Origin of the sequence: Bdellovibrio bacteriovorus, from assembly GCF_041888015.1 — a bacterium.
GTDB lineage: Bacteria > Bdellovibrionota > Bdellovibrionia > Bdellovibrionales > Bdellovibrionaceae > Bdellovibrio.
The window spans coordinates 3,662,809-3,770,681 of sequence record NZ_CP168968.1; the positions used below are offsets into that span (position 1 = coordinate 3,662,809).

106 protein-coding genes and 1 pseudogene (1 of these 107 running past the window's edge) are annotated in these 107,873 nt (G+C 48.2%); 46 read left to right on the forward strand and 61 right to left on the reverse strand.

Going from position 1 to position 107,873, the window contains the following annotated elements; genetic code table 11:
* The 5 genes in view from ACES2G_RS17485 to ACES2G_RS17505 are tightly spaced (at most 27 nt apart) and all read right to left on the reverse strand, a layout consistent with a single transcriptional unit that may run on beyond the window.
* Positions 1-273 carry the start of a cystathionine gamma-synthase gene (locus ACES2G_RS17485; protein WP_347355835.1) on the reverse strand. Its footprint begins 891 nt before the window's first position, so only the first 273 of its 1,164 coding nucleotides appear in the window; its start codon is at positions 271-273; its stop codon lies off the left edge, out of view.
* A 17-nt stretch (positions 274-290) separates the two neighbouring features.
* Positions 291-1,337, reverse strand: coding sequence for a cysteine synthase family protein (locus tag ACES2G_RS17490; protein WP_347355834.1), 1,047 nt, complete (start codon positions 1,335-1,337; stop codon positions 291-293).
* Positions 1,338-1,342: 5 nt separating this feature from the next.
* The gene (locus ACES2G_RS17495) at positions 1,343-1,552 is read right to left on the reverse strand and encodes a hypothetical protein (protein WP_262555249.1); all 210 of its coding nucleotides are present in this window, start codon (positions 1,550-1,552) and stop codon (positions 1,343-1,345) included.
* 27 nt (positions 1,553-1,579) lie between these two features.
* Complete coding sequence (locus ACES2G_RS17500) at positions 1,580-2,017, reverse strand: hypothetical protein (RefSeq protein WP_347355832.1); 438 nt, start codon at positions 2,015-2,017, stop codon at positions 1,580-1,582.
* On the reverse strand, positions 2,005-2,745 hold the full coding sequence (locus ACES2G_RS17505) for a hypothetical protein (protein WP_347355830.1): 741 nt from the start codon (positions 2,743-2,745) through the stop codon (positions 2,005-2,007). Before ACES2G_RS17505 ends, ACES2G_RS17500 begins: the two co-directional genes overlap by 13 nt.
* Before the next feature lie 147 nt (positions 2,746-2,892).
* On the opposite strand from ACES2G_RS17505, the gene ACES2G_RS17510 reads away from it, so the two are divergent.
* Positions 2,893-3,027, forward strand: a complete 135-nt coding sequence (locus ACES2G_RS17510) for a hypothetical protein (protein ID WP_374000881.1) — start codon at positions 2,893-2,895, stop codon at positions 3,025-3,027.
* A 372-nt stretch (positions 3,028-3,399) separates the two neighbouring features.
* Here ACES2G_RS17510 and ACES2G_RS17515 read toward each other — a convergent pair whose 3' ends face one another.
* From ACES2G_RS17515 to ACES2G_RS17535, 5 genes are read right to left on the reverse strand one after another with little or no spacing between them, the layout of a single operon-like run.
* Positions 3,400-4,050, reverse strand: coding sequence for a hypothetical protein (locus tag ACES2G_RS17515; RefSeq protein WP_374000882.1), 651 nt, complete (start codon positions 4,048-4,050; stop codon positions 3,400-3,402).
* Positions 4,051-4,075: 25 nt separating this feature from the next.
* Positions 4,076-4,852, reverse strand: coding sequence for an MlaD family protein (locus tag ACES2G_RS17520; protein WP_347355825.1), 777 nt, complete (start codon positions 4,850-4,852; stop codon positions 4,076-4,078).
* A gap of 8 nt (positions 4,853-4,860) precedes the next feature.
* Positions 4,861-5,580 (reverse strand): ABC transporter permease, encoded by a 720-nt coding sequence (locus tag ACES2G_RS17525; protein ID WP_347355824.1) that lies wholly within the window; start codon positions 5,578-5,580, stop codon positions 4,861-4,863.
* Positions 5,577-6,356 carry an ABC transporter permease gene (locus tag ACES2G_RS17530; protein ID WP_347355822.1) on the reverse strand — a complete coding sequence of 260 codons (780 nt, stop codon included), beginning with the start codon at positions 6,354-6,356 and terminating at the stop codon, positions 5,577-5,579. Before ACES2G_RS17530 ends, ACES2G_RS17525 begins: the two co-directional genes overlap by 4 nt.
* The gene (locus ACES2G_RS17535; RefSeq protein WP_374000883.1) at positions 6,353-7,063 is read right to left on the reverse strand and encodes an ABC transporter ATP-binding protein; all 711 of its coding nucleotides are present in this window, start codon (positions 7,061-7,063) and stop codon (positions 6,353-6,355) included. Before ACES2G_RS17535 ends, ACES2G_RS17530 begins: the two co-directional genes overlap by 4 nt.
* A 199-nt stretch (positions 7,064-7,262) precedes the next feature.
* Between ACES2G_RS17535 and ACES2G_RS17540 the strand changes: the two genes are divergently transcribed.
* Together ACES2G_RS17540 and ACES2G_RS17545 are read left to right on the forward strand one after the other, a co-directional pair.
* Positions 7,263-8,594, forward strand: a complete 1,332-nt coding sequence (locus ACES2G_RS17540) for a hypothetical protein (RefSeq protein WP_374000884.1) — start codon at positions 7,263-7,265, stop codon at positions 8,592-8,594.
* Complete coding sequence (locus ACES2G_RS17545; RefSeq protein ID WP_374000886.1) at positions 8,594-8,845, forward strand: hypothetical protein; 252 nt, start codon at positions 8,594-8,596, stop codon at positions 8,843-8,845. The genes ACES2G_RS17540 and ACES2G_RS17545 overlap by 1 nt, the downstream gene beginning before the upstream one ends.
* On the opposite strand, the gene ACES2G_RS17550 is transcribed toward ACES2G_RS17545, so the two are convergent.
* Complete coding sequence (locus ACES2G_RS17550; protein WP_374000887.1) at positions 8,846-9,601, reverse strand: ABC transporter ATP-binding protein; 756 nt, start codon at positions 9,599-9,601, stop codon at positions 8,846-8,848.
* 206 nt (positions 9,602-9,807) lie between these two features.
* Here ACES2G_RS17550 and mdh point away from each other — a divergent pair, with 206 nt between their 5' ends.
* The 8 genes from mdh (at position 9,808) to ACES2G_RS17590 (ending at position 20,000) form a co-directional block, all read left to right on the forward strand.
* Entirely contained in the window at positions 9,808-10,752 is a 945-nt protein-coding gene (gene mdh, locus ACES2G_RS17555; RefSeq protein WP_374000889.1) for a malate dehydrogenase, read from the forward strand.
* Between the two features lie 13 nt (positions 10,753-10,765).
* A complete protein-coding gene (gene sucC, locus ACES2G_RS17560) occupies positions 10,766-11,929 on the forward strand; it encodes an ADP-forming succinate--CoA ligase subunit beta (RefSeq protein ID WP_374000890.1) in 1,164 nt (387 codons plus the stop codon).
* Positions 11,930-11,934: 5 nt separating this feature from the next.
* On the forward strand, positions 11,935-12,807 hold the full coding sequence (gene sucD / locus ACES2G_RS17565; protein ID WP_374000891.1) for a succinate--CoA ligase subunit alpha: 873 nt from the start codon (positions 11,935-11,937) through the stop codon (positions 12,805-12,807).
* A gap of 216 nt (positions 12,808-13,023) precedes the next feature.
* Entirely contained in the window at positions 13,024-14,619 is a 1,596-nt protein-coding gene (locus tag ACES2G_RS17570) for a beta-sandwich domain-containing protein (protein ID WP_374000892.1), read from the forward strand.
* Between the two features lie 101 nt (positions 14,620-14,720).
* Positions 14,721-16,394, forward strand: coding sequence for a hypothetical protein (locus tag ACES2G_RS17575; RefSeq protein WP_374000894.1), 1,674 nt, complete (start codon positions 14,721-14,723; stop codon positions 16,392-16,394).
* Positions 16,395-16,572: 178 nt separating this feature from the next.
* On the forward strand, positions 16,573-16,911 hold the full coding sequence (locus tag ACES2G_RS17580; protein ID WP_262555234.1) for a DUF2388 domain-containing protein: 339 nt from the start codon (positions 16,573-16,575) through the stop codon (positions 16,909-16,911).
* A gap of 253 nt (positions 16,912-17,164) precedes the next feature.
* A complete protein-coding gene (locus ACES2G_RS17585; protein WP_374000895.1) occupies positions 17,165-19,099 on the forward strand; it encodes a DUF4105 domain-containing protein in 1,935 nt (644 codons plus the stop codon).
* An 88-nt stretch (positions 19,100-19,187) separates the two neighbouring features.
* Positions 19,188-20,000 carry a hypothetical protein gene (locus tag ACES2G_RS17590; RefSeq protein WP_374000896.1) on the forward strand — a complete coding sequence of 271 codons (813 nt, stop codon included), beginning with the start codon at positions 19,188-19,190 and terminating at the stop codon, positions 19,998-20,000.
* Here the strand turns inward: ACES2G_RS17590 and ACES2G_RS17595 are convergent.
* On the reverse strand, positions 19,997-20,752 hold the full coding sequence (locus ACES2G_RS17595) for a hypothetical protein (protein WP_347355806.1): 756 nt from the start codon (positions 20,750-20,752) through the stop codon (positions 19,997-19,999). The two genes, ACES2G_RS17590 and ACES2G_RS17595, sit on opposite strands and share 4 nt — an antisense overlap.
* Before the next feature lie 121 nt (positions 20,753-20,873).
* Between ACES2G_RS17595 and ACES2G_RS17600 the strand changes: the two genes are divergently transcribed.
* Genes ACES2G_RS17600 through ACES2G_RS17630 form a run of 7 tightly spaced genes read left to right on the forward strand, consistent with a single transcriptional unit; the run spans position 20,874 to position 27,218 of the window.
* Positions 20,874-21,176: a hypothetical protein gene (locus tag ACES2G_RS17600; protein ID WP_347355804.1), complete on the forward strand. Its 303-nt coding sequence runs from the start codon at positions 20,874-20,876 to the stop codon at positions 21,174-21,176.
* A 14-nt stretch (positions 21,177-21,190) separates the two neighbouring features.
* Positions 21,191-21,616: a nucleoside-diphosphate kinase gene (gene ndk / locus ACES2G_RS17605; protein WP_374000897.1), complete on the forward strand. Its 426-nt coding sequence runs from the start codon at positions 21,191-21,193 to the stop codon at positions 21,614-21,616.
* A 38-nt stretch (positions 21,617-21,654) separates the two neighbouring features.
* Positions 21,655-22,836, forward strand: a complete 1,182-nt coding sequence (locus ACES2G_RS17610) for a class I SAM-dependent RNA methyltransferase (protein WP_374000898.1) — start codon at positions 21,655-21,657, stop codon at positions 22,834-22,836.
* Between the two features lie 23 nt (positions 22,837-22,859).
* Positions 22,860-23,615 carry a tetratricopeptide repeat protein gene (locus ACES2G_RS17615; protein ID WP_347355798.1) on the forward strand — a complete coding sequence of 252 codons (756 nt, stop codon included), beginning with the start codon at positions 22,860-22,862 and terminating at the stop codon, positions 23,613-23,615.
* On the forward strand, positions 23,615-24,694 hold the full coding sequence (locus ACES2G_RS17620) for a helix-turn-helix domain-containing protein (RefSeq protein WP_347355796.1): 1,080 nt from the start codon (positions 23,615-23,617) through the stop codon (positions 24,692-24,694). The genes ACES2G_RS17615 and ACES2G_RS17620 overlap by 1 nt, the downstream gene beginning before the upstream one ends.
* Positions 24,695-24,696: 2 nt before the next feature.
* Positions 24,697-26,013: a glycosyltransferase family 39 protein gene (locus ACES2G_RS17625; protein ID WP_347355795.1), complete on the forward strand. Its 1,317-nt coding sequence runs from the start codon at positions 24,697-24,699 to the stop codon at positions 26,011-26,013.
* Positions 26,010-27,218 carry a hypothetical protein gene (locus ACES2G_RS17630; protein ID WP_347355793.1) on the forward strand — a complete coding sequence of 403 codons (1,209 nt, stop codon included), beginning with the start codon at positions 26,010-26,012 and terminating at the stop codon, positions 27,216-27,218. Before ACES2G_RS17625 ends, ACES2G_RS17630 begins: the two co-directional genes overlap by 4 nt.
* Here the strand turns inward: ACES2G_RS17630 and ACES2G_RS17635 are convergent.
* The gene (locus tag ACES2G_RS17635) at positions 27,215-27,469 is read right to left on the reverse strand and encodes a 2Fe-2S iron-sulfur cluster-binding protein (protein ID WP_347355791.1); all 255 of its coding nucleotides are present in this window, start codon (positions 27,467-27,469) and stop codon (positions 27,215-27,217) included. The genes ACES2G_RS17630 and ACES2G_RS17635 overlap by 4 nt on opposite strands.
* 126 nt (positions 27,470-27,595) lie before the next feature.
* On the opposite strand from ACES2G_RS17635, the gene ACES2G_RS17640 reads away from it, so the two are divergent.
* Positions 27,596-28,213 (forward strand): exonuclease domain-containing protein, encoded by a 618-nt coding sequence (locus tag ACES2G_RS17640; protein ID WP_347355789.1) that lies wholly within the window; start codon positions 27,596-27,598, stop codon positions 28,211-28,213.
* Positions 28,214-28,243: 30 nt separating this feature from the next.
* On the opposite strand, the gene ACES2G_RS17645 is transcribed toward ACES2G_RS17640, so the two are convergent.
* The 3 genes from ACES2G_RS17645 to ACES2G_RS17655 form a co-directional block, all read right to left on the reverse strand.
* Positions 28,244-29,866, reverse strand: coding sequence for an NAD+ synthase (locus ACES2G_RS17645; protein ID WP_347355788.1), 1,623 nt, complete (start codon positions 29,864-29,866; stop codon positions 28,244-28,246).
* On the reverse strand, positions 29,863-30,216 hold the full coding sequence (locus tag ACES2G_RS17650) for a DUF2203 domain-containing protein (protein ID WP_347355971.1): 354 nt from the start codon (positions 30,214-30,216) through the stop codon (positions 29,863-29,865). The genes ACES2G_RS17645 and ACES2G_RS17650 overlap by 4 nt, the downstream gene beginning before the upstream one ends.
* Before the next feature lie 131 nt (positions 30,217-30,347).
* Positions 30,348-31,166 carry a hypothetical protein gene (locus tag ACES2G_RS17655; RefSeq protein WP_374000899.1) on the reverse strand — a complete coding sequence of 273 codons (819 nt, stop codon included), beginning with the start codon at positions 31,164-31,166 and terminating at the stop codon, positions 30,348-30,350.
* Positions 31,167-31,317: 151 nt separating this feature from the next.
* Here ACES2G_RS17655 and ACES2G_RS17660 point away from each other — a divergent pair, with 151 nt between their 5' ends.
* A complete protein-coding gene (locus ACES2G_RS17660; RefSeq protein WP_374000900.1) occupies positions 31,318-32,568 on the forward strand; it encodes a tetratricopeptide repeat protein in 1,251 nt (416 codons plus the stop codon).
* On the opposite strand, the gene rimO is transcribed toward ACES2G_RS17660, so the two are convergent.
* On the reverse strand, positions 32,565-33,938 hold the full coding sequence (gene rimO / locus ACES2G_RS17665) for a 30S ribosomal protein S12 methylthiotransferase RimO (RefSeq protein WP_347355782.1): 1,374 nt from the start codon (positions 33,936-33,938) through the stop codon (positions 32,565-32,567). The two genes, ACES2G_RS17660 and rimO, sit on opposite strands and share 4 nt — an antisense overlap.
* Entirely contained in the window at positions 33,935-34,588 is a 654-nt protein-coding gene (locus tag ACES2G_RS17670) for an outer membrane lipoprotein carrier protein LolA (RefSeq protein WP_347355780.1), read from the reverse strand. Before ACES2G_RS17670 ends, rimO begins: the two co-directional genes overlap by 4 nt.
* 741 nt (positions 34,589-35,329) lie before the next feature.
* On the opposite strand from ACES2G_RS17670, the gene ACES2G_RS17675 reads away from it, so the two are divergent.
* Positions 35,330-36,106: a protein-glutamine glutaminase family protein gene (locus ACES2G_RS17675; protein ID WP_347355778.1), complete on the forward strand. Its 777-nt coding sequence runs from the start codon at positions 35,330-35,332 to the stop codon at positions 36,104-36,106.
* A 3-nt stretch (positions 36,107-36,109) separates the two neighbouring features.
* Here ACES2G_RS17675 and ACES2G_RS17680 read toward each other — a convergent pair whose 3' ends face one another.
* The 7 genes from ACES2G_RS17680 to ACES2G_RS17710 form a co-directional block, all read right to left on the reverse strand.
* Entirely contained in the window at positions 36,110-36,580 is a 471-nt protein-coding gene (locus ACES2G_RS17680) for a 23S rRNA (pseudouridine(1915)-N(3))-methyltransferase RlmH (RefSeq protein WP_347355776.1), read from the reverse strand.
* 2 nt (positions 36,581-36,582) lie between these two features.
* Entirely contained in the window at positions 36,583-37,611 is a 1,029-nt protein-coding gene (gene nadD, locus ACES2G_RS17685) for a nicotinate (nicotinamide) nucleotide adenylyltransferase (RefSeq protein ID WP_347355775.1), read from the reverse strand.
* Positions 37,611-38,648 (reverse strand): GTPase ObgE, encoded by a 1,038-nt coding sequence (obgE, locus tag ACES2G_RS17690; protein ID WP_347355773.1) that lies wholly within the window; start codon positions 38,646-38,648, stop codon positions 37,611-37,613. The genes nadD and obgE overlap by 1 nt, the downstream gene beginning before the upstream one ends.
* An 88-nt stretch (positions 38,649-38,736) precedes the next feature.
* Positions 38,737-38,997, reverse strand: coding sequence for a 50S ribosomal protein L27 (gene rpmA, locus ACES2G_RS17695; protein ID WP_284607521.1), 261 nt, complete (start codon positions 38,995-38,997; stop codon positions 38,737-38,739).
* A 29-nt stretch (positions 38,998-39,026) separates the two neighbouring features.
* Entirely contained in the window at positions 39,027-39,590 is a 564-nt protein-coding gene (rplU, locus tag ACES2G_RS17700) for a 50S ribosomal protein L21 (protein ID WP_374000901.1), read from the reverse strand.
* 207 nt (positions 39,591-39,797) lie between these two features.
* Positions 39,798-41,405, reverse strand: a complete 1,608-nt coding sequence (locus tag ACES2G_RS17705; RefSeq protein ID WP_374000902.1) for a hypothetical protein — start codon at positions 41,403-41,405, stop codon at positions 39,798-39,800.
* Positions 41,406-41,460: 55 nt separating this feature from the next.
* Complete coding sequence (locus ACES2G_RS17710) at positions 41,461-42,978, reverse strand: Rne/Rng family ribonuclease (protein ID WP_347355768.1); 1,518 nt, start codon at positions 42,976-42,978, stop codon at positions 41,461-41,463.
* Positions 42,979-43,115: 137 nt separating this feature from the next.
* On the opposite strand from ACES2G_RS17710, the gene ACES2G_RS17715 reads away from it, so the two are divergent.
* Positions 43,116-44,216: a type IV pilus twitching motility protein PilT gene (locus tag ACES2G_RS17715; RefSeq protein ID WP_347355766.1), complete on the forward strand. Its 1,101-nt coding sequence runs from the start codon at positions 43,116-43,118 to the stop codon at positions 44,214-44,216.
* Between the two features lie 5 nt (positions 44,217-44,221).
* On the opposite strand, the gene ACES2G_RS17720 is transcribed toward ACES2G_RS17715, so the two are convergent.
* Positions 44,222-44,596 (reverse strand): hypothetical protein, encoded by a 375-nt coding sequence (locus tag ACES2G_RS17720; RefSeq protein WP_347355764.1) that lies wholly within the window; start codon positions 44,594-44,596, stop codon positions 44,222-44,224.
* A 59-nt stretch (positions 44,597-44,655) separates the two neighbouring features.
* Between ACES2G_RS17720 and deoC the strand changes: the two genes are divergently transcribed.
* From deoC to ACES2G_RS17760, 8 genes are all read left to right on the forward strand, one after another.
* A complete protein-coding gene (gene deoC, locus ACES2G_RS17725) occupies positions 44,656-45,318 on the forward strand; it encodes a deoxyribose-phosphate aldolase (RefSeq protein ID WP_374000904.1) in 663 nt (220 codons plus the stop codon).
* A complete protein-coding gene (locus ACES2G_RS17730) occupies positions 45,318-45,923 on the forward strand; it encodes a thymidine phosphorylase (RefSeq protein ID WP_374000905.1) in 606 nt (201 codons plus the stop codon). Before deoC ends, ACES2G_RS17730 begins: the two co-directional genes overlap by 1 nt.
* On the forward strand, positions 45,887-46,636 hold the full coding sequence (locus tag ACES2G_RS17735; RefSeq protein ID WP_374000906.1) for a hypothetical protein: 750 nt from the start codon (positions 45,887-45,889) through the stop codon (positions 46,634-46,636). The genes ACES2G_RS17730 and ACES2G_RS17735 overlap by 37 nt, the downstream gene beginning before the upstream one ends.
* A gap of 56 nt (positions 46,637-46,692) precedes the next feature.
* The gene (locus ACES2G_RS17740; RefSeq protein WP_374001916.1) at positions 46,693-47,481 is read left to right on the forward strand and encodes a purine-nucleoside phosphorylase; all 789 of its coding nucleotides are present in this window, start codon (positions 46,693-46,695) and stop codon (positions 47,479-47,481) included.
* A 144-nt stretch (positions 47,482-47,625) separates the two neighbouring features.
* A complete protein-coding gene (locus ACES2G_RS17745) occupies positions 47,626-48,855 on the forward strand; it encodes a S8 family peptidase (RefSeq protein WP_374000907.1) in 1,230 nt (409 codons plus the stop codon).
* 138 nt (positions 48,856-48,993) lie between these two features.
* The gene (locus tag ACES2G_RS17750; RefSeq protein ID WP_374000908.1) at positions 48,994-50,562 is read left to right on the forward strand and encodes an acyl-CoA carboxylase subunit beta; all 1,569 of its coding nucleotides are present in this window, start codon (positions 48,994-48,996) and stop codon (positions 50,560-50,562) included.
* 19 nt (positions 50,563-50,581) lie between these two features.
* Positions 50,582-52,084: an acetyl-CoA carboxylase biotin carboxylase subunit gene (accC, locus tag ACES2G_RS17755; protein WP_374000909.1), complete on the forward strand. Its 1,503-nt coding sequence runs from the start codon at positions 50,582-50,584 to the stop codon at positions 52,082-52,084.
* A 2-nt stretch (positions 52,085-52,086) separates the two neighbouring features.
* Positions 52,087-52,614 (forward strand): acetyl-CoA carboxylase biotin carboxyl carrier protein subunit, encoded by a 528-nt coding sequence (locus ACES2G_RS17760; protein ID WP_374000910.1) that lies wholly within the window; start codon positions 52,087-52,089, stop codon positions 52,612-52,614.
* A 76-nt stretch (positions 52,615-52,690) separates the two neighbouring features.
* Here ACES2G_RS17760 and ACES2G_RS17765 read toward each other — a convergent pair whose 3' ends face one another.
* The 4 genes from ACES2G_RS17765 to ACES2G_RS17780 form a co-directional block, all read right to left on the reverse strand.
* Positions 52,691-53,686: a hypothetical protein gene (locus ACES2G_RS17765; protein WP_374000911.1), complete on the reverse strand. Its 996-nt coding sequence runs from the start codon at positions 53,684-53,686 to the stop codon at positions 52,691-52,693.
* A 111-nt stretch (positions 53,687-53,797) separates the two neighbouring features.
* Positions 53,798-54,559, reverse strand: a complete 762-nt coding sequence (tatC, locus tag ACES2G_RS17770) for a twin-arginine translocase subunit TatC (RefSeq protein ID WP_347355746.1) — start codon at positions 54,557-54,559, stop codon at positions 53,798-53,800.
* A complete protein-coding gene (locus ACES2G_RS17775; RefSeq protein ID WP_347355743.1) occupies positions 54,556-54,873 on the reverse strand; it encodes a twin-arginine translocase TatA/TatE family subunit in 318 nt (105 codons plus the stop codon). Before ACES2G_RS17775 ends, tatC begins: the two co-directional genes overlap by 4 nt.
* A 33-nt stretch (positions 54,874-54,906) precedes the next feature.
* Complete coding sequence (locus ACES2G_RS17780; RefSeq protein ID WP_347355741.1) at positions 54,907-55,515, reverse strand: hypothetical protein; 609 nt, start codon at positions 55,513-55,515, stop codon at positions 54,907-54,909.
* A 139-nt stretch (positions 55,516-55,654) separates the two neighbouring features.
* On the opposite strand from ACES2G_RS17780, the gene ACES2G_RS17785 reads away from it, so the two are divergent.
* Positions 55,655-56,632: a hypothetical protein gene (locus ACES2G_RS17785; protein WP_374000912.1), complete on the forward strand. Its 978-nt coding sequence runs from the start codon at positions 55,655-55,657 to the stop codon at positions 56,630-56,632.
* Positions 56,633-56,638: 6 nt separating this feature from the next.
* On the opposite strand, the gene ACES2G_RS17790 is transcribed toward ACES2G_RS17785, so the two are convergent.
* On the reverse strand, positions 56,639-59,140 hold the full coding sequence (locus ACES2G_RS17790; RefSeq protein WP_374000913.1) for a M16 family metallopeptidase: 2,502 nt from the start codon (positions 59,138-59,140) through the stop codon (positions 56,639-56,641).
* Between the two features lie 122 nt (positions 59,141-59,262).
* Between ACES2G_RS17790 and hemW the strand changes: the two genes are divergently transcribed.
* The 10 genes from hemW to ACES2G_RS17840 all read left to right on the forward strand — a co-directional run bounded on the left by hemW (position 59,263) and on the right by ACES2G_RS17840 (position 71,502).
* Entirely contained in the window at positions 59,263-60,435 is a 1,173-nt protein-coding gene (hemW, locus tag ACES2G_RS17795; protein ID WP_347355735.1) for a radical SAM family heme chaperone HemW, read from the forward strand.
* A gap of 84 nt (positions 60,436-60,519) precedes the next feature.
* A complete protein-coding gene (gene grpE, locus ACES2G_RS17800; protein ID WP_347355733.1) occupies positions 60,520-61,038 on the forward strand; it encodes a nucleotide exchange factor GrpE in 519 nt (172 codons plus the stop codon).
* An 11-nt stretch (positions 61,039-61,049) separates the two neighbouring features.
* On the forward strand, positions 61,050-62,039 hold the full coding sequence (locus tag ACES2G_RS17805; protein WP_374000915.1) for a DnaJ C-terminal domain-containing protein: 990 nt from the start codon (positions 61,050-61,052) through the stop codon (positions 62,037-62,039).
* The gene (locus tag ACES2G_RS17810) at positions 62,036-63,703 is read left to right on the forward strand and encodes an ABC transporter substrate-binding protein (protein WP_374000916.1); all 1,668 of its coding nucleotides are present in this window, start codon (positions 62,036-62,038) and stop codon (positions 63,701-63,703) included. The genes ACES2G_RS17805 and ACES2G_RS17810 overlap by 4 nt, the downstream gene beginning before the upstream one ends.
* Positions 63,704-63,810: 107 nt before the next feature.
* Positions 63,811-64,182 carry a TraR/DksA C4-type zinc finger protein gene (locus tag ACES2G_RS17815; RefSeq protein WP_347355727.1) on the forward strand — a complete coding sequence of 124 codons (372 nt, stop codon included), beginning with the start codon at positions 63,811-63,813 and terminating at the stop codon, positions 64,180-64,182.
* Between the two features lie 91 nt (positions 64,183-64,273).
* Positions 64,274-64,654 (forward strand): TraR/DksA family transcriptional regulator, encoded by a 381-nt coding sequence (locus ACES2G_RS17820; protein ID WP_374000917.1) that lies wholly within the window; start codon positions 64,274-64,276, stop codon positions 64,652-64,654.
* A 151-nt stretch (positions 64,655-64,805) separates the two neighbouring features.
* Positions 64,806-67,220, forward strand: coding sequence for an endopeptidase La (gene lon / locus ACES2G_RS17825; RefSeq protein ID WP_374000918.1), 2,415 nt, complete (start codon positions 64,806-64,808; stop codon positions 67,218-67,220).
* A gap of 170 nt (positions 67,221-67,390) precedes the next feature.
* Complete coding sequence (locus ACES2G_RS17830; RefSeq protein WP_374000920.1) at positions 67,391-69,925, forward strand: hypothetical protein; 2,535 nt, start codon at positions 67,391-67,393, stop codon at positions 69,923-69,925.
* Positions 69,926-70,426, forward strand: a complete 501-nt coding sequence (locus ACES2G_RS17835) for a prepilin-type N-terminal cleavage/methylation domain-containing protein (protein WP_347355721.1) — start codon at positions 69,926-69,928, stop codon at positions 70,424-70,426. It abuts the gene before it with no gap.
* Positions 70,423-71,502 carry a type II secretion system protein J gene (locus ACES2G_RS17840; protein WP_374000921.1) on the forward strand — a complete coding sequence of 360 codons (1,080 nt, stop codon included), beginning with the start codon at positions 70,423-70,425 and terminating at the stop codon, positions 71,500-71,502. The genes ACES2G_RS17835 and ACES2G_RS17840 overlap by 4 nt, the downstream gene beginning before the upstream one ends.
* 47 nt (positions 71,503-71,549) lie before the next feature.
* Here ACES2G_RS17840 and ACES2G_RS17845 read toward each other — a convergent pair whose 3' ends face one another.
* Positions 71,550-72,035: a hypothetical protein gene (locus ACES2G_RS17845; RefSeq protein WP_347355717.1), complete on the reverse strand. Its 486-nt coding sequence runs from the start codon at positions 72,033-72,035 to the stop codon at positions 71,550-71,552.
* A gap of 291 nt (positions 72,036-72,326) precedes the next feature.
* Here ACES2G_RS17845 and ACES2G_RS17850 point away from each other — a divergent pair, with 291 nt between their 5' ends.
* Positions 72,327-73,529, forward strand: coding sequence for a patatin-like phospholipase family protein (locus tag ACES2G_RS17850; RefSeq protein ID WP_347355715.1), 1,203 nt, complete (start codon positions 72,327-72,329; stop codon positions 73,527-73,529).
* Here the strand turns inward: ACES2G_RS17850 and ACES2G_RS17855 are convergent, their stop codons facing one another.
* The 10 genes from ACES2G_RS17855 to ACES2G_RS17900 all read right to left on the reverse strand — a co-directional run bounded on the left by ACES2G_RS17855 (position 73,530) and on the right by ACES2G_RS17900 (position 84,690).
* A complete protein-coding gene (locus ACES2G_RS17855; protein ID WP_374000923.1) occupies positions 73,530-75,470 on the reverse strand; it encodes a transglutaminaseTgpA domain-containing protein in 1,941 nt (646 codons plus the stop codon).
* Positions 75,467-76,411 (reverse strand): DUF58 domain-containing protein, encoded by a 945-nt coding sequence (locus ACES2G_RS17860; protein ID WP_374000924.1) that lies wholly within the window; start codon positions 76,409-76,411, stop codon positions 75,467-75,469. Before ACES2G_RS17860 ends, ACES2G_RS17855 begins: the two co-directional genes overlap by 4 nt.
* Positions 76,347-77,261 (reverse strand): AAA family ATPase, encoded by a 915-nt coding sequence (locus tag ACES2G_RS17865; protein WP_374000925.1) that lies wholly within the window; start codon positions 77,259-77,261, stop codon positions 76,347-76,349. The genes ACES2G_RS17860 and ACES2G_RS17865 overlap by 65 nt, the downstream gene beginning before the upstream one ends.
* A gap of 77 nt (positions 77,262-77,338) precedes the next feature.
* On the reverse strand, positions 77,339-78,799 hold the full coding sequence (locus ACES2G_RS17870) for an NADH-quinone oxidoreductase subunit N (protein WP_347355708.1): 1,461 nt from the start codon (positions 78,797-78,799) through the stop codon (positions 77,339-77,341).
* A complete protein-coding gene (locus ACES2G_RS17875) occupies positions 78,799-80,352 on the reverse strand; it encodes a NuoM family protein (protein WP_374000926.1) in 1,554 nt (517 codons plus the stop codon). Before ACES2G_RS17875 ends, ACES2G_RS17870 begins: the two co-directional genes overlap by 1 nt.
* 3 nt (positions 80,353-80,355) lie before the next feature.
* A complete protein-coding gene (gene nuoL, locus ACES2G_RS17880) occupies positions 80,356-82,269 on the reverse strand; it encodes an NADH-quinone oxidoreductase subunit L (RefSeq protein WP_374001917.1) in 1,914 nt (637 codons plus the stop codon).
* Between the two features lie 29 nt (positions 82,270-82,298).
* On the reverse strand, positions 82,299-82,622 hold the full coding sequence (gene nuoK / locus ACES2G_RS17885; RefSeq protein WP_347355704.1) for an NADH-quinone oxidoreductase subunit NuoK: 324 nt from the start codon (positions 82,620-82,622) through the stop codon (positions 82,299-82,301).
* Positions 82,612-83,148: an NADH-quinone oxidoreductase subunit J gene (locus ACES2G_RS17890; RefSeq protein WP_347355702.1), complete on the reverse strand. Its 537-nt coding sequence runs from the start codon at positions 83,146-83,148 to the stop codon at positions 82,612-82,614. Before ACES2G_RS17890 ends, nuoK begins: the two co-directional genes overlap by 11 nt.
* Positions 83,149-83,157: 9 nt before the next feature.
* Positions 83,158-84,309 (reverse strand): NADH-quinone oxidoreductase subunit H, encoded by a 1,152-nt coding sequence (locus ACES2G_RS17895; RefSeq protein WP_374000927.1) that lies wholly within the window; start codon positions 84,307-84,309, stop codon positions 83,158-83,160.
* Positions 84,310-84,318: 9 nt separating this feature from the next.
* Entirely contained in the window at positions 84,319-84,690 is a 372-nt protein-coding gene (locus ACES2G_RS17900) for an NADH-quinone oxidoreductase subunit A (protein WP_262555174.1), read from the reverse strand.
* 120 nt (positions 84,691-84,810) lie between these two features.
* On the opposite strand from ACES2G_RS17900, the gene mfd reads away from it, so the two are divergent.
* The gene (gene mfd, locus ACES2G_RS17905; protein WP_374000928.1) at positions 84,811-88,332 is read left to right on the forward strand and encodes a transcription-repair coupling factor; all 3,522 of its coding nucleotides are present in this window, start codon (positions 84,811-84,813) and stop codon (positions 88,330-88,332) included.
* 64 nt (positions 88,333-88,396) lie between these two features.
* Entirely contained in the window at positions 88,397-89,644 is a 1,248-nt protein-coding gene (locus ACES2G_RS17910; RefSeq protein WP_374000929.1) for an RCC1 domain-containing protein, read from the forward strand.
* On the opposite strand, the gene ACES2G_RS17915 is transcribed toward ACES2G_RS17910, so the two are convergent.
* Complete coding sequence (locus ACES2G_RS17915) at positions 89,645-90,397, reverse strand: hypothetical protein (RefSeq protein ID WP_347355695.1); 753 nt, start codon at positions 90,395-90,397, stop codon at positions 89,645-89,647.
* Positions 90,398-90,484: 87 nt separating this feature from the next.
* Here ACES2G_RS17915 and ACES2G_RS17920 point away from each other — a divergent pair, with 87 nt between their 5' ends.
* Positions 90,485-92,113 carry a glycoside hydrolase family 3 protein gene (locus ACES2G_RS17920; protein ID WP_374000930.1) on the forward strand — a complete coding sequence of 543 codons (1,629 nt, stop codon included), beginning with the start codon at positions 90,485-90,487 and terminating at the stop codon, positions 92,111-92,113.
* Positions 92,114-92,173: 60 nt separating this feature from the next.
* Here the strand turns inward: ACES2G_RS17920 and atpC are convergent, their stop codons facing one another.
* The 10 genes and pseudogenes from atpC to ACES2G_RS17970 form a co-directional block, all read right to left on the reverse strand.
* On the reverse strand, positions 92,174-92,590 hold the full coding sequence (atpC, locus tag ACES2G_RS17925) for an ATP synthase F1 subunit epsilon (RefSeq protein ID WP_347355691.1): 417 nt from the start codon (positions 92,588-92,590) through the stop codon (positions 92,174-92,176).
* Positions 92,591-92,616: 26 nt separating this feature from the next.
* Positions 92,617-94,023 (reverse strand): F0F1 ATP synthase subunit beta, encoded by a 1,407-nt coding sequence (atpD, locus tag ACES2G_RS17930; protein WP_374000931.1) that lies wholly within the window; start codon positions 94,021-94,023, stop codon positions 92,617-92,619.
* An 11-nt stretch (positions 94,024-94,034) separates the two neighbouring features.
* Positions 94,035-94,850, reverse strand: coding sequence for an ATP synthase F1 subunit gamma (atpG, locus tag ACES2G_RS17935; RefSeq protein ID WP_374000932.1), 816 nt, complete (start codon positions 94,848-94,850; stop codon positions 94,035-94,037).
* An 80-nt stretch (positions 94,851-94,930) separates the two neighbouring features.
* Positions 94,931-96,452: pseudogene (atpA, locus tag ACES2G_RS17940) on the reverse strand (F0F1 ATP synthase subunit alpha).
* Between the two features lie 2 nt (positions 96,453-96,454).
* Positions 96,455-97,003: an ATP synthase F1 subunit delta gene (gene atpH, locus ACES2G_RS17945; protein ID WP_374000933.1), complete on the reverse strand. Its 549-nt coding sequence runs from the start codon at positions 97,001-97,003 to the stop codon at positions 96,455-96,457.
* Positions 97,004-97,007: 4 nt separating this feature from the next.
* The gene (locus ACES2G_RS17950; protein WP_347355683.1) at positions 97,008-97,556 is read right to left on the reverse strand and encodes an ATP synthase F0 subunit B; all 549 of its coding nucleotides are present in this window, start codon (positions 97,554-97,556) and stop codon (positions 97,008-97,010) included.
* Between the two features lie 12 nt (positions 97,557-97,568).
* On the reverse strand, positions 97,569-98,003 hold the full coding sequence (locus ACES2G_RS17955) for a hypothetical protein (protein WP_374000934.1): 435 nt from the start codon (positions 98,001-98,003) through the stop codon (positions 97,569-97,571).
* Positions 98,004-98,097: 94 nt separating this feature from the next.
* Positions 98,098-98,463 (reverse strand): polymer-forming cytoskeletal protein, encoded by a 366-nt coding sequence (locus tag ACES2G_RS17960; RefSeq protein ID WP_262555149.1) that lies wholly within the window; start codon positions 98,461-98,463, stop codon positions 98,098-98,100.
* Entirely contained in the window at positions 98,454-99,473 is a 1,020-nt protein-coding gene (locus tag ACES2G_RS17965; protein WP_374000935.1) for a ParB/RepB/Spo0J family partition protein, read from the reverse strand. Before ACES2G_RS17965 ends, ACES2G_RS17960 begins: the two co-directional genes overlap by 10 nt.
* 14 nt (positions 99,474-99,487) lie before the next feature.
* Positions 99,488-100,300, reverse strand: coding sequence for a ParA family protein (locus ACES2G_RS17970; protein WP_374000936.1), 813 nt, complete (start codon positions 100,298-100,300; stop codon positions 99,488-99,490).
* A gap of 126 nt (positions 100,301-100,426) precedes the next feature.
* On the opposite strand from ACES2G_RS17970, the gene ACES2G_RS17975 reads away from it, so the two are divergent.
* Positions 100,427-100,918, forward strand: a complete 492-nt coding sequence (locus ACES2G_RS17975; RefSeq protein WP_347355676.1) for a hypothetical protein — start codon at positions 100,427-100,429, stop codon at positions 100,916-100,918.
* Positions 100,919-100,938: 20 nt separating this feature from the next.
* Here the strand turns inward: ACES2G_RS17975 and rsmG are convergent, their stop codons facing one another.
* From rsmG to rpmH, 8 genes are read right to left on the reverse strand one after another with little or no spacing between them, the layout of a single operon-like run.
* Entirely contained in the window at positions 100,939-101,604 is a 666-nt protein-coding gene (rsmG, locus tag ACES2G_RS17980) for a 16S rRNA (guanine(527)-N(7))-methyltransferase RsmG (RefSeq protein ID WP_347355674.1), read from the reverse strand.
* Entirely contained in the window at positions 101,555-103,483 is a 1,929-nt protein-coding gene (mnmG, locus tag ACES2G_RS17985; RefSeq protein ID WP_374000937.1) for a tRNA uridine-5-carboxymethylaminomethyl(34) synthesis enzyme MnmG, read from the reverse strand. The genes rsmG and mnmG overlap by 50 nt, the downstream gene beginning before the upstream one ends.
* Positions 103,484-103,485: 2 nt before the next feature.
* A complete protein-coding gene (mnmE, locus tag ACES2G_RS17990) occupies positions 103,486-104,916 on the reverse strand; it encodes a tRNA uridine-5-carboxymethylaminomethyl(34) synthesis GTPase MnmE (RefSeq protein WP_347355670.1) in 1,431 nt (476 codons plus the stop codon).
* Between the two features lie 18 nt (positions 104,917-104,934).
* Positions 104,935-105,489, reverse strand: coding sequence for a protein jag (locus tag ACES2G_RS17995; protein ID WP_374000938.1), 555 nt, complete (start codon positions 105,487-105,489; stop codon positions 104,935-104,937).
* 47 nt (positions 105,490-105,536) lie between these two features.
* On the reverse strand, positions 105,537-107,192 hold the full coding sequence (gene yidC / locus ACES2G_RS18000) for a membrane protein insertase YidC (protein ID WP_374000939.1): 1,656 nt from the start codon (positions 107,190-107,192) through the stop codon (positions 105,537-105,539).
* Positions 107,137-107,460: a membrane protein insertion efficiency factor YidD gene (gene yidD, locus ACES2G_RS18005; RefSeq protein WP_374000940.1), complete on the reverse strand. Its 324-nt coding sequence runs from the start codon at positions 107,458-107,460 to the stop codon at positions 107,137-107,139. The genes yidC and yidD overlap by 56 nt, the downstream gene beginning before the upstream one ends.
* The gene (rnpA, locus tag ACES2G_RS18010) at positions 107,375-107,734 is read right to left on the reverse strand and encodes a ribonuclease P protein component (RefSeq protein ID WP_374000941.1); all 360 of its coding nucleotides are present in this window, start codon (positions 107,732-107,734) and stop codon (positions 107,375-107,377) included. Before rnpA ends, yidD begins: the two co-directional genes overlap by 86 nt.
* On the reverse strand, positions 107,724-107,873 hold the full coding sequence (gene rpmH / locus ACES2G_RS18015) for a 50S ribosomal protein L34 (RefSeq protein WP_011166211.1): 150 nt from the start codon (positions 107,871-107,873) through the stop codon (positions 107,724-107,726). The genes rnpA and rpmH overlap by 11 nt, the downstream gene beginning before the upstream one ends.

A 107,873-nucleotide genomic window follows, 5' to 3' on the forward strand; every position in this document is an offset into this window, starting at 1 on the left:
AAGGTGCAAAACAGTTGTCGTTGCCGCGCAACCAGAAGAAAACGCAAAACCATGTTTGCCGCCTTCAAGACTTGCCATACAGCTTTCATAAGCATGACGAGTTGGATTGTGCGTGCGGGAATATTCCCAGCCCTTGTGAACACCCGGAGATTCTTGTACGTAAGTCGAGGTCAAATAAACCGGCGTCATAATGGCGCCAGTTGAAGGATCCGGAGCTTGTCCGGCATGAATCGCACGAGTGGAAAAACCAAGGTTGTCGTTCATTTTTTTCATATCATTCACCTACTCTATTATTTTTTAAGATCAGCCAGGGCTTCTTCGGCAGAAACCACGCGGTTGAAGGCGTTTTTCATGTCAGCATCAGTCAGGAATTCGTTTTCAACCATCCACTTGTCGTTGAAAGCCTTGCTCAGATAAGCGCGACCGCTATCCGGGAAGATCACCACGATGTTGGAAGGTTTTTCCAGTTTTTCAGCGGCTTTCATCGCTCCTACCAAGGCCAAAGCGCTGGATGGACCGACCAGCAGACCTTCTTCAGCCACCAAACGGCGAGTCATCGCGAAAGCCTCGGGATCGGAAACACGTTCAAAGCCGTCATAGATATTCAAATGAACGTTGTCAGGGAGCATGTCCTCGCCGACACCCTCCACTTTATAAGAGCCCGGTGGATCAACGATCTTTTTATGGTAGTACAGATCATAAAGGATGCTTCCGATGGGATCTGCACAGATCGCTTTGACCTGTGGATTCATTTCTTTCACATAGCGTGCGATACCGGAAAGTGTTCCACCCGTACCCGCACCACCCACGACCATGTCCACTTTTCCATCCATCTGCTTCCAGATTTCTGGACCTGTGGTGCGATAGTGACGCTCAGGGTTGTCAGGGTTATGGAATTGATTCACCAGGAACGCTCCCGGAGTTTCATCGGCGATCTTTTTTGACACGGAATAATGGCTCAGCGGATCTTCCGGCGCCACCATCGGAGTGATGACAACTTTGGCGCCATAGGCACGCAAAATAGCTCTTTTTTCATCGCTCATTTTTTCTGGCATCACAAAAATGCATTTATAACCTTTTACAGATGCGGCCAAAGCCAGGCCCACGCCCGTATTTCCGGAAGTGGCTTCAACAATGGTTCCACCAGGCTTCAGTTGACCACGTTTTTCAGCTTCTTCGATCATCGCCACGGCCACGCGGTCTTTAATGCTGCCGCCCGGGTTGAAGTATTCCACCTTGGCGAAATAAGTGTGTTTGGAGCCCTTTGTAACGTTATTCAAACGCACCATCGGGGTGTTGCCGATCGCTTCCAGAATCGAACCATAAATATGTGACATGGGAACTATCTTTCTAAGTCTCTTCTTCTGTTGGAACGAAGATAGACTGTGTTCATGGACTGCAGAACCGTATTGATTTGAGTCATTGGGTCCAAGGAGTAAGGCATTCCAAGCTCTGTCGTGAGCTGCTTGACGAGCTGACGACTGGGTTGATCTTTCATCAACTCATCCACCAGTTTTTCAAGGGCAGCTTGCTTTTTGTCAGCCTGAGCCATAGGAATCCTCCAACAAAAGGCACTCTATCACCCCCCTCCCAAAGAGTGAAAAAAATTTTGAAGAAGCGGACCAAAAAGGAGCATCAGAAAGGCGGGAAACTGAAAGAGCAACAGAGGAATCAGCAGAATAAACGGCAACCGTGCAACTTTATTTGATATTTCCTCCTGACAGGCCTCCACCAATTCTGTTTCAAGCTGCAAAAGTACGGTATAAACCGCCTCCCCGCGCAGTCCCCGCTCCAAAATCTGCAACAAACTGCGCCGATACAGCGAAGAAAGCTGCATCAGGCACTCTTTGGTGTCCTGTCCTTGTTGTAAAAGTGCGAGCCACTGCGCCACCACCGGCGCCAAATCGTCCTTTTCGTTTTTTAGATAGCTTAAAACACCTTGGCGCACGGATTGACCGCGTTCCACCGCGCGTTTTACGTCCAACAAAAGCTTTAATGGGGGCGCTACACCTTCCATTTCATCCTCCGACCGATATAAAAGATGAAAAATAAGCCCGCCACGAACACAAATGTGGAACCGAGCAGCAGATTTTTATGTTTTTGAAATCCAAATTGCGTAATTACAAAGACAAAAAGCGCGAGGTAAAGGGCGGTGACAATTATCGCCTGCATCTTGATCTGCTGACTTACTTGTCCGGACCTACGTCGAAAATCTTCAAGCATCTTATAGTGCCTACGAAGCGCCTTTACTTGATCCAAACAGCGGTTTTGCGAGCGATCTATATCCCGCAGCTCCGCCTGAAAACCCTTGAGCAGAGCGGATTTCACGCCGATGGCTTCTTCCGACTGTTGCAAAGATTCAAAAACCTCCAGCAACTGCAAACGCACCCAACCACTTTGTGATTCGATGCCCGCATGAAGCGACGAGCGGAAAGATTTTCCCGTTTGCAAACCCAGAATCACGCAATCAAGCAGCGGAATCAGCGCGCCTTGCAATCGTCGAATCAGGAAAAAACGCAAAATCTTGGGAAAAAACTTTAAAGTTATCCAAAGAATGCCGATGAAAAGCCAGAGCAAGGTGGGTGTTGAGGCAGCACACGCGGTGAAAAAGCAGATCACAACCAAGTTCATGATCGAAAAAGATCGAACCCAGTGTTGAGAGAATGCAAAATCCCGCGCCACTGATGAAAGTATTCGGCTAACGAGCGCATGTCCGAGCAGCGAAATCGAAAAAACGATGAGCAAAGGGCACCTCCACGAACACGAATGCTCGCAAAAAATATGCAAGGTAAATTTTTTGTTGACGGCGCTGGTCGAATTGGGAAGACTTAAAGTAAGTAAAGTTTTGTAAGTTAAGAAACAACAACAACGTTTGCATCCTAGGAGGAGCACATGGCAAAGAAAGCAGCAAAAAAAGCTACTAAGAAAGCAGCTAAAAAAACTACTACTAAAAAAGTAGCTAAAAAAGCTACAAAAAAAGTAGCTAAGAAAGCTACTAAAAAAGCTACTAAGAAAGCTGCTAAGTAGTTTTTCTTAGGAACTAGTTTTTAGTTCTAAAACTAAACCCCAGAGGAAACTCTGGGGTTTTTTTATGCCCTGAAACCCGCCACCAGAGCCATTTTCCCGTCGACAGAATTTTTTCCTGACAGATAAAAAGTCTTTCTGAATTCAAAAGAAAAAATAAAAGATTCCCCAAGAAGCGACTTGCAAAGCAAGCAGCACCAGCGACTCGCGAAGCGAAAGCCAGAAACAAAAAGACCAACCCGAAAATCAAGGTTGGTCAAAAGGGTTCAGCCGCGAGGCGGAGGGTTTTTTACGAAACGGAGGCGTGCTCCAAGCACGTCGGAGAGAAGTAAAAGGCCCGACAACGAAGTGGATGGGCCCTTTTCACCAACCGGCTTAGAAGTAGTAGAGGGCGCCTATGGCGCCTGTTGGCAGCAACACAGATCTTTTCACTTCGTACATGGACATGAGTTCTCCGTAGATCGAAACCCCGCGGAAATCGCCTGAAAGCTGATTATATTGAAGGCCGAATGCTGCATTCACAAAATCTGTGCCAAAACGACCTGTTCTTTTCTCTTCAGCGGTCAAAACACGGTCCAGAATTCCGGATTCTGTGGCGGCGGACGTACTTCCGTTGGAATTATACCAGCGGGAATATCCAGCCGTCATATAAGGTGCCAAGTAATCCCCTTCAAAAGCATGCTTCCACGCCAATTGGAAAGAGTTATAACCATGGCCTGTTCCGAAGCCAGCCAACGCTCCGTCAGCATCTTCGATATTCAACTCCATGTTGAAACCCAATGTTCCCAAAGCGCCGCCAACAGACAGTCCCGCACCCACTTTGAGCTTATCACGCATGTTCAGGGTGGAAGAATAGGTGTTACCCAGGCGTTCATCGCGCATTCCCTGGACATAGTCAGTCTCAATGGAGCGCGCTTTTGTGTTAATTGATTTGGAGTCCGCACCCAGAAAAACTTCGGCTTGAGCATGAGTCGCCGCGAAGAATACGGCTGCCATCGCCACTTGGCGGATAGATATTTTTAACATAGGACCTCCCTTTGATGCGGAGATCTTAGAAAACGCGGGCTTTTACACCTTCTTGCTGCAAGAACTTGCGGATGGTCGGACCATCCAAAGGCTCCAGCCTGAAAAGAAGCTTATGAACCAACTCATAAGTCTCTTCTGCCTTCTTCGATCTCATTTTTCCTGTCAAATATGCCACGTCATCGCTGATTTTGATCGCATTATCAAGCAATCTTGCCATTTCTTTGTTCTTGGTCGTCTTGTCCAAAAGCACCAGCGTCTTGTTGAAGTTCGTGGTCAATTGATTCAATTGTTGAATCATACTGGTCACAGAGCCTTCATTCTTTTCCACCAGCTCGATGATTTTTCCAGCCAGACCGTAACCTTGAGAGATCAATTGATCCACGCGCGGAGGATCTTCACCACGAACATAGTCACCAGAAGATAATTCACCGGAATCTACAGAACCCGGAGAGATTTCCAGGAATTTTTCCCCGATCACACCAGCCAGGTTGATGAAGAATTTGGAATCTTTCCGGACACTGGTCCAGGCTTTCTTATCGATGGTGATCGTCAGGCGCAGTTTGACCTCTTCACCTTCTGTGGATTTATAACCCGGATCAAAAGTGATGGCTTTCACTTTGCCCACTTTAATACCCATGACCCGAACCGGGGAACCTTCCTCGATACCGCCGGCATAATTGTACATGACATTAAGTTCTTTGGTGTTGGAGAACGGAGAGATAAATCCCATAAAATAGGCAAAGACCACAACCAATATTGCTGAGACGAGAGCCAATAAACCGACCTTGGTTTCAACCTTCATACGTTCCCCTAATAAAGATAACTAAAAGTATAGGACAAAATAAAATCAATCACAATGATAGCAATAGAAGACACGACCACCGTATTTGTCGTTGCTCTTCCGACACCTTCGGCCCCTTGCTGACATCGGAATCCGAAATAGCAAGCGACCAGAGGAATCACGGCGCCAAAACAAGCGCCTTTGATCATTGCGAAGATCAGATCCTTGAAATCCACGAATCTTTGCATGGAAGTCAGGAACATCGAAGGTGTGTAGCCAAGATAAAGCTGACTGACTGCCATAGCTGAGAAAATACAGGCCATATTGGCCACGATCGTGATCATCATGCCGCCCAGAATGCAGGCCAAAAAACGCGGCACAACCAGATAGTTCACGGGATCAATTCCCAGCATTTTAAGAGCATCAATCTGTTCCGTGATCTGCATGGAGCCGACTTCAGAGGCATACCCCGCACCCACACGAGAACTGAGCAATAAGGCACTGACGATGGCCCCCAATTCACGCAAAATTAACAGAGCCGCAAAACCCGGCACCATCGAATCATTTTGAATGACCATCTTCATATGGAAAGAGGATTCCAGAATGGTCACAACCGCGGCAAAACACACGCAGAAGACCACAATCACCAGGCTTTTATTGCCTACGAAATAAAGTTGCTGAAAGAACTCCTTGCGACGGAATGGCGGAGTAAATAGACCGGTCATTGTCTCTGCAATCAGTGCAATCATGGTCTGTAACCTCGAATCATCGTCAGAATGATGTCACCAATAAAACTGGTCATCCAGTCCATCACCACAATGCAAACCATCGTTGTGACTGCCGTAGTAACCACCGAGCGGCCCACACCTTTAGCCCCACCGGAAGTGGAATACCCCTGATATGTGCAGACCGTCGCCAAAACCAGGGCAAAAGTGCCGCATTTAATCAGACCTGTCAGAATAGAAACCGGACTGACGATCAAAGGCACATGACGAAGATATTCCTCATAGTTCACACCGGCGAAGAGTTCCCCCATCAGAATTCCACCGAAAACAGACATCGCCAAACCCGCTGCCAGCAGGAAAAAGCTGGCGACAATGATTCCAATAAAACGCGGGACAATGATTTCCTGCAATGGATCGGCTCCCAGACAGCGAACGGCATCAATCTGCTCAGTCACTTTCATGGTTCCCAGCTCTGCCGAAGTAAAGGCCCCGACTTTTCCACTAAGCATGAAGGCGATCAACAAAGGACCGATTTCACGGAAGGTTCCACTGGTGGCCAAGGCCCCCAGATATCCCAAAGCTCCGAATTCTTTTAACTGCAATCCGAACTGAACCGTCATAATTGCACCCACAAAAAAACCCGCCATCGCCGTGGTGGGAAAGCTGTCCACGGTGACTTTCCAGATCTGCTCAAATATTTCGTGGGTTTTTAATTTCTTGAAAAAGATCGTGCGCAGAATCTTCTGAAGGAACATCAATGTTCCGCCCATCTGATCCAAGAGGGATATTACCGTTGTCATGCTTCCAACACCTCTGCCAAAAAGTCTTTTACCAGAGGATGATCTGATTTTTTGAGTTCATCAGGTGTTCCCAAAGCAACAATCGAACCTTTATCCAAAACCACGATTCGATCCGCAATCGCCAAAGCACAATTCATATCATGGCTGACGACCAAAGAAGTGGTCTTCAGCTCACGCGACAGATCCAGAATCAGCTGATTCACCGCCGTGGTTGTGACGGGATCAAGACCTGTCGTGGGCTCATCAAAAAGAAGAATTCGCGGCTCCAGCGCCACAGTTCTGGCAAGACTGACACGCTTTTGCATTCCGTAGGAGATTTGTGCGGGACGCTTTTTTTCCACACCGTGCAGGTTCACCAGACTTAGAGCCTTTGTCACTTTGGCACGAATGACTTCTTCAGAAAGTTGATAATGGCGGCGAAGCCCAAAGGCGACATTTTCATAAACACTTAAAGAGTCAAAAAGCGCCGGATGCTGAAAGACCATGCCGCATTTTTTGCGAATGGGAAGATATTGTTCTTCGGAAAATTTGGAAACTTCTTCGTTGTCGATCCAGATTTCACCTTCATCAGGAGTCATCAGACCTACAAGATTTTTTAGAAGAACGGATTTTCCTGTCCCAGATGTCCCCAGAATAAAGATGATTTCACCCTCGCGGATTTGCAGATTTAATCCGTTGAGAACCGTCCTTGTACCGAATCTTTTCACGAGGTTTTTGAACTCAATCACCTAGTTATGTTAGATGGCCTCAAGATCGCGGGTCAACCGGCAATGTGAAGGTTTCCGGATTCTTGGAACTAGTCTTAATTCTCGGAGGGGACGGACGCCAACTCGAATATAAGCGCTTTGCCGCCTCCGAACAGGCGGCACAATCATCGCTTATAAAGCTCCACATAAAGGAGCCATTATGAAGACAAAACAGATAACCTTAACTATTTCTATCATACTTTCCTCCCTCGCAGCCAATGCATCTCATCCCCTCAGCAATCCAAAAATTCCAGTTAGAAATATTGCCGAATATCAGAGAGAAAGAGCTATTAATAGACTGGAACATCTCTTCCCTCAAGCTGGCCAAAAATCACATACCGAGGCAATCCGTCTGTTTTCGATTGCCCTAAGGACTTGGAATCCAGAACTAAATCCCAATGACACCGAAAGACTTCTAGTCTCCCGAGTTGACCGAATGGGCCTTATGAAGGGCTTAGTTGAACCCCTTCTCACTCTGATGGATGTCTCCTATGCAGCTGGCCGACCCGAGTTTGCTCACATGCTAAATCCCATGCTACAACAGGTAGCTCCAGGTCTTGCTAGAAATCTCCATGAGAGATACCAGCTACCTCTGGATATCCAAGGAGAGAGCTTTCAAGACTTCTCAAATCGAAGTGACTTAGAATTAGTGCAGTTTATGAAAAGCACGCTGGGCATGGGCTGGGAAAGCTCCCCTCCTAATCGACAAAATTTCGGACAAGATGTCGACTTCATGCCAGAGGCTATCTTTGGCAGAAGTTCACTATTCGGCGCTCTTGCACAACGTACATCGACGAATCGCACTGAGGTCGAGACAACCAACGGACTTCAGCGTTCACCTCCGGTTTCAAGCACTCCATATCAGAATGATGATCGTATCAACGAGTCTCAGCTTGGAGCCAACCCGAGAAATAGCCGGGGCAACACTTCAATGCCCGGCTCCTCCTCAAGCAATGATAACGACAGACCTCGTGGCCTGTTCTCTAAAATGGATATGGCTGCTTACTCTTCTAACGCTTGCACAACAAAATGCACCTCGGACATCTTTAATGGGGCAACAGCTGGCGCGGGTGTTCCCGGACCTTGGTTTGTAAAGTTGGCGGGCAGCATCACGGGCGCTGTACTCGGAGGCGTCACCTGTGTCACCTCAGCTGAGTGCAACAAAGATCAAAAGAAAGATACCCCGCCAAAGGAAAGTCCCAAGCCACAAGAACCAAAGGAGCCTAGCCAACCCAAAGAACCACAAGAACCCAAAGAACCGAAAGAGCCGAAACCAAAGGAGCCCAATCCGAAGGCACCTCCTTCCGATGAAGACGACACTGACGATTCCGATGGAGGCAATGATGGAGAAAGCGCCGGCAATCCGGATGAAGAAGAGAAAGACTCTATACGTGTTCGCCTTGATGATGAATTTGAGCCCAAGATAGACATACCAACCATGCTAAAAGAAAAGTTTGGCAGAATTTCTACACCGATCCAAAGGAACGACTAATGAACTCCCTTTCGCGCAAGTTAAATTGGTGGATTCAGCCCCTGTTGATTATTGTGATCTTTGCTGTTCCTGCGGAATCTAGAAATGCTGTTGCACTTACGGTCAGCCTGGTTTCCCTCGGAACCCAACCCATTACGAAGAATGACTTGGCATCACTGAGTCCAAGAGACAAAGTAGGTAACTGGATCGTTACAGCGATTATATCAGGGCTTACCCTGGAACTTGCTTACCTGCAGTTTTTTGCGAAATAGCTACGCCGTGGTTGTCAGAGGGCCATGCAAAAGACCTCTGACAAACTGATGCACTCGAGGATCGGCGTGATTCTTGGTCTGCTCTGGATTGCCGGTGATTATCAACTCTTGATCGACCACCACACCGATTCGATCCGCCATCTGGAAAGCCCGATTCATATCGTTGGTGATGGCAACAATGGTGGAACCTTTTTCTTTCTTCAACTTCAAGATAAGTTCAATAATTTTTCGTGAAGTGATGGGGTCAAGACCCGCAGTGGGATCATCGTAAAAAATGATCTCCGGATCTAGAGCAAGTGCTCTGGCAATACCCAGGCGCTTTTGCATCCCACCGCTGATTTCATCGGGGTACAAATCACGGGCATGGGGAATACCGACGGCATCCAAGAAATACTCTGCTTTCTTTGTTATTTCCCAGTCCGAAAGCTCTGTGGTTTCCCGCAAAGGAAAGCTGATGTTCTGAACACAGGTCAAAGAATCGAACAAAGCATTCTTCTGGAACAGGATACCCACTTTTTTAAGCACAGAAAGACGCTCTTTTCTGCCTAGCGTTATCCATTCCTTTTGTTCAACAAAAACTTTGCCATTCTGAGGGGTTACAAGACCCGCCATGACCTTTAAAAGGGTTGTTTTCCCCTGCCCGCTGGGACCGACAATAACAAAGGATTCGCCTGCTGGAATTTCCAGGTGAATGGACTTCAAAACCGTATGGTCTTCAAAGCTCACTGTGACGTCTTGCAGGCTGATGATGCTCATTTCCGGTCCAGATTCTCTCTCCAAGCGCCTCTGCGCCGAGCGGTAAGTGTTGTCTCTAAATACGATTTGATATTGAATGGGTCATCGAACGCAAGTTTTTATTTTTTCTATTCATTTTAAGAGCTTGTAGGGGAATGACCGCACTTGCGAAGTCCACTTCGCCAAGGTCCTTGTCCTGCAAGCTCTGATGCCTGAAGGAGATTACAATGGCACACAAAAGAAATAAGATCGCCGTCATTGGTGCGGGATTCGTTGGTTCAACTACTGCTCACTGGGCAGCTCAAAAAGAACTTGGAGACGTAGTAGTTCTTGATGTGAACGAAGGCGCTGCCATCGGAAAGTCTTTGGACTTGGCTCAAGCATCCGCTATCGAGATGTTCGACACCAACATCAAAGGTACAAACAAATACGAAGATATCGCTGATGCTGATGTTGTTATCATCACTGCCGGTATGCCACGCAAGCCAGGCATGAGCCGTGATGAGCTTGTTGGTATCAATGCAAAAATCGTTAAAGACGTTTGTGAAGGCGTAAAAAAATACGCTCCAAATTCTTTCGTGATCGTGGTTTGTAACCCAATGGACGTTATGGCTGTTTACGCAAAACAAATCTTGGGCTTCCCTCGTGAGCGCGTTCTTGGAATGGGCGGCTGCCTTGATTCCGCTCGTTACCGCACATTCATCGCGGAAGAGCTGGGCGTTTCCGTTAAAGACGTTACTGGTATCGTAATCGGTAACCACGGTGATGCGATGATGCCTCTTGTGCGTCACACTTCTGTAGCTGGTATTCCTCTGACAGAGCTTCTGCCTGCAGACAAAATCGCAGCTATCGTTGCAAGAACAAAACAAGCCGGTGCTGAAATCGGCGGCCACTTGAAAACAGGTTCTGCTTACTACGCTCCTTCACGCGGTGCAGTTGAAATGGCTGAAGCAATCTTGAAAGACCAAAAACGCGTTCTTCCAGTTGCTGTTGAGTTGACTGGTGAATTCGGTGTTAACGAAGGTCTGATGGTTGGCGTGCTTGCAACTATCGGTGGTAAAGGTATCGAAAAAGTTCACAAATTTGAGATGAATCCTGCAGAACAGGAAGAGTTCAAAAAGTCTGTGGACGCAGTTCGCACCCTAGTATCTGCTCTTAAAACTGTTCAGTAATCGGAGTTATTAAATGAATATTCATGAGTATCAGGCCAAAGAAGTCTTGAGAAAGTTCGGAGTAGCCACCCTTAAAGGGAAGCTGGCTCACTCTCCTGAAGAAGCTGTTGCTGCGGCAAAAGAAATCGGTGGAAGCGTTTGGGTTGTTAAGGCCCAGATCCACGCCGGTGGTCGCGGTAAAGGCGGCGGTGTTAAAGTTGCAAAGTCCCTGGACGAAGTTTCTGAATTCACCAAAAAAATGATCGGCATGACTTTGGTGACTCACCAAACAGGCCCTGAAGGTAAAGTTGTTCAAAAAGTTTTCATCGAGCAAGGTTGCAACATCGCTAAAGAATACTACGTTGCTTGCTTGATCGACCGTGCGACTGGCAGAGCCGCTATGATGGCTTCTTCTGAAGGTGGTATGGATATCGAGGAAGTTGCTGAACACAATCCAGACGCGATCAAAAAAGTCGACATCGATCCAACTGTGGGTTTGATGCCGTTCCAGGCTCGCGAACTGGCTTTCCAAATCGGTATGGAACCAGCGATCGTGAACAAAGCGGTGAAATTCTTCGCCGGTCTTTACAACGCTTTCATTGCCACTGACTGCTCTATCGCTGAAATCAACCCATTGGTTGTGACCAAAGAGGGCGACGTTCTTTGCTTGGATGCGAAAATGAACTTCGACTCCAACTCTCTTTACCGTCATCAAGACATCGTTGAAATGCGTGACTTGAACGAAGAAGAACCTTCTGAAATCGAAGCTTCCAAGTTCGACCTTGCGTTCATCAAGCTTGATGGTAACATCGGCTGCCTTGTGAACGGTGCGGGTCTGGCGATGGCGACTTTGGACATCATCAAATTGCACGGTGCTGAGCCTGCAAACTTCCTGGATGTTGGCGGCGGCGCTAACAAAGAGAAAGTGACTGAGGCGTTCAAAATCATCCTGAAAGACAAAAACGTAAAGGGCATCCTGGTTAACATCTTCGGTGGTATCATGAAATGTGACATCATCGCGGAAGGCGTGATCGCGGCGTCCAAAGAATTGGGCTTGAAAGTTCCATTGGTTGTTCGCCTTGAAGGTACAAACGTGGAATTGGGTAAAAAGATGTTGAAAGAGTCTGGCTTGAACATCACTCCAGCCGACAACCTGACTGATGCAGCTAAAAAGATCGTTGCTGCGATTAAAGGATAAGCGACATGGCAATTCTTATTAACAAAGACACAAAAGTTATCTGCCAAGGTTTCACTGGTGCTCAAGGGACTTTCCACTCTGAGCAGGCATTGGCTTACGGAACTAAAATGGTTGGTGGTGTGACTCCGGGTAAAGGTGGCACAACTCACATCGGTCTTCCAGTGTTCAACACTGTGAAAGAAGCCAAAGCAGCCACTGGTTGCAACGCTTCTGTGATCTTCGTTCCACCTCCATTCGCAGCGGACTCCATCATGGAAGCAGTTGATGCGGATCTGGATCTTGTCATCTGTATCACTGAAGGCATTCCAGTTTTGGACATGGTGAAAGTAAAAGAATACATGAAGGGTAAACGCACTCGCTTGGTGGGTCCTAACTGCCCGGGCGTTATTACTCCAGGTGAATGCAAAATCGGTATCATGCCAGGCCATATCCACAAAGCCGGCCGTATCGGTGTTCTTTCCCGCTCTGGCACATTGACTTACGAAGCTGTGGGTCAGTTGACGGCGCTTGGCATCGGTCAATCCACTTGCGTGGGTATCGGTGGTGACCCGGTGAATGGCACAAACTTCATCGACGTTTTGAAATTGTTCAATGAAGATCCAGACACAGACGGCGTTATCATGATCGGTGAAATCGGTGGTACAGCTGAAGAAGAAGCTGCTGAGTACATCAAAGCTCACTTCAAAAAGCCGGTAACTGCGTTCATCGCGGGTGCTGCGGCTCCGGCTGGTAAGCGTATGGGTCACGCTGGTGCGATCATCAGCGGCGGCAAAGGCACAGCTGAAGCGAAGTTCAAAGCGCTTGAAGCTGCCGGTTGCAAAATCTCCCGTTCCCCAGCGGACATGGGTACGACTATGCAATCCATGCTGAAAAAGTAGTTCTAATTTTTTAGATCCCACTTTAAAAACCCACGGCAGAAATGTCGTGGGTTTTTTATTTCCTGCCGGGCTCTATCAATCCTGCCCATTTTTGGTGGCTGTTTAATTCTAAGACAATCTCTTCCGCTCATTCTCTATTAAATTGATTTTCACGCCCAAAATACTTGGACCGCATATTGAAACAGCTCCGACGTTGATCAATTTTTAGGAGTATTTATGAAACGTTCTAGAATCGCCTCTTTGATGGCGTTGCTATCCCTGGCTCACAACATCGCCCAAGCGGAAGTCATCACCGATCTTCCCGATCCAGGCAGTTGGGACGATATCACCACTGATGTTTCCACAGCTCCAACAGCACCCAATCAGGATGTGACACCGGTTCAAACGGAGTATTCGGGATCTTTGAACATTACTTCCATGTCGCGTAAATCTGGCGGCACCCTTTATCAGGTGACCTTGCAAAAAGCTCTGATCCTGAACCGTCTTGAAATCAAGGTCGATAACCAGCGCCTGAAAATTCACAGCGCCAAAGTCATCACCGAAAGCGGACGATCCATCGCTGTTCGGGAGTTTACAAACAGCCAGGTCCTGAACACCGGTGACGTTCTTACCTCTGAAAACTTGAATCTCAGTGAAAAGATCACCTCTATTGAGCTGGTGGCTGAATCCTATGGCGGAGCCGCTGACACCAACCTGCGCGCGTTTTCCAACTATGAAATTGCAAAGTTGAATCTGAAAGTCATTGAACAAACAACTGCCGAAACAGTCCGGCCTCACAATCCACCGCCTCCACCGGGTTCCCCGTCGACACCAGCAGCCCCATCGACGCCAGTGAATCCTTCCGTTGCTCAGGACAGCAGACCGGCCCCCATCAGCCGTGGCAGTGCCATTCTTTATTCAAACACTTACACAGGCCAGATCGTCGAGGTATTGAATTCAAATACCGTTCGCGTGCACTTGGATGGCTACACCGGAACCCACGATGTGGATCGTCGCCAGATCGCCACCAAAACAGACTGTCTGGGCGGTCTGTGCAGTGGTTTCAATATTCTATATACCAACTCTTACTCGGGCGTGATTCGCGCTATCTTCTCTAATAACAAAGCCCAGGTTGTTTTGGATGGATATTCCGGCGTGCATGTCGTGGATATTTCTCAACTTAGCCGATCCGTCAACTGCCTGAATGACTTCTGTGTCGGTCAGGGCGTTCGTTACAGCGGCACTTATGAGGCCACCATCAAAGCCATTTATAGCTCTGGAACAGCCCAAGTGGCCATCGAAGGATATGCCGGTCTTCACTTCGTAAAGATCTCGCAACTTGCCAAGGTGCTAAGCTGCTCGGGTGGATTCTGCGTCGGTGAACGCGTGATGTACTCCAGCACTTACAAAGGTCAAATCTTAAAGATCTATGCAAATGGCCAAGCTCTGGTCACTCTTGAGGGCTATGCCGGCACTCACAGCGTCCCAATCTCTCAGTTGTCACGAGCCCTCAACTGCGCACAAAGCATCTGCGTAGGATCAAACATGATGTACAACTACACGATGAACGCCCGCGTTCTTCAGGTGTTCAATAATGGTCAGGCAAGTGTCGCCATCGAAGGCTACAGCGGAACTCACATGGTGCCCCTCAGCTCACTCAGTCAGCCGATCACCTGCGCTCAGGGCATCTGCGCCGGAAACCGCATCGTTTATAACAGCAGCTACTCGGGCCATGTTATTACCGTCTATAGCAACGGCACGGCGTTGGTTTCTTTGTCTGGCTATTCTGGAACCCACAACGTCAATCTGCGTGACCTGGTTAAGACACGGTAGCCTTTCTTTTTTTCATGCGGACGGACCTAGTGCCCGGAAATGACTGAGATTTCCAGATTATCACTTTGTCTCTTCGCCGTTCGCCGCTATAACGGTCAGATATGAAACTGACTCTAGTAATACTGACCGTTATCGCCGCCCTTCCCGCTTTCGCCATCGAACCTGATTGGTCCGCAGGAACACCGGTTCCCGCTGGGGGCCGCGCTAATATCTACAACTGGTCCCAGGAAGAATTCCTGCACTTTCAGACTCAAGGAAAGATCCACGCTCAAATTTATCCCGTCACTGTCACAGGTATGTTGCCACCTTACGCGCCTGTTCGTCGCCTGCTGGAAGAGGACACGCGCAATCCATTCAGAAAATGGATTCAAAGCATAATGAAAGGCCTTAGTGGCTTTAAGACTTTCAACGACGTTCTTAAAGACCTGGGACTGCATGAATATCCCAAAGAAACCGAGCGCGGTGTTTACGCTGTTCCTTATCCAAATGGCATCCGCCCGAATGAGCTGATGGGCTTTGGCTTAATTGAAAGAAATGGCGCCAAGGGCTTTACGTTCAGCTGCGCTGCCTGCCACTCTTCCAATCTGTTCGGGAAAACAGTCTTGGGAATGACCAACCGATTCCCGAAAGCCAACGAGTTCTTCATCAAAGCCAAAAAAGTGGTGCCTTTGATAGACCCACATCTTTTCCAAGCATACTCCGGCGCCACCAACGCTGAACGAAAACTTCTGGAGGAAGCTAAAGATCATTTGAAAGCCGTCTCCTTGAAGAAACCCATAGCTTTGGGACTGGATACGTCGCTGGCTCAGGTAAGCCTGTCCTTGAATCGCCGGGCTAAAGATCCCTATGCCAGCTTCAGTGGCTGGCATGAACGCTTCCCTCGAGCAGATGTGTACCTTGACGACAAACCCGCAGACTCCAAACCTGCCGTCTGGTGGAATCTGAAATACAAAAATCGCTGGCTGTCTGACGGCAGTGTCCTGAGCGGAAACCCGATCTTCACGAACCTGATCTGGAATGAGATCGGCCGTGGCGCGGATCTACATGAACTAGAGCAGTGGCTGACGGACAATGACGATGTCATCAAAGAACTCACGACGGCGGTTTTCTCGTCTGAGGCTCCGCACATCACGGATTTCTACCCAGCGGAAAAAATTGATCTGGGCCGCGCGAAGGCCGGTGAGCAGGTCTTTAATAACAACTGCGCAAAATGCCATGGGCGCTATGAAAAAGCCTGGAGTTTGCCTTACGCTTTGGTTCTTTCCTCTGCTGAACGCTTAAAAACAGTTTCTGTTCACTACAAGGAAAAAACACCGGTCGTAAATGTCGGCACCGATCCGCATCGCCGACTGGGCATGAAATCTCTGGAGCAACTGAATGATCTGGCGATCTCAAAAAAGAATGGCATCGTGATCAAGGCTCAAGAAGGCTATGTCCCGCCTCCGCTGGTGGGCATCTGGGCGCGTTGGCCTTATATGCACAACAACTCCATCCCGAATCTGTGTGCGCTTTTGACTCCTGCTGCACAAAGACCGGTGGCTTATTATTCCGGGGAAGCCCTGAACACGAAAACGGACTATGACTTCGAGTGCGCGGGCTATCCCGTAGGCGCAAAAACTCCGAAAGACTGGAAAACCCGTGCGCACCTGTACGACACACGTCGTGTGGGCATGAGCAACGCCGGCCATGACATCGATATCTTTATCAAAGACGGTAAAGAGATCCTGACTGCCGAAGACAAACGCAATCTGATCCAATTCCTGCAAACTCTTTAAGTGATCACAGCAGGGGCCGTTTCTGGGCGGTCCCTGAAAAATATGTGAACACTCTTTGACTTCATTTTTAGCGTCGCTTCTGACCTAAACCCCCGAAATCTCATGTTGAAACACCTTGGCACCCTTGCTGCATTAGCGGTCCTCAGCAATTAAAGCCATTTAACTTAAAGGAGTTTCCATGAAAAAGTCCCTGATTATCGCATTGTTGCTGTCTGCAACTGTTGCTCAAGCAACTGAGATCTCTCAAGTTTACTCTGCCTCTGTAACTTCCACAGTTGATTCCATTCTTGCGATTCCTTTGATGACAACAGGTGGTGTGGTTGCAACTTCCGCATCTATCTCTGGTGAAACACTGAAATTGGTTTTGGAAGCAAAAGAAGATGCGGCAACGATGATCGCTTCTGATGGTGCTATCCGTGGTATCTCTTTGCAAAAAGCTTTGGAAGCTATCCGCGCTGAAAACCCGAAACTTCAAGCTTCCGATCTTGAGATCGCTGAAGGCATCTTGAAAATGTAATTTTCGATTCTGATTTGTTACCTCCTCTCTTCTCAAGAAAGGGCTGCCCTCGCGGGTGGCCCTTTTTTATTGCACCTTGCTGTCTCAGAATGAGTCGCCCTTGGCGATGACAACCAAGGCCCTATGTTATGAGATTTAGACACTTTTACCTGCCAAACACGAAATTACGGGGCGTTGAGCTTGGTCCGATTGTCGCATTGAAAATCCCTGTTGAAGCTTTAAAAACCTGAGTCATTTTGCCAACGAGGGGCTTATGAAAAAAACCGGTTTTGTGATCGCCGCCATGCTGATGATGTCCTGCCATGCTCAGGCATTTCAGTACATTCTGAGCAAAGGCCCCTCTGATAAGGCCTTCCGCAAGAACGCCCAGATTCTTTTGCAACAAGCAGAAGACCTGCTGCCTGCTTCCATCAAACAATCCTTCAAAAAACCTGTGGAAGTCCGCTTTGAAAGTCTGAAGGAGCATGGTGATCATGCTTTAGGGAAACTGGCCTGGGGATCTATCCGCATTGATTTGAAAGCAGTTCCTGAGATCCTGCGTGGAGAAAAAAATGCCACCGCCACCCAGCGCACTCACAAAACATTCTATCGAGAGATCCTTGCCACTGTTGTTCATGAAACGATTCATGCCTATGACCGCCTGAATGAACATGACGCTGAAGAAGCCCGTATGATTCGCCAGTGTAAAGACGAGAAAGAGCGTGACAATAGCAGCCGCACCAGCCCCGAGTGCCGACCGTATGAAAACATGTACCGCAGTTATTCCCAAAATCCATATTTCACTATGATTGCCGGTTTCGTCGACAGTGATGAATCCTGGATGAAACATCGCAGTCCGGATATCTATGAGCTGACCAGTGCCTATGAATCGTTCCCTGTGAATATGGAATACTTCCTGATGGACCCGGATTATGCCTGCCGTCGTCCTTCCCTGTATCACCTGTTCAGAACGAAATTTAATCACACCCCATTCCCGAACAGCCGCTGTCAGGTGCCTTTGAACTACGTCATTCCGGATTTCAAAGGAAAAAACAGTCCGCTTCGCTCTATTGACCCAAGTCGCATTTACCAGATTCACTATCTTCTGGCGGGCGAAGGTGAGGCCATGATGAGCGGCTGGGGTCACTCCATGTTCCGCATCGTCATGTGCGCACCAGAAAGAAAATCTGTCGGACCGGATTGCCTGAAGGATCTGAACGATCACATCGTTCTTTCTTATCGCGCCTTCGTGAACAGCATTCAAATCAACACCCTGAAAGGTCTGACGGGGGACTATCCATCCCGCTTGTTCCTGGTACCGATGAATCAGGTGATCGAAGAATATACCAAAACAGAATTGCGTGATCTGCGCAGCATTCCGATGAACCTGACTCGCGATGAAATCCGCCAGTTCGTCATTCGCACGATCGAAACCCACTGGTCTTATGATGGCAGATACTACTTCACATCCAACAATTGCGCTGTGGAGTCTTTGAACCTGATGAAGGGCTCGATCTTCCGCCCAGGCCTGATTGATGTCAGCATCAAGACTCCGATGGGTCTGGAAAAAGAGCTATTGCGACTGAAGATTACTGACAACCGCATGTTCTCCAACCGACTTCAGGCCATCAACAACGGTTATCTCTTTGATTCATACCGAGATCGCTATGAAATGAGCTTCAATGTTCTGCGCCAGTCTTTGAATTTGGGACAGAAGGATTTCTTTGAATTCCTGAAGATGCCTGCCGCCCAACGCGCAAAGGCCTATGCCCGCATCAGTGCTCTGGATGGCAAAGCCCGCACAAAGTCAGCTGCCGCGATTGTTCTTCTGGAAAACGGAGCCCATCGCTTCCTGAAGGCCGACATCAAAGCCCAACTGACTGAACAGGTGATGGCGGAAGAAAAGAAAGCTGCAAAAAAAGGTATCACCACCCGACAAAAAGAAATTGTCACAGCCTTGACCGAAATCAGCGACATGTTCTCTCAGCCTGCGGCCTTCCTGAAGGGTGCTTCCGGTTACGGACTGCCGACTGAATACGACTGGGAACAGATTCAAAATGTATCTTCAACGAAGCAGACACAAGGAACGAACATTTATGATGAAGTGGAAAAGAATGTGGAAAGCCTGATCAGCTCTGTACAAATGAAAGAGATTGAAGCCATCAACGCCAATGTTCAGTTTGCATTGAAGTTCATGCGCTCTCTTTAAAATGTTCAGAGATTGAACACCCTGAGAAAATTTTATTCTGGGTTCAATGAGAACCCATTTAACCAGCGGGATATGATAAAACCTCCAAATGAGACACACAAAGCTTCTACTGACATTATGTGTTTTTCTTTCGACCCTGGCTGCAAGGGCCGGAAAATCACCTTTCAGCGATTCAGCTGATGGCTTTGCTCGTGGTCTGATGGTGGCCGTGGATACGCGCGACCATCAAGCCTGCGAAAGAACAAAAGACTATGTTCGCCTGCTGGTTCCATTTCTTACAGAGGATCTTTGCGCCCCAGACCGTCAAAATCCCTTCAGCGTTGTGGTAATGACTTTTGAAATCTCCGAGTGGGAATTTATGTCTGAGGTGGAGGTTTCTCGCAAAGCTCCCCGCTCTGTGCGTGACAGCAACGTCGGCTTTGTGCGCGGCGGACGTGCCGGTCTTTTGTTTCTGCTTCCGGCAGCCAGAGAAAGCGACCATAATATGCGCATGGCTTTAAAACGCAGCCAAGTCAGCGTCGCACAGGTTCGCCTGGCTGATCTGAATATTCTGAAAGACGTAAATTTCTCAAACATGTCCGTCCCCTTCCTGCTGATCCGCAAAAATGCCGACTCTGATGAAAGCGAGCGTGAAACCACAGAAAGAATGGTTCGACGGGTTCGCATCTCGCGCGCGCACTCAGCTTCCACACAAAAAGATGAGTCAGATGCCCTGTCGTCATTGAATATCCTGGATAATCTGAATATGTCGTCTTCGACGGATAGCCAGAACCGCTTTGAAATGGACTTCTTTATTCCCAAGGATCAATGCGCCGCCGGCAGATCCACCGAACGCTGCGAGAAGGAAACCGTGTGGTGGCTGCCTTCAGGAATTGGCTTCAGTCTTAAGATTATCTTTTAAAGATTGTAGGCGGGATCACTTCTGTAGTGAGCAAACGGATCGTATTCCGCCTGTCTCAGGAACTTCTTCTTGTTGTACTTCTGCCACTTTTCCACCATGGCAAAAGCATCATAGTCTATTCCACCATTCATAAGGTGATCACCCAAAGTGTTGGCTACGGGCTTTTCCGAGGTGGCTCTGCGGAATACCAAAACCGGCTTTCCAAATTCCTTTTGTTTGCGCAAATTCAGCGTGGGTGAATCCAGCACAAACTCAAACTTGGCCTGAAATATAATCGCCCTGGCTGTATGGCTGTGTTTCCCCTCGGGGAACGACTGTGCCAGCACCGAATCAAACATCAACTGACTGTCGATCTTTTTAAAAACTTCCTGATGATAAGCCCAGTCATCGGTGTCGGCGAACATCATCGCCGAATCCAGTTGATAACTTTGTGAATCCCGAAAGCCTCCGGACTTTGCACCGTCCTTCGGATAGGCAGAATCGGAAGGCGCAAAGTCATAGGTCTTAAACAAGGAAGATACTTTGGGATCTGTCTTCTCACCTTTGCCATGACTTTTAGAAGCCTTCTGAGCTTTGCCAAAACCACTATCAGAACGCACGGCCTTGGATGGCGGCGAAGAGTAGTGGACCTCCACCAACTCTGCAGGTGGAGGGTTGGTTCTTAGAATATCCGGAGCTACGATGACCACCAAGGCTCCCGCCAAGGCCGCATGTAAGAGTCCGGAAGTGAGCATCCATCGATTCAACCGCATAAAAATCACGCTATCGAATATCCCAGATCGAATATAGAGAAGAATGTGACCCCTGGCGGCAAATTCCCATTGACAGTGGCCAATCCGGGGCCGTATTTAAGGGCCTCCCAGGAGAGCTAACATGAAGAAATTATTGGTCTTTGCCCTATTGGCCAGCAGCACGGCCTTTGCCGGAAGAGTCGATGAAATCCAGATCATGACTACTGAAGATGTCGAGTTCACTTTGAATCTTTGGAATACACCAGGCCGCACTTACGAGATCACATATCAAAACTTCACCCAAGCTAGCGAAGGTCACGACCTGGCCGTAGAGACAAAATTGATTGTCACCAATGCCGGTCAAGGAAACCAAGAGTGGACATGTGTCACTCAATTCGTTAAAACTCCTAGGTTCTTCGAAATTACTAAAACAGTTTGTCATTAAAACAAGGAGACACCATGTCTATCGAACAAACATTCTCTATCATTAAACCAAATGCCATGAAGAAAAACGCTATCGGCGATATCGTGAGCATGTTTGAAGCGAACGGTTTGAAAATCGCTGCTGCGAAAATCACTGTTCTTTCCAAAGCTAAAGCTGAAGAATTCTACGCTGAACACAGCGCACGTCCTTTCTTCGGTGAGCTTGTTTCTTTCATGACTTCCGGTCCAGTTATGTTGATGTGTCTTCAAGGTGAAAACGCAGTTTTGAAAAACCGCGAAATCATGGGTGCTACTGATCCTAAAAAAGCTAACGCAGGAACAGTTCGCGCGAAATTCGGTGACAACGTTGGTGAAAACGCAGTTCACGGTTCTGACTCTGTAGAGTCTGCGGCTCGTGAATTGGCTTTGTTCTTCGAAAAACACGAGATCTGCAACGCCTAGTCGTTTCCAGATCCATATTTGAAATTGCGGTTGATATAATGTCTGCAAAATCAAACCAAAGGGGAGCGAAAGCTCCCCTTCTCGGTTCCAAGATCAAACTTAATATTGAAAAACTCGCCATTGGCGGTGCTGGAGTCGCTCGACACGAGGGCATGGTTGTCTTCGTTCCTCAAGCAGCGCCCAATGAAGAAGTTCTGGCCGAAATCACTTTGGCCAAAAAGAACTTTATGGAAGCCCGTATTGTGGAAGTCCTGACACCAGGCCCTTCCCGCCGGGAACCACCTTGTCCGGTGGCACACACATGCGGCGGCTGTAATTGGCAGCACCTCAATGAAGATGAACAGCGCAGGCAGAAAGAAGCCATCGTTTTTGAAACATTGAAAAAATTCAATCGCGACCTGGATTTCACCTATCTGCCTATCCAGCCAAGCCCGCGCGTTTTGCGCTATCGCAATCGCATTCAGCCCAAGTTTAAAAATAACCGCTTCGGATTCTTTGCCCGCAACTCACACCAAATTGTCGAAACCATGGACTGCCTGATCACCGAAGAGGCACTGACAACTCGTTTTGCCGAAGTGAAAAACTGGGCGGCCTCGAAGAATGCGAAAGATCTTCTGCGTATGGAGATGTATATCGCCGAGGAAGGCGATGTTCGCTATGGCCTGATCACAGATGACGATGACGGTATTGGTTTTTCCCAGGTGAATCGCTTCCAGAACGAGGATTTACTACGCACGGCTTTGGACTGGGCTGGAGATCATGCCTATAAAAAAGTGTTCGACCTCTATGCGGGCGCCGGGAACTTCACCTTCCCTTTAGCCCAAAAATACCCTGAGGCAGAAGTCATCGGCGTGGAGCTCAACCCCAAGCTGGTGGAAAGAGCCCGCTCCAAAATTCACGACAAGCGCATGACCTACTTCGGGTCCGATGTTGAATCCTATATGCGCCGGGCCTCCATCGCCAAAGAGGACCTGGTCCTTCTTGACCCTCCCCGCGCAGGCGCCAGCGAATACACCATGCAGACCCTGGCGGCAGCTCAGCCCCGAAAAATTATCTACATCAGTTGTCATCCGGTTTCTTTGGCTCGAGATCTTAACTGGTTCTTTGCGCATGCGCAGAAGTTGGGACTTTCCTACAAGCTTGACCGAGTGCAGGCCTTCGAGATGTTCCCACAGACGGATCACGTCGAAACTATTGCGGAACTCAGGGTTGACTCTTAAGCCTTGAGTGATACCTTTTTAGCATGCGTAAATGGATTCTCGCTCTATGTGCTCTTTCTCTGGTCGGTTGTGCCAGCAGCAGATCACAGGATAAAAAAAAGGCTGAACTTCATCTCCGTTTAGGAGCTGCTCACATCGAAAGTGGCAACTATCCTTTCGCCCTGCAGGAACTCCTTAAGGCTGCAGAGCTTGATCCCGAAAATCCAGCCATACAGAACAATCTGGGACAGGTCTATTTCTATCGCGAACGCTATGATCTGGCGGAAAAACATCTGCGTGAAGCCCTGAAAATGGAGCCTCGCTACTCGGATGCGCGAAACAACCTGGGACGCGTGCTCATCGAAGCCGGCAAATATCCCGAGGCGGAAAAAGAGATCCGCACCGTGATCAACGATCTGACTTACGGGAGCCCTGAAAAAGCCTACATCAATCTGGGGCTTTTAAAATTCAATCAAAAGGAATTCAAAGCCTCCCGTGATGCTTTTTCCAAGGTGATGCAAACGCAGACAGATGACTGCGTTGCCAACACCTACTACGGGCGCACGCTGTTTGAGGAAAAGGACTATGGTCGGGCTGCCGAGGCCCTGGATCGTGCGATCGGATTCTGTCAGAAAAGTCTGTACGACGAACCTCATTACTACAGTGCCCTGGCGTACTATCGTCTAGGGGACAAATCCAAGTCTGTCGCACGATTCGAGGAATTGATAAAATATTATCCCACCGGTACCTATCGCGACAAGGCCAAGGGAATGCTCAGTTTGATTCGAAAGGGACACTAATGAAAAAGACCGGCGAACTTCTAAAGAAAGCCCGCGAGGAAAAGGGCCTCTCTCTGCATGAAATTGGTCTTTCTTTAAAAATCAGCAGCAAAGTTTTAAAAGCCATCGAAGAGGGTGATGAAACCCAGCTTCCGGCAAAAACTTTCCTGCGCGGTTTTGTTCAGAGTTACGCAAACTTCCTGCACTTGGATGCCGACAAGATCCTGGAAGTTTTCTACGAAGAAATGGGTTCCACCAAACCAAAACCTTACATCCGTCCCACCGAAGACTCTAAGGGTGCTGCCCCGGCAACTGAAGAAGCCGCTGCTGGCACGGGAACTTCCGAATCCGCGCCAGCCCCTGAAGCCACCGTCACCCCTATTCGCAAAGCCACACCTCCGCCTGAAACCAGCTCGTCCCACGGGATGCAGTCTTTGCGCGAAAACAAGAACACCAAGACTTACGTTGTCATCGGACTGGGTATTGTTCTGGTGGGTCTGATTATTTTCACCAAGAAAATGATCGACAAGTATTCCAAAGAAGCTGAAGTGCCTAGTTCTGAAGTCGCACAAACCATGGAAGGCGCCACTCCGGTGATCGTGGATAATCCCATCGAGGGCACTTTGACTGAAGTAGAGCCAACTATAGCACCAAGTCCTCTTTCCAATCTGACAGCATCACCACAAGCCACCATCGCGGCTTCCGTACCAACACCCACTCCGTCGGCGACCCCTGCGGTAACAACTCCGGCAAAACCGACACCAACGCCAAGTCCAAGTCCGGCAGCGACTCCAACGCCGACGCCGACCCCGGTGGCCTCGCCGACGCCCACGCCAACACCCACTCCGACTCCAAAGCCAGAAGCTGGCAAGCCGGTTGAGTTGATCGTGGAAGCTCTGGACTCAGTTGAAATCGAATACTCGGCTCCTAATGGCAAACCACAGAAGATCCGCCTTTCTGCAGAACAGGTTCATACGTTCAAAAGCAAAAGCGGCCTGAAGATCAACTTCTCCAATGGTGGGGCGGTAAATCTGATTCTGAATGGAAAAGAGATCGGCATTCCGGGCGATCTGGGTAAACCTATTAAGTTGAGTTACTAAGCTTGAAAGAACTACTGCGTATCTGGTGGATCAGTCTTGCGGTCAAGCTTGTTTTGTCGGCCTTAATTCCCTTAAGTGCCGACGAAGCTTACTACTGGGTGTGGTCGCAACGTCCGCAGCTCAGCTACTTCGACCATCCCCCACTGGTGTCCTGGCTTTTTTATCTGGGACATTTTCTTGAGCCTTTCATGCACGCTGTGCGCTGGCCAGCAGTCTTCTTCGGCCATCTTCTGATTGGCGTCTGGATTCTGCTTTTAAAAGACAAGCTCCCCTGGGACAAAATTAAAATCTGGGTCTATCTGGTTTTATTCTCTCCCCTGCTGGGTTTTGGCTCGTTGATTGTGACGCCGGATCTGCCGGTTATGACATTCTGGTCACTGGCTTTGCTTTTGACCGTTCATGCTCTTGAAAAGAAAGATCTTGGCAGCTATGTAGGGCTGGGCGTCGCCCTGGGCCTTGGCTTTTGCGCCAAATATCACATTGTTCTTTTCGTTCCCTGTCTGCTGGCTTACCTGACCTTTGAAAAGCGCTGGAAAGATGTGCGTCCTACAGGGGTTCTTCTGACTCTGGTTGCGGGTTTAATTTTCTCGTCACCAGTCATTATTTGGAATGCGCAAAACGGATTTGCTTCGTTCGAGTTTCAAATCAAGCATGGCCTGGAAAAAACCTCCTACAATCCCGAATGGACTCTTTCCTATGTTCTGGGTCAGATCTTAATCTTGTTCCCACTGGTGTTCTGGGCCGCTCTTCGTGCGAAAGTTCCCAAGAACTTGCGCTGGATTCATTATTTCGGCTGGGGTCCTTTGCTTTTCTTCTTCCTGACATCCTTCCGCGCCCTCGTGGAAGCCAACTGGCCGATCATTGCTTATCCCGCAGTTTTGGCGGCAGCCTTGTTCCATCCGAAAATTCAAAAGTGGACCAGAGCCTATGTCATCTTCTGGGGACTGATTATTGTTCTGGTTATTTCAACACTCTTCACACCGTCCTTGCGCAAGTTAAGTGACAAAGTTGAAGAGCCCTATGTTTTCCAAGAACTGAGTTCACTGGCCCATGAATACAGCCCTCTTTACGCCAGCAGCTATCAAATGGCGTCGTCCTTGTGGTACTTCAGCAAGGTTCCCGTGTTTAAGCTAAAAGACATCAGCCGCTTTGATTTCTTTGACACCCTTCCGGAAGCACAACCGCAAAGAAATGTCTTTTATTTGGTGAAGCGCAAGACAAATGGTTTACCTCAGTGGATTTCCGAACAACAATGGCAGATGAAAGAGATCAAAACGATTTCTCCTGACTTTGTAGTTTTGGAATTCACAAGACCATGAAAGTAATTGCGACCCTTTCTTTTCTGCTGGTGACTTTTTGCCTGTACGGATTTTATCTGAATCAGTACGACTTCGCTGTGGTTCCCCAGCAAATCAGCTCAGAGCATTCCCGCAGTTTGTACGACTATAAAGGCGTGATGAATGTTCATACGGATTTATCCAGCGGCTCGGCACCGGCAAGCTTTGTTATCACTTCGGCCAAGCTGGCGAATCTGGATTTCGTTTTTTTCACTGACTACAATATCTTCAATGTGCCCACGACATTTGAATCCTATCATGGAAATCTGCTGGTATTTAATGCCGGGAAGTACAGCTATCTGGATTCCCGCCTGATTTATTATTCTTTGAATCAGGAAAGCATTGGAAGCAATCTCGGGGATGCACAGGTAAAATTGTCAGATCTTCTGTCGCAGAAAACCGGCGCCAGCAAAGACACACTGACCATTCTGGCTCATCCCTACAAAGCAGGCTTTTCCTGGTCGGGCGAAATCCCTTCCGGCCTTGATGGCTTTGAACTGGTAAATCTGAAAAGTCTCATCAACCGCGCCTGGGAAGAATCCAAAATCTCCACCATCTGGAGCTTGATGATCTATCCCTTCAATCCCCGCTTGGCCTTTGTTCGTCTTTACACCGAGCCCACAGATGAAATTGCGCTGCTAGATAAACTGAGTCAGCAGCGCAAGATTGTTATTTATGGAGGCACCGAAGCCTCTGCTCGCGTGATTCCTTTGGCTAATTATTTTATCCGCTTCCCGAGCTATAAAAGATCCTTTGATTTTATGAGCAACCACGTTGTCCTGAAGTCAGAACTTACGGGCAGCTTTAACAGTGATCGCCTGAAGATTTTCAATGCTCTAAAAAATGGAAACTTCTATATTGCGCTGGATACGCTGGGCGACCCCAAAGGATTCTCGGCAACAATTGAGGAAGAAAATAAGTCCCACATGATGGGCTCTGAAGTGAAGCTTTCCAAAAACATGACACTGAAAGTGTCTTTGCCTTCCAAGCCTCAGGAATTTTTTGAAATCATGATTATCAAAGACGGTGAAGTTCAGCTGCGTGTGAATGAGCCTGAAACCGTCTACGAGATCAAATCCTCAGGTACTTATCGCGTACAAGTCCGGGTCAGCCCCATGCTGCCTATTCCTGACGCCAAAAAATGGATCACCTGGATCTATACCAATCCATTCTTCGTAAAGCCTTAATCGTCAGCCAACGGAACTTCCACCACCAGGCCATCCACAGGTTCGATCTGACAAGCCAGACGTTCTGATTCCTGAAATGCCCGGTCTTCGGCCATTTCAGCTTCTATTTCATTCCTAGGACCTAACTTTTCCAGTCCCTGAGTGACAAAAACACGACAGGTTCCACAAGTTCCATTGCCACCGCAGGTGTGATTCAGAGGTACTTTCACACGCAGAGCCACGTCCAAGACTGACTGGTCTTTTTGACTCACTGGGACATCTCTCTTCCCCGGCAAAAAGCTTATAAATTTTCCAAACTTAGATGACACAGGCAGGAACTCCTTCATCGGGTCACTCTTTAGTTGAAACACCCCTCTCCATTTTGTATCAATGTTTTTATGAGATTCATAGCTTTTGACTTAGAGACCACTGGTACTGTTCCCGGCGTAGATCAAATCGTTGAAATTGGTGCCGTTCGTTTTATCGACGGCCAACCCGAAGCGATCTTTGCCACACTTATTGACCCTCTTCGCCCTATCCCACCGGGCGCTTCAGCGGTGAACGGTATTTCCGATGATATGGTTAAAGGCAAACCTCTGATCGACACCATTTTGCCTTCCTTTGCAGAGTTCTGTGGTGATGATGTGTTGGTAGCCCACAATGCTCCCTTTGACTCTCAATTCCTGATTGCGGATATCAAGAAGCATGAAACTGCTGCTCCCAAAGGGGTGATTCTGGACAGCTTGCCAATCGCAAGAAAAGTCTTCCCAGGTCTTCCGAACTACAAACTGGGAACGCTGGTTCAGCATTTAAAAATCCCAACATCCAACTTCCACAGAGCGGAAGAAGATGCGACTTATCTGGGCCACATGTTCAGCCAGATGATGAAAAGAATTTCTATCGGCGGACAGGCACCTCAGATCGGCAACCTGATTGCCCTGACTGGAAAACCAGAGCTGCGCTTCCCGCAGATCATACGCCAACCAAAACAAATGGATTTCTTCGGAGGTCTATAAAAAAGCCCCTGAAAAGGGGCTTTTTGCTTTTTAAAGCTCGTAAGCTCTGTGAGCCAATGGATAACGACGTCCCCGGCCAAATGAGTGACCAGAGACTTTCAATACCGGAGGCGCCTGCCAGCGCTTAAACTCCGTACGCATAAGAATCGGCAACAGCCACTTGTCCGTCGCTGACTGCGCCACGCCTGATTTTTCAACCAGATAGACAACAGACTTATCAAGCTCGTCGTACTCCGGCAAAGAATCCTGATCCTTTTGGTTTGGACGAAGTTCCGCCGAAGGTGCACGATCAATAATTTCCTGCGGAATCACTTCACCTTGTTGGTTGTAATATCTTGCCAGCTGATACACTTGTGCCTTGGTGAGATCTCCAATAGGCGCCAAACCACCGCACATATCCCCATACAAAGTTGAATAGCCTGATGCATACTCACTCTTGTTGCTCGTGGTAAGAAGCATGCTGTTTTCTTTATTGGCCCAAGCCATCAAAGACATACCACGCAGACGTGCCTGCAAGTTTTCATTTACCAGACTGAACCCCTTCAGCTCCAGACCGTCAGTCAAACTTGCCACTGCAGATTCATACATTTTGCTGATATCGACAGTTTTAAAATCCACGCCCAAATTCTTTGCCAGATCGCGCGCCAGTGTCAGGCTTTCTGGTGCATTAAACGGCCCCGGGAGGCCCACGCCTGTGACATTGGCAGGCCCCAATGCATCCACAGCCAGAGCTGCCACAACCGCAGAATCTATGCCGCCGCTTAAGCCCAGATGAACCTTTTTAAGACCGGTCTTGTCACAGAAGTCACGAATACCCAGAACCAAAGCCTGACGAAGTTCTTCCACAGGCTGAAGCTTGGCTGTCTTGTTCCACACTTCCATCGTATCGATATCTATCACATTGATGTCTTCGGTGAACGGCCGACAGGTCAGAAGTTTTTTGCCTTTTTTATCCAGCACAAAGCTTGCGCCGTCGAAGATGATTTCATCTTGAGCGCCCACCAAATTGACGTACATGATCGGCGCATTGAAATACGCCGCCGTTTTTTGAGTGACGTATTCTCTTTGCTTCATCTTACCCACAAAGTAAGGCGACGCACTGAGATTAATCACCATATCAATTTTTTGTTTCTTCACTTTCGCCAGCGGGTTTTCGCGATAGGGAGAATGCCCCTTTGCATCCGGCCAGGCCCAGATATCTTCACAGATTGTCAGGAAGAACTTCTTCCCTTTCCATTTGAAATAATTCTTGGAAAAATCACCGGGCTCAATGAAGCGGGCTTCATCAAAGACATCGCCTGTTGGCAAAAGCTGCTTGTGGAAAAACTGTGGTTTTTTGCCCTTGGCAATCAAAGCAGCACTATTGAAATAAGGGCGGCCTTTTTTGTGCGGATTCTTTGTGATCAAGCCCATGATCACGCCAATATCTTTCGGAAGTCTTTTGATAAGATCTTTGAATTCGGCCTCCTGTTTCGCCACCAGCTTGGAACGCTCTAAAAGATCAAAGGGATGATAACCAAATAAAGTGCACTCAGGGAACACCACAAGTTCACACTTGCGCTGAACGGCCTGGTTTACAAAATCGATAATTTTTTCTTTATTGAGCTTAAAGTCAGCTAGGACCGGATTAATTTGGGCAACTGCGATTCTCATTCAATCGTTATACGCCCAGAAAAGCCATCTTGGTAGCCATGCCAGTGATTAATTTCAACTTCTGGATACTTCCAGCAGTAGTAGCCTTCACCATTGTCAAAATCAGCCATCCAGAGGCCCTTGGGCTCACCACCCAGCTTTTCGATCTTGATTTGCCAGCGGTCAATAATGGCATTGATGTCGCCTTCAATAACAGCCACAGAAGGATGGGACTTGTCAGAAAAAGCCTCAATACGGTTCAAGTGAAGCTTCACCTCGCGGGCAGATTCTTCCGTCATACGATAGATGATAGGGAGCAATCGGCGCGCCTCTTCCAAGTTGAATGTTTTGCTGCGATTGATCTCAATCACATTTTCCAATGAATCCCCCATCAATGAACTGATGAAGGGTGTATCCTTTAAACACTGGAGGGTTTCAAGAAATTAACGCCATGACAGATAACTTAAGAATTTCTATGAAGAATTTCTAAACGCGACGCAGACTATTTTTCAAAACTTTTCGACATTTGCAATGCCTGTCCACCCACGAGCAGAACAAGGGCGATAATAATGGCGGCAATAAAGATGATCCTTATAAAATTTCCAATAGTGAAGGGCTCTTCTTCGCGCTCAAAGTTCTGAACCGGAGGTGGTTTTACAGCCAACTTTTTTACCGGAGGCTTGATACTTTCACCAGTGACCATGGTCGCACGGCCTTCTCCGTTAGCGACTTTTTCCAAACGCTTACGTTCCATATCGGTCATTCCCGAAATTGCCACGGAACGTTTTTTCATCCCGCCGCTGCCATAGTTGGCCCCGTTGCTTCCTCTGAAGAAGCCGCCACTGCCACCACCATCCAAGGCGATCTCTACCACCCGGCCCTGGGCCGCGCCACCGGATTCCACCCCGCTGGAAGGACGACGGTTGCGATTCATAAAGCGACTGCCACCCCGGGAGGCAGAGCCTGCATAGGTCGATCCCGATGAAGACCCACCTCCACCGCCAGAGCCTCCGTCGCCGTTGGCTCCACTCTTAGATCCACCCTTGTCTCGGTCCGATGAAGATCCGCCGCCGCCGCCAGCATTGCCTCTGGGAGGTCTCCCCCCAGCCAGTGTTCCCGGCTGGAAGCGGGCATTGCATCCCTCATCCGCGACAGCCGTGTCTTCACCGCCGATGGCCGGCAGCTCTCCCATTTCCAATAAACATTGCACGTATTTCCCCATGTAGTTATCCAAAAAGGCCTGCATGGGTTTGATAATCTGAGACGTAAGACCAATAACAATAGCCACAGTGATCACGAGTATTAAGGTGTACTCGATCACGGCCTGACCCCGATTGTTGGGTAGTCCAGATGTAAATTGAGATTTCTTCACTCGTAAGAGCATTTAGGTCATAATACAGCATATGCCGAATGGACTGAATTTCAATCGACCTATATTTACTGCGTTCTTGGCTTTTGTCTCATTATTGGTCATGACTCCCCAGAGGAGCCAGGCCGCAGAACCGACCAAGGACGAGTTCTCTCTTTTTGAAGAGGACCTTAACGACAAACCGGCTCCAACTCCGGCCCCCGCCGTGACAAAGCCTACTGCCCCGACAGTGACTTCGCCCAAGGTTGAGAAGCCTCACGTGATGGCTCCGGCGGCTCCGGCTGCTCCAGCAAAGTCTGCCCTTGAAACTCCGAAAGTGGCTGCCCCAGCGCCTCCGGCAACTCCGACGGCACCCGCTGTGATCACTGCCCCTGCTGGGGAAACTGCCGAGCAGAAAATCGAAAGACTAAAAGCTGAAATTCGCAAAAGCCCGAAGAACGCAGGCCTGATTGTCGATCTGGCAGATGAGCTTTATAAAAAAGAAGAATACGAAAAGGTCACTCTGTTATTGTGGAAACACATCGATAAGCTGGATCGTCGCGGCCTTCTGATCCTGGCCAAAGCCCACGAAAAACGCAAAGAGCCCGGCGAAATGATCCGCGCCTTAAATGTGGCGATCGGAAAAGATGAAAAGGACTATGAAGCTCATAGCCTGATGGGAAATGCCTTTGTCCTGCAAAAGAAAACCCGTGATGCCATGGAAAGCTACAAGCGCGCTATTGAGCTGAATGCCAAGTATGAACCGGCTTACGATGGCTTGGTGGGTTTGTATGAAAATCGGGATGTGCCAAACTTGTACGAGCTTCGCATTTTATTCCAGGATATGGTTCAAAGCATCGGTCCACGTCCGCAGTATCTGCGCAAACTGTGCGAAATCAACACCATGGATGGCACCTATGAGCCCGCCGTCCAATCCTGCAAAGAAGCCATTCAGAAGGACCCCAAAACCGCCGACGCCTATGTCTATCTGGGTATCGCCTATAAAGAGCTGGGACAAGATGCGACGGCAATCAAAACGCTGAAGAAGGCTGCTAGCAACTTCCCAGCCTCTGAGCTGGCACAGTTCAATTATGGACGGCTGCTGGAAGATCAAAAGAACTACGTTGAAGCCATGAAGGTTTATAAAGCCGGAACAGAAGCCAATGCGAAGGCCGGTCGTTCGTGGTTGGGATTGGCAACGACCTCTTTTGAGCTTCGCAAGTATGACATTTCACTGTTGGCTTATAAGAATGCCTGCAAGTATGACAAAAAAAATGCCGTGGCCTTTAGAAGAGCCACGACAGTTTTAAGAAACGCCAAGAACAGCAAATGGACCGACCAGTTTGAGGTCGCATCCGACAACTGTACTTTCTAGTTTTCGCTTACGATCTCGCCAATGAGGTCGTATTCCATATTGTCGGTGATGTGAACTTTGACCATGTCACCGACCTGAGCCTGACCATCATTGATCAGAACCACACCGTCGATATCCGGCGCCTGACCCCAGAAACGGCCCTGTAATAGCAAATCTGTTTCCTCAGAGAAGCCTTCCACGATCACTTCCAAAGTTTTACCCACAAAGTCGCTGTGCTTTTCGCGGGAAATGTTCTGCTGAACTTCCATCAAAGCATCATGGCGGAATTGTTTTGTCTCTTCATCAATTTGGTTATCCATACGGCCGCCTGGAGTGTTTTCTTCAGGGGAGTATTTGAAGCAACCCACACGGTCGAACTGCTGTTCGGCCACGAAGTTCAAAAGCTCTTCGAACTGTTCTTGAGTTTCACCAGGGAAACCCACGATGAACTGAGTGCGGATCACAGCTTCAGGCAAGTGCTCACGAATGTTCATCAATGCGGTTTCAATTTCATCGCGAGTCATCTTGCGGTTCATGCTTTTTAGAACCGCATCGTTGACGTGCTGAAGAGGCATGTCGAAGTACTTCACGATCTTTGTGCTGTTCTTGATAACTTGAACCATCTCTTGAGTGATTCCATCTGGATACAAGTACATCAAACGAATCCACTGCAAACCTTCAACTTGATCCAAGGCTTTCAAAAGCTCAACAGGGCTTTCTTTGCGAGTTGGATCTTTACGACGGATATCAAAGCCGTAATCAGTGAAGTCATGGCTGATGATGATCAGCTCTTTCACACCGCCAGCAACAAGCAATCTTGCTTCCGCAACGATCGCGTCGATGGAACGGGACTGAAGGTTTCCACGGATCAAGGGGATCGCGCAGAATGCACAACGCTTCATGCAGCCTTCAGAAATTTTCAAATAAGCACGGTGACCCGGCTGGGAGTTCACACGCGGAGTCGCTTCTTCCTGCAGATAAGTTGGCAGATTGAAGAAGGTCTTCTGAGTGTCGCCACCTTCAGATTTTTTCAGGATCTTGGCGATATTCTGGAACTCCCCAGAGCCCACGAACAAATCCGCCTCTGGCAAACCTTCCACCAATTCGTCTTTATAACGCTGGGTCAGGCAACCCGCGACAACGACTTTTTTGATTTTACCTTCTTGCTTGAGGTCGCTCATATCCAGAATGCGTTGGATGGATTCTTTCTTGGAATCCTCGATGAAACCGCAAGTATTCACGATCACGGTGTCTGCATTTTCCGCATCGCCCACAACCTCATAACCGTCCTTCATCAAAGTACCGGCCATGATTTCACTATCCACAAGATTCTTTGGGCAGCCCAAAGAGATGAAATGAACTTTATTGTTTTGAGTGGTTTCTTGTTTCATAGGTCCGTTACCTGCGCATCTTTTGGCGGTTGATATTTGAACAGTTTCTTATTTTCTTTTTTAAGGAATTCAATCTTTGTGAAGTTCATCGTCGTCTGATTTCCGATATCATCCAGATAGGAAACTGACTTCAACGTGTTGTCTTTGGACTTCACCACCAGCTTCATCGACTTCACTGTCAGATCCCCACCCTGAACGGGCTCAACTTGCAGATGAATCAATTCGCCGTCTTTCTTTTCACTGACAACCTTGAAGGTCTTCGCCAGATCCTCGCCCAGTAGTGATGAAATCAGAATGTGGGAGCGGGTTTTCTTATCCACTTTTCCCTTGGCCACCTGAACTGGGCCACCAAATTCTTTGGGCGGCGTCTGAACACTCCAGATCGTGGAACCGTCGAATACTAAAAGCGTTTCTTCCGGCGTGGTGTTTTCCCAGCGGAACTTACCATTGGCCAGATAGATTTTGCCTTCGTATTTGGTTTCTTTGCCAAGTAGTTCGGATTTCACAACCTTTTCCACACTCATTTCCACAAGTTTGGAGGTGCGATATTTTTTGCCGACTTTTTGCAGGGTCTCGTTACTCGCGGTCGCGGCAACAGACAGCCAGGAGAAAAGGACAGTGAATAGCAGAGCTAAAGAGTTTCTAAGCATTCGGGTTTTATAGCAGATCCGTGGACGCTCCGCAAGAGAGGCTCCTCTCAGCTAAGACCCAAACTTCAAAGTGAGGGGGCCTTCCAAGAGCCCGCTCCGCAGCACGCGCTGTAGAGCCCGTAGTAACGATATCATCGACAAAAATCCAGAGGACCTCTGACCAGTCATCAGGCATGACTGTATTTTTTTCAACCAGCTCCATCTCTATCAGGGCCCGATCCCCTCGGGAGGCCCCTCTCTGGGAGGTCTGCGAAACCTTCCTTAGGCAGGGGCAGAATTCAGCCCCACAATAGCGCGCCAGCGCTTGAGCAAACAAGAAGGCATGATCCGGGCCGCCCGTTTTTGAAGGCGCCGGAACCAGACGCAATCGACGTCCCTTCGGCAGTGTCGGCACATACTTTTGAGCAAAGCTTGCAGCATAGAAGTCCCAAGCACCCTGCGATCTGGTCCCTTTCAAGTTCAGAATTAGACTTGAAAGCAAATCACTTTCCCCGGACCTCCAGCGAAATAAAGAGCGCCAAGGCCGTCCTCCCACTGCCCCCGCTGGAGTTCGATACCGCTGCAGAGTCTGCTGGCAAGGCACACAAAGCTGCCCTTCCGTTGTTTGCAATGATCCGCAATGCAGACAGACGGCAAGGCCGGATCGTATTAGTTTCATTAAATCTCTCATTCTTGTGCGTCACTGCAAAATCTTTGACAGCCTATCCCCCCAAGCCTAAAAACATAGCAAGTGAGGGGAATATGAAATCGCTTTTCATCTTGTTGATGGCTTTGACGGCATCTACGACGGCTTTGGCAGGTCTTTCACCTGTTCGCCATTCTAATGAAACTTATGAAGCGGCCAGCAAGCGCAGTCGCATGAGTCATTCCTATGAAGCCTCTCAGGACTTCCTAGGTCGCACGACTCCTGAAAAAGCCAAGAAGCCAATGGCTGAATTGAATCTTCAGGAAATTCCGGACGTCGGTTCTTATGCCGATCTTGAACGCGAGTTCAAATACGTTCGCGACACGCGCTTTATCACCGATGTCACTCCCTTCGCACGTCGTCTGACTTGGATGTATCCAGATGATGGCTGCTATGCCCGCGCCGAAATGGCTTCCATCGCTTTAGTGGATCACCACTTCACGGCTCCCAAGAAAATTTTTGTCTTCGGCAGCCTGAAAGCTCTGACAAAGAACTCCCCTTATGGTTCGGTGCAATGGTGGTATCACGTAGCCGTGACTTATCGTGTGGGTGCGGAAGCTTATGTTTTCGATCCATCCATTGAGCCGACAAAACCTTTGACGCTGAAAGAGTGGAATAAAGCTGTCGGCGGTGAGAACTCTTATGTGAAGTATGCCATCTGCTCTAACAAGACTTACGATCCGGGTTCTGACTGCGTGGCTCCCCGTGGTTTGCCCTTGGATGAAGCAGTGAGTGAACAAAAAAGCTTCCTGAGTTCTGAGTGGTCCCGACTGGTGGATTTACACAGGAATCCGGAAAAAGAGCTGGGGAATGAACCCCCTTGGCTGAATTAGTTTTTAGATATTGTGATACGGAATTTTTTTGATAATTGTGAACGCCCGATAGATTTGCTCTAAACTCATCGCTTGGGCCATTAAGTGATTCATCACCATCGGCGACAAAGCCACCTTCAGGTCCGCTCTTTTGCGGACCTCTTCGTTCACCCCAAATGCACCGCCAATAATGAAAATAGCGCGCTTCTTGGAGCTTCCCAGAATGTTTTCAACTTTTTTTGAAAATTGGATGGAATCCAGAACTGAACCCCGCTCGTCAAAAAGAACCACATAATCGTCGGGGTTGATATTTTTAAGAATAAGATCGGATTCTTCGTTGCGCTTGAAGTCCGCATCTTCACGCGCAGACTTCTTGGCTTTCAAAGACTGAATATCGAATGGAATAAAGAAGGAGATCTTCTTCTTGTACAACTCGCTGACCTCGTCTGCCCAGGCTTCCTTGGCCGTGGCAAGATTGTACAAGATAAATTTCATGGCTACTGTACGCTCTTACCAACATAAGGATCTTTCAATCCCATGTCTTTGCCTTCTCTCCACAGATTCTCCAGGCTGTATTCCTGACGAACGAAATCGTAGAAGACGTGGATGATCAATGAACCGTAGTCCACAAGAACCCAGCGCCCTTCGTCCACACCTTCAATGCTTTGTGGGTGAACGTTGTATTCTTCTTTAACCGCCGTCACGATGTTTTCAGCCATCGCGGCCGCGTGACGAGTGGATGTACCGGAAGCAATCAGTGTGTACTCACTTGGAGCCGACATCTGCGTCAGGTCGAAGCCACGCACGTTGATACCCTTTTTGGCAAACAGAACGTCAGCGCAGAACGCTGTGAACTTCTGGTAGTCACCAATGCGGTCGCCCAGATTTCTGTAAAGCTTGTTTTCCTTAAGGTAGGATTCAACTGCCAACGGCAGATACTTTTCCACCGGCTTACCAGAACGAAGCCATTTACGAACTTCGCTGGAAGACACTTCCACATCACGCAAAGTGATGAACTGGATGTTGCGGCCAGTGTTCAACTCGATAAAGTTGAAATCGAATTCCGCCACCAACGGCTTCAAGAAGCCCGGCATCTCTTCCAAAGACTCTGGAATGTCATAACCCGGACGAGTTGTAACGATCAGATTCGCCTCGGTCAGGATCTTTTGATAGTCTTTCCACTGTGCCAGCTCTTCGAACTTATCCGCACCAACCACCAAATAAAGGTCATTGGCATCGTACTGTTTGCGAAGATTCAAGACTGTGTCGACCGTGTAGCTCATGCCACCACGAGTGATTTCCTGATCGTCTACAAAGTAAGTGTCACCATACTGGTTGAACGCCAGGCGCGTCAGTTCTACACGCTGTTCTGGAGTTGGCCCTTCAACCGGAGTTTTAAGAGGGTTCTGAGCGGCAGGAACGATATGAACTTTACCCAAGCCCGCTTTTTTTGCCACTGTCTGAATGGCATTGATGTGACCCATGTGTGGAGGATTAAAACTGCCCCCGAAAATACCTATTTTCATTACTGTTCCTCTTTATCTTCTTCCAGAATCTGACGAGCCAGTTCCTGCACGAACTCTTTGATGTTTTTTCCAGTCACGGCAGAAATCGCATATGGCTCAGAGCCAGAAGCTTCCTTGAATTTCTTCTTTAACTTCGTCAGTTCATTCTCACTCAAGGTGTCGATTTTATTCAGGACAACAAATTGAGGACGCGTGTAAAGAGGGAAGAAGCCCTCTTTGTCCTTATTGTTCTCATCGTACATCTTAAGTTCGTTGTTAATATCCGCAAAATCCTCAAGAGGATCACGCCCGGACATCCCTGAAGCATCAACCAGATGGATGAACAAACGCGTGCGTTCAATATGCTTTAGGAACTGAATACCAAGACCCACGCCGGAGTGCGCGCCCTTCACAAGACCCGGAATATCCGCAACCACAAAAGTGGAGTAGTCACCCGCCTTAACAACACCCAAGTTTGGTGTCAGCGTCGTGAACGGATAATCAGCAATCTTAGGTTTTGCCGCCGAGATACGAGAGATCAAAGTGGACTTACCCGCATTCGGGAAACCCACAATACCCACGTCAGCAATCAGCTTCAGTTCAAGTTTTACCTCGACCTCTTCGCCATCTTCGCCAGGCTGTGCGTAATCCGGAGCCTGATTCACACTGTTCTTGAAGAACTCGTTGCCTTTACCGCCACGGCCACCTTTAAGCAGGATATGCTCGTCGATGTCAGTCATATCGATGATGATTTCACCATCCATGTTGCGGAAGATTGTGCCCTTCGGAACAATCATGACCAGATCTTCTCCGTCATGACCGGCCTTCTGACGACCCATTCCCATGTGACCGCTTGGAGCCGCGTATCTTTTGTTGGAACGAATATCGACCAAAGAGTTGATGTGACGAGATGTGCGAATAATAACATCGCCGCCTTTGCCGCCATCACCGCCATCCGGACCACCACGAGGCAATCCTGATTCACGGCGGAAACTGACACACCCCGGGCCGCCACGTCCCGAAGCTAAGGTAATTCTGACTTCATCGATGAATTTCATAAGTGACCGTTTATACAACAAAAAAGGAGCCATGGAATGGCTCCTCTTTGCATTTTGAAAAAATGTATCGGTACTATCTTACTACTGATTAAACAGCTTTAGGATAAACACTAACTTTGAAACGCTCTTTAGAGAAACGCTCAAACTTAACAAGACCTTCGATAACAGAGTAGATCGTGTAGTCACGACCCATTTTTACGTTGTTACCCAAGTGGAATTTTGTTCCACGTTGACGAACGATGATTGTTCCTGGAAGAACTTTTTCGCCACCGAATCTTTTTACGCCAAGTCGTTTACTCTGTGAATCACGACCGTTCTTTGTACTACCACCGGCCTTCTTACTTGCCATGACGAACCTCTCTTACGAAATAAAATTAATTAAGCTTTCTTAGAAGTCTTTTTAGCTACTTTTTTCTTCGCGCCAGCTTTAGTCGCTTTTTTAGCAGTCTTTTTAACTGCTTTCTTAGCAACTTTCTTTTTCGCTACTTTTTTAGCCGCTTTTTTAACAACTTCTGCAGTTCCTTTGTTCGCTGCGCGCTCTTTACGAGCTGCTACGCGAGCTTGTGCTTTTTCAGCACGAACTGCTTTCACGTCTACTACTTTAGCTGCTTCGTCAGTTTTAGCTGTTTTTCCATCGAAGGAAATAGCTTTAACAAAAAGCTCTGTGAACTCTTGTTTGTGAGTTGCGAACTTTCTGTAACCTTGACGACGCTTCTTTTTGAAAACGATTTCTTTTCTTGTCTTAGCTTGCTTAGTAACAACAACAGTTACTTTCGCGCCTTTAACAAGAGGTTGACCAACATGAGTGGACTCACCACCAACCATCAAAATTTCGTTGATTTCAAACTCTGCACCAAGTGCTTGTTCAAGTTTATCAACCTGAACTACGTCACCAGCTTGAACTTTATATTGCTTACCGCCTGTACGAATAATCGCGTACATGTAATACCTCCAGCTACCCGAATTAAGCCAATGGTAAATGCCACCTCGCACTAGGCTTTGTCAACCTAATACATGCTATTTTTTTCAGCTTTTTACGAGAGAAAGAGAGGTTAGCTTTAACCCCCCTCAAATGCAAATATTTTTGGAAAAAGTTGGCGAGGTCTAGGCGTTAGATAAAAGCCTATATTTTCAGCAGGTTAGCCAAAATCATGGCTTCAAAAGTTCGCGCTTCCATGCGTCGCCGAGCTGGAAGTTCTTATAATTAGTCACCGCCTCAATCAACTTTCGGTGATCCTGATAGTTCTTCTGAGCCGATTTACTGCCCGGATTCTTTGCCGCAATCACCCGCAATTCATTCTTTTCGCGATTTAACGCCTCAAAGATGTTCTGAGCTTTCACATCACTTCGAGCCGTGGCCTGCTCTGTTTTAATGAAGTATTCCGCAGCTTTATCATATCTTTCCGCAGAAGCATTCAGCTTTGCTCCCACCCAATAATCCCGCGAGGACTTAGCCGCCCTGGCATCAGCCAGAAACACCTCATAAGAGTCCGACGCCTTGCGGTAACTTGCCGTGGCTTCAGGGATATTTCCGGACACACGCAGCTTGTCGGCCTCCAGCCGGGCCTTATTTGCAAAGTCTCTTGCTGCCCGGGTGTCAGACAAGCTTCCCGCCAACCCCTGACGCAGAAGAGCGTCCCGTTCTGCCGAACTAAACCCGGCCTGCTGAAGAATACGGGTCTTTTCTGTGATATCGGCCTTGGAATATGTTCCATAGCCACGGCCCGTTCCGGCGCCCACTTCATGAGCCTTGATCAAGGCCTTTTCTTGAGCGTCCGTCAGATTACGCCCCAAAGACTTCTCTGCCGCCAAAACTCGTTCTTTATTAGATAGCTTGGCTGCCTTTGCCAAATCCGCAGCTGAGGCCACGGCCTTGGTTGCCACTGTGGCCTTTTCTGCATCCACTGCCACACCAGCAATCTTCATGATGTTCTTGGCTTTGGCCGCCTTCAAGGCCACACCTGCGGGTCCCCCGGCCAACGAGGCCACTTCCGCGATCGCCTCACAGACCATCGCCGCCGCCTCTTTGGAGTTATAGCACTCCAACTGTATGCCCATCTCTTTGAGTCGAGCCTTGGCCATGCCTACCAAATCAATCTTTTGGGATTTCGGAGCATTTCCCTGCACCCAATTCATATATTCTTTTTCTTCAGCTGTGAAATTGGGGTTCTTCAAAGAGCGCTTACGGGCAATAACTGTCAGCGCGTCGTTCTTCTTGCCGACCGATTGCAGATGCAAGATTCCCTTAATAGTAGCGCAGTTTGTTTTTTTGATAACATCCGCTTTAGGCATGGAAACCTGAAGAATCTTAGGGACGGAGCCGTTATATTGCTTAAAGAGATTTTCTTTACCATGAGGATCCGCTTCACAAGCTGCATTGGCGGCTTTTTCAGCCTCCATATCCATCACTATTTTAGCGGCCCCTTCGCCGATAGCTGTCCCGATGGACACAAAGCTGTCTTTAACAAATGTCCAGCCACCCGTTGCACACCCCGAGGTGTAATCCCAAGAGGCCTCAAAAGCGCGCGACAAAGAGGTTTGACTGGTGCACTTTAAAGCTTTCTCCTCAGGCTTTTCCCCATTTGCACGCATCTTCGCAAAAAGATCCTGACACTGCTTAGATTGCAACGTCTGCACGCACATATTGCGAGAAACATCGGCCAAAGCCTTCACCTTATGAGGATTGGGATCGCATATCTCTGCCAAGGCAGACCACGAAAACAGAATAGAAACGAGAAAAATCAAAAGCTGATTCATACCGAATCTATCGGAACACCAAGACCCCGACTAAACAGCCCAAGGTCCAGACGGTTTAAACAAAGAAGATTTCGTATTGTTCCAAGTGATAGTTTGGCTCGATTTTGAAGGCGACGGAGCGGCCGAGCTTCTTTTCAATGCCTTCCAGTGTTTCACCTTCGACCTCATAGATCCAGTCAACCACTTCGCTATGACAGTGAATCACCACGTTGGTTTTTTTGTTGATCAGCATATCCGCGTCGCGCTCCAGCTCACGGAAGATCTCGTTAGCCACTGTGGACTTGCGTTTAATATAGCCTTTTCCATCGCAATAAGAACAGGGTTCACACAAAGTCTTGATCAAACTTGGACGAATGCGTTTACGGGTCATTTCCACCAATCCCAACTGGGACATGGAAACAATGTTGGTGCGCGCACGGTCTTTTTGCAGTTCTTCAGCCAGAGCTTCCAGAACTTTTTCGCGATGGGATTCTTTTTCCATATCGATAAAGTCGATGATGATAATCCCGCCGCAGTTACGGATGCGCAACTGATGCGCCGTCTCGCGAACCGCTTCCAGATTGGTTTTTAAGATCGTGTCTTCCAGATCTTTTTTGCCGACAAATTTCCCGGTGTTCACGTCAATAACAACCAGAGCCTCGGCCTCGTCGATAACGATATACCCACCCGACTTCAGCCAGATCTTTCTTTCCATTGATCGCGAAATCTCGATATCGATGTCATACAAATCAAACAGCGGTTTTTTTTCTTCATACAGCACGATGTTCTGTTTGTATTTGGGCATGAATTGCGACACGAACTTCACAACTTTTTTGTGAATCTCAATATCATCCACCCACACGCTGGTCACATCTTCACTCATCAAATCGCGAAGGGCGCGCAGCTCGACATCCAACTCTGTATGTAAAGCGCCTGGTTGCTTCTTCTTTTCATACATTTTGAAGATCTCTTTACTCATGCGATCCAGATACTCGATATCGGCCTTCAACATTTCTTCAGAAGCGCCATCCCCCGCCGTACGCACGATCACGCCGCCGGATGGATTGATCTTTTGCACCAGTTTTCTTAAGCGCTCACGCTCCCCTTCGTCTTCAATACGACGGGAAATGCCCAGGTGGCGCACGGTTGGCAGGAAGACCACGAAGCGGCCTGGCAATGACAAGTGCGTCGTCAAACGCGCACCCTTGGTTCCCAGTGGATCTTTGGAAACCTGAACCAGAATGCTTTGGCCTTCTTTTACCAGATCCTGAATCGGTGTTTTATTTGTGTGAGTCAGAGGCTTGTCCTCGTCGCCTTCATCCAGAGGCTCTTCGCGATCAACAGCCGACAGGAAGTTGTCGTCGACGTCTTCGCGAATATCGCCAACATAAAGGAACGCCGCTTTTTCCAGACCAATGTCCACAAAGGCGGCCTGCATGCCTGGAAGTACACGAATCACCGTGCCACGATGAATGGACCCGACCAATGTAGGGGATGTTTTTCGTTCAATTTTCAAATCAGAAAGAATTCCCGCATCGACATAGGCGACTCTGGTTTCCTGGGGGCGAACATTGATCAGAATTTCAGCGGACACAGTGGCTCCTTTTACCCGAGAACAGGGCCTGGTCTTAGTTCAATAGTCCAGAAACAAGACCGATAGCAAATAATATTTAATATTGAAACATATCTGACCGAAAAGATCATTGAATTAGAGCCCTTAGGGAGAGAACGATGGCAACAATTGATGAACTGTTTAAACTCATGGTCGAACAAGGAGCTTCCGACTTGCACATCACAAGTGGAGCAGCCCCTTATTTGCGCCTGCACGGAAACATGGTTCCATTGAACTATCGCGAACTCACGAACCAAGACGTGCAAGGTTTGCTTTTTGAGATCCTTTCTGAAAAGCAAAAGAAAGCCTTTGTTGAAAAGTGGGAGCTGGATTTCGCCTACACTTTGCCAGGCACGGGTCGTTTCCGTTGCAATATCTTTATGCAGCGTAAAGGCCTTGGCGCCGTTATGCGTATTATTCCTGAGAAAATCAAAACCGCGCAAGAGCTGGGTGTGCCACCATCCGTGATGGACATCATCGACTGCGATCGCGGTCTGATTCTGGTGACAGGTCCTACCGGTTCCGGTAAATCCACCACTTTGGCAGCGATGATTCACCAAATTAACATGACTCGTGAAGCGCACATCATCACGGTGGAAGATCCTATCGAGTTCGTTCACCCGAATTTAAAATCTCTGGTCAACCAACGTGAAGTCGGAAGCCATACCAAGAGCTTTGCCAACGCCCTGAAAGCAGCGCTGCGTGAAGATCCAGATATTCTGTTGGTGGGTGAGTTGCGTGACTTGGAAACGATTTCTTTGGCCCTGACGGCAGCAGAAACCGGACATATCGTCTTCGGAACTTTGCATACCAACAGTGCTGCCAAAACCATTGACCGTATCATCGACGTTTTCCCTGCGGGACAACAACAGCAGATCCGTACAATGCTGGCGGAAAGCTTGCGTGGAGTTGTCGCTCAAACACTGTTCTCGCGCGCGGACGGACAAGGTCGTGTCGCCGCTTACGAGATCATGAGAAACACCAAAGCGATTTCCAACTTGATTCGTGAAGGTAAGGTCCACCAAATCCCATCTGCGATGCAGACGGGCTCCAGTCAGGGGATGGTATTGTTCGAAAAATACATCGAAGATCTGGTTCGCAAAGGAAAGGTTTCCGCAGCCGATGCAAAAACCTTCCTGGGCCAGGCCGGCGGTGGCGACACCAGCGTGCAGACAGCCGTGGGTGGCGCTGCGGGTGGTCCGCGCACGAAAGTGGGCTAATCTAACTAGAACTCAAATTCAAATTTTATAGCAGATGGGGCTTTGGCAATTGTTGCCGAGGCCCTTCGGTTTTTCAGGTCCCATCCCAAGTTTTGCGAGTAATCATAAGTAGGAGCTGCTGGGCGCGAAGAGTCATAGACCACGTACCCTACCCCCGCAACAAAACCCGCTAAAGCCCCCAGGCTGATATTGTCGGTGTGCTCTTCAGGGCTGCCATAGAAAGACAGCGTGCTTAATCCCAGAACAGCCCCACCCAGACTGGCAAACAGGACTGCAGCAGTGTTTCTTTTAAAAGTTCTGTCGGCTTGCGCAAAGGACGCCGAGGAAGCGAAAATCAGCAAAGATACCAGTAAAAACGAGGTCCACTTCTGTGGTGTCATGATTGCCTCCTGCAATGAACTGAGATACTTTTGCTATTTAAACATTTTTGAGGTGCCCCGTGCAACTAAGTCGTTATATTGACCACACTCTTTTGAAGCCCGAAGCCCAGCTTTCACAAATCGAAAAACTTTGTGCCGAAGCCAAAGAGCACTCTTTCTTCAGCGTTTGCGTAAACACCTCTTACGTCAAAACCTGTGCAGAACTTTTGCAAGGCTCCTCTGTGAAAGTCTGCTGTGTTGTCGGCTTCCCCTTGGGGGCGATGGACACGGAAAGCAAAACCTACGAGACTTCAACTGCGATTCGCAATGGCGCTCAGGAAATCGACATGGTCATTCAGATCGGCGCGCTGAAAGACCGCCGCTTGGATTATGTTCGTGACGACATCAAAGCCGTGGTTCAGGCCGCTCACGGGCACACTGTGAAAGTTATCATCGAAACGTCCCTGCTAAACAACGATGACAAAGTTCTGGCCTGCAAAGCGGCACTGGAAGCGGGTGCCCACTTCGTAAAAACCTCCACAGGTTTTGGCGGCGGCGGCGCAACTGTGGATGACGTGAAGCTGATGAAGTCTGTGGTTGGAAACCAAATGGAAGTCAAAGCTTCCGGTGGCATCAAAGATGCCCAACAAGCAAATGCAATGATCGAAGCTGGAGCCACCCGCCTTGGCACAAGCTCCGGAATTACTATTATTCAAGGCGGCTCTGTACAAGGTGGTTACTAATGTCTTTTCTTCCTGCTGAAATCATCAAAGCCAAACGCAATGGCCAAGAACTGAAGTTTGACGAAATCAATGAGTTCATTCTGGGCTATGCCCGCGGTCACATTCCTGACTATCAAATGTCGGCTCTTTTAATGGCGATCTTCTTCCGCGGCATGACAACGGAAGAAACTCTTTCTTTGACCAAAGCCATGCTTCACTCCGGCGATGTCGTGGACTTCTCTTCCGTAAAAGAATTCAAAGTCGACAAACACTCCACCGGTGGCGTGGGTGATAAGACCAGCTTGATTCTGGGCCCGATCGTGGCAGCAGCAGGCATTCCTGTTCCGATGATTTCAGGTCGTGGTTTGGGTCATACCGGTGGAACTTTGGATAAACTTGAAGCCATCCCTGGATTCAACACACAAAAATCTTTGCCTGAGTTCATTGAACTGGTTCACAAACACAAAATCTGCTTCATCGGCCAGACAAAAGAGATCTGCCCGGCTGATAAAAAAATCTATGCTCTTCGTGATGTGACTGCCACGGTTGAAAGTTTGCCGCTGATCTGCGCTTCCATCATGTCCAAAAAATGGCTGAAGGCATCGACGGCCTGGTGCTGGATGTGAAATTCGGTTCCGGTGCGTTTATGAAAACTTCCGTGCTGGCTGAAGAGCTGGCTCTGAACCTGATGGCTATCGCTAAAGGTTACGGCAAAAAAGTCACCGCCCTTCTGACAAACATGGATCAACCGCTGGGCCGCTTTGCAGGGAACTCAGTTGAAGTTGAAGAGTGTGTGGCGATCATGAAAAATGAAAAGTTCATCGGCCCTGCGGGTTACGATCTTTATGAAGACACCCGCGAGCTAAGTTTGCGACTTTCTGCTCACATGTTATTACTTGCTGGTGTTGGTAAAAACGAAGAAGAGTCTTACAAAATTGCCACAGACATGCTGGTGTCTGGTAAGGCCATGGCGAAGTTTGAAGAGCTTTGCTCCATTCACGGTGGAAATTTGAGTGCGTTGCCAAAACCAAAACACTCTATCGCTGTCACTTCTGAAAAAGCCGGTTGGGTTAGCGGATTCCACACGGAAAGTATTGGTGTTGCGGGCATTCTAATCAAAGCTGGTCGCGCACAAACCACGGACATTATTGCACCAACTGCAGGTATCGAATTCCATGTGAAAGTCGGAGACGAAGTGAAGGTCGGAGACACCGTCTTTACATTGCACGGCGACGACAAAGATTTGCTTCAATCCGCTCTGCCTATGCTTCGTTCAGCAATGACAATTTCCTTGCAAAAGGTGGCAAAGCCTAGTTTGATACTCAAAACTTTGAGCTAATGCTCTAAGGACTAAAAAGGGGACGTCGTTTGGTACTCAATAAGCTTCAAGAATCCATGGCCTTTATCCGCACAAAGACTTCGGCAAAACCGAAAGTTGGCGTCGTGTTAGGTTCCGGTCTTGGTGCTTTTGTAAAGGAAGTGGAAGTTGAAACAACCATTCCCTACAAAGACATCCCCCACTTCTCCCCACCCACTGTTGAAGGTCACTCTGGAAATTTGATTTTCGGTAAAGTCGATGGTCAGCAGATTGCGATTCTTCAAGGGCGCAATCACTACTACGAAGGTCACAGCATGGAAAGTGTTGTGTTCCCGACAAGAACTCTGGCGATGCTGGGCGTGGAAACTTTGATCCTGACAAACTCCGCGGGCGGCTTTGGCGAAAACATGCAAGCCGGCGACTTCATGATCATCGAAGATCACATCAACTTGATGGGCACGAATCCTTTGATGGGTCCGAACATCAAGGAGCTGGGGCCTCGCTTCCCGGACATGACTGAAGCTTACGACAAACGCCTGATCCAAATGATGGAACAAGTGTTGATGAAGCAAGGCACCCGTTATCACAAGGGCGTTTATTGCGGCGTGAGTGGTCCTACTTACGAAACTCCTTCGGAAGTTCGTTACTTGAAATTGATTGGCGGCAAAGCTGTCGGCATGAGCACGGTTCCAGAAACAATCGCAGCCAATCACTTGGGCCTGCGTGTGGCGGCGCTTTCTTGCATCACGAATTTGGCAGCGGGAATCTCTTCTCAGAAGCTTTCTCACGACGAAGTAACTGAAACTGCGAAGCAGGTAGAGTTGCAATTCTCCTCGTTTTTACGCGAATTCATCGCTCACATCTAATGGGTTGGACCTGATTAAAAGGTCCAGTCTAGTTTCAAATTTTTAGCCTCAAAATAAGACATATAATGACCGAAGAGCTAACCGGTCGGGCCTTTGACTTGCGTCCCATTGATGGGACCTATACGGCCCGCACAGGGAGTGAACATGGATGTTCAGAAAATTCTCTCGGCGGTCGCTTGCGTCTTTGTATTGGCAGCTTGTAGCAAAAAATCCGCTGAAACCGTCTTTCCAGAAAATGGCGCCCTTGACTCAAGTGCATGTCGAGGCCAAGCCATCGAAAATAAATTCATCGTCCAATGGGAGGACGGCAGTTTCACAACTGAAACCGCCGCCAGCGCCGATGAATTCAAAGAGACTTTCATCAAGCCACAATTAGAAAACATCAGACATGTGGACTATGACCGCGTCATCCAACTGCAAACTTCCAACGAAGTGCGCACTTCCGGCTTTACGGATAGCTGGGGCCAGCAACGCATTGGCACCCCTTCAGTGTGGGGCCAGGGTATCTATGGCCAGGGCGTGAAGGTCGCCGTGGTGGATGCTTACGTGGATGTCAGCCATCCACAACTTCTTCCACGAATCGCCATAAACACGGGTGAAATTCCCAACAACGGAAAAGACGACGATGGAAATGGCCTCGTGGATGACTATTACGGAGCTGCGTTTGTTTCCCAACCGGGAAGCAATCAGACGCCAAGCTCCCACGGCTCTCACGTGGCAGGCATTATTGCCGCTGATTCCCGCTATGGCAGCGTCGAAGGCGTGGCGCCCCAGGCTCAAATCATTCCAGCACAGTTTATCTCTAATGACGGAGGCGGCTCATTGGGTGATGCAGTTCTGGCTTTGCAGTATTCTGCCAAACGCGGGGCCAAGATCATCAATGCCAGTTGGGGTGGGGCTCCTTGCGTAGCATCCCTTCGCAATGCCTTTAACGAATTGCAACGTCAGGGGATTCTTGTCGTGGTTGCCGCCGGAAATGACGGTCGTGATGTCGACGTGTACCCTGAATTCCCAGCCTCCTTTAACATGTCCAACCAGATCACCGTGGCTGCGGCTTCAGTTTCTGATTTCATGACCTCGTGGTCCAACCGCGGGTTCAATCTGGTGCATGTGGCAGCGCCCGGCGAAAGAATTTTAAGCACAGTTCCTGGAAATTCGATCGCATATATGGAGGGAACAAGCATGGCCGCTCCGTTCGTCAGCGGTACTGCTGCCCTGCTTTGGAGCGCCAAGCCCGAGGCCACCGCAAGCCAAATTAAAGAGGCAATTTTGCGGTCGGTGGACGTCGAAGCCGGACACGAGTTTAAAGTAAATACTCGAGGGCGCATCAACGTCGAAAAGGCCCTGACCACCCTTCGCCAGTTAGTTCCATAAATTCAATAAGATAGATCAAAATACGCGGAGCATAAACAGTGCGCTCCGCGTCCTAGTTTTAAGATGATTCTTTAGACTCTCATGCTAGATTGATTCCCTGTTTTTTGAGGATGGTTCCTCATAAAGAAAAGGAATTGTATGAGCACAGAAGTTTCATCTGGCATTCAAGCTCGCTTGGCAGATCTTGAAAAAAGAAACGAAGCCGCAATGGCTGGTGGTGGCGCTGCTCGCGTTGCCAAACACAAACAAGGCGGACGCCTAACGGCACGCGAGCGCGTGGATGTTTTGTTGGATCCGGGCAGCTTTGTTGAAATGGATCGTTTTGTTACTCATCGCTGCACAAACTTCGGCATGGATAAAACTGTTGTTCCTGGTGACGGTGTCATCACTGGTTACGGTCGTATCAACGGCAAGCTGGTTTATTTGTCCTCTCAGGATTTCACTGTCATCGGTGGATCCATGTCCCGCACTCAAGCCAACAAGATCTGCAAAGTGATGGATCTGGCAATGAAGAACGGTGCGCCTTTCATCTCTATCAATGACTCTGGTGGCGCACGCATCCAGGAAGGTATCGAATCCCTGGGTGGATACGCGGATATCTTCACGCGTAACACCATGGCTTCCGGCTTGATCCCTCAGATCACAGCCATCATGGGCCCATGCGCGGGCGGTGCGGTTTATTCTCCATCCATTACAGACTTTGTCTTCATGGTGAAAAACACTTCTTACATGTTCGTAACCGGCCCTGATGTTATCAAGACTGTGACCCACGAAGATGTGACCAAAGAAGATCTGGGTGGCGCAACAACTCACTCTGCAAAATCCGGCGTGGCTCACTTCGCGGCTGAAGATGACAAGCACTGCTTGCTTCTGATCCGTGAAATGATGAACTTCCTTCCGTCCAACAACCTGGATGATGCTCCGGTTCTTCCAACCAATGATCGCCCGGATCGTTTGACAGAAGCTTTGAGTTCTTTGATTCCGGAAAATCCAAAGAAACCTTACGACATGATCTCTGTCATCACAGAGTGCGTGGATGAGGGTTACTTCCTGGAAGTACACAAACACTTCGCTCAAAATCTGATCGTGGGCTTTGCACGATTCAACGGTCGCCCCGTGGGTATCGTGGCGAATCAGCCAAACATCCTTGCTGGCTGCTTGAATATCGAAGCGTCCCGCAAAGGCGCTCGTTTCATCCGCTTCTGTGATGCTTTCAACATCCCGGTTGTTTCCTTCGTGGACGTACCAGGCTTCTTGCCTGGTAAAGATCAGGAATGGAACGGCATCATCACTCACGGTGCGAAACTTCTTTACGCTTACGCGGAAGCCACTGTGCCTAAAATCACAGTGATCACTCGTAAAGCTTACGGTGGTGCTTACATCGTTATGGGCTCGAAGCTTCTTCGCTCTGACGTGAATCTGGCTTACCCATCTGCTGAAATTGCAGTGATGGGCGCTGATGGTGCGGTTAGCATCATCTTCCGCGAAGAGATCAACAAAGCCAAAGACCCTGTGGCCGAGCGCGCTCGCCTGACGGCAGAGTACGAAGCCAAGTTCAGCAATCCATACGTTTCCGCAGAACTGGGTTACACTGATGAGGTTATTGAACCAGCGATGACTCGTAAACGCATCATCGATTCTTTGGAAATGCTTAAACATAAACGCGATATCACTCCGGCGAAAAAGCACGGAAACATCCCTCTGTAGGAGCGATTGAAGGAATAACATGGCATTGTTTAAAAAAATCCTGATCGCCAACCGTGGGGAAATCGCCATTCGTATTACTCGTGCTTGTCGTGAGCTGGGTATTGCGTCTGTGGCTGTGTTTTCCGATGCGGACCGCGACAGCTTGCACGTCTTTTTGGCGGATGAGGCCTATCACATTGGCCCCTCCCCTTCCCGTGAAAGCTATTTGAACTACAACAAGATCATTGAAGTCTGCAAAAAAGCCGGCGTGGACGCTGTTCACCCGGGCTATGGCTTCTTGTCTGAAAACACCACTTTCGCCAAAGCTTTGGAAGAAGCTGGTATCACCTTCATCGGCCCTACGGTTGCAAATATCGAGGCCATGGGTGACAAGCTTTCTGCCAAGGCCTTGATGAAAAAAGCCGGTGTCCCAACAGTTCCGGGCTCTGACGGCGGTGTTGAATCCGTTGAAGAAGCGCAAAAGATCGCAGAAAAAATCGGACTTCCGATCATCATCAAGGCTTCGGCCGGTGGTGGCGGTAAAGGGATGCGTGTGGTTCGTCAGATGGACGAACTGGAAAGTGCCTTCCGCGCGTGCCGCTCTGAAGGTCAGAACTATTTCGCAGATCCGACTGTTTACATCGAAAAATTCGTCAACGATCCAAAACACATCGAGATCCAGGTGTTCGGCGACAAACACAATAACCATGTTCACTTGTTTGAGCGTGAGTGTTCTGTGCAGCGTCGTCACCAGAAGATCATCGAAGAATGTCCGTCCCCGTCTGTGCCTCACGAAGTGCGCCTGCGCATGGGTGAAGCCGCAGTTCGCGCTGCCAAGCAGATCAACTATGTGGGTGCAGGAACGATTGAATTTATCTTTGATAACGCCACCAAGGAATTCTACTTCATGGAGATGAATACGCGTCTTCAGGTAGAGCACCCGATCACGGAAATCGTGACTGGGTATGACCTGGTGAAAGAACAGATCTATGTGGCTGCTGGCAAACCTTTGTCTTTCAAACAAGAAGACATCAAACAAAAAGGTCATGCTATTGAAGCTCGTATCTGCGCTGAAGATCCAATCACATACAAACCACACCCTGGTGTGATCCGCGCTTGTCGCCACCCCCAAGGACCGTTCATGCGTGTGGATTCCTATGCTTACCCTGGTTATGAAGTGCCTATCTTCTATGACCCGATGATCGCCAAAGTGATCACTTGGGGTGAGACCCGTGAAGAAGCCATCGATAGAATGCAACGTGCGCTCAGTGAGTTCGTGTTGACCGGTATTAAAACCAATATCGTTCTTCACAAAACAATCTTGGATCATGCGAAGTTCAGGGATGGTTCTTACACGACTCAGTTTATTGAGAAGAACTTCGAAGTTATCGAACCAAATCTTTTCAAGGAAGTTGAAGATCCTGTATTCCTGATCGCGGCAGCCATTACTGCTTACAACGATCGTAAATCCAAAGACGTTCGCCAGCTGAACCTGACTTCCAACTGGAAGCGTGTCAGCCGCAAACTTCAATTGAGGACGTAACCATGTACTTTGAGGCAGAACTTAAAGATAAGAAATTTAAAGTGGATGTGACCGAGCACCGCACGACCTGGAAGGTTTCCTTGCAGGAAGAGGGCAAAGACTGGATCCACTATGACATCTCCAAAAACGACTACAAGCAGGCTGAACAATACATCAGCTTCCTGTTTGGCGGTAAGTCCTATCTGATCGACGTGATCGGACAGGACACTGAGTACACGGTCTTTACGCGTAACTCTTTCCGCACCATCAAAGTCTTCAATGATGAAATGCTTCTGCATGAATCCCTGAAGAAAGGTGGCGGTTTCGGTGGCGATCAGGAGCTGAAGTCCGGCATGCCAGGCAAGATCATCGAAATCTTCGCCAAAGAAGGCGAGATCGTGAAGGCCAACAAGCCTTTGCTGATCATGGAAGCGATGAAAATGGAAAACGAAATGCGTGCATCTCGTGATGTAAAAATCAAAGAGATCCGCGTGAAACAGGGCGATTCTGTGGAATCCGGCGCTGTTTTGATCAAGTTTGAAGAGCCTTAATCGGCTTGAAAGCTTAAAAAGAAAAAACCCGCATCCTTTACTGGTGCGGGTTTTTTTGTATCTTAACCAACTTCAACTATCTTGTGCCCTGAGCTGAGGATTCTTTACCCTTGCTGTTGGTAGTTGCAGAAGACGGTCCGCCCATGATTCCACCTGAAGGCATACCCATCATAGAACCCATCATGGCTCCTCCGCCGTACATACCGCCGCCATACATGCCCCAAGGGCTCATCCCGTTGGCTGCTTCATTCATCGTCGCACACAACGAAACCGCTGCACCGATGTTGAAAGTATTCATTGTTGCCGCTTGCTTGGTTTTGGCATCGGTTGCCTCGCCGCCACCGAAGCCACCATAAATGCCGGAAGCTGACAGGGTCTTGCCTTCTTTTTTCAGTTCGTTATTTCTTTGATCATGCAGGCTTTGCGCCATTGTAATCATGTTTCCGCATTGAGAGGCATTTTGACTGCCCATTTTGGAAATCATCGGCTTCAATTTATCACAAAAGGCTTTGTCATAAGTCACTTTGCCTTCGGCTTTAGCATTTTCATCTTTCATTTCGTAGTACAGATTCTGGTTCACTTCACAGGAATCGCCATTGTAAGTGAACGTGGATTCCGTGCCCTTCATCAAGGGGTAAGCCCCTTTATAGTTTTTTCCGAAGTCCGACTTTTTGAAGTTGTCACGATTCATGATCTGCATTTTCAGATTCATGTCTTTATTTACAGAAACCACGCGTCCTGAAGAATCACGCTTAATATAGACGGTTTTTCTTTCCGTTTCATAAACCGGCTTGCCATCTTTGAAACCCGTCGCCACTTTGGCCTTGTAAGTGATCGCCTCAACACCGTCTTTTGTGCTGCGGGAAACGATTTTATTCTGATCCACCACTTGGGTTTTCCCATCGTTGTCGATAGAGAATGCAACCCCATCCGGATCCATTCCGTAACCCATATCCATCGCCGCCTGATTGATTTGACTGTTGCAGGCAAATTGTTTCATCGCCTTATCCATATCAGCCGCGTGAGCTGAAAAAGCCATTCCCAAACCGCAAAGAAGCGCGAAATATTTCATAATTCCTCCGAGATTTCCGATTTTTATGTCTATTGCTAGTAGGATATCTGTGAACCTGCCCAAAGGACATGAGGAGCCGTCAAATACTGGACTAAAGATAAATAGAAAGATTTATTCGCGCTCGTTAACGGCGTAAGCTGCTTCGCGCTTCTTTTCAAAGACACCGACAATCAGGACTGCGGCTTCAAATAGAATCCACATCGGCGCAAGCATCATGACCATGCTTAGAAGATCCGGTGGTGTGATCACAGCGGCAATCACCGCGATGGTCATAATGGCATAACGACGGTTCTTGCGCAGGAAAGCCTGACTGACGACTCCCATCATACCCAGAACAATGATCACCAGCGGAAGCTCAAACGCCACACCAAACATCAGGCACATTTGGGTAAAGAAACCCATGTACTGATCAATAGAGATCATCGGCTTGTCGATGTCGCCCCCAAAGGTCATCAGGAACTGGAAGGCCATCGGCAAAGCAATCCAATAGGAAAAAGCCGCCCCCAGAACAAACAACCCCGTCCCGGAGACAATAAAGCCCATGGTGTATTTGCGCTCTTTCGCGTAAAGGCCCGGAGCAATAAACTTCCACACTTGGTAAAGCCAGAATGGACAAGACAGCAAGATACCGCAAACGAAGGCCAGCTTCAGATGGGCGATGAATTTATCCAGGGGACCCGTGTAAATCAAACCTCCACCCGGAAGATAGGGGCGGATGGGTTCTCTCACAAAATCAAAAATCTTTTCACTGAAGCCGTAGCAAATACCGGTGGCGATCAAAAGAATCCAAGCGCAGTTGATCAGCATCTTTCTTAGGTCAGCAAGGTGCTCATACAAGGACTGGGCTTTGGAATCTAGTTCTTCGCGTTTCATTTATTCTTTTGCTCTTCGGATTTTTCATCAGCCTGCGGAAACTCAAGCTGATCAGGACTGACTGCAGAAGAGGACTCTTCCGAAGCCGGTGCCACTGCGTCTTGCTGTTCCGGATTTTGCTGTTGAGGATTGCGAATGGTTTGGTTGAGATCAATCTTATCCATGCGCACTTGTTGTTTCAGTTCATCACCCAAAACATTGGTGCTGCGTTTGAGTTCGTTCAGGAAACGACCCAAAGTTCTTGCAAGCTCCGGAAGTTCCTTCGGCCCGATCACAATCAGGGCAAGAACCGCAAGAAAGATAATTTCAGACATACCTAGGCCAAACATGGCGCCAGAATAGTGGAATCAGCTCTGCTTGCCAAGCTTTACTTGATCCTGAGGAAGAGTCAAAACACCCATTTCCACCAGTTTCTCGCGGGCCAACTCCGACCCCGTCCGCATATAGCGCTCATAGAGCCGCAGAATGCTTTCGTCGCTTTTTACAAAGGAATGATGACTGATATAGGTCAGGACATCGACAAATTCCTGGAAACGCTCGGAAAAAACTCCATACACCCGGGCCATAGTATCTTCGCGGGTGCAATGGGCCAAAGACGCATAGGCAGCTCCGCCGATTTCCGCATAGTAATCCACATCCACGATCTTCCGGGATAAAGAATCCCCGAAGAAGCCGCTGATATAGAGGGTTCTATCTCCGAGTTTTCTCAACATTTCCGCACGCACCACGCTGTCGGCGTTTTGTGCTGTCAGATACATTTCCGCCAAAGTTGTTTCAGGCTCAAAAAGATTGCGCGCATCCAGATAGTGCTGCAGCAGATTCACCAGATAGGTTTCCACCAAAGGGTACGTCTGAACTTTTCTTTGGGAGAGTCCCTTTTGAACAAGTTCCTGAAAGTAGCCCTCAGGGCTAACAAAAAGCTCAACTGTCGATGTCGTCGAACGCTTTTCACGCATACTATCAGTCTAACAAACCTCCGTTGGTTTCCGGTTAATGGTTTTGCGAAAGCTGGTCAAAAGTCTCACTTTGAGACACCGGGAAAGGCGCCCTCTTTGCACTTGGAAGAACACAGAAGAAATTTCATGGAGAGTTCGCGTGTATTTGAACTGGCTGAAAAAGGTATTGGCACTGGCAGGCATTATTGCGCCCCTTCAATCGGGTGCGTTCATGCCCGCATGCGGTCCTGTATTCTCTATGGAATATGCCGCCGAAGGACGTGTGGAAGTTAAACCCTCTGCTCAGCACGGCCCCAAAGCTGCCGAATACGCCAAAGTCCTTGAACAGGTCGACGCCCTGCTGGGACCGCTGTCCCCGGCCACCAGCGCCCTTATCAGCGTAGATAATGCTTTTGTCTTTTCAGTTTTTGATCCAACCACATTCCGCATTTCTGTCGGCCTGCGCCCCGCTTACATGGGTCCCAAACACCCCGCCCACAACTTCACCACATTGATTCACGAATACGGCCACGCTGTTTTTGAAACAAACATGCTGATGCGGAACAAGAAATTCCAAAAGCTTTATGCCGAATTCTCTTCATTGGAAAAAAGGATTGAGCAGACGGAAGGCTCGCTGCGCGACACACTTCGCAACCGCCAGACCAAACTTCTCCCTCTTTGGAACCTGCGAGGGGCCTTCCATGAACTGTTTGCAGATGTTGTGACCTTAACGGCCACCAAAGATCCCAAAGCGCTACAGAGCGTCCTTCGCGATTCACGGGAAAGCTATGACAAACACTCTGCCCCTGAACTGCTCTTGCGAGACTTCACCGACGGCCGACATAGTCAGGCTTTGCGTGTGTGGAAGAAGGAGCTTCAGCACAGAGTCCTTGAAGGCGAAGATCCTTACTTCGCTTTTCTTCCTGTAAGATGGGAAATCTGGAAATTATCGCGAAATCATATCAAAAGCGAAAACTATCAGAAAACTCTGATTCCCAAAGTGTATGAGATCCTTGAAAGGCACTATATCCACCTACTGGAATCCGGCGAACCACAAAAAATCGGTCGTGGGGGCTTTGACAAAATTGAAGTGATCAATCAAAGAATAGTCGAGGACCTGCGAGAGATCCTCGATTGATAGAATCTATTTCTCAACATCTCGGGGACCAACCAAACTGGTCACCGTCGGTTGAGCAAAAATCTTTTGCGCAAGCTGCTGCACATCTTCAGCCGTCACGGCGAAATACTTATCCGCCACGTCCAAGCTTTCACGATAATCCAAACCATAGATATCATCGAACAAGATTGCATTGCCGATGGTTCCTTTTCTTTGCAATTCAATATCGTGGCGACCGATCAAGTATCTCTGTGCACGAATCAGCTCTTCAGCAGAAATCCTGGTGGTTGCCAGTTTATTAAATTCCTCTTTCAGCATCTGAATGGCTTTTTCCGCTTTTTCCGGAGAACACCCAATGTATCCACCGAAATATCCGCACTCAATACCTTCCATGTGCATCGGAGACACGGAATAGGCCAGCGAGTTTTTGTCCCGCAGTTCCAGGAACAGACGTCCTCCCTGACCACTTAAAATGGACTGGATGATCTCCATCGTATAGCGCTCTGGGCTTGAAAGTGTCAGCCCCTGGTAGCCCACAATGATGTGACTTTGTTCTTTCTTCAGCTCGCGATAAAGGTGTTTGGACTCTTTAATCACCGGGGCCGCGAAATGATTTTTCACGCGCTCGCCCTTGGGAAGCTCTTTGGTGATTTCATTCAGGGTCTTCACCCATTTTTTAGTATCCACGTCACCGACAACTGCAAATGTCAGATTCTTGGCATTGGCAATTTTCTTATAATAGCCATGCAATGCTTCCGCCGTGATCGCACTGACGCTGGACTCACTGCCCACCAGATCGCGGGCATAAGGATGGCCTTTGAAGATCTCCTGCATAAAGCTTAAGATACAAAGCTGGGCCGGATTGTCGTTACGGGCCTTAACCTGATTTTTCAGAACAATTTTCTCACGCTCCAAAATAGCTTCAGGGAACTGGGGTGCCAACAAGGAGTCCCCATAGATGTCCAACATCTTGTCTTCAAATGGAGACAAATAGTCCATAGAAAGACCGGCGGAGTTTCTTCCCCCAAAGGCGCCAATGCCGGCGGCCAGCTCATCCACGCGAAGATTGATGTCATCTTCAGAGAAGTTTTTTGAGCCTGACAGCCAATTGCGGGCAAAGAGTTCCGTCAAACCGTTTTGACCTTCGTCTTCCACGCGCGCGCCGCCCAGGAAGGCCGCCTTCATCGCCACATAGGGCGTATCACTTTGTTCACGAATGAGCAGGGTTGCGCCCGAGTCCAGAACAATACGCTCGGTTTTCGGAGCCTTGCTGCTGGCGCCGACGTTGATGTTGAATTTCTTTGCGACAAATCTTGCCGCTTTTTGCTTGCTGACTTTGGCTTCCTTCAAAGCCTTTTTCAGATCTTTGGCGAAAGATTTCAAGATGCGGTCGGCATTTTTCTTATCCATATTTGTCATCATGGAAAGACCAAAGGTTTCCGCTTTCAGATATTTTCTGGCAATTTTCAGAATATCTTCCGGCTTCAGGGCATAGACCTGCTTCATGTATTTCTTATAATAATCATGATCGCCATGGTAGAACTCATTGCTTCCGGCTTTACGGGCAATGTTATCCACCGTTTCCATCGAATAAACTTCATGGCTGGCAAAGTTGGTCATGGCTTTTTGCATCTCAGCCACTGTCGGTGGCTCTGTCACCATGCGCACCAGCTCAGGCACCAGGGCTGCCAGCGCTTTTGTCAGGTTTTCTTTTTCCAAACCCAGTGAAACAGCAAACAGACCGTCATCCTGCATAGAGTATGCAAAAGATCCGACAGAGTTCGTCAGCGGCTCTTTGATACGCAGGGTCTGCATCAGGCGACAGGAATCCCCTTGGCCTAAGATCGCCGACATCACTTCCAGGGCGGCAATATCCTTATGCTTCACATTTGGAATACGCCAAGTTAGATATGCCGTGGTCTGTTCAAACTTCGCTTGCTCCACTTTGATGCGGATATTTTTTTGCGCCGGTTCTTTCTTGCGAGCCACTTTGCGCAGTTTGAAAGGCTCAAAGCCTCCGAACATTTTTTGCACGCGGGTTTTCATGTCTTTGGAATCAAAGTCACCCGACACCACCAGGAACATATTCGAAGGCACATAGCGAGACTGGTAGAACTCGCGGATTTTTTTTGCAGAGACTTTCTTTACGACTTTGTCATAGCCAATCACCGGAATTCCATAAGGACTTTTCTGGAAGACATTGGTAAATAGCAACTGACTGGCGCGACGACCCGGGCTGTCCTGCCCGCGCTTGATTTCTTCAATAACAACTTCGCGCTCGTTGTCGATCTCCTGCGGATCAAAAGTCGGATATCCCATCATCTCACTGATCACATCCAGGGCGACATCCGAGAACTGCTTGGAAATCGTCACATAAAAGACTGTCTGATCGAAAGAGGTATAGGCATTCAGCTCCCCGCCCGAGCCCTCGACCGTGGCTGCGATCTCGCCCACCTTGTATTTACGGGTGCCCTTAAAGACCAGATGCTCGATAAAGTGAGAAATCCCCTCTTCATGCCTTTTTTTCATCGGCGGAGCCTGTTTTCACCCACATTTGCACTGAGACCACCGGAGACTTGTGACTTTCTAAGAAAAGGACTTTCAGACCGTTTTTTAGTTGAAATTTCTTAGACATACTCTACATAACTCCCATGGCATTTGGCGTCTATATCCACATTCCCTACTGTATTCAGCGTTGCACTTACTGTGACTTTGCCACCTATGAGCAAAGCAAGATTTTGCCGCCCGAACAGTACGTGGAGCTCCTGTTTAAGGAGATCCGTCAAAAGCACGGCTATTACACCCCTCAAAGTCTGGATACCATCTACTTTGGTGGAGGCACGCCGAGCCTTATCCCTGCTCATCTCATTGTAGCGATTATCAAAGAGCTGGGTAGATATGGATTTACAACTAGACCTGACACGGAAATCACAATCGAGATCAACCCAGCGACGGTGAACGAAGATAAATTGAAAACCTACATCGACAACGGCGTGAACCGTTTCAGTGTGGGTGCTCAAACCTTTGATGATCGTTTGCTGAAGATGGTTCACCGCGAACACTCTGCCAAACAGACGCTGGAAACTCTCGACCTTTTACGGGCTCACAACCTGAACTTCAGCTTTGATATTCTGTTTGCTCTGCCTTCACAGACGGTGGAGGGCCTGCGTCGGGATGTGCAGATTGCTGTAGAACAAGGTGCACGTCATATCAGTCCTTACTGCCTGACAGTGCCTGATGGTCATCCGTTGTCAAAAGGCCGCCCCGTTGATGAAGAACAAATCGAGATGTTCGACATCATCGCCGATGAGCTGGCAAAGACCGGATTTAAACAGTACGAAATATCAAACTTTGCCTTGCCGGGTTACGAATCCAGACACAACCTGCTGTACTGGGTGGATGAGCCCTATTGGGGGCTGGGACTGAGTGCTCATTCCTATTCCAAAGAGTCCTCGTGGGGCACACGGTATTGGAACATCAATAATATCAACGACTATCAAAAACAGATTCTGGCTTTCGATGGTCAGCAGTTCAGCTCTCCGGCAGCTCATTTGCCTGACAGTCAGGTTGAAGTTTTAGAAATACACCAAGCTCTTACAGACTTTTGTCATACCTCAATGCGTCTGATGCGCGGACTCAATATTGGGCAACTTCAGTCCAAATTCCCGGCGAACACCTGCGACAAGGTTGCTCAAATTCTGTCGAAACTCGAAGAAAAGGCGTGGATTCAGCATGACAACGGGCATTGGTCGCTGACTCGCGACGGCCTTGTGCTGAGCAACCGAATTTTCCAAGAATTAACCTTCCTCAAAGAAGATTTATAGAGGACTAGGAGTTATTCCTGGGGCCCCCTGACATTGACAATATCTCGTGAATACACAATCTTAAGTATTGCGAAAGGACGTCTCATGTCAGAAGAAAACAACTCTCAAAATCCGAATATTCCTCCTTCAGAAAATGCCGACGGTGCTTCTGAGATTCAAAAGCTTCAAGAACAGGCTGAAAAGTTCAAAAATGACTTCCTTTATCTGCGTGCGGAGTTTGAAAACTACAAACGCAATGCGATCAAAGAGCGTTCAGAAATGACGAAATATGGCGGCGAGCGCCTGGTTCGTGACCTGCTTGAGGTCGTGGATAATTTTGAACGCGCTTTGAGCACCAATGTCACAGCTGAAAATTTCACCACCTTCAGACAGGGTGTGGACATGACCGCGCAAGAACTGCGCAGTCTTTTACAGCGCCATAACGTGACAGAAGTTCCTGCTCAAGGAGCTCCGTTTGACCCAGCCGTTCACGAAGCGCTCAGCGCCGAAGCCACAGACCAGGTCGCCCCGGGCCACGTGGTGCGCGTATTTAAAAAACCTTACAAACTTCATGACAAAGTGATCAGACCTGGCCAAGTCGTTGTTGCGAAGAAGCCAGAGTAAGAGAGTGTTGATTGTCTAAGAAAGACTTTTACTCCATTTTGAATGTTTCTCGATCTGCCACCCCGGAAGAGATTAAAAAATCTTACCGTAAGCTGGCAATGCAGTTTCATCCGGACAAAAACCCGGGCGACAAAAAGGCCGAAGAAAAATTCAAAGAGATCACAGAGGCCTATGAAGTTCTCAGTGATACTAAAAAGCGCGAAATGTATGACCAATTCGGGCACGCAGGCGCACAAGGCTTCGGGGGCGGCGGTGCTGGTGGTCCCTTTGGTGGGGCTGGCGGCTTCGGCGGATTTGGTGGGGCCGGATCATCCTCCCAAGGTGGTGATCCTTTCCAGGACATCTTCGGCGATGTCTTTGGTGATATCTTCGGTTCGGCACGGGGGCCTGGCGCTCGCCCACGCCGCCCCAGTAAGGGCACCGATCTTCGTTATACGTTAAATATCTCTTTTGAAGAGTCCGCATTGGGCTGTGAAAAAGTGATCAGCTTTATGAGACAGCGCGGAGGCCGTGAAGAGCCTGCAAAGCTCTCGGTGAATGTTCCTGCCGGCGTGAAGGAAGGCCAACGCCTGAAACTTGCTGGTGAAGGAGACGCCTCTGCCGGCGCCAACGCGGGTGATTTATATGTCATCATCAACATTCAAGAGCATCCCCTTTTCAAACGCAGCGAAAACGATGTCACTCTGGATCTTCCAATCATCTACACCGATGCTATTCTGGGCACCAACATCGAGGTTCCGACCTTGACTGGAAAAGCCATGATTCGCATCCCACCAGGAACCCACTCCGGTCAGACGTTCCGCCTGAAAGGAAAAGGTTTCCCTAAACTGGGCGGCTTTGGTTCCGGTGATATGCTGGTGCGTATCTTGGTCGACACGCCAAGCACTCTGTCCAGCCGACAAAAAGAGCTGATGGAAGAGCTGGCCAAAAGCGGCGAAACAAGCCCCCTGGTCAAGGCCTTCCAGGACAAAGTGTCTCAACTTATGAGGAATAGAAAATGAAATCCACCTTCTCTCTTCTGCTTACTGCCGGTCTTTTGGCTTCATGTACAACGGTGGCGACCAAGCGTGCTCCTCTGAAGCCTGCTGCGACCACCGCAGCTTCTGCAAAGAAACCAAAAGCGGTCAGTGGTATGACGACGGGGAAACCCCCGGAGCAAATCGAATCCGCGCACATTTCGATCCCGGCTGCTTCCGGCGATGTTTTGGCCCAGCTTAAAACACTGGTGAACCAGACCGTTCAGGCGCCGAGCAAGCAGGATCAGGAAGCTTTCCGCCTGCGCGCCATTGACATGGTGGAAAACAAACTGAATGAAGACCAACTGGAAGATGTCGCCGACGACTCTGACTTTGGTTTCCTGCGCGCACACGCGATGTTCCGCTTGGGCGAGATGGCTTTGGATAAAAAAGACAACTCCGATGCACGAAAATATTTTAACTCCGTCACTGAATTTGTCCCCGGCGGAGATCTTGCTCTGCGAGCCCAAGACATTATTCTTCAGTTGGACTCTGCAAAGAATGTCCAGTCCCAGACAGTGGGCGTTGTTCTGCCCTTGAGTGGTCGCAACGCCCCGGTGGGCCAACGCGCTTTGCGTGGCCTGGAGATGGGCTTGGGACTTCATATTCCGGGCTCTGGCTTCAAGCTGGCCGTCATGGATAGTGAAGGAAACCCGGACTCTGCCCGTCGCGGTGTTGAGCGCTTGGTGAAAGAGGACAATGTCATTGCGATCGTTGGAAGTCTTCTTTCCAAAACAGCACCTGCCGTGGCCGCGAAGTCGGACGAACTGGGTGTGCCCACGATTGCCCTGTCTCAGCGTTCTGGCCTGACAGAGATTGGTCCGACTGTGTTCAGAAATTCTCTGACCAGTGGAATGCAGGTCCGCACTCTGGTTCGCACCGCCATGGAAGACATGGGCATGAAGAAGTTTGCAATTCTTTATCCCAATGATCCATATGGTATTGAGTTCACAAATATCTTCTGGGATGAAGTGCTGGCTCGGGGTGGGGAAATCACTGCAGTTCAGACCTATTCTGTAAAAGAAACGGACTTCCGCCTGGTGATTCAGCGTCTTGTCGGCACTTATTTTGGTGAGGCCCGTCAGGACGAATTCAATATGCGCCTTAAAGAACTGCAACAGTCCGGCAAGAAGCACTCCGTTCGTCAGTCCAATCTGGAAAACGTTCTGCCTCCCATCGTGGACTTTGATGGCATCTTCATTCCCGACAGTGCCCGCGCAATGGGGCAGATTTCCGCGATGCTCTCTTATAATGATGTCCGCGGCGTGAAATTGCTGGGTACCAATCTTTGGAACACCAAAGACATTGCCAAGCGTGCAGGAAACTTCGCGCAAAGCTTGGTCTTCGTGGATAGCATCACACCGTCGTCTCAAGATCGCTCTCGCTTCGTTGGCGAATACCGGTCTTTGTATAACGAGGAACCTTCTTTAATCGAGATTCAGGCTTATGATGCGGGTCTTATTCTGCGCCAGCTGATCGCCTCAGGAGCCAGTTCCCGCGAGGATTTGGTGAAAAGGATGTCTGAGCTGAATCGCTTCCCAGGAAGCCTAGGAAACCTCAGTATTAACGCGGAAAGAGAGATCGAGCGCCCCGTAACCGCGCTAACTATTGAAAAAGGCGAAGTTATTCCCCTTAAAATCCGCAAATAAGATCTATAAGTATATTTAATGACGATTTTTTAACCCCCCTCGGTAGGTGTTCTGTCTTAGGAACACCAGCGACAATGAGTGTCGCAAATCTGAAGAAGGGGGCCGTTATGACAAGTCGTATCTCTGATAACGTAATGATGGAGTGCAGAAGAAAACTCCTTACCGCAAAACAAGATGTTTTGAATCGCTTCAGAACAGCTCAGCGTGAATTGGTCCACTACGAAAAAGGTGGTGATGAAGCTGATCAATCCGTCGCCCACATCGAAGAACATTCTTTTTTAATATCTCAGGCACGAATGAGAAACCAACTTGTCGAGATCGAGATGGCCCTGGCGCGCATCGAACAAGGCACATTCGGTATTTGCGAAGAAACAGAAGAACTTATCGAAACTGAAAGGTTGTTGGCAATTCCATGGACTCGCTTAAGCATCGAGGGAGCAGAGATGCGAGAAGCGGTAAGTCGTAAGTTTGCGCGTTAAATAATCACGCAGTGCTTTTTTAGTGACAGAAACTCATTCCCCCGTAATATGCGATCAATTTTCGGCCAGGATCATCATATCGGGGGGTGAGATGAACGCAACCGAACCGTCAGAGTTGACAGACATTGAACTGCAAAATTTGAAAGAATCCTTGCTCTTCCAAAAGAGCACGATCCTCAATAAAACTCATGAGTTTAAAGAGGAGCAATCCAGTATGGCTGCGGTTGCGGATGAAGCCGAAGCGGCTTCTCAGGATATCTCCAATAATATCTCTATTCACCTGCACGAACGTGATCGCACAGCTTTGTATGCGATTGAAAGAGCTCTTGGCAAAATTGCCGACGGGACCTACGGCCAGTGTGAAGCTTGCACTGAAATCATCAATGCACGCCGCCTGCAAGCCAGACCGTTCACAGCCCTTTGTATTGACTGCATGGAAGAACAAGAGAGCCATTCTAGTCTTTTCCAATAATGTCTAATTTATCTCATTGGATGAGGTCCGCTGACATGGATGTCAGTCCAATTTTTTAAATTTATCCTCAATTGCAGTTTAGAAAAAACTGTCTCACACCGAGAAGACTCATACCAGAAACATAAATTCCCGCATTACGCGGAGGAGCGGTATGAGTTTTGACGATAAAGTCCTAGAAATCCCACAGACCCTTCCAATGCTACCTGTGAGAGACATCGTAGTATTCCCCTACATGATTATTCCATTGTATGTAGGCCGTGACGCCTCTATCCGCTCAGTAGAAGAAGCATTGGCGAAAAACCGCCTGATCTTCCTGGCTTCACAAAAAGACATCACTGAAGAAAATCCTTCTCCTGACAACATCTACACAGTGGGTACTGTGGCGATGATCATGAGAATGAGAAAACTTTCTGATGGTCGCGTAAAAATCCTTATTCAAGGTGTTGCAAAAGGCCGCGTGAAAAACTTCACGAAGACAGCTCCTTCTTTCGAAGTGGCTGTTGAAAAGATCGAAGAAACTCCTGTTCAAAAAACTGTTGTTGAAAATGAAGCTTTGATCAGAACAGCAAAAGAGCACATCGAACGCATCATCGCTTTGGGTCGCCCTCTTTCTCCAGACATCTTGTTGGTTTTGGATGATGTTTCTGATCCAGGCCGTATCGCTGACCTGATCGCTTCTAACTTGGGTATCAAAGTTCAAGACGCTCAAAAAGTTCTTGAGACTTCTGATGCTACAGAAAGACTTAAACTGGTAAATGAAATTCTGGCTGCAGAACTTGAAGTGATGCAGACACAACAAAAAAATCGTCCTGGCACCAATGCCAAAGACGACATGTCCAAGTCTCAACGTGAATACTTCTTGCGCGAGCAAATGAAGGCTATAAAGAATGAGCTTGGAGAAGGCGACTCCAAATCAGAAGAAATGGACGAATTGCGTGAAAAACTGATCAATGCTGGCATGCCTACAAGTGTGGAAGCTGAAGCATTGAAACAACTGGGTCGTTTGGAGCGCATGCATCCAGACGCTTCCGAAGCGACAATGGTTCGCACATACCTTGATTGGATGGCGGATCTTCCTTGGAGCAAAAAATCTGAAGATCATATTGATCTTAAGCGTTCCAAAGAAATTTTGGACGAAGATCACTACGAGCTTGAAAAAGCCAAAGACCGTATCATGGAATTCCTGGCAGTGCGCAAGCTGAAGCCAAACCTAAAGGGTCCAATCCTGTGCTTCGGTGGTCCTCCAGGTGTAGGTAAAACTTCTTTGGGTAAATCTATCGCTAGAGCCATGGGTCGTGAATACTTCCGTATCGCTCTGGGCGGCGTGAAGGATGAAGCTGAAATCCGTGGTCACCGCCGTACATATGTAGGTGCGATGCCAGGTAAAATCATCCAGGCGCTTCGTCAGGCTAAGACGAACAATCCGGTGATCGTACTTGATGAAGTTGACAAGCTGGGTTCTGACTTCCGCGGCGATCCATCTGCAGCAATGCTGGAAGTTTTGGATCCGGAACAGAATGCAACTTTCCGTGACAACTACTTGAATGTCGATTTCGATCTTTCAAATGTGTTGTTCATCGCCACAGCCAACGTGTTGGAAAATATCCCACCAGCTTTGCGCGATCGTATGGAAATCCTGAACATTCCTGGTTACACAGAGAATGACAAACTTTTGATCACGAAAAAACATTTGATCAGAAGACAGATTGAAGCCAACGGTATTACTGAAGAAAACATCCAGTTTACTGATGAAGGTATCAAGTATCTGATCGCTGGCTACACTCGCGAAGCAGGTCTTCGTAACCTGGAGCGCGAAGTGGGTTCCGTCTGCCGTAAAGTGGCTAAGATGGTGGTGATGGAAGAAGCAAACTTTGTGGAAGTAAATGCCACAACAGTTCCAGAGCTTCTGGGCCCACCAAGATTCCAACGCGACGACAAGATCGCCGACTCTCAAGTGGGTGTGGTTCAAGGTCTGGCGTGGACACAAGCCGGCGGTGAGGTTCTTACCGTGGAAGCTTTGAAAATGAAAGGTAAAGGACATCTTTCTCTGACAGGTCAGCTTGGCGATGTCATGAAAGAATCCGCTCACGCAGCGATGTCTTATGCTCGTGCTCACATGGAAGAACTGGGTATCCCGGAAGACTTCTTTGAAAAGTACGACATTCACATCCACTTGCCAGCAGGTGCGATCCCGAAAGACGGTCCTTCTGCAGGTATCACTCTGACAACCGCGCTTGTAAGCTTGATGACTGGCACTCCTGTTCGTCACGATATCGCGATGACAGGTGAAGTAACACTCCAAGGCCGTGTTCTTCCTGTCGGTGGTATTCGTGAGAAATGTCTTGCTGCTTTGAACCTGGGTATTACAAACATCATCATCCCAATGGCTTGCCAAAAGGATCTTGCTGACATCCCTAAGGTCTTCAAAGACAAGATCAACTTTATTCTGGCAGAAAACTTGGACGAAGTGTTTGCGGTTGCCTTCGATAAGAACGCAAAAGCAACAACAGACAAGAAAACTGCTGCGAAGAAAGATCCTAAGAAATCCAAATCACTTGCGGCTTAGTCCGCAAGTGCGCATCGCCCCTCCCTAGAGTTATGCGTTTGAAAAGAGAGCTGGTGAAACAGCTCTCTTTTTTTGTTTCAAACCGAGACAGACACAACCTCTACTTTCGTCAGAGGTCCGTATCTCACTGTTAACTTGTTTGTATATAGGGAACAGTCTAAGATTGTTCCATGATATTTCACAATAAAGGCCAGAGCACACTGTTGTTTGTTACTGTCCTCTGCGCCATAGGCGTGATCTTTGTATTAAACTCCGCTGATATTCAGAAAAGAAACTACGAGTACAAAACAAAAGATCACGATCAGGTTCTATTAAACGAGGTGACGACTTCCGCGTTCGCAGTGATGGAGTCGGCGCTGGCCCGTCGTCTGTGGGAGCCGCCTCCGGACAACAGCTGCCTTAAGTCTGAATCCTTCAGTGTGGATGGCAAGCTTGAGGGCGGCATGACCTGGAATGTGACCGCCAAGTATAATTTCACCACAAAGAACTACGAACTGATTTCCGAAGGCCATTATCGAGATTTGAAGGCCGTTTATATCAAGCGCATCAAAGTGCTGGATGTGTCGGACTATCTGCTGTTCTCAGGATCTGACTCCACGCTGACTTTGCGTCGTTTATATAATGCTGATTTTCCAACAGCCCTGATTGCGCGTGATCGCCGAATTTACACCAAAGGTCCCATTCAGTTCGGAGGCAACATCAATCGCCCCAATCCCATGATGAACTGGAATGGTTCGCCAAGTATTTGGCCGGGTGAATACGGTACGATCATTCAAGGTGATCGGATTCAGTTTGGTGGGGGCATGCAATACATTCAGTATGTCATACCCAAACCCAATCCTGATCCCAGCAATATTGAAACTCTGCTGGCCCCCTTTGATAGCGCCCTCGACGAGCCCTACGACTACCGCAGTCAGTTTGGTGGGGGCTCCACGCTTATTACTCGCGACTACAACAAAGCCATGACGTTCAAACAGCAGGTCGTAAATTCCGCGCTGGGCCCACTCACCAAAGCCTCCATCCGCAGCGAAATTTATCCCATCGCACTGTTTGGGGGATCTCCGCCGCTCAAGTCCTGGGAGGCCTCTGACAGCGGGACCTATTTCAATGATGTCGATCGCTATTCGATCTTCAATTACGGCTATGCGGGCGAAAATCATTTTGGTATTCGCATCGATGCCACTTGTATTTCAAAAGCTGACTCTGATTCCACCAAGAAAGTCTGTTCCAACTCCGAACATTTCCCTCGCGGCTTTAAATCCTGGAGAAGAGATGCCGGACTCGACGGCACACTGTTCACGGCCGATGCTGAAGAAATCCCCTCACCCAAGCTCAATTGGGACAACATGGAAGCCCTGGAGGAAGATGCGCGCCAGTGTGGGCGTGTTATCGACAGCCCAACAAATCCATACACCGACTGTCCTATCTGGGATGTGAATTACTTAAATAGATACGCCAGCGGCAATACGACCTGCGAGCAGATTTCCAATATTGATCTCAACACCCTGACGCTGAACAATTTCAACGTCGCCCAGCTTACCAATTCCAGCCTCAAAGAGCGCCTGCTTCGTCGCGTAGTTTATACCAAAGTTCCAACTGAAATTCGCCAAACAACGGCGCAGGGTCTGATGTCTGGAATTGTTCCCACGAATCCAGCCCGAAAGAATCTGTCCTTATGGATCATCAGTGAAGACACGCTGGCCTTGCGTGGGTATCAGCAGGACAATACATCGCCCCTCAGTTCTGATCCCGGCCGATTGCGCGAAGTTTCCTTTAACCGGGATGCCACGGGTGGCGGACGCGAACCGATTCCTTTGGTCCTGCTTTCTCCGGAGCGGGTGCATCTGCTGAGCCCTCAGTATGTCCCGGCAAGCCCCACTTATATGAGCACTTATTGGCCTGTTGTGGGTGGTAAGATCCAGCCCGTATTGCACAATTACACTGACTATGTCCGACAGGAAAATGATGGATTCCGCTATGGCTATCGCAGCTATAAAATCGACAGCGTCAGTCTGATCACGAACGCCAATACTGATACGGCCAGTCCATTTATTTTGCGTGGTCTTTGGAGTGGACCAGACTCTACGGCCGATCAGTTTCCTTCAAATATGTGCATGGTCAGCATGGCCGGTTATAACTTGGAAGAAGTTCCCGGGCATAATCTTTACGCCACCGCAAAGATTCCGTCCTATATCACAATTCCGAATTCCCCAATTCCTCCTTTGAGTTCCAACTACTACAACGGAAGCACTTCTCAGTTCCCAACGTCCTACTACCCTGCCGTCTTTGCCCTGCAAAGGTCTGCGGGCATGGGTGCCCGCGAAGAGTCTGATGTCATCTACTCCGGCATTCGTATGTATACGGTTTTTGATTCCTTCGTGCCTCCAGGAAAAAAGAATCTGAACAATCCAACCCGCACCTTGGCGGACACACGCTCCAACGGCACCGCGCCTATTTCTTTGGAGCATAAGAATATCAGATGGAATACGGGGTTCTATTACCAGGACACCCCTGCCGGAACACTGTGCGTTCCCGGTAATTTCCATTCCCGCGAAGCGGCTTATATCGTCAATGGCATAAGAGAGTCCCAGCCCAGTGTGAATAACGGACGCTACATCTTTGTTCATACCGATCCTCCTATCGACTACCGCAATCTCGGCTCGATCATTGGGGTCGATCAACCTATCCTGGAGACACGAAATTAGATGAAACTTCATTTGAGCAATCAGGGTATGACACTTATTGAAGTCCTCGCGGCTTTGGCGATATCCATCGTCAGCGTGACGGTCTTGATGCAATTGACTCTGTCCAACCGTACTCACAAATCCGGCGTCGACCGCTCCATCGTTTTTAAAGAGGTTCTGACAAACAACGCCATTGAACTCAAAGGCGCCTCTGTCGATGACATCCCGGATCCGGGAAACTGCATCGTGCGAACCTATGACTTTCAAATTAATTTCAAAGATGAGATCAAAGTCAGCGGCCCACCTCCCGCCTGCGGAGTGGCTCTGCCTGGAAACAGCACCATTCAGGTTGTCTGGGAAGTCGAACCGGCCGCCAATATTCAGGCCGATTTCAGCTCAAGTGGTCTGAAGTTGCCGAAATATTCCAACAGCTTAAAAAAAGTAAACATCTATGTGCGCGGTTATCCCAATGGGACGGGGGGACAGTTGATTCAAAACCAAGTCACCCTGTTTAAGCGATGAAGAAAAATTCCGGCTTTTCCATTATGGAGCTTCTGTTAGCTGTCAGCCTCTCAACGATGGTGATTGGCATCGTCACCTATTTGATTCATAACTTCTTCTCTGAAACCAAAAGCATGGAAACCTGGTCTTCAGGACAACTTGAAATGTCCATGGCTTTAAAGACTATCGAAGGTGATATTCGCAACGTCATTCGCATGGACCCAGTGGAAAATCTGACCAGCAGCAGTTCGGTGGAATACTTCGGCATGACCTCACTGTCTCCGGGAATGGAGCCTTCGATTTGTTTGAATCAGGATGGTGCTTCTGTTATTCGCTATACCACCCTGGATCGTAAACAGCGTTCTGAGCGTGTGCTTCGCGCCTGGTCTGAAATGGCTGACGCCAATAAAACAGGCAATGCCCACGAACTTCGCCTGACCGCCGATGAAACCGAGGCCTCCATGTTTAACGCCAGCAAAATGCCGGTGGAAGTGGTTTTAGTGGATGCCGACAGGCGCTATCTAAGGCGTTACACCGTGGTGTCGAAAAGAATGAATCTTTCAAGCAATCTGGATCCGTATGATGACCTCCCAAAGACGGATTCCTTTGGCGCGCCTATTATATTTAAATTCGCATCGGCAATTTTAAGGACACCGGCCAATGTCGGTGGGAGCGCCATTATTTCCAAAACGGCAGTCTTTATCACCGGAACCGAGGTTTATTCATCTCGCACGTATTCTCTTTGTCTGCGTAAATCAGATCGCAGTCTGATCAGGTATGATGAAAACACCCGGGAAGAAACCGTTTTACTGCAAAACCCCCATGTGGACTTTACGATCGAATCCTTCCGTGTCGGTTATATGGCCACCCGAGCGGGCCTGCGTGTGGAACCAGCAAGCTTCCTGCCCGAGATGTTAAATCTTCCGAATTTGGAATGTATTAATACGGTGATGTTCACTTTGAATTTGAATGCTTCAGACAGTTTGTTGAAAAGGAATCAATCCCAAGCCGTGGGTGAGCTGAAAACCCAGATCATGAGGCAAAGAACGGTTTATTCCCAGAACCTGAGCATTAAGCGGCCACTCAGCTGCCAGTAATTAAGGCCTTTTGAAAAAGAAAAAGGGCTGATTTCTCAGCCCTTTTTTTATTGTTTAAAACCTTTAAGACGGTCGTTTTCGGATTCCAACACCCGAACCAGCGTTTTCAGGTCTGTCACCTCTTCCTTCAAGTGGAGGATTTGCTCCTCTTTTTCTTGAAGGATTTGGGTATAAGCCTTCTTCAGCTCGTTGAGCAGTTTGTTGGCAGCCGTTAAGATGGGTTCGTCTTTGTTCACTTTCACCATCTTATCGGTCAGGTCCGCGGTCTTAACTTCGTCCTTTGAAGTGGCCATTTCATAACCTTTCATCATTCCTTGATGAGCACCCACCAAAGCAAGGTCGCTTTCTAGGGAGGGGCGATGTACTCTTTGATGGGTACCCATCGGTTCGTCCATGATGAAGTACTTGCCGTCTTCAAATCGGAACTTAATGTCGTCAGCTTTGATTCTACGGCGGAGTGTACTCACACTAATTTTGTACTTAGTGGAATAGTCCGTTAGCGGTAACCAAGAACCATAGGTCTCGACGTTCATTATTTCCTCATACTTTCTACTTCGGTGGCGCCGAAGCTTCAGTAGCTCGCCTTTGGGAGAGGTGGTCCCCTTACTCAGCTTGCGTAGTCAACGTTATCACAGGACTTAAGCCTGTCAAATTTTGTGTGAACACTTATCCAAATTCAACTAAATTCAGGACTTTGATCTGGCTAGCCAATGCCTATTCACTGGACCAAAGTCTGATTACGCATCCCTAAGTCATGGATTTCTGGTGATATAAAAGAATTCTTTGCTGAAATCAACCGAAGGTCCGATAATTTAAAAAGTAATATGCGTATCAGAGATAAAAAGAAAGTGGCCCTAGTTTTAAGTGGAGGAGGCATCAAAGCCGCCGCCTTTCATATTGGGGTTTGCTTAGCCCTTCAAGAAAAGGGATTCAAATTTGCCGGCGGAACCAAAGAGATGGTGCGTCAGAATTTCGGGGATAACGACCCGATGACGATCCGTCTTTATGTTGGCTCCAGTGCGGGGGCCTTCGTGGCATCCGTTTTAGCTGCTGGCTATCCAGTTGAATCCTTGATCAATGCTTTCCAAGTGGGCTCCGGATCAGAGCCGACATTTGAAAAGTCGGATCTTCGTTATCTTAAGCCGATTTCTTATCGCAGCCTGTTCAACCTGAACTCGGGAAGTCTTTTGAAGTTCATCCCCCGTTCGTTGATGGAAAAGGCCCTGGTCACCGGGGGCTTTGAATCGCTTTTGAAAAACGGTCTGAAGTTGAACGGTCTGTTCTCAACCAAAGGTATCGAGAACTACTTGCGTAAAGAAGTTCTGGTCGATAACGACTTTGCCCGTTTGGGGGTTGAACTTTTCATTATCGGAACTCAACTGAACCACACCCGCAAAGCCATCTTTGGTAACTTCCCGGAATCTTTTAAAACCGAGACCACCAAGTATATCAATTATGCCACCATCAGTGACGCGGTCGCGTGCTCAACAGCGCTTCCTCCGGTTTTTGCTCCATATGGAATCAAACGTCCGGACGGAAAAGAGATTCACTATTATGACGGCGAGATTCGTGACACCCTGTCCACGCATGTGGCGGCGGACTATGGCGCAGATCTGGTGATTTCCTCATACTCCATTCAGCCCTATCACTACACCAAAGAGATGGGCTCTTTGCATGACTACGGAATTCCTCTGATTGCCAATCAGGCTCTTTACCAAGTCGTACAGCAGAAAATCACCCGCCATATTCAGTATAAAAACGATATTCGCGGTATCTACAATGCTGTGGATGGTTACTTCAAACAACAGAACTTGCCGGGCGAACACAGGGACAAAATCCTTGAAATCATTCGTAATCGTGTGAACTATCGACCGGAAGTGGATTACATCTATGTGGCCCCACGTCCCCAGAACTATGAGATGTTCTTTGTGGACCACTTCAGTTTGAATCCGGAAATCCTGGCGCGCATCGTGCGTATCGGATTCAAATCCGGCATCAATGCCCTTCGCCAGTACGACTTTAAGTAATTAACTACTTTTTTCGACGGCTTTTTTCCACTGAGTCAGCAGTTGCTGACTTGGGAACTTCGCCTCGGTCCCGGCATAGGCCTTTTGATCAATGAACTGGCCAATATCCAGAAGAGCTTCCCGTTGTTGGGGATATTCATCAGCCAGTCGGGCCAGATAATGGAGTGGTGTTTCCCCGCTTTCCTGGGGCTGACTCTTCTTCTCGGCCCATTTCTGCACCGCCAGAAACAGAACTCGCTCTTCACTCACTAAGCCTTTCGTCCTGAAAAGACTGCGGAAAAGTAAAACTCCCAGAACACCCACAAAGAGCAGTCCTAAGATCAGTTGTATCTTCATATCCGCCAAAGACTGCCAGAAATTCTTCTGAGAGCTACGATCGAAATCCACCAGGAAATAGGTCCATCGGTAATTCAAATCATCCATCAAGAACTCCGCACGATCCCACAAAGTGATTCCGGAATCCTTTGAAGGGCGCCATTCCACATTCCTGGCAAAGACCTTTTGATCTTCTTCCGACAAATTGAAGAAATCTTCCGCCCCAATCACCAAACGCAGTGGCGCCACCCACGCAGTCGGGTCAACTCGTTGCCAGACCCCGTGATGGAATATTTCCACCCAGGCATGCGCGTCCCTTTGTGTGACCCTCCAGAAATCTCCCATCGGATTATACCGTCCGCCTTGATAACCCACGACGACCCGGGATGGAATCCCCAAAGATCTCGCCAAGGTCGCATAAGCTCCAGCGAAATGTTCACAGAAGCCCCGCTTTCTATAAAACAAAAAAGCTTCTAGATCATTGGGTCCGCCATACACACCCGGATTCAGGCTGTAGGTAAAATCATTCTTTGCAAAAAGTTCCTGCAAAGCCAGAAGGCGTGCTTCAGCTCCGGCAGATGTGTTTTTTGTCTGCTCGACCCACTCCAACACCCGACCTCGCAGTTCCGGTGTGCGCAGATAGTCTTCATCGGGAGCCAAGGCGTCTTTCTTATTTTCGCTCCATTTGGCGCGATAAACGGTTGTGGTCATGATCGGGCGAGCGCTTCGATAGATGTCACCGTTCAAGGACATCGTTCGCCCTTGTTCCAGTTGCACTTCGCTGGTTCCATCCAAAACGAACAAATAGGTGTTTGAGTGCGGCTCCAGCGCAATTTCGTAGAATTTCCCGTCAGATGTTTCCGCTTTCTGCTCTGATGCTCGCAACCCCAAGGCCCCCGGTCGCCAGCTCAAGCCCCGGGAATATGGCAGAACGGATCCTCTCCAGTAAAGATTTTCTCCGTTTTTGATTCCCGTTTCAGAAAGCTTGGCTCTAAAAACCATGGTGGAAACACCGGCAAGCTCGGCCACATTTCCAGGATTGAGTTCTTCGCTAAAACCAATTTGTCCTGTGTTGCTACCACGAGACATCGCCCAGGGCAGAACCACACGAGGAAAAGCAAAGAACATAAGAACCGCCGCCGGAGCTGACAGGGCGAAAACCTTCAGAAGTACTTTTCCTTTCTGCGGAAGATCACTTGGAAGAAGTGAGTACCACAATCCCGCAAAGGCCAACGCCGAGGGAATGATCCAATAGATGTCGAGACTGAAAAGAGCTTTCACGGAGACAAGGACAAAACCCAAAAGAACCAAAAAGCGATGATCCCGCTCATTGCGATAGTCCATCACCCGCAAACCCGAAAGGCCTAATAAAAAAGTATAAGAAGGTTCTTGTCCGATAAAAGTACGGAACTGCAAAAGGATTTGCACCAATAGCGCAATACTTAGAATCCCCGTCACTTTTTTTGATAGGGACTTCCATTTTAAGTTCTCCACTCCCCATTTCCAGATCAAAAGGCCGACAGAAAAAAATGCAATCCACGGAGACACTTCAATACCAACCATCACCATTGCAGTGACAAAGGAAAAGGCCAGGGCTTTTTGGGTAAAGAATTTTCTGTCTGTCATAACAAGGCCTTTGCCTGAAGAAGGGCCAGAGCCTTCAAGCATTCATGACGATGAGGGGTTCCGGAGTTTTTTCCAATCTCCTGAGATCCTAAAGTCAGTGAGTAGGCATAGCCTTGTCTTGCCGCCAGATCGATCCACAGACAAAGCTGTGAAATGCGGCTTTCGGCGTCCTCCAAGTAAGAGGTCTGATCCCAGGAAAAATGCAGGGCTGGCTTTTCCGGCTCTTCATAGTTCTTCACCAATAGCTCCTGCCGACGGGCACTGGCGCGCCAGTCGATACGACTTAAGGGATCTGCACTTTGAAAGGATCTGTGATCTCTGAATAGTCCCGACTGCTGTGCACCTTCGCCAGAAACAGAATCCACAGGGAATTCCACATCCCCTTTTCTTTGCGGGAATACCAGAATCTTTTCATCCGCCACCGCATACTTCCACGCGCGCAAAAGTCCAAAGGGATAAGCACTCTGCAAAGTGATTCTTGGCAGAGATATATAGCCACGTATCGGCGGAATGAATTTCAAAGAAAGACTTTCTTGAGATTTGGGTGCTAAAGATATTCGAGGTGTTGTCTCGCGGCTTTTTGCGAAAACGGCCTCCACTTCCCAGGCGGGAATATCTGTGGGATTTTCCAAATCAATGCGCACACTTCCTTCTTCATTTGCAAAAAGATCCGGAGCTTCAATTCCATCCGCGCGCACAACGTCCATGTTCTTGTTGGTCAGAAGAATTCCTGTCAACGCGACAGAGATCAGGAAGAACACAAAAATGTAAATCAGGTTGTTGGCGTAACCAACGGCAAGAAAGAACAGCACCAGAGCCATAGCTCCGAAGGCCACGCCAAAACGCGATGGCATGATGTAAGTTCTTTTCTTCTTTTTAAACAGGGACCGCAGTGGCTTTCTGAAGCGCGAGCGCCCATTCACGGCCTCGTTTGATGCCATGGTTGCCTCCCAGTCTGTGTCCTAGTACGGGAACCAGAACTTGTTGCACATCATCCGGACGAACATAGTCACGGCCTTCCAGAAAGGCCCAGGCCTTCGCAGCCCGCACCAGCGCCATGCCTGCGCGAGTGGAAAGTGGCGCACCGTCAAAGCCCGCTCGGCGCGATCTTTCAAGAATATCCGCAATATAGTTCGCCACCGCCGGAGCCACTTTCACCGCTTGTACTTGTTGCAGAGCCTGTTCAATTTCCCCTTCGCCGAAAAGGGATTGGATTTTAGTTAAAAGTCCGCGGGGATCCTCCCCTTGCAGCAGACGCACTTCTGTTTCCTTCGAAGCATGATGCAATTCCAAGCTCATCAAGAAACGATCCAACTGACTTTCTGGAAGCGGGAATGTGCCTGTATGTTGATGCGGATTTTGGGTCGCAATAACATAGAACGGTTTTGGCAACGGCCAGTTAGTTCCGTCTACGGAAACTTCGCCTTCTTCCATCGCCTGCAATAGGGCGCTTTGGGTGCGGGGACTGGCGCGATTCAGTTCATCGGCCATCACCATCTGTGAAAACAAGGGGCCGGGATGAAAGACAAATTTTTGTTCTTGGGGATGAAACACCTGGCCACCAATGGCATCAGCCGGAAGCAGATCGATGGTGAATTGAATACGACGGGTTTTTAATCCCGTGAGCTTTCCAAGAACTTGCACCAAAGTGGTTTTACCCACGCCCGGCAGATCTTCGATCAGCAGATGTCCACCTGCCAAAAGGCACGTCATCGCCAGACGAATTTCCACGTTTTTATCCAAGACAACTTTCGAGGCTTCAGAGATAAGTTCATGAAACTTTTTATTCATAGGTAGATAGAATAAAGGCAAAAAAAAGCCCCGGCATCACCGGGGCTCTTATTGAAGTTTCTTTCAGGTCGAAGGTCCTACAAAAGACTTTTTTCGACAGCAGAGAAAATGGGACCAGATACAAAGCCCATCAAAATAATGGCAACAGCCATAACAACCGCCGTGACAGTTGTTGCGTTCAAAGAGTGACCAGCAATCTCTGCGTCGCCCTCTTTCATGTACATCACTACGATCGGACGCAAGTAGTAGTAAACACCGATCACGGAGTTCAAAACACCCCATACCGCCAACCACAACAAACCTTCACCGATAGCTGCATTGAACAGATAGAATTTACCGAAGAAGCCCAGTGTTGGCGGAATCCCCGCCAAAGACAGCAGGAATACAGTCAAACAAAGCGCCAGAAGAGGTCTTTGTTTTGCGAAACCCGCCAGATCATCCACGTTCACGATGTGATTTTCAGACTTTTCGATCATGCTTGCGATTGCAAAAGCACCCAGCGTCATCAGCCCGTAAGCCAACAAATAGAAGATCACACCAGAAGCACCAAATGCCCCATTGTCACTAACACCCGCTGTGATAACACCCACCAAAAGATAGCCAGAGTGAGCCACAGAGGAATACGCGATCATGCGTTTGAAGTTGTTCTGAAGAATCGCCGCCGTGTTACCGACGATCATCGTGATCACTGCCAGCCATTGAAGGATATCAAAAAGCTGATCAGAACCCGTCAAAGACTTCGTTGCGATGATACGCAAGAAAGCTGCGAAGGACACTGTTTTCACCGCAGTCGCCATGAAGGCTGTGTGCGGAGTCGGAGCACCCTGGTAAACGTCCGGAGTCCAAGCATGGAATGGAGCGATGGAAACCTTGAAGCAGAAACCCAAGATCACAAAAGTCACACCAAACAGGAACAGACGGCTTGTTTGCACAAGCTCAGCCGCATTTTCCATGAAGCTCAGAATGTTTGTGCCACCAGTAGAACCGAAGATGAAGGCCACACCGTACAGGAACAATGCCGAAGCAAAAGAACCCAGGATGAAGTATTTCAAAGCCGCTTCCTTAGAAAGCTTCTCTTCGTGGCTCATCGCAATCATCAGGTAAAGTGCCAAAGACATCATTTCCAGACCGATGAAGACCATCAAAAGATCCACAGCAGAAACCAGGATCAACATACCAATCGCAGAACTCATCGCCAGGAAGATCAATTCAGAGAACTGCTTTCCTTTTGTCGCTGGATTTTCATACATCATCACCATTGCCGCCGCAGCACCTGCCAATGCGATGATACCCATCCACTGAGTCACACCATCAAAGATCAGGCCGTTGTTGAAGGCTGTTTTGTCTGCGCCACCAAAAACGACCAAAAGAACCACCGCGGCTACAATCCCAATCAACGCTTGAGAAAGCGTGATCAAAGAGTGTTGTTCGCGGTTACCACGAAGAACCTTCGTGGTGATTGGCAGCAAGCTTGCCAAGAACAAAGCGATCATCGGAGAGATCAGAAGAATGTCGCTAAGACCGATATTGATATTCATTAGTTTTCTCCTTGCGCGTGAGTCACTTCAACGGCGCCGGGCTGAACAATCGTCAGATTATAGTTACTTCTGTTGTTCACCAGATAGTCGATGCTGGCTTTGGAATAGTTCAGGAAATGATTCGGGAACAAACCCATCCAGAACACCATGATCACCAATGGAACCAGAACTGTAATTTCACGCGCATTCAGATCATGCAGTGGGTGGTGCTCGTCTTTAACAAGCTCCCCTTGCTCTCCGAAGAAGACACGTTTAAACATCCACAACATGTAAACCGCACCCAGAACCACACCGGAAACTGCGAAGTAAGCAAATACCGGATGTGCCTGATAAGTTCCAAGAAGGATGAAGAACTCACCAACGAAACCGTTCGTCATTGGAACCGCGATGGAAGAAAGAGTGATGATAAAGAAGAAGATCGTGAAGAGCGGAAGAACACCCGCCAAACCGCCGTATTTGGAAATTTCACGAGAGTGCGTTCTTTCGTAGATCATACCAATCAGGATGAACAGAGCGCCGGTAGAGATACCGTGATTTAGCATCTGATACAGACCACCACCCATGCCGTACGCGTTGAACGCGAACAGACCCAAAAGGATGTAACCCATGTGGGATACGGAAGAATAAGCCACCAGTTTTTTCACGTCCGGCTGAACCATCGCAACCAAAGCACCATAGATGATACCCACAACACCGATCAGCATGAACAACCAAGCCCAGTATTCAGAAGCCTCTGGGAAAAGAGGAATCACCCAGCGCATGAAACCGTAAGTACCCATTTTCAGCATTACGCCAGCCAGGATCACAGAACCTGGAGTCGGAGCTTCAACGTGGGCATCAGGCAACCAAGTGTGCAAAGGGAAGACCGGAACCTTGATCGCAAAAGCCAGGGCAAATGCAAAGAACAACAAAGTCTGAAGGCTGAAGAACGTGCCGCCCACAAACGGGATCTGAAGTTTGTAGAACTCCAGAAGACTTGCACTCATCTGACCGGTAGCTTCCTGAGTCAGGTACATCATATAGATGATCGCTACCAGCATCAAAACAGAGCCCGCCATCGTGTAGATGAAGAACTTCACTGTTGCGTAGATACGGCGTGCCCCACCCCAGATACCTACCATGAAGTACATTGGAACCAGAGAAAGCTCCCAGAACACATAGAAGAAGATCGCATCCATTGCCAGGAAAGTACCCAGCATCGCCGTTTGCAGGATGAACAAGCAAACGTGGAAGCCTTTTACGCGTTCAGTGATGGATGTCCAGCTAGCTAGAATGATGATCGGAGTCAGGAACGTTGTCAGAAGAACCAGCCACAAAGAGATCCCGTCGATCCCCATGAAGTACTGAATACCGAAGCGTTCAATCCAAGTGAACTTTTCCACCAGTTGCAAGCCAGTCGCCGAAGCGTCGAAGTGCTTAAAGATAGAAAGGCTGACCAGGAACTCGATCAAAGAAAAGCCCAGGGCCAAGTGGCGAATTGTGTTCGCCTTCGGCCAAATCGCGATCAGAAGCGCGAACAAAAGAGGTAGAAAAACAATGCTACTTAGGATCATACATTACCTCATGATCACAAATGAAAGAGCCACAACCACACCGATGCCGATATACATCGCGTACTGCTGCATATTTCCAGTTTGAACAGAGCGAGCAAAAGAACCCATGCCACGCACAAGGTCTCCAGCCCAGAAGGTCATTTTATCGATGAAGTTCACATCAATATAATACCAGGTGTTCTTACTTAGGTTTATCAAAGGATTAATGATTCCGCCGAAGTACGCCTCGTCCACAAAGTATTTGTTGTAAACAAGGTTGTACACGGGCTTGATGCTTTCCGCGATTTTCTTCGGAGTCTCCGGAGACTTCACGTAGAACTGATAAGCCACGATCGCAGAAACAGTCGCAAGACCCACGGAACAACCCATCAGAATCCATTCAGTTGTGTGATCAAGTGCTGTCCAGCCAGGAATCGGAGAAATCATCGGATGCAGCCAGTGTTCCCAGAAGTTTGGCATGTGACCCAGATGCTCGCCAATTGCGTGAGGCACACCAATCCAACCCGCGAACACTGAAAGGATCGCCAGGATGATCAATGGAATCGTCATGATCGCAGAAGATTCATGCGGGTGAACATCAGAGGAAACACGGCTCTTACCCCAGAACGTCAAAGCCATCAAACGAGTCATATAGAACGCCGTCAAAGTGGCACCGACAACACCCGCCGCCCAAAGGATCGGAGAACCCATTGGAGAATGGAAAGCGTAAGCCAGGATTTCATCCTTAGAGAAAAAACCCGAGAACAGCGGAGTTCCGATGATCGCGAGCCAGCCCATCACGAAAGTGATATGAGTGATTGGCATGTACTTTCTCAAACCACCCATTTTACGGATGTCTTGTTCTTCATGCATTCCGTGGATCACAGAACCAGAACCCAGGAACATCAGGGCTTTGAAGAAGGCGTGAGTCATCAAGTGGAACATCGCTGCTCCGAACGCACCCACACCGACTGCCAGGAACATATAACCCAACTGAGACACAGTGGAATAAGCCAGAACCTTTTTGATATCGTTTTGAGTGATACCGATCGTTGCCGCAAAAACCGCTGTCGCCGCGCCGATGATCGCAATAACCATCATCGTGTTCGGAGCCATGATAAATAGAGGATTCAGACGAACGATCATGTACACACCGGCAGTCACCATCGTCGCCGCGTGGATCAACGCGGACACTGGTGTAGGACCGGCCATCGCGTCTGGAAGCCAGACATACAATGGAATCTGTGCGGATTTACCAGTCGCGCCGATGAACAGGAACATTGTCCCCAAGGTCAAAGCCCCCAACCAGGAGGATTCAACCACTGTCGGAGCCAACGCATTCAACTCAGAGAAGTTCAAAGTTCCGAATGTGATGAACAGAACGAACATACCCAGCAAGAACGCCGCATCCCCGATACGATTGGTGATGAAGGCTTTCATGCCCGCTGCCGCTTTTTCTTTGTCCGTGAACCAGAAACCGATCAACAGGTAAGAACAAAGACCCACGCCTTCCCAACCCACGAACATCACAAGCAAGCTGTCACCCAAAACAAGCAACAACATATTGAAGATGAACAGATTCAGGTAAGCAAAGTATTTTGCCACACCCTTGTCGTGGTGCATGTAACCGATAGAGAACAAGTGGATCAGTGTACCGACACCTGTGATCACCAGGATCATGATGGCGCTGATCTGATCGACTACGAAGCCCGCATTGACTTTGAACTTATCAATCGCCATCCACTCAAAGAAGCTCACCGCAATACGGCGGCCTTCTGCTGGCATGGAGATAAGATCCACAACCAGAAGAATTGCAGAGATAAAGGAGATCGCCACAGCCACCGTCGCGATAGAGCCCGCCACGTTGCCGGAGTGTTTTTTATATCTGGCACCGTTGATCAGGAAACCAACAAAAGGAGCCAGAATCAGGATTGCCATTAAAAGAGAATGATTCACAGCTGTCTCCCTTAACCTTTCAAGTGCTCAAAGAAGCGGATATTCACTTCGTTGAATCGTTTAAAGATGGACACTGCCAGCGCCAGACCCACAGCCGCTTCCGCCGCTGCAATCGTCATAACGAAGAAGACCATGATATGACCATCCAAAATGCCCAGGTATTTACTGAACGCGATGAATGTCAGATTCACAGAGTTCAGCATCAACTCGATAGACATCAAAAGAACGATCACGTTACGGCGAAGAAGAACCCCTGCCATACCGATAACGAACAACAATGCTGCCAGAACCAAATAGTGTGTCAGACCGATATTTGTAATGAACTCAGTGTTCATGTGTTCCACCTTTACTGCGTGCCAAAGCGACAGCACCTACTGCGATTACCAAAAGAAGCACACCCAAAGCTTCGAAACCGAAGATATATTTGGTGAACAAAATGTTACCCAAAACTTTGGTTGTTTCCATGCCCGTGCCCACCAGCACCGGATTGTCCGTGGTTTTTTCACCCATCAAGCTGACAGACATAGCGATCGCGCCCACAACAAGTCCTGCCAACAAGCCCACAGAGGCAATCTTAACAGCCCCCGTGAATTTCCCTTTGGTGAATGCTTGAACGTCTTTTTTCAAGTCGAAGAGCATGATCACCATCGTAAACAGAACCATGACCGCGCCGGCATAAACGATCAACTGAACACCCGCGATAAAGAAGGCGTTTAAGGTCACGAACAAGGCAGAGATACCCACCATGGTCATTGCCAGGCACAGAGCTGAATAGATCGGATTGGACATCAAAATGACACTAAGGCCAGAGGCCAGAGTGACAAACGCTAAGAACCAAAAAAGAAATGCATCTGCTGTCATTTTAACTCCTTACAAAGATGCGATGAAGATCACAAAGGCTGTGATAATGGTGTTAGCCAAAGCCCAAGGAAGCATCGTCTTCCAGCCCAGATCCATCAACTGATCGTAACGGAACCGAGGTAGCGTCCAACGAACCCAGATGAAGACCCACATAAAGAAAGCAAACTTGATGTTGAATGCCAGGAAGTGAATCAATGCCACCAGCGCGCTAGCCTTACCCGCCGTGGATGTCACGCCCGCAGCCCATTCATTCAGTTCTGCAATAGAAACAAACGGGATTGTGTAACCACCAAAGAAGAACAACACCATCAAGCCAGAAGCGATCATCATATGACCGTATTCCCCGATGAAGAACATGTTGAACTTGAAGCCGCCGTACTCAGTATGGAAACCACCCACCAGCTCGGACTCACCTTCGGCCAAATCGAATGGCAAACGGTTGGATTCAGCAAACGCCGCAGAGAAGAACAAGACGGCTCCCAGCGGTTGGTAGAAGATACCCCAGTTTGGCAACCAGTTTGCGGCGATGGAATGACCCAAGAACGTGAAGGACAACGGACCCTGTTGAGCCAATGTCATTTCCGTCAGATTGAATGTTCCATAAAGCATGATCACGCCGACAATGGAAAGACCCAAAGCCAGTTCGTAAGAGATCGTTTGAGCAGAAGCACGAAGCGCACCCATCAAAGTGTACTTGTTGCCAGAACCCCAGCCTGCCATCAACAATGTGTAGGCAGCCAAAGAGCTGACACCCAGGATGAAGACGATACCCACGCCGATTTCATAACCTTGAACCAGGAAAGTGTAAGGACCCCAAGTGGAGCCAAACATTTCAAAAGTTCCCACCTGAATCGGAGAGGACATTGGAATTGCCGAGAAAGCCACCGCCCCAGGAATCAACGCAAATACCGGCGCTGCATAGTACAGGAAGGTTTTTGCATTCTGAGGAACGAAGTTTTCTTTCGTCAAGAACTTCACGGCATCAGCAAGAAGCTGCATCAAACCCAAAGGACCAACTCGGTTCGGACCCAAGCGATCTTGAATGAATGCAGAACCACGACGTTCCAGCCAAACCAGAATCGGCACCATTTGAACCATCATCAGGAAGATGACGACCAACTTCAGGCCGTTCACGGTGATTTCAAAAATATCTTTACCCATTCCCATTGATTAGTCCCACTCCAAAGCTTTTGATTTAACTTCCCAGAAGAGCCCGAAGATGAAGATCGCGATGAACACCATCATCGAGATGAAGACGAAAGCGCCACCACCAGTCGAGATGAATTCACGGAATGAAATCGCCCAAGGGTACATGAAGATAATCTCGATATCGAAAAGAATGAAAAGGATCGCTGTTAGGTAGTACTTAACAGAAATCTTAGTCTCTTTCTTTTCGATCCCAGGAATACCGCACTCGTAGGGCTCGTACTTCACGGGGTTATAAACCGGTTTAGTTCCGGTGATATTGGCAGCAAGCCAAACTAAAAAAGCTCCAAAAAGAGCAATGAATATGACGATGAATATGACTCCACCGAGTGGCACTAGTCCCTCCAAAGTTGTCGTTATTATTTGGATTTCAATTAGTTATATATGTGTCGTCAGTGAAATCCAAGAAATATGAATGGAAACAAGGCGATAAGCGTGGCAAGATGAGCCCACCAAATGAAAGCCGAAATAACTCACACAAGGCTTGAAACCATCCTGGAAAGAGCCTTCGAAACAACTCGCGGAAAGATTCAAGTGACCGGAGCTGCGTCACCGCTTGCGCTTGCGTACTTCTTGTCACAAACATACTCTAAAAGAATCAACGGCTTGCCGCATCTTGTTGTGGTTGGCAGTCATCGCGATGCCGTGACTTTGCAGCAGCTTCTGGAGTTCTTTGACCCAAGTCGTCAAAGCCATATTCTGCCCGCTTTCGATGTTTCGCCGTATTCTGGTCTCTACCCCAACACTCAGGTGGTTTCTGATCGCATCCGCTTCCTGGCGAAAGCTCAGTCGGCCAAAGCTGGAGAAATATTCATATCCTCTTCTGACGCGCTGATGCAGAAGACCTTGCCGGTCAAGATCCTGAAGGATCTTTCGCGAACAGTGCGTGCGGGGGATGAACTTCCAGAAAATCTTTCCGAGTACTTCGGCTCTTTGGGGTATGTCGCTGCTCCGATGGTTGAAGACAAGGGGCAGTTTGCGGTGCGCGGGGGTATCGTGGATATCTATCCACCGACCGAGCCTCAACCCATCCGCATGGATCTGTTCGGTGATCAGGTTGAAAGCCTTCGCCATTTTACCATATCGGATCAGCGCAGCGCTGATGAGATTTCTTCTTTTGTTCTGACTCCGGCCCGCGAAGTAATTTTCCGTGATGAAACCCATGAACGACTGCTGCAGCGGGTGCGCACCTCTCTTGAGGGACGCAAAGTGGATAAGGCCGAAGCTGAGGAAACCCTGCGCTCTTTGGTTTTGAAGAATGCTTTTCCGGGAATTGAATTCCTGCTTCCCTATTTCTACGGCGAGCTGGCTAATCCTGTAGAACACTTCCCAGGGGCCCTCAACTTATGGTTCCTTGACCCTGTCGAAATCTCACGTTGCGCGGACGAAAGCTGGGCAGAGATCAAAGCCGACTATACAACCAGCGAGGCTCATGTCATTCGTCCATCGCTGAAAGATCTTTATACTGTTTTTGAGAGCGTCAACTATCCGCTGAATTCGCGGCAGATCTATTTTTCTTCATTGGAATACTTTGAAGAGGAAAACTCGGATGATTCTCGGGTGGAATATCGCACGGCCCTGACCCAGGACTTTACCAATCTGGGTCTTGCCAATGCGGTCGGTTCCGAACAATGGCTGCAGGCAGCAACCAACAAACTTCACCGCTGGCGTGACGAAGGTTATCGCATCTTCGTCAGCACCAAGAACCAATCTCACATTGATCGCCTGTCTTTGGTATTTGAAAAGCTGGAACTGAAGGCCGTTCGTACCAACAACGACGACTATCGCTGGGATTCCTGGCTGCAAGAGCAGGATCAGAATCATAGTTTGATCCATATCGTGCCCCGCTATCTGTCAGAAAGTTTGCGCCTTGAGGAAGAGCGTCTGATCTTCCTGCGTGATGAAGACTTCTATGGCAAAAAGCAGCGTTCGCGTGAAAGTACCGGAGCGGAAGACTTCCAGAAGCAAGCCAAGCGTCTGTCCTTTGGAGATTTAAAACCCGGCGATCTTGTTGTGCACGTCAAACACGGCATCGGTCAGTACGAAGGCCTCAAGATCATGAATATCGGCGGAGTCGAATCTGAATACATTCAGGTCGGCTACAAAGATAAAGATAAACTGTACCTGCCCGTCTATCGTGTGGGTCAGTTGCAGAAATTCTCGGGCGCCGGAGCCACCAGTATTTTAGACAAGCTGGGTGGCACTGCTTGGGAAAAAACCAAAGCCAAAGTTAAAGCACACGTTCGGGATATTGCCTCAGATCTTCTGCAACTTTACGCCAAGCGCGCAGAGATGCATCGACCTCCGTTTGCAATGAATGAAAATGAAGTGGCCTTGTTCGACAACGGCTTCCCCTATGAGGAAACCGATGATCAGCTTCGCGCTATCAACGATATTCGCCGTGATTTAAAATCCACGAAGCCCATGGATCGTCTGGTCTGTGGCGATGTGGGCTTTGGCAAGACTGAAGTGGCCATGCGCGCGGCCTTCTTTGCTATTCAGGCCCGCAAGCAGGTTGCTGTTCTGGCGCCAACAACCGTACTAACATTCCAGCACTTTGAAACTTTCAAAAAACGCTTTGAAGGCTGGCCTATTGATATTCGTGTTCTTAATCGTTTTGTTCCTCCGGCTGAAGCCAAAAAAACTTTGCAGGATCTTAAAGACGGAAAAGTCGATCTGATCGTAGGCACACACAAGTTGTTGGGTTCTGCGGTTGGATACAAAGATCTGGGTCTATTGATTATCGACGAAGAACAAAAGTTCGGCGTCACTCATAAAGAGAAAATCAAAAAAATAAAAACCAGCGTGGACACCCTGACTTTGTCCGCCACACCAATTCCACGCACGCTGAATATGGCCTTGGTGGGAATTCGCGATTTGAGTTTGATTAATACGGCTCCGGTGGACCGCCTGCCGACGCGCACCTTTGTGACTAAATTTGACGCTGAAACCATTCGCAAAGCGATCAGCGCAGAAATTTCCCGCGGCGGTCAGGTGTACTTTATCCACAATCGCATTGAATCCATTTACGGTCTGGTGGATGAAATTCGCCAAATTGTGCCCGAAGCCCGCATTCGTGTGGCGCACGGACAGATGGAAGAGCACGAACTGGAAAAAGCCATGCTCGCCTTCTTCCATCACGAAATCGACGTTCTGGTTTGCACCGCCATTGTGGAGTCAGGCATGGACGTGCCTCGCGCCAACACCATGTTTATTGATACCGCTCACCTATTCGGATTGTCACAGCTTTATCAATTGCGTGGACGTGTCGGCCGCAGCAAAACACGCGCCTATTGCTATCTGATGATGCCAAGAGATCGCAAGCTCGATAAAGAACAACAAGAGCGCCTGAAGATCATTCAGGAAAACACCGCCCTGGGCAGTGGTATTAAGATCGCACAATACGATTTGGAACTACGTGGCTCTGGAAATATCCTGGGTGATGAGCAATCCGGCCATATCAATACGGTCGGTTATGAGCTGTATATGGATCTTCTGAATGAAGCCCTGGCCGAAGCCAAGGGTGAATCTGTTGAAGACATGGACTTGGACCCGGAAATCAATCTGAAGATCCCGGCTCTAATTCCCGACTCTTATATCAAGGACATCCGCATTCGTCTTGGTTACTACAAAGCTCTGGCGGATATTTCATCCAACGAAGATTTGGACCGTATCGAAGAAGAGTTACGCGATCAGTTTGGCCCAATCCCGGATCAGACCGTGAATCTGATGGGACTTATGCTGATTCGTCGTCAGTGTAAAGAACTGGGAGTTCGTGATATCAGCGCCGGCTTGAAGTCCGTGTCCTTGATCTTCACCGAGAAAACAAAACTCAGTCCGGAAAAGGTCATTCAACTGGCCATCCGCGAAAGCAAGAAGTACTCGCTCACACCAGACAATCGCTTGAATATCAAGCTTGCCACAATCACTTGGTCTGCTGTGCACGATGAGCTCGATGCCTTGCTTCGTCTTATCTAGAGACGGACTTGTTTCTAAATGAGATGATTTTAGAAGTTCACGGATTATCCCGATAAGTTCTCACATGAACTTCCGATTTCTGTGCGTTTCTTTTATGGCAATGTCCATTGCTGTGCTTTGCACTGCGTGCAGTATCGACGCCAAACTTATTGTAAACGACAGCACCAGCTCCAATGAAAAACCCTACAACACCGCCCTGATCTCCAAGATCTCTGCAGGCGCCAACCATACGTGCTTGCTTAAGGCGGATGGGTCCATCTGGTGCTGGGGTGAAAACTCCTCAGGACAACTCGGCGACGGCGGCAACATCGATAGCACATCACCAGTAAAAGTGAACGATCCCGGCATCAGCTACGACAGCATTTCTGTCAGTGATAATTTTAGCTGTGGCCTCACCTCACATGGCGCCGTTCGCTGCTGGGGAAATAATGGAAGCGGTCAGCTTGGTAACGGACAGACAGCGGATTCTAATACTCCCGTTCAAGTGCAGGGATTGGATTCTGGGGTCATCTCCGTCTCTGCCTCCGGAGAAAAATGGGGCAATTATGGATATGCCTGTGCGCTTCTTTCAGATAAGACCATCAAGTGCTGGGGCCATCATCCAGCCAATATCGGCAATGGGACAACTTTCAGCTTAACCCCCGTGTCCTTTACCGGGCTCACTGGTGTCTTGCAAATCTCCACAGGTCGTGGTCATTCCTGTGCCCTTTTGGAATCAAAGAATGTCGTCTGTTGGGGCGGTAATGGCTCTGGGCAGCTGGGAGATGGCTCAGGAAATAACTCGGCGACGCCCGTGCAGGTGAGCGGACTTGGAAATGTAAAGAAAGTTCTCACCGCTTCCTCAGCATGGATGAACGATGGCTGCAGTTGCGCCCTGCTGGAAAGCGGAACAGTAAAATGCTGGGGCGCCAATCCATACGGAACCCTGGGAAACAACGACAACTCAGTGACATATTCACTAGTTCCAGTAGATGTTTTCGGTCTAACTGGCATTGAGGATCTTGCCTTAGGCTATGGAAACGATGCTAATGGCAACGGCACCGCTTGTGCCCTCCATAACAGTGGCGATCTCTTCTGCTGGGGATCGAACTCAACTGGCATGATCGGAAATGGCTCTTACGTTCCTACGTTCAAACCTCTTCAGGTAGGTAGTTTAGCAGGCCGTCAGATCGGTGTTGCTGCTGGCGAGGGGGGAGACAATGGAAGTGGACATGTCTGCGCGCTGAACAATCTTGGAAGTTACCGCTGTTGGGGTGCCAACTATGCCGGCCAGCTTGGCGATGGAACCACCAATGACCGAACGACTCCTTGATCAGAATTCAAATCGAAGACCGGCACCATAGGTGAAATCCGTTTCTGTATTCGGATCATCCGGCGCTTCAGTTTTGGCGTACTGAGTGGCGTACACATCCAGGAAAGTGTTTTCCAGTCCCCAGTTGAAGGTGGTTTCTTTGGCCGTATCATAGTCGATCCAATCCAGCTGGATCAAGAAGCCCAGGGTATAGTTGTAGCCCATCTGAGTCGTCGCCGAAAAAGAATCCGTCGCACTTTTTTCCGAGATGCCCATCTGCCATGCGCTGATTCCAAGATACGGAACCACATAGGGCTCGTTCACAATCATGTCCGCCATAAAGCGGAAAGCCGCACCGTACTTGCTGATTTCAAGACTTCGGGAGCCGTCTGCATCCACCTTTCCCATTCCATAGAAAAGACCTGCAGACACAGACCCTAAAGAGAAATTGAATTTGTAGTCGAGCCCCGCCTGAACCAGATTCACCGTGTCTTCGCCGAAGAGATCTTTGTAGGACATGCCATCCAATGTGGAAATGAAGTTCTTAAAATTGATCGCCTCATAGTCCATTCCAAAATAAACCCCGTGAGTTTCACGGCGCTCTTTGTAAGGTGCCAGGTTGTCTTGAGGGATTTGCACTTCCACCAGTGGCAGATCCTGCGGTGGCACTTCGACCAGATTATCTGTGACGACCTCTTGGGCCATAGCCGAAAAGCCAACAAAGACTGTTAGCAGGATACATACCTTTGATTTAAGACTTTGGTGCAATTTCATGCTGTCTCTCAAATCTCGCCTACCTTCGTTCAGGCACAGTGATAGTCTGAATATATGAGCAAGTATATCAGGGAAATCTTTAGGAATTTGAGCATTAGTCTTCTGATTCTTGTTTTTCCCCACCTTGTGCTAGCTGGTCCAGATAAGATCTCCAAAATTATTGATAAGAAAATTGCACAAATGACCCCCGAAGAAAAAGTCGGACAGCTTTTTATTGTGGGCTTTCCCTATACCGAAATCACTCCTGAGCTTGAGTCGTTTATCGAAAAACACAAGCCCGGCTCTTTCCTCTTGTTCAAACGCAATATCACCTCGGCCACTCAGATTCGCGATCTGAATTTGAATCTTTATAAAGCCAGCTACAAACACTCGAAGCTTCCGCCCTTTATAGCCATTGACCAGGAAGGCGGTGCGGTCTCTCGCCTGCCCATCACTCCAGCACCTCCAAATGCATTGGCCATTGGCCAAACTCAGTCCCCACTGCTGGCAGAAGAAATGGGTCATCAAACAGGCCTATTCTTGCGTGAAGTGGGTTTCAATATGAATCTGGCACCCGTGCTGGACGTCGTTGATCCCTATTCAACAAGTTTTATTGGTGTGCGCTCGTTTGGCTCTGACCCGGAGCTGGTTCGCGATATTGGAGTGGCTTATTCAAAAGGTCTGCTGAGGGCGCGCGTGATTCCCACGGCAAAACACTTCCCGGGCACAGGCAGCTTAAATCAAGACCCCCATGTCACCGTGGTTGAAAACAAAACCTCTCTGGACCTCTTTAAAAAACGGGATCTGGTGCCCTTCATTGGATATAGCAAGCTGGGGCAGAATATCGCAGTGATGATGTCACATCTGATCTATCCCGAACTTGATTCCAGTCGCGAGCCCGCCAGCTTCTCCAGTAAAATCGCCTCCAACCTTTTGCGCGACGACCTCAAATACCGTGGCCTGGTGATGACCGATGATTTGCAGATGCAAGGATCCAAACAAGTCCTGCGCCCTGAGGCTGCGGCTTTAAAGGCGTTAAAGTCAGGGTCTGACATCGTCATGCTGACCTGGTCCTTTTCTGATCAAGGAAAGGCCTTTGAATACGTCCTGGGGGCCCTGCAAAGCGGAGATCTGTCTGTTGATGATGTTGATAGCAAGCTTCGCCGAATTCTTCGCGTAAAGGCCTTTGCAAATGTTTATCGCAAGGACCCCAAGGCGCCCTCTCTTTTAAGTGGCAACAGCCTTACTTCCGCTGACTATGCAAGCATCGAAGACGAAGTTCTGTCCCAAAACTTAAAGACCAGCCTGATTCCACGCAGCCTTCCCCCGGCCAAGGCGCAAAGAAAGCCCGCCGCCGTTGAAAAAGTTTGTGCGGCGTCTCCCTCGACCGACTTTTTGAATTCCTTCTCGGCAGGAACGAAAATGCCGCTACTTCATTTGCAGACTCGTACGGGCTCGGGTGACATTTCATCATGGTCGAAGAAGTCCCACTGCACGGCTTTATTTGTTGGCGTCACTGGCCCCCGCACGGCCCGCCAGATTCGTGGGCTTTCCCCTGACGACAAGGCAAAGCTGATTGTTGTTAACCTGGGCGCGCCTCGTCTGTTCCCGCGCAGCCGCGGTTATCGTCAGGTCATTCAACTGTATTTCAATCATAAGGACGCGGGAAAAAAGATCGCCCAGTTCCGCGAAGAAATCCTGCAAAGCTCGCAAGGCACATTTGCACTAAAGAATTAGTTTTAGGGTTGGCAGATTCACCAAAAAGAAACGGAGGCCTGTGGCCTCCGTTTTTGATTCTTACTTCTTAGCTGGCTGTTGTTCAGCCGCTTCGATTTTCGCTCTGGCATGAGCCCAGTCGCGCTGGAACTCGGCCCAGTCTTCGTCTGTGATCAATTCGTTCATGATCTTTTTCTCGGAAAGAGCCAAGAACTCTTTCGTCGCCTGAAGATCGATGTCTTCTGGAAGATCAGCAATGTTCGCAAGAATATTCACGCCCTCAGGAGAAACCTGGCAGTAACCCCAGCTGATAACAGCTATGTCCTGCTTTTCTTTTCCTTTGAGTTTCCATTTCATCACGCCTGTTTCCAGAGTCGTGATCAAAGGAGCGTGACCAGGAAGAATGTTCAATTCCCCCTTGAATGCTGGAACAGTCACCTCGTCGACCTCTTGGCCAACAAGGATGCGCTTTTCCGGAGTCACGATTGTTAGTTTCATATTCACCCCTTAGGAAGAGGCAGGCACTAAGCCTGCAACTTCTTAGCTTTCTCGATAGCGTCTTCGATAGTACCAACAAGGTAGAACGCCTGCTCTGGAAGAGCATCGTGTTTACCTTCAAGGATCTCGCGGAAGCCTTTAACAGTGTCTTTGATATCAACGTATTTACCTTGCAAGCCAGTGAACTGCTCAGCAACGAAGAATGGTTGAGACAAGAAACGTTGGATTTTACGAGAACGAGATACAACAAGTTTATCTGCTTCAGACAACTCGTCCATACCCAAGATCGCGATGATATCTTGAAGTTCACGGTTACGTTGCAACAACGCCTGAACGTCACGAGCGCACTTGTAGTGTTCTTCACCGATAACAGTTGGATCCAAAAGACGTGAAGTGGACGTCAATGGGTGAACCGCAGGGAAGATCGCCATAGCCGCGATATCACGATCCAAGTTTGTCGTAGCATCCAAGTGAGTGAACGTGGTTGCTGGAGCTGGATCCGTGTAGTCATCCGCTGGTACGTAAACCGCCTGAACGGAAGTGATGGAACCTTTTTTAGTGGAGGTAATACGCTCTTGAAGAGTACCCATCTCAGTAGCAAGAGTTGGCTGGTAACCAACCGCTGAAGGGATACGACCCAACAATGCGGAAACCTCAGCACCCGCTTGAGTGAAGCGGAAGATGTTATCTACGAAGAACAATACGTCTTGGTTTTCAACGTCACGGAAGTATTCAGCAACAGTCAAACCAGTCAAAGCAACGCGCGCACGAGCTCCAGGAGGTTCGTTCATCTGACCGAACACCAAAGAAGTCTTAGCCAATACGCCAGACTGCTTCATCTCTTGCCACAAGTCATTACCTTCACGAGTACGCTCACCAACGCCTGCGAATACGGAGAAACCACCGTGCTCAGTAGCGATGTTACGGATAAGTTCTTGGATAAGAACTGTTTTACCAACACCCGCACCACCGAACAAACCGATCTTACCACCTTTTGCGTAAGGAGCCAGAAGGTCAACGACCTTAATACCAGTCATCAACATCGCAGCTGAAGTTGCTTGATCTTCGAATTTTGGAGCTGTTCTGTGGATACCCCAGTGTTCTTTTGCGTTTACTGGACCCATTTCGTCGATTGGCTCACCAACTACGTTGATGATACGGCCCAGAGCTTCACGGCCTACTGGCGCAGTGATCTGAGTTCCCAAAGACTTAACTTTTTCACCACGAACCAAACCTTCAGTTTGGTCCATAGAGATCGTTCTTACAACACCGTCGCCCAAGTGCTGAGCAACTTCAAGAACAAGGTTGAATTCAACGTCAGAGATAAATTTATTTGATACGCGAAGAGCAGAGTTGATCGCAGGAAGTTCTCCGCCTTCGAACTCTACGTCCACTACGGGACCCATTACCTGTTTTACTTTACCGAATGCCATTATTCAGCTCCCTATTTAAGCGCTTCTGCGCCAGATACGATTTCAGTCAATTCTGTAGTAATTTTTTCTTGTCTCAATTTGTTGTACGTCAGAGTGAGTTTGTTGATCATCTCTTTCGCATTGTTTGTCGCGTTTTCCATCGCGCTCATACGAGCACCATGTTCACCGGCAACAGACTCAGACATACATCTGTAAACTTGAAGTTCGAAGTGTTTCTCAAGCAATTCTTTGATGATTTGCTCTGGAGCTGGTTCGAAGATCATGTCGACAGCAAAGTTGGATGCAGCGTCAGCTTCTGTTTTGAAAGTCGTCAAGCCAAGGTTGATTGGCAAAAGAGTTTCAGCAGTCACTGTCTGGGAGATTGCAGATTGGAACTCATTGTGCACGATACGAACTTCGTCATATGCGCCTTCGAGGTAATCATTCATCACACGATTTGCAACTTTGGAAGCCAGCTCATAGGAGATGTCCTTATCAAGCTTGGTGATGTAATCAACCGGCTTAATACCACGTCTTGCGAAGTAGTCATGACCACGACGACCCACGAACAGGAAGTCGATCTTCTCTAGAGAAGCTTTGTTGTTGTTGTAATAAGCTTCAGCGAATTTGTTGATATTGCTGTTGAAAGCGCCGCAAAGACCGCGATCAGAAGTGATAACAACAAGCAAAACATTCTTTACTTGTTCTTTCTTCTCCATCAACGGATGCGACACTTTGTTTGTCACAGCGATATCCGCAATCACCTTACGCAAAGTCAATGCATAAGGACGCATATTAACGATGTTATTCTGCGCCTTTCTTAACTTTGCAGCAGACACGAGCTTCATCGCTTTCGTGATCTGCTGGGTGTTTTTGTGGACTCAATCCGAGCCCGGATATCCTTCAAGCTTGCCATTTAAGCACCAAATTACTTCTTAGAAGGTTGGAAGATAGCTTTGAACTCTTCAAGAGCTGCCAACAATGCTTTTTTAGTATCGTCAGCAATTGCTTTCTTCTCAGAGATCGTTTTGATGATGTCAGAGTGCTTGTTTTTCAAGAACTCAATCATCTCTTTTTCGTATCTCTTAACGTCTGTCTCTGGGTATTGATCCACGAACGCGTTACCAGCAGCGAAGATCATGATGATTTGCTCTTCAACTTTTACCGGAGAGTATTGTGGTTGTTTCAACACTTCGATCAAACGACGACCACGAGCAAGCTGTTGCTGAGATGCTTTATCCAGGTCGGATGCAAACGCCGCAAAAGCTTCCATAGAACGGAACTGAGCAAGCTCAAGTTTCATTGAACCGGCAACTTGTTTCATCGCTTTAATTTGAGCCGCACCACCCACGCGAGATACTGATTTACCTACAGAGATAGCTGGACGGATACCTTTGTAGAACAAATCGGATTCAAGGAAGATCTGACCATCAGTGATAGAGATAACGTTAGTTGGGATGTAAGCAGAGATATCGCCCGCTTGAGTCTCGATGATTGGCAATGCAGTCAAAGAACCGCCGCCTTTATCAGCAGACAATTTAGAAGCACGCTCCAACAAACGGCTGTGGCAATAGAATACGTCTCCTGGGTATGCTTCACGTCCTGGAGGACGGCGAAGAAGCAAAGACAATTGACGGTAAGCTTGAGCTTGTTTCGTCAAGTCATCGTAAACGATCAAAGCATGTCTGCCAGTATCACGGAAGTATTCCGCCATTGCTGTACCAGAGTAAGCAGCCAGGTATTGAAGTGGAGCTGGGTCAGATGCATTCGCCGCGATAACAGTTGTGTACTCAAGAGCACCCGCTGCACGCAGTTTTTCAACTACCAGAGCAACTGTGGATTGTTTTTGACCGATAGCTACGTAGAAGCAGTGAACATTGACCTTTTTGATTGATGATAGTGTCAACCGCGATAGTTGTTTTACCAGTTTGACGGTCACCGATGATCAACTCACGTTGACCACGACCGATTGGTACAAGAGCATCAATCGCTTTGATACCTGTTTGAAGAGGCTCTTCAACTGGGTGACGGTAAACGATACCAGGAGCTTTAGTTTCAACGATACGGGAGTGAGGCGTGTTGATAGCGCCACGGCCGTCGATCGGGTTACCAAGAGCGTCTACTACGCGACCAAGAAGAGCTTCACCTACAGGAACGGAAACGATTTTTTTCGTTCTTTTAACTACGTCGCCTTCTTTGATGTGACGGTCTTCACCGAACAATACGGCGCCAACATAACCTTCTTCAAGGTTCAGAACCATTCCGTATACTTCGCCTGGGAACTCTACAAGTTCACCAGCCATTGCGTTTTCAAGACCATAGATACGAGCAACCCCGTCCCCTACGGAAAGAACGCTACCTGTTTCACTTACTTCAATCTTTTTGTTGTATTGATTGATTTGCTCTTTGAGAACGCGACTGATCTCGTCAGCACGGATTTGTGTTTCCATTGTTAGTTGGCTCTCCTGTTTAATTCTTCATTCAATTTTTTAAGATGAGTGTCGATGCTGTCATCGAAAGTCCAGCCGCCTACAGAAGCGACAACGCCTCCAAGCAGTTTGGAATCTTGTTCGTACGTCAGAACGATCTTCTTATTTAAAACTTTATTGATTTTTTGTTCGATCTCTTTTTGCGCGTCAGCGGTCAAAGGCTGAGCAGAGCGAACCACGCCGCGAGTAACACCTTCTTCAATATCCAAAAGATCGCGGAATGCGATCGCCATTTGGCCAAGGATGTCCATGCGGTTTTTTTCCGCCAAAAGAACCACGGTGTTTACAACTTCTTCAGACACACCTTTGCCTGACAAAGCTGTTTTCACAGCGGCAACCTTTTGATCAGAACTGACCATCGGATTTTCGAAATAACTTTTCACGGAAGCATCTGTTGCGAATGACTGCACTAGAGTTTGCAGTTCCCCGAACACTTGGGAGTGGATGCCTTTTTGTTTTGTTACAGCCAAAAGGGCCTTTGCGTATCTTTTGGAAATCTCGCTGACTCTCATCGGCTTACACTCCAACGTTGTTGATGAAATCTTTTTGCAATTTTTGTTGATCGGAAGAACCCAGATCCTTCGTCAGAACGATGCGGGCCGCCTCAACAGAATCTTTCAGAAGCTGTGTGCGAAGTTCTTTTTGAGCACGTTGCACTTCCAACTTAACAGTGAGTTCCGCATCGTTTTGGATGCGCTTGGAAACGTCAGCGGCCTCTCCAAGGATTTGTTTTTTCAAGTCCTCAGCATGAGCCTGCGCCTTACGAAGATTTTCTTCACGAGTCTGATCCAAGTTCGCCAATTTGGATTTGATATCCACGAACTCTTTTTCAGCCTGCTCGCGAGCGAACGCAGATTTCTGAGCCGCCTCAAGATAAGCTGTTTTTCTTCCAGCAAAGAAAGAAACGATACCGTCTTTCGTGAAGTAGATAAGACCTGCAACAAGGATCGCAACGTTGATCGCCTGGTACATAACTGCCTTAGGAATTCCCTCGCCGCCATGTCCACCTGCCGCAAGTACAGCTGCAGGAGCCAACAAAATCATCAGATTCAAGATCAATTTCATAATGTAACTCTCTTATTTACCAAGAAGCTTGCTAGTGATTGCCATTGCTACAGCGTTCGTTTGAGATTTCAAATCCGCCGCCGCAGAAGAAACTGCAGAGGTGATTTTGGTTCTGTTCGTTTGAACCAATGTCTCAGACTCTGTGCGCGCTTTAGAAACCAAAGATTCGTAATCTTTATTCACCTGAGTTTTTGCAGCATCAATAATTGATTTCATCTGAGTGTTCAGATCACGTACTTTTGCCTCGTACTCTGTCTGCAATTCGATGGATTTGCTTTGGTATTCAAGGGCAAGGTCTTCCCCACCTTTGGTTCTTCTTTCTCTTTCTTCCAATGCATGAGCATAAGGAGCAAAAACAACCTTGCTTAAGAAGATCAAGGCGATTGCAAAGAGCACAAACTGAATGACTGCTGTGGTATTGATACCTAATTGTCCAAAAATGTCCATTTGGTTGAAATCCCTACTGATTTTTTGACCTTCGGGATTAGCATTGGGGTCAGAACAGGTCAAGGCGTATTTCTAACTGATAATGTTGGGATGCCTAAGACTTAGGCATGTATGAAGCCCCTTCAAAAACAACCCCTTCGTCAATGCGCAGACTTGGGGATGTTACGGTGCCTTTAAAGATGGCTGGAGGGTGCATTATAACCCTGCGGCGGGCAAAGAGATTTCCCTCAACCCGGCCTGATATAACAATGGTATCGGCCTCAATTTGAGCGGTCACTGAGGCCCCCTCATTGATGACAATGGTGTCCTTGGTAAAGATTTCCCCCTTAAAATCACCGCCGATTTGGACGGTCCCTTCGAAGCTGAGCTTTCCTTCGAAATGGGTTCCCTGGTCAAGGATCGCTGTCACATGACCAGAAAGGAGATCTTCTTGAAGTGCGGGGGAAAGTCCTACTGCCATCCTTCTTTAAGCCTATCTACCAAATTAGTTAGTTCATCATCGGAATAGAAATGAATGCTGATTTTACCCTTTGAATTGGCATAATCAATGTTCACTTTTGTTCCCAGCATTTTCTGAAGCTCTTCGCTTAAACCAGAAATCAAACGCTGAGTTACATTAGAATCAAAAGTCGGCGCCTCTTCAACTTCCTCTTGGCCTTTTACGACCGCCTGCACCATTTTTTCAAGCTTACGAACTGCGATTTTTTCGTTCAAAACTTTTTTCGCAAATTCGATCTGCTTCTTTGGATCCTGCAAAGAAAGAAGAACCTTAGCGTGACCTACGGAAAGTTCGTTTCCAGAGATCATCTCTTTCACCTGCTCAGGCAATGAAAGAAGACGAACAGCATTAGCAACAGTTGCACGGTCACGACCCACTTTTTCGGCCACCTGCTGCTGAGACAATTTGAATTCAGAAATAAGGCGAGAATAACCTTCTGCCTCTTCGATTGGATTCAAATCTTCACGCTGGATATTCTCAACAATCGCAAGTTCCAAGGCCTGCTTGTCGTCGTAATTCTTCAGGATAACTGGAACTTCATGCAGGCCCGCCAGTTGGGATGCTCTCCAACGACGTTCACCGGCGACGATTTCCAATTTTCCAGAAGCGGTTCTGCGCGCCACGATGGGCTGAAGAATGCCGTTCTCTTTAATAGACTGAGCCAGCTCTTGCAGAGGTTCTTTATCAAACTGCTTACGAGGCTGAAATTGGCCTGGCGAAAGCTTGTCGATCGCAACCTTCCAGATTTTGCTCTCAGGATCTACGGGAGGGGCAACGGGTGTTGCTACTACCTGAGGAGCAGCTGCTGGTGTTGCAGGAGCTGGCGCGGAGTTAACATTATTAATAGATGTAGCGGGAGCCTTTACCGCCGGCATTTCTGCAGCCGGAGCAGGACCACCAAGCAAAGAGCCCAGGCCACGGCCCAGACCTTTTTTCTTATTGTTTGAGGATTCAACAGCAATATCAGACATTTATAATTCCCCTCTTATGCCATCTGTTCTGCGTGTGGAGCCGCTTCTGTCGTCGCTTTCACCTCAGAACGGGCGATCACTTCACGAGCTAGCTCTAGATATCTGGTTGCGCCGATGGATTTGCTGTCGTAATCGAGGATGGATTGACCATGGCTTGGTGCCTCACTGAGGCGTACATTTCTTGGAATGATGGCGTTGAAAACTTTCTCGCCAAAGTGGTTCTTAATCTCGGTCACTACTTGGTGACTCAGATTATTTCGAATATCAAACATCGTCAGAACGATGCCTTCGATATGCAGTTGAGGATTCAAATTCTTTTTGATTAGTCCCGCCGTATTCAAAAGCTGACTAAGCCCTTCAAGTGCATAGTACTCACACTGCAGAGGCACAAGGAAACTGTCCGCCGCATTCAAGGAGTTCAAAGTCAAAAGACCCAAAGATGGAGGGCAATCAATGATCACGAAGTCATATTGATCAGCCACGGTGGCAATCGCCTGCTTAAGGCGGTATTCACGCTGCGGCATATCAACCAATTCAATCTCCGCGCCCACCAGGTCAGGATTAGCCGTGGATATCTTTAAGGTTTGGATTGGAAGTTTTTGAGTAGCCTCAGTCAGAGTCTTCTCACCGATAAGCACATGGTAGCTATTCGCATCCTGGCTTTCGTATCTTTTGATACCCAAACCGCTCGATGCATTTCCCTGAGGATCCATATCGATCAAAAGAACTCTTTTTCCAAGAGTAGCCAGGGCGGAGGAGAGGTTTACAGACGTCGTTGTCTTACCAACACCACCCTTTTGATTCGCTATGCAGATTGTTTTTGCCATTTTTCCTCCTTGAGTAGAAAAATTCTCTCGAATCGTCTGAACATTCAAGAATAAAGACTAGTTTTTCGCGGCACACCTTATGTTTTTCTGTGTTTTTTCCGATGTTCCACGTGGAACACGTGTTTTATGCGAATTATTTGTCTGATACTCCTTAGTTTAAGCCTCGTTGCCTGCAACAAGCCCGATCCCAACCCAGAGTTGAAGGATCCGATCTACAATGATCTTCACTCAGCTACGGCAGAAGCAAGTCAACTCCTCGAAGCCGAGAAAAAGAATCTTGAGGGTTTCGAAAAGGAATTGTCCGACGTCGTTCCACAAACAGGCCAAGTAAAGTACGCCCAAAAGCGCGTCCGTGAATCAAAAGAAAAGATCGTACGCCTGGAGCAAGAAAAGCAGTATCTTGAGCTAAAGATCGAAGCTCGCAAGCGCGAATCGAAGAAGTCTTACTCGAAAGCCTTTAAAAAAGGTGAAACTTGGCCGGATCCACAAGAGTGGAACTCTTACCAGACGGAAAAACGTCTCAGAAATGCCAAAAGAACCTGGGATGCAAAGGAACGAATTAAAGAAGTCGGCCTGGGGGAACAAAAAACCCCCGAACCAGCGGCCGGGGGTCATTAAGAATGTTCCACGTGGAACATCTATGCGATTTTATCTGTTTTCACTACTGAGAACTTAATTGCGCCTATCGGAAGTTTATACTCCCCCACCAACGACGGAGACCAGATGGAGCAAAGCTGGGTTGGGATTTCCCCCACCTCAATACCCCACTCCTCGCTCTTTAGATGATAGAAGGCGCCCCCTTTAGCCACACCCTTACGAGCCACCAGAATAGACTTAGAAATCGAGTTAAAACCTCTCGCCATCACATACTGCATGGAGTTTTCAGCCAGAGACTCAACGGTCTTATGTTCGACAGTGCAATTCCCTACTTTCAACGTCGAGGCCAGATGTTTCAAGAACTCGACCTTTTTAATGTCGGATTCAATCAGCACAACCTGCACTTGTGGGTACAAAAGGGCGAAGACCATTCCCGGGAAGCCATTGCCACTTCCAAGATCAAAGATCTTATCAATCTTTGGGTTCGCCTTATAGATAACCTGAGAGGCTAAAATAGAGTCTGCAAAATGCAGGGCATCGGCCACAAAGAGCGTCTTCGGAGAAATTAAATTCACCGTGCGATTAAATTTAATCAGCTCTTCATGGTAAGTCTTTAGTCGAGTTCGCAGATCTGGACTTAGATCTGGAAACCACTCATCAATGCGCCAGTGGATTACCGGCGCTTCCTGTTCCTTGTTGTCCTTCAAGATCCAACTCCTTGATCTTTTTATGACCTTTTAGATGGATCATTATAGCCTGAATGGCGGAAGGATTAACACCACTTATCCGCTGAGCTTGACCTAAGGTACGGGGCTTAACGCATTGCAGCTTATCCTTCTCTTCATTGGAAAGACCACGGATTTCACCGTACGCCAGACCTTCAGGAAGAAGCATTTCTTCCATTCTTTTTGACTGAACAATCAGGTCCATCTGTCTTTTTACATAGCCAGAATATTTGACCTCAATTTCAACCGGCTCAACCACATTTGGATCCGGATCCAGCTCAAAATTCAGCAATTCAAGGTGTGAACTCGTAAGCTCAGGACGACGCAGCAACTCCTCGAAAGTCAGGGACTTTGTCATAGCTGGAGTCGGAATTGTCGCAAGGATCTGTTGAATATCTTTAGTCGGATAAACCACCGTATTACGAAGGCGATCATGCAAAACCTGACGGCGCTCGCGCAAAGAGCTCAATAACTCAAAAGACTCCTCAGAAACAAGACCCAGCTTCATTCCCATGTCGCTTAACCTGTCGATAGTATTGTCTTCTCGCAAAACCAAACGGTGTTCTGCGCGAGACGTGAACATACGATAAGGTTCGCGGGTCCCTTTTGTCACAAGATCGTCGATCATCACACCCATATAAGCCTGATCACGCCCCAAGATGAACTCTTCACGACCTAAAATACTGTGAGCCGCGTTCACTCCGGCAATCAAACCTTGAGCGGCCGCTTCCTCGTAACCGGAAGTTCCGTTGATCTGACCTGCCAGGAAAAGCTGGCGAATTGTTCTGGTTTCAAGACGATGCCAGATCTGAGTGGGCTCGATATAATCATATTCCACCGCATATCCGTAGCGGGCCACTTTCACATTCTCAAGACCCGGGATTGTTCTCAGGAACTGATCCTGAACCTCTTCTGGAAGACTTGTTGAAATCCCCTGCAGATAGATCAAATCCGTGGAAAGTCCTTCAGGCTCCAGGAATGTTTGGTGACTGGCTCTTTCGGCAAAACGAGTGATTTTATCTTCGATGGATGGACAATAGCGAGGACCCACGCCTTCGATAATCCCACAGTACATCGGCGATTTATCCAGATTGCCACGGATAATATCATGGGTCTGTTCAGTCGTGCGAGTCAGGTAACAAAGAACCTGCGGAAGCTTAAGCTTGTCTGAAGATTTATAACTGAACGGATAGACCTTTTCATCCCCGCCCTGAGGAACTGTTTTGGACCAATCGATAGAATCTTTCAGTAAACGCGCCGGAGTTCCCGTCTTCAAGCGTTTAACTTCAAAACCGAACTGAGCCAACTGATCTGACAAGCCGATAGAAGGTAGATCCCCGACGCGGCCGCCGGCCTCCTGGCGAAGTCCAATATGCATCACACCGTTCATGAATGTTCCAGTGGTGATGATGGTGGCTTTGGCAAAAATCTCTGAGCCATCCTGAAGAACCACACCTACGCACAGATCTTTTTCAAGAATCAGGCGTTTTACTTCCCCTTGCAGAACTTCCAAATTGGGTTGACTAAATAGAGCATTCTTTTGGAACTGAGAATAAAGGTGCTTGTCGTTCTGCACGCGAGTACCGCGAACTGCCGGGCCCTTGGAAGCATTCAAGCGTTTATACTGGATGCAGGTTTCATCAGCTGCAACACCCATTTGCCCACCCAACACATCAATCTCGCGGACCATGTGCCCTTTGGCAAGACCACCAATGGAAGGATTGCAGCTCATGTAACCGATGCGATCTGTATTTGTTGTAACCATCAGGGTGTTTAAACCCAGGCGCGCCGACGACAAACAGGCTTCGATACCCGCATGACCGGCACCAACAACAATCACATCATACTTTTTATTAGCCATATTTATTTCCCGATACAAAACTCTTTAAAGACTCGGTCCATGATCTGATCATCAAACCGCTTCCCTAAAGTTTCGTGAATCGCAATGAGAGCTTCTTTAAGCTCAAGAGCCAAAAACTCAGCGCCCATGCCTTGATCCACAACCGATTGAGAGCGTTGTGTGTTCTCTAAAGCACGGTTCAAGTTTTCATAGTGACGGGCATTGGAAATCAAAACCGTGTTTTCCACCTGCAAGTCCGCGAATTCTTTCACCAGGCTTTGGAGCACTTCAGAACGCACCTTTTTATCAAGAGCGCTGACAAAGAACACCCTTCTTGTGAAGAAAGCCTGGGTGTCGCCAATTTTTTGGAAAAATTTACTGTTTTTAAGGGCTTTTTCGACAGTTTCCAGGGGTTTAGACCCCCCAATTTTGTCGGTTTTATTAGCCAAAATATAGGTTTTCTGAGGCTCTAAGGACTCCAAAATCTGAAGCTCTTCAGGGCTTAAACCTTTTTCGATATCGAAAACAAAGAACACCACATCGGATTCATTCTGAGCTTCGTAGCTCTTCTGAATACCAATACGCTCAACCAAATCCGTCGCTTGATCACGAAGACCCGCCGTATCCACAAAAGTGAACTTCACACCCTCAAAGCTTGTATCCCCATGAATCACATCACGGGTTGTGCCTGGGATATCAGTCACGATAGCTCGTTCATCTTCCAGGAACAGATTTAACAAACTGGATTTCCCGACATTGGGAAGACCTGTCAGAACGATACGGAAACCGTCTTTCAAAAGGCGTCCCACTTTAAAGGTGGCTACAAGCTCCTTTAAAACGGCTTCAACCTTGCGCAAACGCACCTGAACAACGTTGTCTTCAATGACCTCGATGCCTTCAGTGGAAAAATCGATGCTGGCTTCGGCATGCGCCAAAATCCAGGTCATATCGTCTTCGACTTTTTCAAGCTTTTGGGACAACGATCCTTTAAGCTGACGAAGAGCCAACTTCGCAGCCTGCTGACTTTGAGATTCAATCAAAGACAAAACAGATTCTGCCTGAACCAGATCTAGTTTTCCGTTCATGAACGCGCGGAAAGTAAACTCGCCTCGATCCGCAGCCCGAGCTCCCAGTTGGATTAATTGATTCAAAATACTCTGACAAATCAGCGGACTTCCGTGACAGGAAATCTCGATAACTTCCTCTCCAGTGAAAGAGCGGCCTTGTTTGAAGTAGGTTGCCAAAACCTCGTCAATCTCATCACCCGTCTGGGCATTTTTCAGATTACCGAAATAAACTTTGTGAGATTCAGGATGTTCAGGCAAAAAAGTACAGATCTTGGATACAATAGAAAGGGTCTGGGGCCCACTGACTCTGATGACAGAGATTCCGCCCACTCCGTGAGGAGTGGAGATCGCACAAATTGTATCTTTATCACGATCTCCGCGGATCATAGGCCCCACCTGGGCTCACTAGTCGTGAGCCACTTCCTCATTACCTGCACTGTTGCCGCCTTTTGCAGGATAAATTTTGATTTTCTTATATAAACCATCACCCAAAGAACGGCTTTTAACGCGAGGATCTTTAGCCAGATACTGGTGAACAACTTTTCTGTCTTTCGGCGGAAGGGCTCTGTAATAAACAGACTTGCCTTGCTCGATACAGATGGCTTTCAGATTCTCTGCACGCTCAATCAAAGCATTTGCAGATTCGTCACGGTAACCACCACAGTCCACTGTGATATTGGTTTTATCTTCAGGGAAATTGTGCTGGATAACGCGCTTAAGGAACAACTGGAATGCATCCAACATCTGTCCTTTTTTATCTTTCAGAATCTCTTCATCAGCTCCAGAAAACTGAATAGCCAATGTCGTGGAACCGTCGTCATCTTTTTCAGTGGACAGTTCGAAAGAAAGTTCAAACTGAGCTTTCTCGATGATTCCCCCAAGCGTTTTTTCAACCAGTGCTTCTACTTCGCTATTAGCACTTTTGCTTTTCCCCCCGAAAAGCTTACTAAAAAAACCCATTTTGCCTCCTATATAAAATAATAAAAATTCAATTCAAAACTGGCCAGTTACGCCTTGGCCACGGCTGCTTTCGGTTCTCTCATGATCAGATACTGCTGGATAATACCGAACATTGTGCTGATCACCATATAAAGGGTCAAACCACTTGGTAGTTGCAACATGAACAGAGAGAACACCACTGGCAAGAACGCCATGATCTTTGCCTGTGTTGGATCCATCGTACTCGGAGTAAGCTTTTGCTGAATGTACATGAAGATCGCCATAGAAACCGGCAATACATAGAACTTATCGTGGGAGCTTAGATCCGTAATCCAGAAGATGAACGAAGAGTTGTAAAGCTCAATGGAAGACCCAATCACACGATACAAAGCAAAGAATACCGGGATCTGCAGAAGCATCGGAAGGCAGCCACCCAATGGATTGGCACCATTTTGCTTCATCACAGCCATCATTTCTTGGTTCAAACGCATTGGATCTTCTTTATACTTTTCACGAAGACCTTGAATGATCGGCTGAACCTTTTGCATCGCCTTCATGGATTTGAAGGACATGATATTGAATGGCAATACACAAAGACGAACCAGCAAAGTCAGGATAATAATCGCAAAACCCCAGTTACCCACAACAGAGTGAGCCGCTTTCATCACATAAAGAAGTGGGCGAGCGATAAAGCCGAAGAAACCAAAATCAATCAGGCTGGCCATCTCTGGATCAACTGCCTTCAGAGCATCGATGGATTTCGGACCCGCATAGAAGATCTCAGAGAATGTCATTTCGGATTTGATTTGAGCCGGCTTATAAACCAACTCTGCAACAGCTGTTTTGCTGTTGATCTGGGCATTCAGCTTCACTTCTGGGATCACATCAGATTTATCCAAGATAGCTGCGGCAAAATACTGAGAACTTACAGACACCAAAGAAGTTCCCGCGAAATCCTTGGAAACATTTTCTTTCGCATTACTGAAGTTCACCGTGTCGTGCTTACCTGCGCTATGAGTAACAAAGAAATCCTGGTGCTCATAAGAAGGGAATAGGAAGGACGTGGATGCGTGCGTGTGGATTGTCTCCGGAATCAACAAAGAGAAACCTTTTTTAAGGTCCTCAGTTGCATTTGCAATAGAGATTGTATTGGTGAAAGAAGAAGTTTCAGAGTTGAACTTCATTTCTCTTTTTACAACTGTTTCACCGACCTGAGCTGTACCAACATAGTGACCAGGAGCTTGTTCAGCTAGGTCAAAATGAAGGGGTTTAACTTCCCCTACCCAGCGCATTTCAAACAAACCATCCGCCTGAGAAACGCCCAACTTAATGTTGTTCTTTTCTTTGTCCTGGTAGTTGTTGATCGTGTAGTTCCTCAAACCCATACCGAAGCTGGATACAACGAAAGAAACTTTATCATTTTCAAAGTGGAATTCTTTCGCTGTTGCGGGAACCGCCACAATTTCAGATTTTGTATCAACAGCATTTGCAGAAGCTGCAGCAGATTCAGAAGGAGTTGCTCCGGAAGTGGCAGCAACAGTTTGCTCGGTTTGAGTCTTTGGTTTGTTATAGTCCGGATATTTCTTAGCCAGATAGGTATTCCAGCCATAATAAGCGATTGCCACGGCGGCAACGGCAAGAAGTGTTTTCGGATCAAAGAACGAAGGATTACTCTTTTGTTGCATGGATTTTTCCCTTTGCAGGCGGTACCGGGTCGTACCCATAAGGTCCTCCCGGTCGACACTTGCATACTCTTTTGGTGATAAGCCAAAGAGCATTATGTGTATGATGAGTCTTTATGGCTTCAAGGGCATAGGCAGAGCAACTAGGCTCGAAACGACATGAACCACCCAAATGAGTAGTCCCCAGAGTTCGGTAAGCCCCAATCAACAACCATAAGATATACTTAGAGATGTTTTCGTAGAGTTTCCAAACCCCGGTCCAAAGCTTTAACAAATTCCTCATGACTGAGGCCTTTGTAAAAGTTTGCATCCATTGGTTTAAAAATGAGATTGATGTCAGCTTCAAGGGAGTTTCCCGCCACAAGGAAGCTTCTGAAATACTCTCTCGTCCAGCGTTTCAACTTATTGCGCACAACCGCCGAGCCGGTTTTACGACTTGCAGTTACGCCAAAACGCAACTGACCCACCTGGTTCTTCTGATAATTCAGAAGCAACCATTTCGTAGGCCAGTATCTTTTCCCGGTTTGTTTGAGAGAGAGAAACTCAGAACTTCGCTTAATAACGTGTGGAGAACTATTTTCCACCTGTAGAAACCGTCAAACGCTTTCTACCTTTAGCGCGACGACGATTAAGAACTTCTTGGCCAGCTTTAGTAGCCATACGAGCGCGGAAACCGTGTGTAGTTTTACGACGTTTATTTGATGGTTGGTATGTACGTTTCAT

Bases quoted from the DNA above. Each gene is read 5' to 3' on its own strand.
- ACES2G_RS17490 (WP_347355834.1), bottom strand. From the start codon at position 1,337: ATGTCACATATTTATGGTTCGATTCTGGAAGCGATCGGCAACACCCCG.
- ACES2G_RS17495 (WP_262555249.1), bottom strand. From the start codon at position 1,552: ATGGCTCAGGCTGACAAAAAGCAAGCTGCCCTTGAAAAACTGGTGGAT.
- ACES2G_RS17500 (WP_347355832.1), bottom strand. From the start codon at position 2,017: ATGGAAGGTGTAGCGCCCCCATTAAAGCTTTTGTTGGACGTAAAACGC.
- ACES2G_RS17510 (WP_374000881.1), top strand. From the start codon at position 2,893: ATGGCAAAGAAAGCAGCAAAAAAAGCTACTAAGAAAGCAGCTAAAAAA.
- ACES2G_RS17515 (WP_374000882.1), bottom strand. From the start codon at position 4,050: ATGTTAAAAATATCTATCCGCCAAGTGGCGATGGCAGCCGTATTCTTC.
- ACES2G_RS17520 (WP_347355825.1), bottom strand. From the start codon at position 4,852: ATGAAGGTTGAAACCAAGGTCGGTTTATTGGCTCTCGTCTCAGCAATA.
- ACES2G_RS17525 (WP_347355824.1), bottom strand. From the start codon at position 5,580: ATGATTGCACTGATTGCAGAGACAATGACCGGTCTATTTACTCCGCCA.
- ACES2G_RS17530 (WP_347355822.1), bottom strand. From the start codon at position 6,356: ATGACAACGGTAATATCCCTCTTGGATCAGATGGGCGGAACATTGATG.
- ACES2G_RS17540 (WP_374000884.1), top strand. From the start codon at position 7,263: ATGAAGACAAAACAGATAACCTTAACTATTTCTATCATACTTTCCTCC.
- ACES2G_RS17545 (WP_374000886.1), top strand. From the start codon at position 8,594: ATGAACTCCCTTTCGCGCAAGTTAAATTGGTGGATTCAGCCCCTGTTG.
- ACES2G_RS17550 (WP_374000887.1), bottom strand. From the start codon at position 9,601: ATGAGCATCATCAGCCTGCAAGACGTCACAGTGAGCTTTGAAGACCAT.
- mdh (WP_374000889.1), top strand. From the start codon at position 9,808: ATGGCACACAAAAGAAATAAGATCGCCGTCATTGGTGCGGGATTCGTT.
- sucC (WP_374000890.1), top strand. From the start codon at position 10,766: ATGAATATTCATGAGTATCAGGCCAAAGAAGTCTTGAGAAAGTTCGGA.
- sucD (WP_374000891.1), top strand. From the start codon at position 11,935: ATGGCAATTCTTATTAACAAAGACACAAAAGTTATCTGCCAAGGTTTC.
- ACES2G_RS17570 (WP_374000892.1), top strand. From the start codon at position 13,024: ATGAAACGTTCTAGAATCGCCTCTTTGATGGCGTTGCTATCCCTGGCT.
- ACES2G_RS17575 (WP_374000894.1), top strand. From the start codon at position 14,721: ATGAAACTGACTCTAGTAATACTGACCGTTATCGCCGCCCTTCCCGCT.
- ACES2G_RS17580 (WP_262555234.1), top strand. From the start codon at position 16,573: ATGAAAAAGTCCCTGATTATCGCATTGTTGCTGTCTGCAACTGTTGCT.
- ACES2G_RS17585 (WP_374000895.1), top strand. From the start codon at position 17,165: ATGAAAAAAACCGGTTTTGTGATCGCCGCCATGCTGATGATGTCCTGC.
- ACES2G_RS17590 (WP_374000896.1), top strand. From the start codon at position 19,188: ATGAGACACACAAAGCTTCTACTGACATTATGTGTTTTTCTTTCGACC.
- ACES2G_RS17595 (WP_347355806.1), bottom strand. From the start codon at position 20,752: ATGCGGTTGAATCGATGGATGCTCACTTCCGGACTCTTACATGCGGCC.
- ACES2G_RS17600 (WP_347355804.1), top strand. From the start codon at position 20,874: ATGAAGAAATTATTGGTCTTTGCCCTATTGGCCAGCAGCACGGCCTTT.
- ndk (WP_374000897.1), top strand. From the start codon at position 21,191: ATGTCTATCGAACAAACATTCTCTATCATTAAACCAAATGCCATGAAG.
- ACES2G_RS17610 (WP_374000898.1), top strand. From the start codon at position 21,655: ATGTCTGCAAAATCAAACCAAAGGGGAGCGAAAGCTCCCCTTCTCGGT.
- ACES2G_RS17615 (WP_347355798.1), top strand. From the start codon at position 22,860: ATGCGTAAATGGATTCTCGCTCTATGTGCTCTTTCTCTGGTCGGTTGT.
- ACES2G_RS17620 (WP_347355796.1), top strand. From the start codon at position 23,615: ATGAAAAAGACCGGCGAACTTCTAAAGAAAGCCCGCGAGGAAAAGGGC.
- ACES2G_RS17630 (WP_347355793.1), top strand. From the start codon at position 26,010: ATGAAAGTAATTGCGACCCTTTCTTTTCTGCTGGTGACTTTTTGCCTG.
- ACES2G_RS17640 (WP_347355789.1), top strand. From the start codon at position 27,596: ATGAGATTCATAGCTTTTGACTTAGAGACCACTGGTACTGTTCCCGGC.
- ACES2G_RS17645 (WP_347355788.1), bottom strand. From the start codon at position 29,866: ATGAGAATCGCAGTTGCCCAAATTAATCCGGTCCTAGCTGACTTTAAG.
- ACES2G_RS17660 (WP_374000900.1), top strand. From the start codon at position 31,318: ATGACTCCCCAGAGGAGCCAGGCCGCAGAACCGACCAAGGACGAGTTC.
- rimO (WP_347355782.1), bottom strand. From the start codon at position 33,938: ATGAAACAAGAAACCACTCAAAACAATAAAGTTCATTTCATCTCTTTG.
- ACES2G_RS17670 (WP_347355780.1), bottom strand. From the start codon at position 34,588: ATGCTTAGAAACTCTTTAGCTCTGCTATTCACTGTCCTTTTCTCCTGG.
- ACES2G_RS17675 (WP_347355778.1), top strand. From the start codon at position 35,330: ATGAAATCGCTTTTCATCTTGTTGATGGCTTTGACGGCATCTACGACG.
- ACES2G_RS17680 (WP_347355776.1), bottom strand. From the start codon at position 36,580: ATGAAATTTATCTTGTACAATCTTGCCACGGCCAAGGAAGCCTGGGCA.
- nadD (WP_347355775.1), bottom strand. From the start codon at position 37,611: ATGAAAATAGGTATTTTCGGGGGCAGTTTTAATCCTCCACACATGGGT.
- obgE (WP_347355773.1), bottom strand. From the start codon at position 38,648: ATGAAATTCATCGATGAAGTCAGAATTACCTTAGCTTCGGGACGTGGC.
- rpmA (WP_284607521.1), bottom strand. From the start codon at position 38,997: ATGGCAAGTAAGAAGGCCGGTGGTAGTACAAAGAACGGTCGTGATTCA.
- rplU (WP_374000901.1), bottom strand. From the start codon at position 39,590: ATGTACGCGATTATTCGTACAGGCGGTAAGCAATATAAAGTTCAAGCT.
- ACES2G_RS17705 (WP_374000902.1), bottom strand. From the start codon at position 41,405: ATGAATCAGCTTTTGATTTTTCTCGTTTCTATTCTGTTTTCGTGGTCT.
- ACES2G_RS17715 (WP_347355766.1), top strand. From the start codon at position 43,116: ATGGCAACAATTGATGAACTGTTTAAACTCATGGTCGAACAAGGAGCT.
- ACES2G_RS17720 (WP_347355764.1), bottom strand. From the start codon at position 44,596: ATGACACCACAGAAGTGGACCTCGTTTTTACTGGTATCTTTGCTGATT.
- ACES2G_RS17730 (WP_374000905.1), top strand. From the start codon at position 45,318: ATGTCTTTTCTTCCTGCTGAAATCATCAAAGCCAAACGCAATGGCCAA.
- ACES2G_RS17735 (WP_374000906.1), top strand. From the start codon at position 45,887: ATGGCTGAAGGCATCGACGGCCTGGTGCTGGATGTGAAATTCGGTTCC.
- ACES2G_RS17740 (WP_374001916.1), top strand. From the start codon at position 46,693: ATGGCCTTTATCCGCACAAAGACTTCGGCAAAACCGAAAGTTGGCGTC.
- ACES2G_RS17745 (WP_374000907.1), top strand. From the start codon at position 47,626: ATGGATGTTCAGAAAATTCTCTCGGCGGTCGCTTGCGTCTTTGTATTG.
- ACES2G_RS17750 (WP_374000908.1), top strand. From the start codon at position 48,994: ATGAGCACAGAAGTTTCATCTGGCATTCAAGCTCGCTTGGCAGATCTT.
- accC (WP_374000909.1), top strand. From the start codon at position 50,582: ATGGCATTGTTTAAAAAAATCCTGATCGCCAACCGTGGGGAAATCGCC.
- ACES2G_RS17760 (WP_374000910.1), top strand. From the start codon at position 52,087: ATGTACTTTGAGGCAGAACTTAAAGATAAGAAATTTAAAGTGGATGTG.
- ACES2G_RS17765 (WP_374000911.1), bottom strand. From the start codon at position 53,686: ATGAAATATTTCGCGCTTCTTTGCGGTTTGGGAATGGCTTTTTCAGCT.
- tatC (WP_347355746.1), bottom strand. From the start codon at position 54,559: ATGAAACGCGAAGAACTAGATTCCAAAGCCCAGTCCTTGTATGAGCAC.
- ACES2G_RS17775 (WP_347355743.1), bottom strand. From the start codon at position 54,873: ATGTCTGAAATTATCTTTCTTGCGGTTCTTGCCCTGATTGTGATCGGG.
- ACES2G_RS17780 (WP_347355741.1), bottom strand. From the start codon at position 55,515: ATGCGTGAAAAGCGTTCGACGACATCGACAGTTGAGCTTTTTGTTAGC.
- ACES2G_RS17790 (WP_374000913.1), bottom strand. From the start codon at position 59,140: ATGAAAAAAAGGCATGAAGAGGGGATTTCTCACTTTATCGAGCATCTG.
- hemW (WP_347355735.1), top strand. From the start codon at position 59,263: ATGGCATTTGGCGTCTATATCCACATTCCCTACTGTATTCAGCGTTGC.
- grpE (WP_347355733.1), top strand. From the start codon at position 60,520: ATGTCAGAAGAAAACAACTCTCAAAATCCGAATATTCCTCCTTCAGAA.
- ACES2G_RS17810 (WP_374000916.1), top strand. From the start codon at position 62,036: ATGAAATCCACCTTCTCTCTTCTGCTTACTGCCGGTCTTTTGGCTTCA.
- ACES2G_RS17815 (WP_347355727.1), top strand. From the start codon at position 63,811: ATGACAAGTCGTATCTCTGATAACGTAATGATGGAGTGCAGAAGAAAA.
- ACES2G_RS17820 (WP_374000917.1), top strand. From the start codon at position 64,274: ATGAACGCAACCGAACCGTCAGAGTTGACAGACATTGAACTGCAAAAT.
- lon (WP_374000918.1), top strand. From the start codon at position 64,806: ATGAGTTTTGACGATAAAGTCCTAGAAATCCCACAGACCCTTCCAATG.
- ACES2G_RS17830 (WP_374000920.1), top strand. From the start codon at position 67,391: ATGATATTTCACAATAAAGGCCAGAGCACACTGTTGTTTGTTACTGTC.
- ACES2G_RS17835 (WP_347355721.1), top strand. From the start codon at position 69,926: ATGAAACTTCATTTGAGCAATCAGGGTATGACACTTATTGAAGTCCTC.
- ACES2G_RS17840 (WP_374000921.1), top strand. From the start codon at position 70,423: ATGAAGAAAAATTCCGGCTTTTCCATTATGGAGCTTCTGTTAGCTGTC.
- ACES2G_RS17845 (WP_347355717.1), bottom strand. From the start codon at position 72,035: ATGAACGTCGAGACCTATGGTTCTTGGTTACCGCTAACGGACTATTCC.
- ACES2G_RS17850 (WP_347355715.1), top strand. From the start codon at position 72,327: ATGCGTATCAGAGATAAAAAGAAAGTGGCCCTAGTTTTAAGTGGAGGA.
- ACES2G_RS17855 (WP_374000923.1), bottom strand. From the start codon at position 75,470: ATGACAGACAGAAAATTCTTTACCCAAAAAGCCCTGGCCTTTTCCTTT.
- ACES2G_RS17860 (WP_374000924.1), bottom strand. From the start codon at position 76,411: ATGGCATCAAACGAGGCCGTGAATGGGCGCTCGCGCTTCAGAAAGCCA.
- ACES2G_RS17865 (WP_374000925.1), bottom strand. From the start codon at position 77,261: ATGAATAAAAAGTTTCATGAACTTATCTCTGAAGCCTCGAAAGTTGTC.
- ACES2G_RS17870 (WP_347355708.1), bottom strand. From the start codon at position 78,799: ATGAATATCAATATCGGTCTTAGCGACATTCTTCTGATCTCTCCGATG.
- ACES2G_RS17875 (WP_374000926.1), bottom strand. From the start codon at position 80,352: ATGATCCTAAGTAGCATTGTTTTTCTACCTCTTTTGTTCGCGCTTCTG.
- nuoL (WP_374001917.1), bottom strand. From the start codon at position 82,269: ATGGCAATCCTGATTCTGGCTCCTTTTGTTGGTTTCCTGATCAACGGT.
- nuoK (WP_347355704.1), bottom strand. From the start codon at position 82,622: ATGAACACTGAGTTCATTACAAATATCGGTCTGACACACTATTTGGTT.
- ACES2G_RS17890 (WP_347355702.1), bottom strand. From the start codon at position 83,148: ATGACAGCAGATGCATTTCTTTTTTGGTTCTTAGCGTTTGTCACTCTG.
- ACES2G_RS17895 (WP_374000927.1), bottom strand. From the start codon at position 84,309: ATGGGTAAAGATATTTTTGAAATCACCGTGAACGGCCTGAAGTTGGTC.
- mfd (WP_374000928.1), top strand. From the start codon at position 84,811: ATGAAAGCCGAAATAACTCACACAAGGCTTGAAACCATCCTGGAAAGA.
- ACES2G_RS17910 (WP_374000929.1), top strand. From the start codon at position 88,397: ATGAACTTCCGATTTCTGTGCGTTTCTTTTATGGCAATGTCCATTGCT.
- ACES2G_RS17915 (WP_347355695.1), bottom strand. From the start codon at position 90,397: ATGAAATTGCACCAAAGTCTTAAATCAAAGGTATGTATCCTGCTAACA.
- atpC (WP_347355691.1), bottom strand. From the start codon at position 92,590: ATGAAACTAACAATCGTGACTCCGGAAAAGCGCATCCTTGTTGGCCAA.
- atpD (WP_374000931.1), bottom strand. From the start codon at position 94,023: ATGGCATTCGGTAAAGTAAAACAGGTAATGGGTCCCGTAGTGGACGTA.
- atpG (WP_374000932.1), bottom strand. From the start codon at position 94,850: ATGAAGCTCGTGTCTGCTGCAAAGTTAAGAAAGGCGCAGAATAACATC.
- atpH (WP_374000933.1), bottom strand. From the start codon at position 97,003: ATGAGAGTCAGCGAGATTTCCAAAAGATACGCAAAGGCCCTTTTGGCT.
- ACES2G_RS17950 (WP_347355683.1), bottom strand. From the start codon at position 97,556: ATGAAATTGATCTTGAATCTGATGATTTTGTTGGCTCCTGCAGCTGTA.
- ACES2G_RS17955 (WP_374000934.1), bottom strand. From the start codon at position 98,003: ATGGACATTTTTGGACAATTAGGTATCAATACCACAGCAGTCATTCAG.
- ACES2G_RS17960 (WP_262555149.1), bottom strand. From the start codon at position 98,463: ATGGCAGTAGGACTTTCCCCCGCACTTCAAGAAGATCTCCTTTCTGGT.
- ACES2G_RS17965 (WP_374000935.1), bottom strand. From the start codon at position 99,473: ATGTCTGATATTGCTGTTGAATCCTCAAACAATAAGAAAAAAGGTCTG.
- ACES2G_RS17970 (WP_374000936.1), bottom strand. From the start codon at position 100,300: ATGGCAAAAACAATCTGCATAGCGAATCAAAAGGGTGGTGTTGGTAAG.
- ACES2G_RS17975 (WP_347355676.1), top strand. From the start codon at position 100,427: ATGCGAATTATTTGTCTGATACTCCTTAGTTTAAGCCTCGTTGCCTGC.
- mnmG (WP_374000937.1), bottom strand. From the start codon at position 103,483: ATGGCTAATAAAAAGTATGATGTGATTGTTGTTGGTGCCGGTCATGCG.
- mnmE (WP_347355670.1), bottom strand. From the start codon at position 104,916: ATGATCCGCGGAGATCGTGATAAAGATACAATTTGTGCGATCTCCACT.
- ACES2G_RS17995 (WP_374000938.1), bottom strand. From the start codon at position 105,489: ATGGGTTTTTTTAGTAAGCTTTTCGGGGGGAAAAGCAAAAGTGCTAAT.
- yidC (WP_374000939.1), bottom strand. From the start codon at position 107,192: ATGGGTACGACCCGGTACCGCCTGCAAAGGGAAAAATCCATGCAACAA.
- yidD (WP_374000940.1), bottom strand. From the start codon at position 107,460: ATGCAAACTTTTACAAAGGCCTCAGTCATGAGGAATTTGTTAAAGCTT.
- rpmH (WP_011166211.1), bottom strand. From the start codon at position 107,873: ATGAAACGTACATACCAACCATCAAATAAACGTCGTAAAACTACACAC.